The sequence below is a fragment of the Salinimonas profundi genome, assembly GCF_014750655.1.
Lineage (GTDB): Bacteria > Pseudomonadota > Gammaproteobacteria > Enterobacterales > Alteromonadaceae > Alteromonas > Alteromonas profundi_A.
On record NZ_JABBXD010000006.1, the window covers coordinates 1 to 115,343 of the forward strand.

Sequence of the window (115,343 nt, forward strand, 5' to 3'; positions counted from 1 at the left end):
TACCGTGGTCAACGTGGCCGATTGTACCCACGTTTACGTGGGGTTTCGTACGTTCAAACTTTTCTTTTGCCATTTTCCTCGTTTCCTAAGTTAAAAGTCCGACCGTGAGACCGGACCGAACCTTCATTTAGATTTAATTTCTAGCGTCGATAATTGCTTGTGCAACATTGCTAGGCGCTTCAGAATAATTGAAGAACTCCATAGAGTATGACGCACGACCCTGCGTTTGTGAACGCAGATCGGTGGCATACCCAAACATTTCAGAAAGCGGCACTTTTGCGCGTACAATTTTTACGCCCGCAACACCTTCGTCCATTCCTTCGATCATGCCCCGGCGACGATTCAGGTCACCTACAACATCACCCATCCAGTCTTCCGGAGTTGTGACTTCAACTTTCATTGTGGGTTCAAGCAACACCGGATTTGCTTCTGCGGCGCCTTTTTTGAAACCCATAGAGCCGGCGATCTTAAACGCCATTTCAGAAGAGTCAACATCATGATAAGAACCGTCAAACAATGTGACCTTAACGTCAAGCACTGGATAACCGGCTAACACACCATTTTGCATCTGCTCCTGAATGCCCTTATCTACCGCAGGAATAAATTCTTTTGGTACCACACCGCCAACAATTTTGTTAACGAATTCATACCCAGAACCTTCTTCCTGTGGCTCGATTTTCAGCCAGACGTGGCCAAACTGACCGCGACCGCCGGACTGACGAACGAATTTTCCTTCAACTTCCACTGCCTTGCGTAACGTCTCACGATACGCAACCTGCGGTTTACCAACGTTACATTCAACCTTAAATTCGCGCTTCATGCGATCGACAATGATGTCCAGGTGAAGTTCACCCATACCGGAAATTATTGTCTGTCCAGTCTCATCATCGGTTTTAACCTGGAATGAGGGATCTTCTGCGGCCAGTTTACCCAACGCAATGCCCATCTTTTCCTGGTCAGCTTGTGATTTTGGCTCAACAGCGATAGAGATAACCGGATCAGGGAATTCCATACGCTCCAGCGTGATCACATGATTTGGATCACACAACGTATCTCCGGTAGTAACGTCTTTTAAACCAATCGCTGCGGCGATATCACCAGCACGAACTTCTTTTAATTCTGCACGGTCTTTAGAGTGCATTTGCACAATTCGACCGAAACGCTCCCGCTTACTTTTCACTGGGTTAAAGACCGTATCACCAGTCTTGACCACACCAGAATAACAGCGGAAGAACGTCAATGTACCAACAAACGGGTCAGTGGCAATTTTAAAGGCCAACGCAGAGAACGGTTCGTCATCGTCTGCACGACGCTTCTCTTCTGTTTCATGCTTATCATCCAGGATACCGGTAATAGGTTTTACTTCAGTCGGTGACGGAAGAAACTCAATTACCGCATCCAGCACAGCCTGAACGCCTTTATTTTTAAATGCACTACCACAAGTTGCCAGTACAATTTCATTATTCAGTGTACGGGTACGCAGACCCAGGCGGATATCGTCTTCTGACAGTTCACCCTCTTCCAGGTATTTGTCCATCAGCGCTTCAGATGCTTCCGCGGCTGCCTCTACCATTTCGCTACGGTATTGCTCAGCCTTATCCATCAAGTCAGCCGGAATGTCTTCATAGGTAAAGGTCATACCTTTATCTTCAGCGTTCCAGTTGATTGATTTCATTTTTATCAGATCGATGACGCCTTTAAAGTCGTCTTCCGCTCCGATGTTCAGCTGGATTGGTACGCAGATTGCCCCGAGGCGCTTACGAATCTGTCCAATCACTCGCTCAAAATCAGCGCCGGCACGGTCCATCTTGTTTACGAATACCATGCGCGGCACTTCATACTTATCAGCCTGTCGCCAGACTGTTTCTGATTGAGGCTCTACGCCTGAAGACCCACAGAACACCACCACGGCACCGTCCAGTACACGTAATGAACGCTCTACCTCGATGGTAAAGTCAACGTGTCCGGGCGTGTCGATAATGTTGATGCGGTGCTGTTCGTGTTGCTGGTTCATACCAGCCCAAAAACAGGTAGTAGCAGCAGAGGTAATGGTAATACCACGTTCCTGCTCCTGCTCCATCCAGTCCATGGTGGCTGCGCCATCATGCACTTCACCAATTTTGTGTGACAGGCCTGTATAGAACAGTACCCGCTCAGTAGTTGTGGTTTTACCCGCATCTACGTGAGCCACAATACCAATATTACGATAACGTTCAATTGGGGTCTTACGAGGCATACGTCTCTCTCAGTTAATCGCTAAAAAAGTAGCGAAATTACCAACGATAGTGAGCGAACGCTTTGTTCGCTTCGGCCATACGGTGCACGTCTTCACGCTTCTTAACCGCGGAACCTTTGTTGTCTGCTGCATCCAGCATTTCTGCTGCCAGGCGCTGTGCCATGGATTTCTCGCCACGTTTACGTGCCGCTTCTACCATCCAACGCATACCCAGTGCATTGCGACGAACAGGACGAACTTCTACCGGAACCTGATAAGTTGAACCACCCACACGGCGTGATTTAACCTCTACGGTCGGACGAATGTTATCCAGTGCATCTTCAAATACATCCAGGTGTGCCTTGCCGGTTTTCTCAGCAACAATATCAAGCGCACCGTAAACGATTCTTTCAGCGACAGATTTTTTGCCGTCGAGCATTACGACATTCATGAACTTAGCAAGCAGCTGTGAACCATATTTTGGTTCTGGTAGGATTTTACGTTGACCTACGACTCTTCTTCTTGGCATCTTCTCTTCTCCGTATGAATTCAGGGAATACCCAAAACTCGGTTACTTCAGTTTGGCCTTACTAACGGAGAACCGTTATGACTTAGGCTTCTTCGCGCCGTATTTAGAACGGGCTTGACGACGATCGTTAACACCTGCGCAGTCAAGTGTACCGCGAACGGTGTGATAACGAACACCTGGCAGATCTTTAACACGACCGCCACGAATTAGAACAACACTATGCTCTTGCAGGTTGTGACCTTCACCACCGATATATGAAGAAACTTCAAAACCGTTAGTTAAGCGAACACGACATACTTTACGCAGTGCAGAGTTTGGTTTCTTAGGCGTAGTCGTATATACACGAGTACATACACCACGTCTTTGTGGGCAAGCTTGCAAAGCCGCTACGTTGCTTTTCTCAACGGGCTTTTTGCGAGGCTTACGCACTAACTGGTTAACTGTTGCCATTAACTAGCTCCTGATTAAAAAGTACAAAAACCCGAGAGCATTCCCGGGTCATTCTTTGCGGCTATTTTTCACGCCACCACACCCTGTGCTCGTCAGAATGCGTTTTTGGCTTTGAAATAAAAAATTCCGCGCCTGATTTCTGTTATCTCGTAGAGACTGTCCAAAAATCGGGTCGCGGAATTCTAATGATCAAAGCGTATACTGTCAAGCTGTACAAAGGTTAGCCATGTAAATTAAGCCAATTTTGTCTGCTTGCGCGTAACAAAAGGGAGCATAGCGCTCCCTTTCTTAGTTACTCATCAGTAGATGATTCACCGCTGGTTTCGGCATTCAGAGCTTCTGTTAATGCCTGTTCTGCATCTGCTGCAGATACTGACATTTCTTCCAGTTGCTCCTGACGCTTTTGCATACGACGCTCGTGGTACGCAAAGCCTGTACCGGCAGGAATCAGACGACCGACAATTACGTTTTCTTTAAGACCACGTAAATCGTCTTCTTTGCCCTGTACCGCAGCTTCAGTCAGAACGCGTGTTGTCTCCTGGAACGATGCAGCTGAAATGAACGACTCTGTAGACAGAGACGCCTTGGTAATACCAAGAAGCTGTGTCTCATACAGTGCCGGCATTTTGCCCTGACGCTCAAGTTCGCGGTTTGCAATCTTAACGTTTGCAACTTCAACCTGTTCGCCTTCCAGGAACTGGCTGTCACCAGATGCAGTGATCAGACACTTACGCAGCATTTGTCGAATAACAACTTCAATATGCTTATCGTTAATCTTTACACCCTGCAGACGGTAAACTTCCTGAACTTCGTTCACGATATAGTTTGATACCGCACTGATACCACGCAGACGCAAGATATCGTGTGGCGACTCAGGACCATCGGCGATAACTTCACCGCGTTCGACCTGTTCACCTTCAAACACGTTAAGCTGACGCCATTTTGGAATCATCTCTTCGTATTGCTCGCCGGAATCTTTACGTGTAATTACCAGACGACGCTTACCTTTGGTTTCTTTACCAAAGCCAACCATACCTGAGTGCTCTGCCAGAATAGCAGGCTCTTTAGGCTTACGCGCTTCAAACAAGTCAGCAACACGTGGCAGACCACCGGTAATATCCCGTGTCTTCGAGCTTTCCTGAGGAATACGCGCCAGTACGTCACCCGTCTGAGCAACTTTACCTTCAGATGCTTCAATGGTCGTAAAGCTTGGCAGACGAATTTCCTGCAGACCAATCTCGTCACTTTCAAGAATCAGCTTAGGTTCTTTCGCGTTTACCTTAGACAGATCTTTAACCACGATACGTGTCAGACCAGTCAGCTCATCCTGCTGCATTTCCGTGTTCGAGTCATCAATATCAGAGAAGCTGACCTTCGACGGACGCTCAACAATGATTGGGTGACTATGCGGATCCCAGCTAGCAACGATATCGCCAGCATTCACTTCCGCACTTTCATCCACAGACAATACCGCACCATAAGGCACTTTATAGCGCTCTTTCTCACGACCGTGAGAGTCAGTAACGGTCAATTCAGTTGAACGCGATACTACGACAAGCTTGTCTTCTGTGTTGCGAACGGTCTTAGCATTTTGCAGCTTAAGGGTACCGGCCGTTTTCACCTGTACGCTGTTTTCAGCTGAAGCCCGTGATGCCGCACCACCAATGTGGAACGTACGCATCGTAAGCTGTGTACCTGGCTCACCGATTGACTGCGCAGCGATTACACCGACAGACTCACCTTTAGCGACCATGTGACCGCGTGCCAGGTCACGACCATAACACTTGGCACAAACACCAAAGTCATTGTCACACGTGATAACCGAGCGTACCTGAATCTGGTCGACAGAATTTTGTTCAAGCATATCTACGAGTGCTTCATCAAGAAGCACGTTACGCTCTACCAGCACCTCATCGGTACCTGGCTTATAAACATCTTCTGCAACAACACGACCCAGTACACGTTCGCGAAGCGGTTCTACAACATCACCACCTTCGATAAGCGGAGACATCTTCACACCTTCGAACGTGCCACAGTCATCGTTGGTAATAACCAAATCCTGCGCCACATCTACCAGACGACGTGTCAGATAACCTGAGTTAGCTGTTTTCAGTGCGGTATCGGCAAGACCTTTACGTGCACCGTGCGTCGAGATGAAGTACTGCAGAACGTTCAGACCTTCACGGAAGTTTGCCGTGATTGGCGTTTCGATGATTGAACCGTCTGGTTTCGCCATCAGACCACGCATACCCGCCAACTGACGAATCTGTGCGGCACTACCACGAGCGCCCGAGTCAGCCATCATATAAACAGAGTTAAATGATTGTTGCTCTTCTTCTTCGCCTTCTGCGTTGACAACGATGTCGGACTTAAGGTTATCCATCATGGCCTTGGCAACTTTTTCGTTGGCATTTGACCAGATATCAATAACTTTATTGTAACGCTCACCCGCCGTAACAAGACCGTTTTGGAACTGTTCCTGAATCTCGATAACTTCCGCTTCAGCGTCGTCGATGATTTCTTTCTTCGCTTCAGGGATGACCATGTCATCAATACCAACAGAGGCACCGGCGATCATCGCGTAATGGAAACCGCTGTACATGATTTGGTCAGCTGCGATAACAGTATCTTTCAGACCCAATGTACGGTAGCAGGCGTTAAGCAAGCGCGAGATTTGCTTTTTACCCATGGCCTGATTGATCAGGTCAAAGGGTAAGCCTTTAGGCAAAATCAGAGAGAAAATTGCACGGCCAACCGTGGTGTCGGTCAGTGTTACACGCTCTGTTTTCGTTCCGTCTTCGGCAACATCATACTCAGTAATACGTACTTTTACGCGAGCGTGCAGCTCAGCGGCGTCAGTACGGTATGCTTTTTCTGCTTCGTTCGGGCTGGTAAATACCATGCCTTCACCTTTACCATTCACTTTTTCGCGTGTCAGGTAATAAAGACCCAATACAACGTCCTGTGAAGGAACGATAATTGGCTCACCATTGGCAGGAGATAAGATGTTGTTGGTAGACATCATCAGCGCACGCGCTTCTAACTGGGCTTCCAGTGTCAGCGGTACGTGAACAGCCATTTGGTCACCATCGAAGTCAGCGTTATAAGCCGCACACACCAGCGGGTGCAACTGAATTGCTTTACCTTCGATCAGAGTTGGTTCAAATGCCTGGATACCCAGTCTGTGCAGAGTAGGTGCACGGTTAAGCAGTACCGGGTGCTCGCGGATAACTTCATCCAGAACGTCCCATACTTCCGGTGCTTCACGCTCTACCAGTTTCTTAGCGGCTTTGATTGTTGTTGCAAGGCCACGACCTTCCAACTTGCCATAAATGAACGGCTTGAACAGTTCCAGTGCCATTTTCTTAGGCAGACCACACTGGTGCAGACGCAGAGTAGGACCAACCGTGATTACAGAACGGCCAGAATAATCAACACGTTTACCCAGCAGGTTCTGACGGAAACGACCCTGCTTACCTTTAATCATATCGGCAAGCGATTTCAGAGGACGTTTGTTAGAACCGGTAATTGCACGACCACGACGACCGTTATCAAGCAACGCATCTACCGCTTCCTGAAGCATACGCTTTTCGTTACGTACGATGATATCCGGCGCAGCCAGATCCAACAAACGCTTCAAACGGTTGTTACGGTTAATAACACGACGATACAGATCATTCAGGTCTGAAGTGGCAAAACGACCACCGTCCAGAGGTACTAGAGGACGAAGATCCGGTGGCAGCACTGGCAGCACCGTCATGATCATCCATTCTGGCTTATTACCAGATTGCTGGAATGATTCAAGCAGCTTCAGACGCTTAGTAATTTTCTTACGCTTAGTTTCAGAGTTAATGCTTGGCAGCTCTTCACGCATTGCCGCTACGTCCGCATCAACATCAAGCACTTTCAGCAGATCGAAGACTGCTTCGGCACCCATTTTGGCGTCGAACTCGTCACCGTTTTCTTCCAGCGCATCCAGGTATTCTTCTTCGTTCAGAAGCTGACTACGTTCAAGAGTCGTCAGGCCTGGCTCTGTGACAACGTAAGATTCAAAATACAATACGCGTTCAATATCACGCAATGTCATATCCAGCATCAAACCGATACGAGATGGCAGTGATTTAAGGAACCAGATGTGTGCAACCGGGCTGGCCAGTTCGATGTGACCCATACGCTCACGACGTACTTTGGTTAATGTAACTTCAACGCCACATTTTTCACAAATTACACCACGGTGCTTAAGACGCTTGTACTTACCGCACAAACATTCATAGTCTTTTACCGGACCGAAGATACGTGCACAGAACAGGCCGTCACGCTCTGGTTTAAAGGTACGGTAATTGATTGTTTCAGGCTTTTTAACCTCACCGAATGACCATGAACGGATCATTTCAGGTGAAGACAGGCCAATTCGAATATTATCGAATTCTTCTGTCTTGTTTTGTTGCTTTAGAAACTTTAATAAGTCTTTCACAATACTCTCCCAGCGGAGTCAGTCTCTATAACCCGGCCATCACAGCCGGGCCATCAAATCAAACTATGGCGTACGCCGTCTTACTTTTCTTCCAACTCGATGTTGATACCCAGCGAGCGGATTTCTTTAAGTAATACGTTGAAGGATTCAGGCATGCCTGGCTCCATTCTGTGATCGCCATCAACGATGTTTTTGTACATTTTCGTACGGCCGTTCACATCGTCCGACTTAACTGTCAGCATTTCCTGCAGCGTATACGCCGCTCCGTATGCTTCCAGTGCCCACACTTCCATCTCACCGAAGCGCTGACCACCGAACTGTGCTTTACCACCCAGAGGCTGCTGCGTTACCAGGCTGTAGGAGCCCGTAGAACGCGCATGCATCTTGTCATCAACAAGGTGGTTAAGTTTCAGCATGTACATGTAACCCACCGTAACCGGACGCTCGAAAGAGCGGCCTGTACGACCATCGAACAGCGTGATTTGTCCGCTTTCCGGAATATCCGCAAGCTTCAATAACGCTTTAATTTCTTCTTCGCGTGCACCGTCAAATACCGGTGTCGCGATAGGTAAGCCTTTACGCAGGTTTTCAGCCAGACGATTCACTTCATGATCAGTGAAGTTATCAATGTCTACTTCCTGGTGGTTTTCACCCAGCGTGTACACTTCTTTCAGGAAGTCGCGTAATTTCGCCTGCGCTTCCTGCTCTTTGAGCATACGATCGATTTTCACACCGATGCCGTGGGCAGCCATCCCCATGTGAGTTTCAAGAATCTGACCGATGTTCATCCGCGACGGTACACCCAAAGGGTTTAGTACGATATCAACAGGATTACCGAACTCATCGTAAGGCATGTCTTCAACCGGAACGATTGTTGAGATAACACCTTTGTTACCGTGACGACCGGCCATCTTATCACCAGGCTGAATGTGACGCTTAACAGCCAGATAAACCTTAACGATTTTCAGTACGCCAGGAGCCAGATCGTCGCCCTGAGTAATCTTACGACGCTTCGCTTCAAACTTCTTATCAAAGTCTTGCTTGATCTCAGCATACTGGTCAGCAATTTGATCAAGTTCGTTCTGCGCGTCTTCATCTTTCAACGTCAGCTCGAACCATTTCTCACGTGGTGTGCTATCCAGTTTGCCTTCTTCAACGCCGGCTTTGATAAGCATGTTGCGAGCACGGGCAAAGGTACCATCGGCTAAGATATTGAATTCATCAGACAGGTCTTTCTTAACCTGACGAAGCTGCATGTCTTCAATTTCAAGCGCACGCTTGTCTTTTTCAACGCCGTCACGAGTAAATACCTGAACGTCGATAACGGTACCGTGCACAGAGTTTGGAACACGCAGTGAGGTGTCTTTAACATCTGATGCTTTTTCACCAAAGATCGCACGTAGCAGTTTCTCTTCTGGCGTAAGCTGGGTTTCACCTTTAGGCGTAACCTTACCTACCAGAATATCGCCACCTTTGACTTCCGCGCCGATGTATACAACACCTGACTCATCCAGTTTGCCCAGCGCCGCTTCACCGACATTAGGAATATCAGAAGAAATTTCTTCCGGACCTAATTTCGTGTCACGCGCAATACAGCTAAGTTCCTGAATGTGGATTGTGGTAAAACGGTCTTCCTGCGCTACGCGCTCAGAAATAAGGATTGAATCCTCGAAGTTATAACCATTCCAGGGCATGAATGCGATACGCATGTTCTGACCAAGCGCCAGTTCACCCAGGTCGGTCGAAGGACCGTCTGCCAGAACATCGCCGCCCACGATAGGGTCACCAACGTTACAGGTAGGCTTCTGGTTAATACAGGTGTTCTGGTTAGAACGCGTATATTTAGTCAGGTTATAGATATCGATCCCTGCTTCACCCGCAAGCATCTCATCTTCATCAACCTTAATAACGATTCGGCTGGCATCAACGTAATCAACAACACCGCCGCGCTTCGCAACAACCGTTACACCCGAGTCAACCGCAATGGTACGTTCCATACCAGTACCAACAAGCGGCTTATCAGCGCGTAATGTAGGTACTGCCTGACGTTGCATGTTGGCACCCATCAGTGCACGGTTAGCATCATCGTGCTCCAGGAACGGAATGATACTTGCCGCTACCGAAACGATTTGCTGTGGCGAAACGTCCATGTAGCTGATTTCAGCACGAGGCATCAGCACTGTCTCACCACGGTGACGTGAAGGAATCAGGTCATCGATGATAGCGCCATTATCATCAAGGGCAATATTCGCCTGAGCGATAACATACTGACCTTCTTCAATAGCTGACAGGTAATCGATTTCGTCGGTCACTACGCCGTCTTTGATTCGACGGAATGGCGTTTCAAGGAAACCGAAATCATTAGTGCGTGCAAAACTCGCCAAAGAGTTAATCAGACCGATGTTTGGTCCTTCCGGCGTTTCAATCGGACACAGGCGACCATAGTGCGTAGGGTGTACGTCACGTACTTCAAAGCCTGCGCGCTCACGCGTCAAACCACCCGGACCAAGTGCAGAAATACGACGTTTATGCGTAACTTCTGACAGCGGGTTATTCTGGTCCATAAACTGAGACAGCTGTGATGAACCAAAGAATTCTTTGACTGCAGCAGAAATAGGTTTCGCGTTAATCAGATCCTGAGGCATGATATTATCGAGATCGCCTAAGCTAAGACGCTCTTTTACTGCACGCTCAACACGTACCAGACCAACACGGAACTGATTTTCAGCCATCTCGCCAACAGAGCGGATACGACGGTTACCCAGGTGATCGATATCATCCACTTCATCTTTACCATCACGGATAAGAATCAGACGCTTCATAACTGAAACGATATCGTCTTTATCAAGGGTACCTGAACCAGTAAGTTCATCGCGACCTAAGCGACGATTGAACTTCATACGACCGACTGAAGACAGATCATAACGTTCGTCAGAGAAGAACAGGTTATCAAATAATGTCTCAGCAGCATCTTTCGTTGGCGGTTCACCAGGACGCATCATGCGATAGATTTCTACCAACGCTTCAAGACGATTTGTCGTGCTATCAATGCGCAGGGTGTCCGAGATATATGAACCATGATCAAGTTCATTAATATACAGAATCTCGAAATCTTTGATGTTCGCCTGACTCAGTGCGGCCAGATTTTCAAGCGTTACTTCATCGTTCGCAGAAACGATAACTTCACCGCTATCTTCATCAACATAAGTGTTTGCGTAAACACGACCCATCAGATATTCAGCAGGCACTGCCAATTCAGTCACACCCGCTTTTTCAAGCGAACGCGTGTGACGCGCTGAAATACGACGGCCGGTTTCAACCAGGACGTTGTCTTCCGCATCAAGGATGTCAAACTGTGCTGTTTCACCGCGCAAGCGGTCCGGCACAACTTCCATCATCAGTGAATCTTTTTCGATGCGTACCTGAACCTTTTCAAAGAATGTTTCCAGAATTTCTTCTGTGGACATTTCCAGGGCACGCAAGATGATCGTCGCGGGTAGCTTACGGCGACGGTCAATACGTACAAACAGGTTATCTTTTGGATCAAACTCAAAATCAAGCCATGAGCCACGATATGGAATAACGCGCGCGTTATACAATACCTTACCAGAAGAGTGGGTTTTGCCCTTATCGTGATCGTAGAATACGCCCGGTGAACGGTGCAGCTGCGATACGATTACTCGCTCAGTACCATTGATAACGAAGGTACCGTTTTCCGTCATTAACGGAATTTCACCCATGTACACTTCTTGTTCTTTAATATCTTTTACAGTACCTGGGGCGGCTTCTTTATCAAATAATACGAGACGTAGTTTTACTCTTAATGGAGCAGAATAGGTGACGCCACGAATCTGACATTCCTGAACGTCGAAAACGGGTTCACCCAGGCGATAGCTTACGAACTGAAGTTCGGAATTGCCTGAATAACTTTTAATTGGAAATACTGAACGAAATGCGGCCTCTAGACCATGTTGCGCATCAGGATCAGTCTCAATAAATTTTTTGAAAGAATCTAGCTGAATTGAAAGAAGATACGGAATTTCCAGTACCTGTGGGCGTTTGCCAAAATCCTTACGGATACGTTTCTTTTCGCTATAAGAGTAAACCATGGGTTCCTCAGCCTGCTGATTTATGACCCAACCTGCTGTCTGAGATGTCCAGACAACAAACTTCCACAACCCTTTTTCCGGGCGATTTCACCAGCATACAACAAAATTTAACCAATTATTAGTTAACTTATTGGTTTTATGCTTTTTATATGGTGAGCCGGAGTACGCTTTTCATGTCACAGTTAAGGGTTAAAAACTGTACACCCTACAGCGCAAAAAGGCTGGTGGTCTAAAAAACCACCAGCCTAGCCGTTTAAGGCAGGTAATCTGACTAAATCAGATTACTTAAGTTCAACTTCAGCGCCAGCTTCTTCAAGCTGCTTCTTCAGTTCTTCTGCTTCTTCTTTGCTTACGCCTTCTTTGATAGCTTTAGGAGCAGACTCAACTACTTCTTTCGCTTCTTTCAGGCCAAGACCAGTTGCGCCGCGAACTGCTTTGATTACTGCAACTTTGTTGCCACCGAATGAAGTCATTACAACGTCAAATTCAGTTTTCTCTTCAGCAGCAGCAGCTTCGCCGCCAGCTACTGGAGCAGCTGCAACAGCAGCAGTCGCTTCAACGCCGAACTTTTCTTCAGCTGCTTCGATTAGCTCAACCAGTTCCATAACTGGCATTTCAGCAATCGCGTTCAAGATATCTTCTTTGGATAGAGCCATTTCTCTAAACTCCTGGGTTTAAAATGTTAAAAAAATCAATATTCCAAAAACGAAAATTATTTTTCGTCTTTGATCGCCGCCAATACACGCACAAATTTGGTAGGTACTTCGTTGATTGTCTGAACGAATTTGCCAACCGGTGCTTTGAAGGTTGCAAGTAGTTTTGCAAGCGCTTCGTCGCGGGTAGGTAGTGACGCCACAGCATCCAGTTTTTCTGGACCCATCAGGCCATTACCAATAGAAAGCGCAGTTACCTGTAGCTTACCGTTAGTTTTTCCAAAGTCTTTGAAAAGACGCGCTGCACCACCTGGTGCCTCAATGGAAAAACCATAGATAAGCGGACCCGTCAGGGCGCTATCCATATCTTCGAACTTGCTGCCTTCCAGAGCGCGCTTAGCCAGTGTGTTACGAATAACTTTAAGGTATACACCTTGTTCACGAGCTTTAACGCGCAGGTCTGTCAGTTCAGCAACTTCCATCCCACGGTATTCAGCGACGGCAACGGATAGAGCTTGAGACGCAACTTCGGAAACCTCTGCTACGATCTCTTTCTTTGCTGCTAAACCTAGTGCCACTGAGTTCACCTCTTTGTATCTGATGCGTTCACAAAATTGCTTACCACATCAGGGTTCACAGATTGATATCTTCGGTTTCCCGTTGATACCGCTCTACGGTGTTTTTATCCCCAGAGAGTCTGAGTCAAACCACCGTCTGCGCAGGCTTGTCGTTTAAGCTTTGCATTGAATGTGAAAGTTCTCTTACTTCTTTCACTGCATCGCGCCTGCGGTCTAGGACGGGAGCTGTTTACGAACAGCTCCAACCCAAAACCTTAAGAGAGACAGACCTCAGCCTGTCGAAACCGCTTACTGACCTACAGAAGCCTTGTCTACTGAGACACCGGCACCCATTGTGGTGCTCAGGCTTACTTTCTTGATGTAAGTACCTTTAGCAGAAGAAGGCTTGGCTTTCTTCAATGCTTCCAGTAGCGATTCTAAGTTTTCTCTAATCTGGTCCGCTTCAAACGCGATCTTACCGATGCTTGCGTGAATGATACCGTTTTTATCATTGCGGTAGCGTACCTGACCAGCTTTTGCATTCTTAACCGCTGTAGCTACGTCTGGAGTAACCGTACCCGTTTTAGGGTTAGGCATCAGGCCACGTGGACCAAGAATCTGACCTAGCTGACCAACAACACGCATTGCGTCCGGGCTTGCTACTACAACGTCAAAGTTCATTTCGCCTTTCTTGACCTGCTCAGCAAGGTCTTCCATACCTACGATATCAGCACCCGCTTCTTTCGCAGCATCAGCGTTTGCACCCTGGGTGAAAACTGCTACACGAACATCTTTGCCTGTACCGTTTGGCAGTACTGTCGCACCACGCACGTTTTGGTCAGATTTCTTCGCATCGATACCCAGGTTAACAGCAACGTCAACGCTTTCAGGGAACTTAGCTGTTGCCAGTTCTTTCAGCAGCGATACTGCTTCAGCGATATCGTACTCTTTTGTCGCGTCAACTTTGTCGCGGATAAGACGTGCGCGCTTTGTTAATTTAGCCATTCGATTAACCCTCTACCTTCAAGCCCATTGAGCGAGCAGAACCCGCGATAGTACGTACTGCTGCATCCAGATCAGCGGCAGTCAGGTCCGGCTCTTTAGTGTTGGCAATTTCTTCCAACTGAGCACGGGTAACTGTACCCACTTTTTCAGTGTTAGGACGGCCAGAACCACTTTTGATACCCGCTGCTTTTTTCAGCAGGAATGAAGCTGGTGGAGTCTTTGTTTCGAAGGTAAAAGAACGATCTTCGTATACCGTAATTTCTACTGGTACCGGAGCGCCTTTTTCAAGACTTTCAGTTTTCGCATTGAAAGCCTTACAGAATTCCATGATGTTTACACCATGCTGACCTAACGCAGGGCCAACTGGTGGGCTTGGGTTAGCAGCGCCAGCTGCAACCTGTAGCTTAATTAAGCCGGTTACTTTCTTAGCCATTTTACTTTGCTCTCGTTGGTGGGTCTAACGCCTGGCAAATATCGAGAATACTTGCGTTTTCGGCTCCCCATTACGTTTAAAAGGGCGCGCATTATATAAGGTGATTAAAACCTACGCAACCCTTATGAGCAATTTTCGCCTTACGTGACCGAAAAAAGATCACTGTTAATCGTTACGGCGCTATTTAGTATACTTTTTCTCACCGCCCGCTTTCCTGGTTACCTGTGCTTCTCGGCAATTGAGCATTAACGTTTTTCGCTTTATTTCTCCCTGTCAATTGTATTATCAATCTCCGTGTAGATAAGCTGTGGTGGTAGTCACATCGACATCGGGGTCATTCGGGTCATGGGCCGCTCAATTTTGTCAAAGAATTCTTACGTCGCGCGGTAAACAACAGAATGTGAACCATGAACTCACCTTTACTATAGAAATGATAATAAGTATCATTTTCAAAACATAAATTACGGAATACATTATGAGTTCTTACACAGCTAGCAAATCTCTGTATAAATCTGTTTTCGGTGCAATTGCGCTTGGCTTATCAGTAACATCGCTTTCGTTCAACGTACAAGCGAATGGTCAGATTACCGATCAGGTCAATCATCTGAAGGACCATCTGAGTGAATACAGTGAAGAAGTTTCATGGCTCGAAGAGAAGTATGATGGCCTGGTAACACGCTATGAAGCAAAAGGCACTGAGGCAGTCGATACGCAGGAACTCATTAATTATTGGGAAGAAGTTAACTTTCATTCTGCGATTGAAACGCAATATATCCCACTCTACGCCACGATTTGGCAGCATATTTATGGTATAAAAACCGGTATTGAAAATGGTGACGATGCGAAAAAAGTCCGTCAGCATCAGCGCGAGCTTACCCAAACTTTCTGGCAGGCCTTAGGGGCTGTCAAACTTGCTGCTCACTACCAGGACAAGGGTGTTATCGACAAGATTAAAACGACCGATAAAGCACCTACTTCAGCACCGGAAATCATTACTGATATTGAAAAACGACTGGACAAGGTAGTGGCCAAATATGCAGAACAACTGACAGAAGTTGCCACGACGATGGTACATGATACGTACATGGAGCGTTTTGAGGGCATTGAAGGAGCGCTGATCGAACAGGACGCTTCACTGGTCGAAGCATTAGAAAAAGATTTTAACGTCACTCTCCCTCAGGCTATCGAAAATGGTAAAAGTGTGGATGAGGTGCGCAGCATCGTAGACACGATGAAGAAAAAGCTTGATAACGCGCAGTCTTTGCTTGAAAAAGCTGAGCAAAACCGTAAAGACGTGTTTTAAGGATTAGGATATGCAACGCAGAACATTTCTACAGTCTTTTGCCGTCGCAGGCGCACTGGCAGCGTTACCGATGAGCATTCGCTCGGGATTTGCCGCCACCGCCGGCGCAATTTCAGTAAAGGATCTGCCTGCTTTGGAAGGCGACTTAACGCTTTACCTGGGGCGCGGCGAAGGTGGGTTGTACGAAAAAGTTCTAGATGCTATTCGTCAGCGAAACCCTAAACTGAATCTACAGATAAGACGTGGCGCAACAGCAGCCCTGGCCAACACTATTGTGGCTGAATCACAGGCCGGTGTGCGCCGCGCTGATTTATTCTGGGCTGTAGATACCGGCTCTATCGGCATGATCACGGATGCTGGTCTGGCGCGTCCACTGCCTAAAGACTTCAACGAACAGCTCAAGCCGGGATTTCGCTATCCGCGCTGGTCTCCTGTAACCGGCCGTATTCGCACGCTACCATACAATACAGAGCGGCTAACTGCAGATAAAGTACCTGACGATATCATGGCGCTGGCTGACAGCGACCTGTCTATTGGCTGGGCCCCCGCTTATGCATCTTTTCAGTCTTTTCTAACAGCAATGCGCATCTTAGAAGGTGAAAAAGCGACGCTTTCCTGGATCAAGGGCGTCAGTAAACATGCAAAGAGTTATGCCGGTGAATTGGGTGTTGTAATGGCTGTTGAACGCGGGGAAGTGGATCTGGGCTTCGCTAACCACTACTACACCCTGCGTCTTAAAGCTGGCAAGCCTGATGCGAAGGTTGATTTGGCATATACAAAGTCGGACGCCGGTTGTCTGGTGAATGCATCAGGCATTCTGGCGTTAAGCGATGGCGACCTGCCGTTTAATTTTATGCGTTATTTGCTCTCCGCAGAAGTGCAGGCTTATTTGTCTTCTGAAGCGTATGAAATTCCGCTGGTAAAAGGGGTTAAATCTCCCACAGGTTTGCCAGAGTTATCAACACTAACGCCGCCTGATCTGGACCTGAGAAAACTGGCCGACCTTCGCCCTACACTTAATCTGATGCGAGAAGCAGGCGTTTTGTGAGCTCAATCCCAAAATCTTATCCGTTTGCTTTTCTGATAGCCTTTCTGGCGGTTCTGCCGCTGTCGGTGCTCTTCACACTTGCTCAGGATACTTCAGCGCTATTTGATACCCACAACCTCAGAGTGCTGGGAAATACGATGGCACTGGTTGGTCTGACCATTATCGGTGCCGTAATACTGGGTGTGCCGCTGGCGTTGCTGACAACCTATGTCAAAATGCCCTTTCAGCGTTTCTGGCTGGTGTTATTAGCAGCACCGCTGGCGATGCCCTCCTACATCGGCGCTTTTACGCTATATTTTGCCATGGGCCCGGGTGGAGAAATTGAAAGTCTGCTGGGGATCCCTACTCCGGCATTAGGTGGATTATGGGGTACGGCCCTGGTCATGTCGTTGTACACCTATCCGTTTGTGATGCTTACCACCCGCGCATCGTTACTGAGCCTTGATGGTAGCCTGGTCAACGCGGCCAGAACCCTGGGTATGTCCTTGCCTGCAGCACTGCTCAAGGTGGTAATGCCACGGATTCTGCGCGCGGTTGCTGCCGGTGCATTATTAGCAGCGCTATACGCCTTGTCTGATTTCGGCACGCCGGCCATTTTGCGTCTTGATACATTCACCCGGGTCATTTTCGTCGAATACAACGCCTTTGGACTGAGCCAGGCAGCAATGCTCTCTATTCAGTTGCTTGTTATTGTCGGGCTCGTTCTTTTCATTGAATCAACCATCAAAGGAAGCACCGAGCGGCCCGGACGCCAGCTGTGGCTATGGCCAAAGCGTTGGCAGCGCAATCTCATGCTTATTGCCAGTTTGCCAGTTGTTTTGATGTCGATAGTATTCCCCCTCGCTATTTTCCTGGTTTGGCTGGTGCGAGAAGGTGCCGGCGATTTTGATATGAGCTATGCAGTAAACTCAGCTTACGCGTCATTGCTGGCGGCACTGGCTGCAGTGATCCTTGCGGTGCCTGTTGCCCATGCTGCCATTAGCGGGCGAGCTGGCAGGCTAATGGAGAGAATCACCTATTTCGGCTTCGGCGTACCGGGTATCGTTATGGGCACGGCACTGGTCTATGTCGGATTGAAGTTACCTTTCTTATATCAAACGCTCGGGCTGTTGGTTATCGCCTATGTACTGCGCTTTTTGCCCCTGGCGGTTGGCTCGGTGCGTACTACCGCTGAACGGCTGGACCCGTCACTGGTAAAAGCTGCCCGCCTCTTGGGCGCCTCTCCGCGCGAGGCGTTTCGCCGCATCACCTTGCCGCTCACGTACCGCGGTATGGTAGCGGGCGCGGCACTGGTCTTTCTGGAAGTCATGCGCGAACTTCCAGCTACGCTTATGCTCGGCCCGACCGGTTTTGAAACGCTGGCTACCTACATGTGGCGCGTCTATGAAGCCGGCTACTTTGGAATGGCTGCTATTCCGGGACTTTTACTGGTCTTTTTATCCGGTATCGGATTAACTATCATGCTTACCGGTGAGGGTGGCAATAAATTTAAACTTAACGAGGAGTAGCCAGGTCGTATGCTCACAGTCTCTGATTTATCCGTAAAGTACGGCGAAACACTGGTCGTCAATCATCTTGACCTTACGCTGGATAGCGATGAAATTCTGATGCTGGTGGGGCCTACAGGCTGTGGAAAAACAACCATCCTTCACGCGCTTGCAGGTTTAATTCCGATCTCAAGCGGTGAGATCTCGTTAGGTAAATGGCAGGCTACAGCAAAAAAATCTATTCCCCCGGAAAAGCGCAATGTAGGCATGGTTTTTCAGGATTTTGCGTTGTTTCCACATCTTACTGTGGAACAAAATGTATGCTTTAAACTTAAAGATACAAGACTTGCCGACCACTGGCTGGATTTATTAGGCCTTGAAAACTTCAGGCATGCGAAGCCAGACCGACTTTCCGGCGGGCAAAAACAACGGGTCGCCCTGGCCCGTTCACTGGCGCATGAACCTGACTTTATTCTTTTAGATGAACCTTTATCTAATCTGGATGCCGCACTTAAAGACAGTCTGCGCTGGGAAATTCGTGAGGCACTGAAAGAGGCGCATGTGCCCGCAATTTGGGTTACTCATGACCAAGATGAAGCATTATCAATTGGCGATCGTGTTGGTGTGCTTAATAAAGGGGTACTAGCTCAGTTGGATACCCCGGAAAATTGCTTCTCAAAGCCATCCAGTCGTTTTGTTGCCAATTTTCTTGGTGATGCCAGCTTTGTCCCCGGAACATTCGAGGATAAGCTGGTGAGGACTTGCATCGGTGCCGCGCCGGGTATCCCTATCGATACTACGTCTGGGAACGTGGACTTATTGTTGCGACCGGATGATATCAATATCCGGCACCAGGATGAGGCAGCAAACGGCACGGTGGTGTGGGTTCGGTTTGAAGGCGGATCACGATTATGTGCGGTGGCGCTGGATGAGTATGAAAATACGCAGGTGAAAGTCAGAGTATCTCACGAAAACATGTTCCGCCCCGGTGATCGCGTCCAGCTTGCTGTTGATTCTACCCATGCGCTGGCGGCCTTTGCACGCTGATCATTAAGCATAAAAAAACGCTGCCCTGGGGCAGCGTTTTTCTATATTCTTTCGGACGTTCGGACTTAGCCTTTTTCGACCTGACCAAACTCCAAATCAACCGGTGTAGAACGACCGAAGATAAGTACCGATACTTTAACACGGCTCTTCTCGTAATCGACTTCCTCAACCACACCATTAAAGTCAGCAAATGGTCCATCAGTAACACGTACCACTTCGCCTGGCTCAAACAAGGTTTTCGGCTTGGGCTTGTCAGTAGACTCTTCAAGACGATTCAAAATCGCATCGGCTTCACGCTTGGTGATTGGCATTGGACGATCTGACGTACCGCCGATGAAACCAAGTACTCGCGGTACACTTTTCACTAAGTGCCAGGAGTCTTCGTTCATTTCCATCTCAACCAAAACGTATCCGGGATAGAACTTGCGCTCTGATTTACGCTTCTGGCCAGCACGCATCTCAACAACTTCTTCAGTAGGCACTAACACCTGACCGAAGTATTGCTCCATCTCGTGCATTTTAATGTATTCAAGCAGCGTCTTTTTAACGCGTGATTCATACTGGGAGTAAGCCTGAACCACGTACCATCTTTTCTTGTTTTCTTCAGACATACGTTATGCTCCTATTCCAGTAATAAACCCAACCAAACGGACAATGATACCATCAAGGCCCCACAAAATTAGCCCCATGATTACAGTTGCAACCATAACAATTAATGTTGTCTGATTGGTTTCCTGACGGCTTGGCCAAACGACTTTGCGTACTTCCATTCTTGACTCTTTTGCAAAAGTAATGAAAGCACTGCCTTTTTCCGTCGTCGCAGCAATAAAACCGGCAATCGCGACAATCACCACGGCAGCGATAGCACGGTACAATACGGAAATTTCACCGTACATGTAGTTTGCGGTGATCACGCCCGCCAGTAATGCAAACACGATTACCCATTTGAACATGTCCAACGGGTTGGACGAATTTTCCGTTTTTTCGCTCATGTTACGATCCTAGCAATACTGCATCGTTCATCTGTGATGATATTCACAGACCATTAAATCTTGGCAGGGGTGGAGGGACTCGAACCCCCAACCATCGGTTTTGGAGACCGCTGTTCTACCAATTCGAACTACACCCCTTCATGTCGTTATTACGACAGAAACTTTTTACACTTACCTTGAGAATGAGCGTCTTAATTTAGAAAAAAGTGCGGATTCGCAAGGAAGGGATGCGCATTATACTTAACCTTGTTTTAGATACAAGGTTTTTGTCGTCGTAAACGCCATCAGAAACGCTCAGCGTAATGACTCAAGCGCGGTTTGTTTCGCCATGTATAGCGCACGTGAGCGGTCATCCCAGGCAAGCTGATGCGCTTTGGTAAGCGCCTGATGTGCCTCATCCAGTTTTTCCTGCAGGAAAAAACAGCGGGCCTGCTCGCGGTACACGTCATCCAGATAGGGCGCCAGTTGCTTTGCCTTGTCTAAAAAGTACTGTGCCTTTTTCAGTTCCCTGCGGTCGATGTGCTCGCTGGCAAGGGTAATCCAGCTGTACGGGTTTTCATCATTTTGGTGTAACAGAAGTTCACCAACCTCTGCAGCTTCCTGCTCCCTTCCCTGCCGCGAAAGCAATGAAAGATAGTTGCTCAGCAAAGTGATGTCCGTAATGTCGTGCGCTATCGCCTGTTGATAAAGCTGCTCGGCTTCATCCTGCTTATCCAGCCGCCTGAGAACCACCGCCATCGCACTGACATTTTCCGGATCATTGGGTGCCAGCTTCAGCGCTTTGTCAGCAAGCCAGAAGGCTTTGCTAACATGGTTGTCCACCAGCGCCACAGCAACTTTGTTTCTGTAAAACATAGCGCTTACCGCATCCTGCGACACATATTCGCCTTTTACGTTGCCGTAACTGGGGAAGTAATCAATGATGACTGAGGCAGGTACAAGAACTTTTGGGAAGGAGCCGTCGTCTCTGCCTTCTTTGTTTACTGTATTGTAAGCTTTGGTGCGCACATGCGATGAAAGCATCATGATATCGCCCTGCTTTTTGTAGACAGGTGGCGAATTCATCTTTTGAAATTTCAGATCTATGTCGGCCACCGACGCCAGCGCCGCCGTAATGACTGCAAGACTCAGGCAGTTACCGTTATCCAGAATCGCAGCCTCAGTGGCATTATGCGTACTTCCGTTATACGTAAAACCATGTAGCGTTTTTTCCAGATACTTCGCTAACCGCTGGTGAGGCGCCAGGGATTGATTATGTGGTGCGTGAAACCAATTGAGAAACGCCACTTTCTCGGTGTCAGGCAGTGCATAAATCTCATCCGGCTCAAAGACTGCCGCCTCATTCACGCTAACATCACTGTAATGCGCCTGCCAACTAACAGGATTGACGGTTGCTGCTTTTGATTTTTCGCCATTCATAGACGTGCAGCCCGTACCCACTACCACTACGGCCAATAACGCCAACCACTTCAGGCGCGTGCCTCTGTTTGTAAACTGTATACCGCTATTAATTCCTTTACGAGCGACACATTTGCGCTGATTAAAACTTTACTCTACACCGATAAATCCACCGGTCTGATGCGCCCACAACTTAGCATAAATGCCATTATGAGCGACAAGCTCTGAATGCGTACCTGATTCAACTACCCTGCCCTGGTCTAACACAAGCAGCCTATCCATCTGCGCAATAGTAGAAAGACGGTGCGCAATAGCCAGCACGGTTTTGTTTTCCATAACTGAATTCAGGCAATCCTGAATGGCGGCCTCTACTTCAGAGTCCAGCGCGGAGGTGGCTTCATCCAAAATCAGTATGGGTGCATCTTTTAACAATACCCGGGCAATCGCGATACGCTGACGCTGACCGCCGGATAATTTGACGCCGCGTTCGCCCACATGCGCGTCGTACCCCGTTCGTCCGGCATTGTCAGTTAACGTCAGAATAAAGTCATGCGCTTCTGCTCGCTTCGCTGCAGCCACCATTTCTTCTTCTGAGGCATCCGTTCTGCCATACAAAATATTATCTCTGACAGAGCGGTGCATTAACGACGTATCCTGAGTCACCATACTTATCATGGCACGCAAGCTTTCCTGTGGTACCGCATCGATGGATTTTCCGTCAATCGTTATCGCGCCACTACGCACATCGTAAAACCGCATCAGCAGATTAACCAATGTCGATTTTCCTGCCCCGGAGCGTCCGACCAATCCCACTTTTTCGCCCGCTCGAATATTGATATTGAGATCTTCAAAAACATTAATGGGACGGCCTTCGGCGCCAAGGTAACCGAAATTGACGTTATCAAATGTGATGGCGCCTCCACGCACAGCAAGCGGTGTCGCTTCCGGGCTATCCTGAACACTTACCGGCTGTGAAAGCGTATTAATGCCATCCTGCACGGTACCAAGATTCTCAAACAGCGAGGACACTTCCCACATAATCCAGTGTGACATCCCGTTTAGCCGCAAACACAGACTAATCGCAATGGCGATATCACCGGGCGATACGATTTGCTGCAGCCACAAATAAATGCTTAACGCACCGATGGCAAAGATCAGAATAGCATTGGCCATCTCCACACAGCTTTCCAGCACCGTGACCAGCCGCATCTGCGGGTAAACTGTTTTCAGGAAACCGTCCATGCTTTCTTTCGCGTAATTGGCTTCGCGGCGACTATGAGAGAAAAGCTTTACCGTTGTGATGTTGGTATAGCTGTCTACAATGCGTCCGGTCATTACTGAACGCGCATCGGCCTGGCGCTGAGATATCTGTTTAATTTTGGGCACCAGTACCCGCAAGATACACACGTAAACCGCAAACCAGATAATGAGTGGCACGGCCAGCCGCCAGTCTGTACTGAATATCAATACCACCATAGAAATGAAGTAGACACTGATATAAACCAGCAGGTCGAGGATCTTCATAACGGTTTCACGTACCGACAGCGCAGTTTGCATCACTTTGGTGGCTACGCGCCCGGCAAATTCGTCATGGAAAAAACTCAGGCTTTGCCCCAGCAAATAGCGGTGGGCCTGCCAGCGGATTCGCATGGGATAATTGCCCATTAATCCTTGCCGGCTGAATAAAGAGCGCAGCAAAATGAAGCCGGGTATCAATACCAGTACGGTCAGACCCATCCCCACCAACGTCCACTTCTCATTCTGTAAAAATGTTTCGCGATCGTGTTCAGAGAACCAATCGACCATTTGTCCTAAAAAGCCAAACAGCGCGACTTCCAGAATCGCGACAATGGCACTGAGCACTGACACAATGGCAATTATTTTCCACATGCCCTGACTGTAATGCCGACAAAACGCGACTATTCCTTTGGGCGGCTGGTCAGGAGAGGTCTCGGGAAACGGCTGAGTAAGCCGCTCAAAAAATGAAAACATAGATACTCTTGTTACTTCTCGGTGAACCCTAAGCTTGCGAGGGTGGACTGGACTTTTTCATAGTGCTGCTCCTGCCAGGCGTCCAGTGACATACTCTGATCCTTCTGGGCACGGGCATGAGCTACTTCGTATGCGTGGTTTGCCTCACTTTCAGGAATGACAGCAATCCCTTCTTCATCGGCAACAATGATATCACCAGGGCAAACACGCACACCACCGCAATTCACAGGCTCATTTAGCGGTGATAATTTATTTTTTGCACCGGGCTTGGGAATAACGCCACGGGCAAATACAGGGAATTGCATGGCGCGCACCTCAGCTAAGTCGCGGATAGTACCATCCAGCACAAAGCCTGTAATACCGCGTCGTTGGGCAATTGCACATACATTGCCGCCGGCCAGCGCAAAGGCATCGTCAGCCTGAACAACAATGATATCACCGGGCTGTGCACGATAAATTGCAGCATGTAGCATCAGATGGTCACCCGCCTCACATTTAACGGTAAAGGCCGGCCCGCTAATGGCGGGCACCGGCTGCCAGAGCGACCGGATCTGATAATCCATAAACTGCTCTCTGGGCAGGGCATCTGCATACTCGCAGGTTGAAACTGCGTTAAAGTTGACTGCCATTTTCCGCTCCCTCTCGTTGTCAGATATGCACTATATCAGGTGCCACCGGTTAAGTTGTTACAACTTGTGTATTTCCACTATAAATGATGTTTTTCCGCGTGGGGACATGCTATTAAAAATAAGCACACGTTTATCAACGTCAAAGGGAAGATAATGAAAAAGACACTTTTAAGTTTGTCAGTACTCATGGCACTGACAGCCTGTAGTCCTGAACAGAGCGCCACTGAACAACAAAATCAGAGCAGTGAAAAGCAAACTGCCCAAACGGACAGCCAGAAAGAACAACAACTCACATCCGGGGTGATTAAAGAAAACATGGATACCTCGGTGGACCCGGGAAATGATTTCTATGCCTACGTGAACGGCGGCTGGATGAAAAAAGCGGAAATTCCGGCTGACAAGTCATCTTACGGTACGTTCCAGATGCTTCATGATGAGTCTCAGGAACATGTTATGGAAATCATCAAATCATCTGCAGAAGGCGACTTTGAAAAAGGCAGCAACGAGCAAAAAGTTGGTGATTTTTACAAATCGTATATGGATTTAGAAACCCGCAACAAGCGCGGCTTAGAGCCATTAAGCGGTGAGATCAAGAAAATTGACGAGATTTCATCTTACAAGCAATTAGCGCAGTATTTCGCTTATGCCAACCGTTACGGCTTTGGTGCACCTTTCGCACTTGGTCAGTATGTTGACTTTAAATCCCCCGAAACGTACATGATCTATGCGTGGCAGGGCGGCCTGGGACTGCCTGAGCGTGAGTACTATTTCAAAGATGATGAAGAATCCAAAACGCTGAGGGATAAATACGTCAAACATATTCAGACGATGTTTGAGCTGGCAAAGTTCGACACCCCACAGCAAAGCGCTAAAACAATCATGGATCTTGAAACGGCAATCGCCGAGATGCACATGAAAAAAGAAGCGACACGTGACTGGGCCTCAAACTACAAGAAAGTCGCACTGGACGATTTAGATTCGGTAATGTCTGAGTTTGACTGGGAGACGTATCTTGAGGAAGCGCAACTGACTGATCTTGACGGTCTGGTTGTCATGCAGTCAGATTTTATGGCGTCACTGGATACGCTGATTACTGATACAGACCTGGCGACGTGGAAAACATTTTTAAAGTGGCACCTGCTTCACGCCAATGCCACCCGTCTGAACGAAGCGCTGGACGAAGAAAACTTTGCGTTTTACAGCAAGGCATTACATGGCGTTGATGAACAGAAGCCGCAATGGCGCCGCGCAGTGTCGCTGCTCAATGGTACGGTTGGTGAAATCATCGGCAAGGTTTATGTTGAAAAGCACTTCCCGCCAGAAGCTAAAGCGCGTATGAAAGAGATGGTCGATAATCTGATTGCGGCCTATCGCACCAGCATTGAAAAGCTTGACTGGATGACCGATGAGACCCGTGAGCAGGCACTGGACAAACTGTCTAAATTTACGGTGAAAATTGGTTATCCGGATAAGTGGAAAGACTATTCAGCGCTGGAAGTTGAGGCTGATGATCTGTATGGCAATATCAAACGTCATGCCGATGTGAATTACCAGATTATGCTGGAAAAACAAGGCGGTCCGGTATGGGATCATGAATGGGGCATGACACCTCAAACGGTGAACGCGTATTACAGCCCACCGAATAATGAAATCGTCTTCCCGGCTGCGATTTTACAACCGCCGTTTTTTGATATGCAAGCTGAGGACGCCGTTAACTATGGCGGTATCGGCGCGGTTATCGGACATGAAATCGGTCATGGGTTCGATGACTCAGGCTCAACCTTTGACGGTGATGGCGTACTGAGAAACTGGTGGACGGATGCCGATCGCAAGGAATTCGAAAACCGCACAGGTATGCTGGTTAATCAATACAGTGAGTTTGAGGCCTTGCCTGACCTTTTCGTTAATGGTGAGTTCACCCTGGGTGAAAACATCGGTGATTTGGGCGGCGTCAGTATTGCGCTGAAAGCCTACCACATGTCACTGGATGACGAGAAGGCACCAGAGATGGATGGCTTTACAGGTGACCAGCGCGTGTTTATCGGTTACGGCCAGGTGTGGGCGACTAAGTATCGTGATGAGGCATTACGAAACCTTGTACAAACCGACCCGCATTCGCCGGCAAAATTCAGAACCAACGGTGCGGTAAGAAACGTTTCTGAGTTTTATGAGGCATTTGATGTCACCAAAGAAGATGCGCTGTATCTTCCGCCAGAAGAACGCGTAAAAATCTGGTAGCAGTGGTGATTAATAAACGGGGCGATGGCCCCGTTTTTTTTACTATTTGCAGGTTAATTCCAGTAATACCTGATGTGCGCGCTGCGCTTTATCCCAGGGCACAAAAATATGATCATGATAAAAACCGGCGATAATATTGGCACTGATGTCTGAGCGCGTCAGAGCATCGGTCATGGCGGCAGTCATGCCCACTGCATTCAGACTGGAATGCACTTTACAGGTGATGCATGCAAATGGCCCTTCAGCCTGTAACCCATAAATTTTGACATCCTGCATCTCGACAATAACGGTAATGCCTTCTGTCTCGCGATAAAAGCCTTTAACCGCCTGCAATGGCAACTGACTGAAACGTTGCTCTGTCACACTGCAAAAGCCATAAGGCTGTGCATCAATTTCAGGCGTGAGTTGTGTCAGTAATGTGGATAAATCTGTTTCGCCAGCCATCTGGATTCCTTCACTAACTGTTATTGCAGCTTTCTGGCTCTGACCCGCTTCCCTTTAATTTTGCCTTCGCGAAACAGTCGCATCGCCTTCTTCACACTGCGTTGTTTAACCGCAATATAACTTACCTGGCTTTGTACACTGATTTTACCAATATCGTTTGCTTCAATTTGTGCATCCTGAGTAAGTGACCCCAGAAAATCTCCTGGGCGCAGCTTTTGTTTTTTCCCCGCACTGACTGCGATGCAGCTGAATTCCGGCGTTCTGATACGATTAGCGTGAAAGCGCAGGCTCTGAAAGCCTTTGCGCTCCATATTCTCGCCTTTCAGCTGTTCAATGCGACCTAAAGCAGGCTCTTCGGCTTCACTGCATAGCGTAAAGGCCTGGCCTTTCTCGCCGGCTCTGCCGGTGCGACCAATCCGGTGTATGTGCACCTCCGGATCCTCACTTACCGTATAGTTGATGACACAGTCAACGCCTTTGATATCCAGGCCGCGGGCTGCCACGTCTGTGGCAATCAATACCTGCAGACTGTCACTGGCAAACTGCATCAGCACCTCATTGCGCTGTTGCTGTGTAAGGTCGCCTTGCAACTGCTTAACGGCAAACCCTTCCTGTGCAAGGGCTTCATAAACAGATGACACCTGCACACGGGTATTACAAAAAACGATAGCTTTTTGAGGTTGTGCTTCTGACAACACACCTTTTAAGGCATTAAGCCGGTGCTTATCTTCCACTCTGTAAACCAGCTCGTTGATGTCTGGTCGCTGGACATCTTCCTCAGCCTGGCGGTGCGTGACCGGATCATCCAGATATTGCTGCGCCTGTTTTTCGATAGCGGCGGTGTAGGTAGCGGAGAAAAACAAAGTCTGTGCATGTTGCGGGGTCAGTGAAAACAGCAAATCAATGTCTTCTGCGAACCCCATATCCAGCATCCGGTCTGCTTCATCCAACACTCTCACTTTCACCGCGCCCAGCGCCAGCCGACGTTTAGAAACATGCTCCACCAGTCGCCCTGGCGTGGCTACCACTACCGAGGCACCATGTTTAAGAGACTGAATTTGTGGCCCCATCGCCACACCGCCGCACAGGGTAAGCACCTTCAGATTTGGCATTTGCCGGCCCACAAGGCGAATTTGCTGACTGACCTGTTCGGCCAACTCTCGGGTAGGGCAAATCACCAGAAGCTGGGTAGCATAGTCAGTAGGATCAACCTTGTTCAGTCCGGCCACCGCAAACGCGATGGTTTTACCCGAGCCTGTGCTTGCCTGAACTAAAACATCTTTTCCGGACAGTGAGTCAGGCAGGGTATCTGCCTGAACTTGTGTCATCGTTGTAAAGCCTGCACTGGTCAGTGCTTCACTGATTTGTGCATTTAAAGAAAGATCAGAGAATTGCGGCATATTTAGTCCTGTGCCCATAAGTTAACAACGCCGCTATCAATATGAACCGGCACATGATTCAACGAATTCATTTGATCGCTCCATTGTTTCGCCCATTGATGATATGCAGAAGAGTCTTTTACCTGCATCGCAGCTTGTCGCAACTGCTCCGCCAGATAAGGTGTAGTGTGTTTTTTTGACATTGCCAGATAGAGCGTAACAGGCTTCATCGGACTGGCTGGTTTGAGATTTTCACATAACTGTCTGGCAGCCTGACAGCTGATATGTAATGCAGGTGACGAGGCGTAAACCAGATCTGCCTTGCCTGATTGCACGGCTTCAAGCGCCTGCTCCCAGGCAGCGAATTGCAACACTTTGAGGCCCTTACGCTGCGCTGCGCTGACTCTGTAGTCACTTTGTAACCCGGCAACAATTTTTGTATCAGGCACATCACCTAACGACGCATAGTAATCACCCTGTTTGCTGAATAAGCCATGCCGCGTTCTGGTTACCGGCGTTATCCAGTGGAACGATTTTTCGCGCTCAGGGGTTCTGCCCAGAGCAAACGTCAGCACATTTGGTTTAACCTGCATTTCCCGCATGATGCGTGGCCAGGGCGTAATTAATATCGGCGATGACATCCCTGCAGTATCCAGAATACTGGTGACAAGGTGCGCAGCATATCCGGTAACATTTCCGGCACCATCAGATTGGGTAAAAAAGGGAGTTTCCTCGGCCAGGACCCATAGCTGCTGCTCTGTGTCAGTCTCAGTATCTCGTGATTCCGAGGCGGCAAGCGTGAGTATCTTGTTTTGAATAATCGCTTCAAAACCACGCTGTGCATAAATGCCCACCGTCTCTTTCATGAGCTTGTCGTAGTCTTCGCTTTGTTTGTAACGCTCCGCGGCAATGCGCAACTTACCGGCCAGTACGTCATTACCCGGTAGCTTTCCTAACGCCAGATAATTATAAAAAAAACGGTCAGTATTTAGTACTTCTACCTGTGAACAGGCTTCGGCAAACCGGTGACATAGCATCTTAAAGCCCGACGGGCTTAACAACATCCCGTCTACCCGCTTTCTGATTACGGCTTCCAGCGCCTGTTCCCAGGAAGATAAACCAACAACATTGTTGATCCCTAAATCGGTGGCAATACTGTGACGAAAATCATCCCGCTGAATTGCTACCGATTCCACGGCATCGATATTCAGCGGATGGTCTTTTCTTACGTACAGCGTTACCTGATTGGCAAGAATGGGCGTAATCCAGTGAAAATCAGCCTCACGGGCCGGTGTTCTGGCCAGGCCCGGCGCCATCGACCAGTGACGGGTCTGGGTATTGCGCAAAACCCGTGCGAAGGGGCGAACCTGAACATCCGCCTCCAGTCCGGCAAGGTGAATGACCTGTCTGGCTACTTCAATAGCAAACCCAGACACATTCCCCTTTTCATCGACCTCACTCAGGACCGGTGTATCATTGGTGTATACAGCCACCTTATTATCTTCATGGCCGAGCGCCCATCCGGTTACACAGATCCAGAGCAGAAAGCACCAGCTCCCTTTTTTCATCAGCTCAGGCTTTTCTCAAGTTTCCAGTTAAGTGTCTGGCCAGCATAAAACGGGACCATCGGCGTTCCATCAGGCAGCGTCACAGTATCAGGTACAGTCCAGGCCTCTCTGGTCAATGTGATTGTTCCATCATTTTGAGGCAGCCCGTAAAAATTCGCACCATGCTCGCTGGCAAATCCCTCCAGCTTATCCAATGCACCCAACTGCTCAAATACTTCAGCATAAAGCTCAATGGCACTCCACGCGCTATAGCAACCTGCACATCCACAGGCATTTTCTTTTTTGTGCTGAGCATGTGGCGCCGAATCGGTGCCCAGAAAAAACTTCGGTGAGCCGGTAGCAACTACCTCGCGCAATGCCTGCTGATGGGTATTTCGTTTTAACACGGGCAAACAGTAGTTGTGTGGCCTGACTCCCCCCACCAGCAAATCATTGCGGTTTAGCAGCAAATGCTGCGGTGTAATAGTGGCTGCAACATTGCTGTCTGCCTGAAGAACAAAATCTGCGGCGTCTTTTGTGGTGATATGCTCGAATACCACTTTCAGTTGCTTAAATGCTTTTACGATGGGTATCAGGTGGGTGTCGATAAAGACTTTTTCCCGGTCAAAAATATCAATATGACTTTCGGTGACCTCACCATGTATAAGCAGCGGCATGTCCTGCTCCGCCATTTCAGCAAACACCGGATAAAGCGACTCTATCCCTTTTACAGCGGCATCGGAATTGGTCGTTGCACCTGCCGGATACAATTTACACGCAGTAACGCCAGCCTTTTTCGCCTGGCGAATGTCGTCTACCGTTGTCTGGTTAGTAAGATACAGGGTCATTAATGGTTGAAACTGGCTTCCCGACGGACGCGCCGCCTCAATGCGTGCCTTGTAGGCTTGTGCCTGCTCTGCATTGGTCACCGGGGGAACAAGATTTGGCATGACGATAGCGCGGGCGAAGCATCGGGCTGTTGCCGGAACCGTTTCACTGAGCATGTCGCCGTCGCGAAAGTGAAGATGCCAGTCATCCGGTGTACGAAGGGTAATTGATTGCATAAGAAGCCTTTCTACATCTTAAAACCAGGTCTTATTATGCCTTAAAAGCTTACCTGTCGCATTATATTCGACAGGTAAGTGACGGTTAACGATCTGTAGCTACCTGAACAGATTCTGTGCTTACGCTTTTTTGGTATAAGCCGCAATGATAACAATACGGGTACCGTTCACACGACCTTCAATATGCAAAGGATTATCACTTAAGCCAATGTTGCGCACTGCTGTTCCACGCTTGGCGGTAAAACTGACTCCTTTCACATTCAAATCTTTGATCAGATGCACGGTGTCGCCAGCGGCCAGCGGTACGCCGTTACTATCCAGGGTAGGCGCTTTTGACTCATCAGCCTGGTTTGCAGCAGCCCAGTGCTGCATAGGCTCATCCAGATACATCATATCGAGGAGATCCTGGGCCCAGGGTTCACCAGTTAACTTATTCAGCATGCGCCATGCGACGACCTGAACCGCCGGGACGGGCGACCAAATTGCATCGTTGAGACAACGCCAGTGATTTGTATCCGGTGTGGAATCACCCATTAGCTGAGACTGGCAGGTTGAACACGCCAGAATGGTACTGTCTACGCCACTGGTCGGTGACGAAGGCACCTCGTACAAAGATAAGTTCTCATCGCTACCACACAATTCACACTGGCCATTTGCCCGCGCTTTTATTTTTTCTTCAATCACTACGGCTCGTCCGTTTTTTGTTCACATCGAATCTCAGAACGCAGAGTATATCATCCGGACGGCATTTAGTTTTGATTACGATCATGCTTAACAAAAATCAGCGCATCGGTATCATAACCCATAGAAGCCGCGTTTTTTATCAGAGCCTCAAGGCGAGATTCATCCATAGACGGCTGGCGGGCCAATATCCACAGATAGTCTTTATCGGGGCCGGTCACCAATGACCACTGATAATTTTTGTCTAGATCGGCAACAATGTAACTGGCGTAAAACGGCCCGAAAAAAGAGACTTTCAGCCAGCCGGTAGTCTCATCTTTAACAAAATACGCTTTACCTTCAGCCTCATCCCACTGCCCTTCTTCATCATTAAAGCCACGGTTCACCACCTTTATTCCGCCATCTTTCCGCTGGGAATAGGTGGCAGTCACATTACTCAGCCCTTCTTCAAAACTATGGTCAAGACGGGCGATCTCGTACCATTTCCCCAGATATTGCTGCGCATCGAAATCAGAGACAGGCTCAACATTTTCAGGTTTAGAAGTGCAGGCTGAAAGCGATAATCCGAGCAGTAGAACTAAAAGCAAAATTTTCATAGCCTATCCTTGTTTGGGCAAATGTCCCGTCTTTAATAAAATGCGTACCGGTCCGTTTTCTACGGTAAAGCGCGGGTCTTTTCCAGCCGGACGTCGCAGCCAGCTCAACGCCGGAATTTTTTTACCCTGTTCACGCAATTCACCGGACAGAATCAGCGCTTCAAATCCATTGTCGGGTATGACTGGGTGCCATGATGCATCGTTATCCAGTTCAATCAGTTGGGTGATTTCCTCGTTAAACTGGTGCACCGGCAAGATTTTTTGGGCATTCGTCATGCCCTGCTGCCAACCTGCGACATTTGAATCAATGCGTACCGAACGGACATCACCGGGCGCAAAATAACAAAGCTTCACAAACAGCTCACAGCCTGCGTCTGAGAAGGGAGCGTGTTTGGATTTTGCCGGATTTCGCAAGTAGCTGCCCGCAGGGTAGTCACCGGATTCATCACTGAATGTGCCGGTAATCACAAATATTTCTTCCCCGGCAGGATGGGTATGGGTAGAAAACGACGCGCCTTCACCATATTTCACCAGCGACGTGGCTTTTCCCGACTCTTCGGCTTCTCGCTCCAGTTTTTTTCGCCACACATTACGGGCGGGTGATGTTTCCCACTCCAACTGCTGTGTATTTATCATCACCGACTGACTATAGTTCTGATTAAGCATGGTTATCTTATTACTGCTGTCTTTACGATAAGTACACATTACAGCAGGGTTCAGTTTAATAGGGATACCGATTGGGGCATGATAAACTTTTCATTTTGTATTCTGTAGGTGAACACGATGCTTAAACATCATTTTCCGAATGCCAGCGACCTGATTTATGGCTGCATGGGCTTAGGGGGAAGCTGGGACGACGCAGCGCTTACGCGCGACGACAAAGTGCATGCCCAAGGTGCAGTAGAAGCGGCCCTTGATGCGGGTATTACCGTCTTTGACCATGCAGATATCTATACACTGGGCAAAGCAGAATCCGTATTCGGGCAACTTTTGACAGACCAGCCGCACCTGCGGGATAAAATGATCCTTCAGTCAAAGTGCGCTATCCGGTTTGCTGATGCAAAAGGACCTAAACGCTATGATTTCTCGGCTGAGTGGATCACGCAAAGTGTTGAAGGCTCTCTGCGTCGGCTTAACACTGAGCAACTGGATATATTGCTTTTACACCGCCCTGATCCGCTCATCGCATTGGATGAAGTCGCACAGACGCTGGCTACCCTGATAACGACTGGCAAAATAAAGCATATTGGCGTATCCAATATGAATCGGTTTCAGATGGAATATTTACAAAGCGCACTGAATACGCCCATCGTTGCGAATCAGCTGGAGCTAAGTCTGGCAGCGCGAGGATTCGTGGAAGAGGCGATTTCTGTAAATACGCCAGATTATGGGCAAGCCGGATTTACCGCTGGCACCGTTGAATACTGTCAGATGCATAATGTGCAGTTGCAGGCGTGGGGCGCTTTAGCGCAAGGCCGTTTCAGTGGTGGCCGGACACAGGGCGCAACCGATGAGGCCACAGCGAGACTGGTCAGCGAGCTGGCTGAAAAATACCATGTAGCGCCGGAAGCTATTGTACTGGGCTGGCTTACCCGTCACCCGGCCAGAATCCAGCCGGTTATTGGCACAACCAATCCTGAACGTATTCACGCCTGCGCCCAGGCCGCAACATTATCTTTGAGCAGAGAAGACTGGTATTTGTTGTTTGAAACAGTCCGTGGTCAGGACGTCCCTTAGGAGACACCATGTTAAAAGGTATTCATCACGTCGCCATCATATGCGGCGATTATCCCCGGTCTAAAGCGTTTTACACAAAGGTTCTGGGATTGGAAGTAATTGATGAGAATTACCGGGAGGACAGACAGTCCTACAAATGCGATCTTGCGTTGCCAGACGGCGGTCAGATTGAGTTATTCTCGTTTAAAGATGCCCCGTTAAGACCGAGTCGACCGGAAGCGCAGGGACTTCGGCATCTGGCTTTCAAGGTAGACAACCTGGATGAGGTTGTTTCATATCTCAAAGACAATGCTATCGAGGTAGAACCGGTACGGGTTGATCCCTATACCCATAAACGGTTCACATTTTTTGCTGATCCGGACAAATTACCGCTGGAGCTGTATGAGCTGTAAATGCACAAAGAGGCCGGTGTAAGCAGCTGTCGGACCTGACTGAAGGCCCGACAGTGCGCTCAGCTTTGTTGCCCCGCCACGCCGTAGTCACGCGCCTCAATCTCAGCCAGTCGCTGACGTGTCGGATTGGCAATGTAGTTATACAACAATCCCAGAAACAGCAAGGTCGCAAAACCGGTTGCCACCATAAAGCCATACTTGGCATCTCCGCCCATGGCATCACTGACCAGCCCCATGATAAGCGGGCCTGCAGCTGCACCCGCGGCGGTGAAAAACAAAATAACTCCTGCCACACTGCCATGCTGATGTTTTTCAAAGCAGCTGATACCCTTAGAGTTAAACGTGGGATAAATAACCGACATGAAAATGCCCGTCAGCGGGAAAAGATATAACGCAATGTGTTTGCCCCCCACCAGACCGACAGTGAAACAAAGAACAATAGCGCCACTGAACAGCATTAAAACCAGCGCCCAGTTAAATCGGGCCATCATCCAGATACCGACAAACCGGCCCAGTGCGCGCAGCACGAAAAACGCGGTAACGGAATAAATCGCCAGCTGTCTGGCGGCACCTTCACTGTAACAGGCGTAGGTATCCTGAATGGTCAGGGCATCGCACACCAGATAACTGGGCATCCAGACATAGATTGCACTTTCGGCCGCAACGTACAAAAACGCGCCCACCGAGAAGCCAAGCGCATACGGATTTTTCACCAATGCCAGTGACTTTTTAAGCGAGACTTTTTCTACCGTTTGCTGATGTGAAGCAACATATTTGGGATAGCGAACAAAAGCAGCCACAACAATAAGCAGCGTACAAATGCCACCGGCGATGACATACAGATACTGCCAGGGTACGCCACGGTGGATCAGCCATGCCACAATCAGCGGGCCAATAATGGCACCCACCCCAAAAAAGGCTTCAGCGCCATTCATGGTGGCTGTGTGCTGGCGTGTCGAGCTGGAAATGTCACCAATTAACGCCAGCGCCCCGGTTTTGAAAATGCCGACGGCCACGCCCGACAGACTCATCAGTGAAACAATAAATATGAAGTCGTTAGCAATCAGAAAGCTGTAACAGGCTATCCCAAACAACGCTAAACCGATGACAATGGTTGTTTTGCGCCCCAGCTTGTCGGCCAAAAAACCAAGAAAAAGACCAGAAAGCGCAATGCCCAGCATAGGTAGAGAATGCATCAGGCTGGCCTGTGCATTCGTAACATCAAAGGCAACTTTCACTTCTTTGATAATTTCGCCTACCGAGTCTGAGGTCATAGCAAACATCATGAACATCAGATACGTCAGCCAGCGAATAAGGTAATTTCCGGACTGCTGCATAGTGTTGTCTTTCCTGTGTTAACACAATATAACCGGCGTCGACTATTGTGCGATGTGATTTAAAACAACTTTTAATTTGAAGTTTAAACTTAATCGTTTAAGATAAATTAGCAAGAGTTTGCAAAAGTGTAAACACCATTGTGAAGAATTTGTTATTACAGCGAGTACATGCTGTTGCGGAGGTCTCCCATGAACTATGCGGCCGATAGTCAAACCTGTCTGACACGACTGCTTTCCCAATCCGATTTAAGCGGCCTGACTGCACAGGATAAAGCGGCATTTACTGCTCGCCTTGAGCAGCATTTTGAACGTCTGTTGTCGCTTTACACCCAGGTTTATGGGCACCAGTATGACTGCTATTACTACCTGCAACAGCTAGTAAACGTGTTGGCAGAGGGATTCAAAAACCGCAATAAGCAACTTAAACAACAGGATAAAAAATCTGTTGATTCACCGCTGTGGTATCGCGGCGAGCAAGAAGTTGGCATGGCCTGCTATGTTGATCTGATGGGTCCGACGATTGAAGATCTGCACGATAAAATCCCCTATCTTAAGTCGCTTGGCGTTACATACCTGCACCTCATGCCGCTGTACGCGTCGCCAGAGGGAGATAGCGATGGTGGCTATGCAGTGTCAGATTACCGCAAAGTGAACCCCGCCCTGGGCACTATGGCACAATTAAAAAAGTTGGCAAAAGCGCTGGATAAAGCTGGTATTCGCATGATCCTGGATTTTGTGTTTAATCACACGTCTGACGAACATCCCTGGGCGAAGGCTGCGTTGGAGGGCGATAAGCGCCATCAGAATTTCTATTACCTTTTTGACGATCGTACGCTGCCGGATCAATTTGAACAGACCGTAAGGGAAATTTTTCCGCAGGTCCGTCGGGGCAGTTTCACCTTCAATGACACCATGCAAAAATGGGTATGGACGACATTTAACAGCTTTCAGTGGGACTTAAATTATCGCAACCCGGATGTTTTCAACGCGATCACTGCCGAGATGCTATTTCTGGCGAACATTGGTTGTGCAGGTTTGCGTCTGGATGCGCTGGCTTTTATCTGGAAGGAAATGGGTACCGACTGTGAAAACCAGCCTATGGCACATACGCTCATTCAAACCTTCAACTGCTGCTTACAAATTGTAGCCCCGTCAGTGGTGTTTAAATCTGAAGCCATTGTTCATCCTGATGAAGTAGTCAAATACGTGCGCAAGGACGAGTGCCAGCTTTCGTATAACCCACTGCTGATGGCATTGCTCTGGAACTCGATGGCCACGCGCAAAACTAACTTGCTGACGCGTTCGATGCAGAAGAGCTTTGCCATTCCGCAGGATACCACCTGGGTAAACTATATTCGCTGCCACGATGACATCGGGTGGACATTTGACGATGCTGTAGCCTGGGACATGGGCGTCAATCCCCATGACCATCGCTACTTTCTGAACCAGTTTTTCACCGGTCGCTTCGAAGGCTCATTTGCTCAGGGTGTACCGTTTGCAGAAAATCCGACCACCGGCGACTGTCGCGTATGCGGCACGCTGGCTTCACTGTGCGGTTTAGAACAGGCGCTGGACGAGCAGGATCAGGCGCAGGTGGATGTTGCGGTAGCAAGAATGGTATTGCTGTACGGGGTGTCATTTAGTATCGGCGGCATCCCTCTGCTTTATTCCAGCGATGAATTAGGTTTGCTTAATGACCATAGCTATCTTGATGATGAAGCGAAAAAGCACGATGATCGCTGGGTCAACCGGGTAGCTGTCACGCACGATGACATTGCACACGTAACCCAGGGTTGCGATGAGGATAGTCTGGAAATTACAGCCAAAAAGCAGGTTTTCACCACGCTGCAAAAGCTGATATTCATCCGTAAATCACACCGTATCTTCGGCGACAGCCGGACACAGATCCTTGATACCGGTAACCAACATTGTTTTGCGTATCTTCGCAGCAATAGCTATAACGAAAAGCTGTTAGTCGTATGTAATTTCTCTGAGCATCCTCAACAGATTTCAGGTCAGTTACTTCAGGTGCTGGAAGGACAAACCGCGAACGATTTGATTACCTCACAATCTCTGGATTCAACCACTGCGCCACTCACGCTGGCGGGCTATCAGCAACAGTGGTGGTTAGCAGAATAGGCGCCAGGGAGCAGTGACAGCCCTCACTACTATCCCTGACGGTTAGTACTGCTCTCACTGAGTTTGCTCAAACATTAAATTTTGTGCTGTAGCATATTAATGGTGTGCTTCTTGAAGGTATCTCTGCTCAATGATTACGACCAGCAGTATTGGTTGAGTCGCTCAGCGCAGGAGTTATCATGGCTACAGCAACAGAACATGAGTATATGTGTCCCCATTGCGGTCACATTAATGCCATTGCTCACCACGAATTACGTAATAAATACACAGAACAGTATGCAAAGTGCGACAAATGTCACACGGGCCTTGAAATTGTGCCAGCGGATGGCATCAATGAGCAGGTCAATTTAGTGGTGTCGGAATTACCGCAGGACGCTCTCCTGCGGTAAAAAAGAGAGATTAACCGGCAAAAAATTCACGTCGCAAATTTGCATCAGTTGCAAACTGCCCGCCTAGAGCAGATGTGCGCGTGAAAGAATTATTGTCGCGAATACCCCGCGCCTTTACACAGTAATGCGTAGCATTGATTGTCACTGCTACATCGTCCGTACCTGTTAACGCCTGAATCGCTACCATCACCTGCTGGGTTAAACGTTCCTGCACCTGTGGACGTTGCGAGAAAAAGCCGACTAATCGATTAATTTTAGACAAGCCCAACACGGTATCTCTGGGGATATACGCCACCGATGCAGTTCCATCAATAGTAACAAAGTGATGTTCACAGGTACTGGTCAGACTTATTTCGCTTACCTGAACAGGCTGATTAAGCTGCATCTTGTTTTCGATGGTAGTAATTTTAGGAAAGTTACTGTAATCCAACCCGCCAAAAATCTCATCGACATACATTTTTGCGATACGCTTAGGCGTTTCAGTCAGGCTGTCATCACTACGATCAAGGCCCAGCGCATCCATGATGTCAGTCATTGCGGCTTCAATACGATCACGCTTTTCCTGACCTGATAACGGATTATCGATCATGGGTGTTTCCAACCCTTTTTCGATAAGGGCCTGTCTGACTATTTGCGCTTCTTTAGCGATAACCGGCTCAAGCGCATCGCGCACTACCACGGCTTCATTTGCTAGCATGACATATCCTAACTAAACAACTAATACTGTTATAACAACGTTTTATCTTAAACACGATAAGACAAGGCTAACATGAAAATTTGTTAATACCCCTGTCTCATCTTATACCGTACCCGGCCAGCATTGATTTAATATCTGAGATGCGTAGCAGTTGTTAATTAAAACAAAACAACCAAAACGTCATCAGAGCCATCCGATATCCGGTAATTGTAACATATCAATGTCTAAAATCTGCACGTATTACTCAGACGCTATCGCAAAATAGTGCGTCTGGGCCCGTCAGGCAGGCAGAGCAATAAGGTGTGCTGAACAGCCGGATAAATTACAACTTTTCTTAGGTGGTGTGCGTAATGCCCATTTAAGCCTGCTTACTTGCACAGTATAATTCGCGTAATTTTACAATGAGTACATCTATGACAACTTCTACATCACTTCTTCCTGAATGGTCAGAAGTCGACGCTGTTTTGCTGGCGTGGCCGCATGAGAACACCGACTGGGCCCCGTGGCTTGACGATGTCCGCAACACGTATCTAAGCCTGATAGCCGCCATCAATACGGCCGGCGCTGGCGTTATTTTACTGTGCCGCCCTCAGGATAAAGCGACAATAGTCTCTCTTGTTAGCAGCGAAGCCAGGGTTATGCTTGTTTGTGGTGAATACAATGACACCTGGATGCGTGACTACGCGTTTTTAACGCTGGCAGGTGATAGCGCCAATCAGCCGGTGGAGTTTTCCTTTAATGGTTGGGGCGAAAAGTTTAATGCGATTAAAGACAATCAGGTGAATCAGCGCTACTTGTCAGCATTGTGCCAGCGCCCGGTACAGACAAGCTCGGTGGTTGCTGAAGGCGGTGCACTGGAAATTAATGACCAGGGGCATTTATTGTCTACCGCACAATGCCTGTTAAACCCGCGACGTAATGTAGATATGACACTGGACGATTACGAGACAGTATTCAAGCGTGTGCTGGGTGCATCAAAAGTCACCATTTTTAAAAATGGTCACCTTGAGGGTGATGATACCGATGGGCATATTGACACGCTGGTGCGTTTTACGCCTCACCAGGGGCTGGTGATTCAGGCTGCCGATAATCGCCCGGATGATTCACATTTTGCCGGATTACGCGCATTATGTCAGGAATGCCATGAGCAACTGCCAGACCATACACAGTACCGATTACCGCTGCCGGCAATGTTTAATGAAAATAATGAACGGTTACCGGCCTCTTATGCGAACTTTTTGATTTGTAACGAGTCTGTACTGGTACCCATATATGGTCAGCCAGAAGATGAAACCGCGCTGGCCGTAATGACAGATGCATTTCCACAGCATCAAATAACGCCAATTGACTGTGCGCCACTTATTCAGCAATTCGGCAGTCTTCATTGTATTTCAATGCAAATTCCCAGGCATACGCTTAACGCGCAAGTGCTTAGTCAACTTCAACAAGGGGTGAGTGTTTATGACGTCTAAGACGTTAAAAATAGGATTGGTCCAGCAGGCCGTTGAAGATAACGATAAGTCAGTCAACTGGCAGAAAAGTGCAGATAAGATAGCGCAACTTGCAGCCGATGGATGCGAGTGTATTCTGTTGCAGGAGTTGCACAGCACACTTTATTTCTGTCAGCAGGAAGATACTGACGCGTTTGATTTAGCTGAACCCATCCCCGGCCCGGCCACTGAGTTTTTTGGTGAACTTGCGGAAAAATATAACGTGGTACTGGTTACGTCGTTATTTGAAAAGCGCGGTTCTGGTCTGTATCACAATACCGCGGTCGTGTTTGACCGCTCGCGGGAGATTGCCGGCAAGTATCGTAAAATGCATATTCCTGATGATCCAGGCTTCTATGAGAAGTTTTACTTTACGCCTGGTGATATGGGCTTTGAGCCTATTCAGACCAGCGTTGGTAAACTTGGGGTGTTAGTATGCTGGGATCAGTGGTACCCCGAAGCAGCCCGACTGATGGCCATGCGTGGCGCAGATATTCTGTTCTATCCAACTGCCATTGGCTGGGATAAAAACGATACTGAAGAAGAACGTCAGAGACAATTTGGCGCGTGGCAGACCATTCAGCGCGCCCACGCCGTTGCAAACTCAGTACCTGTAGTAGTGGCTAACCGCACCGGCTTTGAAGCCTCACCGGTAGATAACGATCCGGGTATTCAGTTCTGGGGACAAAGTTTCATTGCCGGCCCTCAGGGCGAATTACTGGCACAGGCCGACGCCGACGAAGAACAGGTGCTGATGGTCGAGCTTGATTTAACCCGTACCGAACAAGTGAAGCGGATCTGGCCATACTTCAGGGATCGTCGCATTGATGCCTATAGCGACCTCACTAAGCGCTGGAGAGACTAACCATTTAAGTAAAAAAGGCAGATTATCTGCCTTTTTTATTGCCTGCAGATTTTACTGAAAATATACGTTCATCGCTGAGCAGAAACTGTTGGGCCGGTTTTCCATTTAATACAGCGTGCATTACCGGATCGTCCACCCACAAGCCGCCAGTGTATTGTCCGAAAGCCGGCATAACGAGCAACGCGTCACTTAAGACAAAACAACGGCCCCGAACGCGCTGCCGCCCTGCTGATACCCGCATTTTGGGATGAAAATGACCGATAACCTGGTGTGAGCATTCCGGCCAGTCAGCCTCAGGCTCATGGCAAAAGCCGATTGTATCGACGCGTAACCGATGCTGCCTGGCCCCCGCTATTTCCTCAGGAATAGCCGGATCATGATTACCCAGCACCCATACCCATTCATCAACCCGCTTGATGAGGCTGGCCAGAAAAGACTTATCAAAATCGTCCATGCGCGAAACGGCGTGAACATCATGGAAGCTATCACCAAGACACAGTAAACAGCGTGGCTGATAGTCATCAATGATAGCACTGAGCCGGTCAAGTGTAGCGCGGCTATCCATATGTGGTAAGGGATGACCAAAGCTTCCCAGGTAACTGCCCTTTTCAAGATGAAGGTCAGACACAATTAACATATCCTGCGCAGGAAGCCACGCCACACCCCGGGCATCAAACAGCCAGGTGACGCCACCAAATTTTGCAGGCACAGCCTGATTGCAGGCGACCCGTTGTTCCAGCCAATCGTTACTGCTTACCACGACACTCCTGCTTCATTCGTTTATCACGTACTACGCCCATCGAGCAGTGCTTTAACCTCATCCAGCATAGATTCGGCTTCGGCATATAAATCTGCCTGCTCCATCAGTGCGTGAGCGCCCGCCCCTTTAACCTGTTCAGCGCGCACGTCCAGCACGATAGGAATGGACATGGGTGATGCTTTTTCAAGATTTACCAGACGGATTTTGCCTACAAACCGGATGAGCATATCAGCAAGCCGCTTTAAATCCAGTAACTCTCGCTCTGCATCTGCCCGGGTAACGGCAAGAAGAATATGGTCAGGATCATATTCGCGCAAGGTGTCATAGATTAAGTCTGTAGAAAATGTGACTTGCTTCATCGTTTTCTGGCTGCTGTGAAAGCGCTGTTCAGTCAGGCCGCTGACAATGGCTACCCGGCGAAAAGAACGCTTTAGCATGGGTGCCTGCAGCATCCAGTCTTCAAGCTCATCACCTAAAATATCCGGCGAAAACAGTTGTTCAACCTGTTGCTGAGTGACTGACTTCAGGGACCATACCGATAACCCATAATCTGTGACACTGAATGATAGCGGTTTAAGCCGCATCCTTTCCATCCGCTTGGTCAGCAACATGCCCAGCGTCTGATTCGCTTTACGTCCTTCAAAGGTGTAGTAAAGTGCAACATTGGCTTTACGGTACTCGAATTGCTCCACCAGAACCGTCTTGTTGTCAGGAATCTGTGAAAACTGTTGTTGCAAATCCAGCCATTGACGTACCTGCGCCGGTAACGCTTTCCACCGGGACGGGGTTTGTAATAGCTCTCTGACGCCCTCAGCCAGAAATGTCGATAATGGCATCTGCCCACCGGCATAACTGGGGATTTTGGGTTCGCCGCCCCGGGCCGGCCGCGCATGTAATTGCATATCTCGTATTGCTTCATACTTCAGTACTTCGCCGGCAAATAAAAATGTATCGCCAGTAACAAGTTGCTGTGCAAAGTACTCTTCCACCTCACCGATGATCTTACCCTGATTACCGCGTCGGATGCGTTTAACCTTAAGGCGTCCAGCCTCAACAATAGTGCCGATATTCTGCCGGTGGCGCTGGACGACCCGTTTAGATGCTGGTGTCCAGCGCCCTTCGTCGTTTTGTGTCAGCCGCTGATATCGATCGTACACCCGCAGCGCGTATCCGCCATCCACGGTGTACTGCCAGAGTTTGTCAAACTCGTCACGCGCTACACCCTGATAAGGCGCAGCATCGAGCACCTGCGCATAAATAGTGTCAGGTGTAATCGGTTCGCTACAGGCGCAATTCAAAATAAACTGCGGCAGAATATCCATGGCGCCCGGCATGGGCGCTTCACCATCCAGTTGCCCTTGTTTGATGGCATCCATGGCAGCCTGGCATTCAAGTGCCTCAAAGCGATTTGCCGGTACCAGCAACGCTTTACTGGGCTCATCGAGTCGGTGATTGGCTCTGCCGATACGCTGTAACAGACGGCTCACGCCTTTAGGCGCGCCCACCTGAATCACCAAATCCACATTCCCCCAGTCTATGCCAAGCTCCAGTGCGGAGGTACACACGATTGTTCTGAGCATCCCTTGCGACATCATATTTTCCGTTTTGCGCCGCTGCTCTTTGCTCAGTGAGCCATGGTAAAGCGCAATAGGTAATGCCTGGGTATTTTTCTCCCACAACATCTGAAAGATAAGCTCAGACTGAGCGCGGGTATTCACAAAAACAAGCGTAGTACCGGCCTGACAGATTTGCTCATAGATGTCATCCATGGCATAGCGAGCCATAAAGCCGCCGAACGGCATTCTGGAACGGGATTTGAGCATTCTGACTTTTGGTTTGACCGGCGCTTTTACCTGCATCACGTGCGCAGGTTCACCGGTTTTTCCCAGCCAGCCGGCCATGGCAAAAGGGTCGGCTACCGTGGCAGAAAGCCCGATTCGTCGCAGCGCCGGAGACAGTGATTGTAATCGCGCCAGGGCCAGGGTGGTGAAATCGCCGCGTTTGTTGGCAACCAGACTGTGCGCCTCATCGATGATTACGGTACTCAGCCTGCCAAAAATCTTATCTGCGTCAGCGTACGATAGCAGTAGCATCAACGATTCCGGCGTGGTGAGCAAAATATTAGGGGGCTTTTTGCGTTGCCGCTGTCGTTTATGAGAAGGGGTATCACCCGTGCGGGTTTCGATACTGATATCAAGCCCCATCTCCTCAACGGGCTCAAGCAGGTTACGATGAATATCCTGGGTTAAGGCTTTAAGCGGCGAGATGTAAAGCGTATGCAGCCCTTCCCGGGGCGCATTATGCAATTCTACCAGTGATGGCAAAAAACCGGATAAGGTTTTCCCTGCCCCCGTTGGCGCAATGAGCAGCGTAGCGTCATGTTGCGGCACCTGCCTCAGCATTTTTTTCTGATAAGCACGTAGCGACCATCCACGTTGTTCGAACCATTGTTTAAAGGAATCCGGAAGAATAAAAGCCACCCGCTTTGTGTAAGTCACATCCCGGCTGTATTTACGCCCTGATGCGCCCTTAAGTTTATTTCATTCAACCTTATATCAGCGCACACCGTATATGCTTGAAACCAAGAGGGAGGTGAAATTTGCATCCACAAGACTGGGTAAGTGTCGAAGAAGCAGGCTTATATTGTCAGCCGGCAGATATTTATGTCGACCCGATGTTGCCGGTAAAAAACGCCATCGTGACTCACGGTCATGCAGACCATGCCAGAAGCGGGCACGATGTCGTGTATGCCACCCCCCAGACATTACAGATTATGACAACGCGCTATGGCGAGGATATGGCAAAAACAACTCATGCCATGGCCTACCGCGACACTGTGGAGCTGGGCAACGCTGACGATCCGGTCAGAATGACGCTCTTCCCTGCCGGGCATATCTTAGGGTCCAGTCAGGTACTGTTTGAATATCGCGGCAGTCGCCTGGTGGTGTCCGGTGACTATAAACGCCGTCATGACCCGACATGTCCGCCCTTCGAAGTCGTCCCCTGCGATGTCTTCATTACAGAAGCAACATTCGGTTTGCCTGTTTTCACTCACCCTCCTATCGAGACAGAAATCGATAAACTGATAACATCGCTGCAGGTATTTCCCCATCGCTGTCATCTGGTGGGCGCCTACGCATTGGGCAAATGCCAGCGGGTCATTCTGGCTTTAAGACAAGCAGGTTATATCAAACCTATCTATCTGCACGGCGCCCTCATACGCCTTTGCACCCTGTATCAGAAACAAGGCGTTGATTTGGGTAAGTTGATTCCCGTAAACGATGTGGAGGACAGGGCGACCCTGGCCGGTGAAGTCGTTATTGCTCCCCCGTCTGCACTTGCAGACCGCTGGTCACGATCACTACCCGATGTTCGCCCGATAGTGGCGTCAGGCTGGATGCAAATCCGTGCCAGGGCCAGACAAAAGCAGGTAGAGCTACCGCTGATTATCTCCGACCACTGTGACTGGCCCGAACTGATTCAGACCATTGAAGACGTTCAGCCGGATGAAGTGTGGGTGACGCACGGCAGGGAAGATGCACTGGTTCATCAGGCAACGCAAATGGGCTTTAAGGCTAAAGCATTGTCGCTTATTGGCTATGAAGACGATGAGGAAACCGGATAATGGACGCATTTGCCGATCTACTTGAGCAGCTTTACTTTACGCCGGGGACGAATGCCAAAGCCGCGTTAATCATTGAATATCTGAGAAATACACCCGATCCCGACAGAGGATGGGCAATTGCAGCCATGGCCGGCACCCTGCGTTTCGATTTTTTTAAGCGAAATGCGGTAAAACAGCTGATGCTGGAACGAATCGATCCGGTGCTGTTTGAACTTAGTTACGACTATGTGGGCGAGATGAGTGAAACGGTTGCACACTTGTGGCCGACTCCTTCTGAGGTAAATGATACGGCGCTTCCCGGCTTAGGTGAGATTGTCGAAGAGTTTATGAACGCCAAACGCACCGAGGTGAAGCCATTGCTGGCAGATTATCTGAACAGAATGACGGCATCACAGCGCTGGGCGCTGATAAAACTCGGCACCCGGGGATTGCGCATCGGCGTATCGGCCCGTTCCATGAAGCAGATCCTGGCACGATTCGGTGATACCCGCGTAGAAGAAATTGAAGCACTCTGGCACGGCGTGAATCCGCCATACATTGAGCTTCTGTCGTGGCTGGAGGGTCGATCTGACAAACCCGATATCTCTGACCAGGTGACTTTTCACCCTGTTATGTTATCCCATCCTATTGATGAAAATGATTTGGCAACAATTGACCCGTCGCAATGGCAAACTGAATACAAATATGACGGAATACGGGTACAACTGGTCTGCACTAAAAATGGCAAGGCCTTATTTAGCCGGACCGGCGACGATATCAGCCATGCCTTTCCCGATTTGCTAGACACCATAACGTCACACTGCGTGTTGGACGGTGAGTTATTGGTGATGCATGGTAGCCAGGTGGACACATTCAATCAGTTACAGCAGCGCCTCAATAAAAAGAAACCGGCTAAAAAACTGATGGACAGCCTGCCAGCGGGGCTCATGGCGTACGATGTGCTGAGTATTGGCGATGATGATTACCACAATAAGCCATTGTCAGAGCGCAGAAAGATACTGGATGCTTTTGTCCGGCAGACTGAAAGTCCGCGCCTGCACCTCTCCCCTGTGCTGGACGTCTCGACAAAACCTGCACTTGAAACGTTATACAGGCAAGCCAGCGATGATACCGCAGTGGAAGGTCTGATGCTCAAACGCCTGGATAGCAACTATATTCCCGGAAGGCCGAAGGGGCAGTGGTACAAGTGGAAGCGCGAGCCAAAGCTGGTGGATGCGGTGGTGATGTATGCTCAGCGTGGTCACGGCAAGCGGTCCAGTTTCTATTCAGACTTTACCTTCGGCGCGTGGGAGGAAGATATCTTGCTGCCAATTGGCAAAGCGTATTCGGGCTTTACCGATGAAGAGCTGAAGAAACTGGATAACTGGGTGCGACGCAATACGGTTGGCCGTTTCGGCCCAGTCAGAGAAGTAAAAAAATCGCTGGTTGTTGAAGTGGCCTTTGATGCAGCACATCCTTCATCACGCCATAAATCAGGCATTGCGCTGCGCTTTCCGCGTTTTCACCGTATTCGTTGGGATAAGCCTGCTAACGAAGCTGATACGCTGTCAGCGGTTAAGCAGCTTATTGAGAAATAGCCTGCACTGAATACCAGTACGTTAAATTAACGTTTTGCCCGCTTTTTCTATCGCCTCAGGAACAATTTTGTGCGGTACTTCCACACCTTTTCTGGCAAGCGGGCGTGCCTCTATGCTGTTTTTCCATCGCCGCAAATGCGTTAGCCCTTCTATGGACACGCCTGACCATTTATACGTGCGTACCCAGCACCAATTTGCCATGTCTGCGATACTGTAATCATCTACCAGGTATTCATGGTCGCCAAGATGCTGGTCTAAGACTTCGAACAATCGCCGGCATTCCTTCTGATAACGGGTAATCGCTTTGGGAATACGCTCATCCATATAGCGGTAAAAAACATTGGCCTGTCCCATCATAGGCCCTACTCCGCCTATCTGAAACATCAGCCATTGTATGACCTGATAACGTTTGGCGGGTTCAGCAGGCAGAAACAGCCCGGTTTTCTCTGCCAGATAGAGCATGATGGCACCGGACTCAAACAGCGTTAAATCAGCATTATCATGGTCGGTGATGACCGGGATCCGCGCATTTGGGTTGAGCGCGGTAAACCAGCTTTGCTTTTGTTCGCCCTTGCGTAGATCTACAGTCTGCGCTTTATAGTCCAGTTGCATCTCTTCGAGCGCAACTGACGCTTTCCATCCATTAGGCGTAGGCGCCGTGTACAACGAAATCATCAGGCTTTAGCGCTGGGACGCTGGTTGACCAACTCATACCAGCGACGGATATTGTTATGTTCTTCTGACAGTCGTATATCCACCACACGGGCAAAATCGATAGCACAGAGGGCGGTGATGTCAGCAATAGAGAAGTCTTCCCCGGCAATATACGTATTGAGCTCCAGACGTCGCTCCAGAATATTCAAATATTTTGCCGCATTGATACCTGCCTGTTTGCCATATTCAGCAACCGGTACCATTCTGTCCTTGAAGTAACCTGTAGAGTGCTGGAAACACATTCCTACCTGAAGTAACAACGCCATTTCCACCTGTCGCTGCCACATTGAGATTACGGCTTTGCTTTTTGCATCCGTGCCCATGAGCGCTGGCTCGGGAACAGTATTTTCAAAGTACGTACAAATAGCATCAGATTCAGCAATGCAGGTTCCATCATCAAGCTCAAGAATCGGTACTTTGCCCAGCGGGTTTTTTGCGCGCATCTCTGCCGTCAGATTTTCGCCTTTTTGCAAATCAAGTTGCACATACTCCATGTCTACGCCTTTTTCGGCCAGAAACATTCTGACACGCCGAGGATTCGGGGCTGTTCGTGTTTCATAAATTTTCATCACCGCTCTCCATATCGCCGTTTAAATCCAGATTAACGATGCACAAAAGATAGTCAAATTATCTTGGCAAAGCGACGTATATCATTTTTCTGAATAGTGATAGCACTGCATATAATTGACCCGCATGCCGCGGCTGCGTCGCCATTTCTGATTGAACGGGTTCATCGCCATGCCGCACTTGAAGGTTTTATAAAAGTCTCTGCCAACCCATTTATCCAGTTGTCGGGGTTTGACAAATTTACGCCATGAGTGCGTACCTTTTGGCAGGTAACCCATGATGTACTCAGCGCCCAGAATTGCAATGAGATAACTAGCAAATGTTCGATTCAGAGTCGCTACAATAAGCATTCCGCCGGGACGTACCAGTCGCGTTGAATCTTTTATCAATGCTTTTTGGTCAGGTACATGCTCTACCACCTCGGCATTTATCACCACATCGTAGTGTGTGTCGTCGCTCATTTCTTCAACCAGACAGTGTCTGTAATCGATAGTCAGGTTTGACTGCTGCGCATGACGTTTGGCCACCTCTATACTGACAGCACTGGCATCAATACCGGTGACTTCTGCCCCCTCTTTTGCCATGGCTTCGCTGATCAGGCCACCGCCACATCCTACATCCAGAATTTTCAAATCATGAAACGGATTGGGCATGCCCGGAGAGCGGCCAAAGTGATGGCAAATTTCATGAATCATGATTGTGGTTCTGGCGCGATTAAACTCAAGCGCGGTTTTATATTCACCCTCGGGGTCCCACCAGGATTCTGCCAGCTCGTCAAAACGGGCAATTTCCTCATCAGAATAATTCTGCTTTTCCCGAGGTGTGCCCTTTTTACTTTTATCCAGCATAAAAGTCCCTCTAATGAATAGGTCGTAACTGTTGCTATAACTGATGCAATTTTATACTCTCAAAGCCAGGGAATTGATTAGACAGGAATAAATTATGGCTAATGAAAAGAATGTTTTTGGCAAACCACTGATGCTTTGCTGTGGCAATTCAGGGTTTACCCGCGAAGGTTTTTGCTCAGTTCCTGCTGCGGATCTGGGCAACCATAGTATTTGCGCTATTGTTGATGAGCCGTTCCTGACATTTTCATTACGCCGGGGCAATGACTTGTCATCGCCGAAACCTGAACTGGCATTTCCGGGGCTGAACGCGGGCGACCGGTGGTGCTTGTGTGCATCGCGCTGGCTTGAGGCACACCAGGCTGGCGTTGCACCGAAAGTGGTGTTGTCGGCGACCAATAAAAAAGCGCTGGATGTAGTGCCACTTTCTTTACTAGAAGCGTACGCTACAGAGCCAGCGGCTTAATTAGCAGGTCTGTATCAGGGCCGACGAATAACCAGTAAACGGGTTTCTGTCATGTCTTCAATAGCATAACGAATACCTTCGCGCCCCAGCCCGGAATCTTTCACGCCGCCGTAAGGCATGTTATCTACCCGCCAGCTGGGCACGTCGCCAATAATGACACCACCAACATCAAGCTCATCCCAGGCTTGCTGTATCTTGTAGATATCCCGGGTAAAAATGCCAGCCTGCAACCCGTACCGGCTGTTATTCACCTCTTTAAGCGCCTCGTCGTAATCGCTGAATTTATATAGCACGGATACCGGGCCAAATGCCTCTTCCTGACTAACATCACAGTCCTTTGGTACATTTTCCATGACGGTAGCTTCCAGCATTGCGCCATCTCTGCCGCCGCCGGCTAGAATTGTCGCTCCCTGCTCTTTGGCGTGGTTAATCCAGTTATGCAGACGCTCTGCCTCAGACTCCGCTATCATCGGCCCGATAAAGGTATCTTCATCCATCGGATCGCCAGAGACTAAACCGGCCACACGCTCTACATATTTTTCCTTGAAGGTATCATAGAGGCTATCGTGGATAAGTAAGCGCTGAACACTGATACAACTTTGTCCCGACTGATAATAGGCACCAACGATAATGCGATCGATAGCATCATCAATATCAGCGTCCTCATCTACCACGCATGCGGCGTTACCACCCAGCTCCAGTACTACCGGTTTCTTGCCGGCCTTCGCTTTAAGCTCCCAACCCACATCCGGTGAGCCTGTAAAGCTTAATAACTTAAGGCGTTCATCGGTGGTAAACAGATCAGCACCATCACGACTGCAAGGCAAAATAGAAAACGCGCCTTTGGGTAAATCGGTCTCTGCCAGAATTTCACCAATGATTAACGCACCAATCGGTGTTTTTGAGGCAGGTTTTAATACAAATGTGCACCCAGCGGCGATTGCTGGTGCGACTTTGTGAGCAGTAAGATTAAGAGGAAAGTTAAACGGCGATATAAACGAGCAGGGTCCAATTGGCACTTTTTTTGTCATGCCCTGATAGCCGCGTGCCCGTTCTGATATTTCCAGGTTGATAACTTCGCCATTTATCCGAACACTTTCTTCTGAAGCAATCCGGAACGTATCGATAAGACGTGTAACCTCACCCCGGGCATCTTTGATGGGTTTGCCTGCTTCTATACACAATGCTTTGGCCAGCTCATCTTCACGCTCTTCAAAGCGTTTTACACAATGATCCAGTACGGCTTTACGCTCAAAGGGCGTAAGCTTTGTCATCGCCGGCTGCGCTTTCTCAGCTGCTGCAATAGCCTGATCAATGACATCGGCACCTGCTTTCGCTACCTTCGTTGCCACTTTCTGAGTGAATTTGTTGGTAACTTCTAAATCTTCGTTTGCGTATACCGGCTCATTCGCCAGATAGTAGGGATAGCTGTCTTTCAACATACCGGAGCTCCTTAAAGCTTTGCGCTTAATTCTTTGATTGTACGATTGAGCGTTTCATCATTGAGACTGTAATCCACAGGACAGTCAATCAGGTGGACGCCTGGTGTTTCCAGACAATGCTTGAGCGTGGAAGCCACCTCACTGGTTTGCTCAATCCGCCAGCCTTTTGCACCATAAGATTCTGCGTATCTGACTAGATCCGGATTGCCGTAGTCCAGGCCGAAATTGTCCAGTTGCATGTGGGACTGTTTCCATTTGATCATCCCGTAGGCATCATCTCTAAGTACAATGACTACAAGATCAAGATTCAGGCGAACTGCGGTTTCCAGCTCCTGGCTGTTCATCATGAAGCCGCCATCACCGCATACACTAACCACGGGTACATCCGGGTGAACCAGTTTTGCACCGATGGCTGAAGGCAGGCCAGCTCCCATGCTGGCAAGCGCGTTATCCAGCAACAGCGTATTGGGCGAGTAAGCCGGATAATTTCTGGCAAACCAGATTTTGTAGACACCATTGTCTAACGTCACAATACCGTTTTCGGGCATCACTTTTCTGACATCACGGACAAACCGCTCTGGCAGAACCGGGAAACGATCATCATCCTCGGCGACGGTTCTGTGTTTCACGTAAGCGTCATGGACGTCTTTATAGAAATCAAGCTTCCAGCTATCCTGAGGTATCAGGTCTTCTTTTATCTGCCAGATACTGTTAGCAATGTCGCCTACCACCTCTAACTGTGGGAAATAAACAGGATCGACCGCAGCCGAGTCAAAGTTAATGTGAATAACCTTTTGCTTTTCATCGGGATGCATGAAAAACGGTGGTTTCTCTACAACATCATGGCCTACGTTAATGATCAGATCAGCGCGGTCGATAGCCCTGTGCACAAAGTCACCATCTGACAAAGCGGTATTGCCGGCAAACAGCGGATCACTTTCATTTAACACTCCCTTGCCCATTTGCGTTGTGACAAACGGGATACCCGTTTTATCAACAAACTGGCGTAGCATTTTAGCGGTGAGTTTGCGATTCGCCCCTGCCCCAATTAGCAGAAGTGGCGATGTCGCCTGCTCAATCATCTCTACGGCCCGGTTGATTGCCTTGTATTCCGCAATCGGGCGACGTGAAAGGCTTGGCGCAATTAAGGGCGTAGATGTGTTTTCTGCGGCAATATCTTCGGGTAATTCAATATGGACAGCGCCGGGACGTTCTTCATGAGCAATACGAAAAGCTTCGCGTACCACCGAAGGAATGCGTTCCCCACTGACGACCTGTGTTGTGTATTTGGTGATTGGGCGCAGCATATCCACCACATCAATGACCTGAAAGCGGCCCTGTTTTGAGGTTTTTATCGGCTTTTGCCCCGTGATCATCAGCATTGGCATCGCACCTAGCTGTGCGTAGGCCGCCGGGGTCACAAGGTTAGTGGCGCCCGGGCCCAGCGTAGACAGACATACACCGACTTTACCGGTCAGGCGTCCATAGGTCGCTGCCATAAATCCTGCACCCTGCTCATGGCGGGTCAGAACAAGTTTGATTGAAGATGTTCGAAGTGATTCAAGAAGATCGAGATTTTCTTCTCCCGGAATGCCAAAGATGTATTCCACACCTTCAGCTTCCAGCGCTTTTACGAACAGGTCTGAGGCTTTCATCCGTTATCTTGCTCCTTTTCTTTATGCGAGAGTTGCGCAAAGAGCTGCGTGATAATGGCTACGGCTACTTACATAAAAGCGATTAGTTGAAAGGCGAGATTAACAGGCTTACAGCACGTCGCGAAGCGCTAGGAGCGCTGTGTTTCCTCCCATTGATTAAGCTGTTCACTGGTATTAGTGCGAATGTCCTGCTTATTTTGTGATAGCCACCACTTTTCCATCGCCTTTACATTACGCTGGTTAGCTTTGAAAAAGAAGTCCGCCACGTCGCCCACAAGCGGCACGGCGCCAAGCAGAAAGTCCAGCACAATATTGCGAAGCATCTTGCTTATCATTGATTTGGGCATGCCCATCTTGTGCCCCAGGCGCACAATTCTGGCGGCAATCGCAACGGTTATCACATCACCGATACCCGGAATCAGGCCAATGATGCCATCTAGACCGATACGGTAGCCAATCACCGGTATCCTGAAGGCCGAATCCATAGTATTAGCCAGACGCTGCGCCTTTTGCAGTTCCTGAGGTATTTGCGGGGTTGATGTCATTGTTTTGCTCCAAGCTGCCTTGCCCGTTCTGCGCGTTCGGTATTTTCCTGCGTCGCTGACCAACCGTACAAATTTTGTTTAATCAGCGAGAAGAGCATATCGATGTGATTCTTATCGCTGTTCAGCGCTTCAATATATTCGTAACGCTTGCCACCGGCGTGCATGAAATACTCCCGGTTTTCCTCGCCGATTTCCTCAATAGTTTCAAGGCAATCCGCTGAAAACCCCGGGCAGATAACCTGAACGGCGGTCACGCCATTTGCAGGTAACGCTTTCATTGTTTCATCTGTGTACGGCTGTAACCACTCTTCCCGACCAAAACGAGACTGAAATGTTGTCATGTAGTCGTCATCGTTAAGTGACAGTGCTTCTGCTAAAAGCCTGGAGGTTTTATAGCACTGGCAATGATAAGGGTCGCCGTTGAGCAGGTATCGCTTAGGTATGCCATGATAGGACATCAGTAATTTATCTGCGCGGCCATGTTTATCCCAGTGAGCCCGGACTTTTTCGGCCAGCGCTTCAATATACGCCGGGTTATCATGATATTGCGTAATAAAACGCAGTTCAGGTATCCAGCGACGTGAGGTAAAGTCGCGGGCAATAGCATCAAATGTCGAAGCGGTAGTGGATGCACAGTACTGGGGATAAAGTGGCAGAACGACAACCTTCCTGGCGCCCTTTGCCATTAGCCTGTCAATGGCCTCATCAATAGAAGGGTTACCATAGCGCATCGCAAAATCGACAATCACATCGTCCCCGTACTCAGCCTCACATCGCTTAGCCAGAGCACTGTGCTGCGCTTTTGTGATAGTAAGCAACGGTGAGCCCTCTTCTGTCCAGACACTGGCGTACGCTTTTGCAGAGCGGCTTGGACGGATATTTAAAATGACGCCATTGAGAATGAACCACCAGATAAAGCGAGGGACTTCGACGACCCTCGGATCAGATAAGAACTGTTTAAGATAAGGACGTAGCGCAGAGGAAGTGGGACTATCGGGCGTACCCAGATTTGTGATCAATACACCCAGTTTGTCCGGCTGGTTATGAGAAAAATTTTCAGTTCCCTTGTACTTCATGACATTTAACCTGCTGACGAATATGAATTTTGTCGTAGAACGATTATACCGTCAGACGACCTGTTTTGATCGGTAAGCATACATAAAAAAAGGCAGCCCGTGCTGCCTTTTTTATTATCCGTAGTATGTTGCGGCGCCTGGACCGACTGGCATTCCCAGCAGGAATACCCAGATGAAGAAAAGTAGCCCCCAACCCACAATAAACACCATTGTATAGGGCAGCATCATGGCGATAAGGGTGCCCATTCCCAGATCTTTGCGATAGCGGGCCGCCATTGCCAGTATCAGTCCGAAGTAGCTCATCATTGGCGAGATAACGTTGGTTACCGAGTCACCGATCCGATAAGCAGCCTGTATCACTTCCGGCGCATATCCTAATAGCATGAGCATGGGCACAAAGATGGGCGCAGTAACGGCCCACTGTGCAGACGCACTGCCCAACGACAGGTTTACCATTCCACACATTAGAATGAAAAGAATAAAGACAGACGGTCCGTCCAGCCCGACCGACTGAAGCAAGGCAGCGCCCTTCACCGCCAGTACCGTTCCCAGGTTTGTCCATTTGAAAAATGCTACAAACTGAGCGGCAAAAAATACCAGTGTGATGTATAGACCCATCGAGCCCATACTTTTAGACATCGCATCGATAATATCTTTGTCATTTTTCATGGTGCCGGCAATTCGACCATAGACAAAGCCGGGAATAGCAAACGTGATAAAGATGAAGGCGACGATACCTTTAAGAAACGGGCTGTTCTGAACTTCACCGGTTTCAGGGTTTCGCAGAATCCCCCACTCCGGCACGACCGTCAGCGCCAGGATCCCACAGGTCACCAGAAACGAAACACCCGCCCAGGCCAGTGCTTTTTTCTCTTGTCTGGTCGGCGGATCCATCTGTTGCTTTTCGAGACCGGCAGGCGCATGTGATTCATCGAATTGACCAAGTCTTGGCTCGACGATTTTATCCGTAACCACCGCACCCATGATGGCCACTACAAATGTACTGATAAACATGAAGTACCAGTTCACTTCCGGGCCAACCACATAATCAGGATCGATCATCTGGGCGGCCGCTTCAGTGATACCGGATAACAGCGGGTCGACGGTTCCAAGTAGCAGGTTGGCACTATAACCGGCTGAAACCCCGGCAAAGGCTGCGGCAAGTCCGGCCAGTGGATGGCGTCCCAATGAATGAAAAATCATGGCGGCCAGTGGGATCAAAACAACGTAGCCCAGCTCCGAGGCGGTATTTGACACGATACCTGCAAAGACGATAGCAAAAGTGACCACTTTTTTCGGCGCATTCATCACCAGTCCGCGCATCGCAGCGGATAACATACCAGAATGTTCTGCCACCGAAACGCCCAATAAAGCGACCAGCACGGTGCCCAACGGCGCAAAGCCAGTGAAGTTCGTCACCAGGTTTGTCACTATTCGCTGAAGACCTTCAGCACTCATCAGCGATACAACACTGATAACACCATCAGTGCTACGACCACTTGCCCCTTCCGGACGCGGATCGGCAACGGCTATATCAAAATAGCCCAGTATGCCGCTGATAAAAACAATACCCACCGCCAAAATGGCAAATAGGGTGACCGGATGCGGAAGAAGATTTCCAAGCCACTCTACGGTGCTCAAAAAACGGGCGAATAGTCCGCCCTGCGCCTGCTCTTCGTAAGCAGAACGCGCTTGTGATTGATTAGAAGACAAACTGATACCTCTGGCTTTAATTCGCTGTGACTCCACACTACAGGCTCAGCACACAACGGTTTGACATCTTTTTTTGAGACGCGATTGTAGCGTAAAGCGCGCCCTGACGCACATTTTGTGAAAAAAACGTTACCTGTCATTTGAATTCATACAGTTAGTGCTGCGCAGAAAAACAAAATAGGTGTTGTTCACTCAACGAAAGAAAACCAATCTAAAAGAGCATGTAATACTCATGCCCTCACATACGCAGGGAGTCTTATTGATGTGGTAGTGCAAAAACGATAAGTAAGAGTATCTATAATCAGAACACAAAAAAACCAGCCCGAAGGCTGGTTTGATAAGATATCTATTTGTTTTTACCGCCACCACTATCATTCATGTAACGGAAGAATTCACTGTCAGGCTGCACCACAAGAATATCCTGCTTAGAGTCGAAGCTTTTTCTGTAAGCATCCATGCTACGCAGGAAGCTATAGAAATCAGCATTTTTGGAATATGCCGAAGCGTAAATCTGTGCTGCCAGTGCGTCACCTTCACCACGAACCTGACGCGCGTTACGTTCAGCATCAGCAAGCATAACGGTTACTTTTGCATCAATATCTGCACGAATCACCTCTGCCTGCTCCTGACCTTCAGAACGGTGCTCTCTGGCCACAGCCGCACGTTCTGCGCGCATACGCTGGAAGATTGAGTTACTGACTTCCGTTGGCAGGTTAATTTGCTTAACGCGCACATCGACAATCTCAATACCCAGCTCGTCTGAAGACGTAGACGCCTGTTTCATCGCCTGATCCATCAATGCAGAACGCTCGCCTGAAACAATTTGTTTGATGGTACGAGTACCAAATTCAGACCGCAGGCCGTTGTTAACCTTCTGTTTTAAAAGCGCTTCTGCTTGCAATTTATTCCCGCCTGTAGACAGATAATAACGAGCAAAATCTTCAATACGCCATTTCACATAGGAGTCTACAATCAAATCCTTTTTCTCTTCTGTAACAAAACGATCTGCACCATCGTCCAGTGTCTGAATACGTGCATCCAGTTTTTTCACAGAATCAATAAAAGGAATTTTAGGGTGTAAGCCAGGCTCAAATACCCGCGTATCGCCAGTCTGGTCGTCACGCTGAACCTTGCCGAACTGAATAACAATAGCCCGTTCACCCTCGCGAATTACAAACAGCGAACCGGAGGCTAATGCGACTAACAGAATAAGTACAACTATCACGATATTTTTCATGACTTATTCACCTCCATTATTGAAACGGCTATTGCGTAGCCCGGAACTTGGGCTACTGTTATTTGAGCCACCGTTATTATTTTGCAGATCGGGAACCTGTAGATTCGGTAAACTATTTCTCAGGTTCTGAGAGCTGCTGCCATTACTATTCATCATTTTGTCCAATGGCAGGTACATTATATTGCCCCCGTCCTGGCTATCGACCAGTATCTTGCTGGTGTTACCAAATACGGTTTCCATTGTTTCCAGATAAATCCGATTCCGGGTAACTTCCGGCGCTTGCTCATATTGCGGTAATAATTCTTCAAACCGAGCAATCTCACCTTGCGCTTGCAGAATAATTTGTTCTTTGTAAGCCTGCGCCTCTTCATTCATACGGTTTGCACGCCCACGAGCACGCGGCTCGATTTCTCTGGCATACGCTTCAGCCTCACGAATGAAACGCTGTTCATCTTCCTGCGCCGAAATAGCATCATCAAAAGCATCTTTAACTTCTTCAGGCGGACGGGCATCACGGAAGTTCATGTCAATAATAGACACCCCCATATTATAGGGGTCAATAATCGACTGAAGTTCTTCCCAGACACGTTGACGCGCCACTTCACGACCATCGGTTAGTACGTCATCCATTTCAGAATGACCAACAACGTAGCGAATCGCGCTGTCCAGCGCCTGACTAAGGCTGGTTTCAGGGTTTTCAACAGCAAATGTCCAGCGGAACGGATCCACCACGCGATACTGCATTTCCATCTGCACGCGAACAACGTTTTCATCTTCGGTCAGCATTGAACCTGAAGATGCCTGATCTCGAATAGATTGCACGTCAACCGGAATAACAGAATCCACGAACGTCGGCTTCCAGCGAAGGCCTGGCTCAACTTCGGTGTAGAACTCGCCGAACCGCAGCACTACGCCGCGCTCAGCTTCACGAATGGTATAAAAACCACTGACAAACCAGATTACAACAAGCAAGCCAACCAACAGACCTATGCCAAGTTTGCCCATGCTTTTGCCAGAGCCGCCATTTCCGCCGCCCTTACTGAATTTACCAAACAGGTTTTTGAACACATCGTCCAAATCCGGTGGTCCCTGATCTTTACCCCCACGGTTTTTCCAGGGGTCATTTTTATTGCCACCCGGCTCATTCCAAGCCATGCTAGTACTCCATAAAGTGGTTTAAATTAAGTCTTTTAATTGTCGTTATCATGCTGAGCAACGGCCCCTTCAAATTCCACAAACTCGGATAGCCCTTTATCAAGCCGCTTTTCTAACTTGTTCCAGTCAGTTGCGGGCATTCTTACGTCTACTATCCAGTCACCGTTCGTGTCGTAAGACTCTTCAGCGATACAATTTAGATCGAATAATACACCGCGTAGATGACTGTGTTCAGGCGGTATTCGCAATGTGTAATCTACCATATTGCGAGCCAGACATTCAGTCAGTGCTTCACTTAACAGTTCAAGGCCAACTGCCTCACGTGCTGAAAGCCATACCCGAATAGGCATCCCTTCATCATCTCTGTCTATACGAGGTTTTACTTCCTCAAGATTATCAATCTTATTACAGATAAGTAACTGTTGTTTATCCCCTGCTTCGATCTCGTCCAGGACTTCGTTTACCTCATCCATCGTTTCCCGATAGCGGGCATCAGACACATCCACCACATGCAGCAATAAGTCCGCTTCCTGCGTCTCCTGCAGCGTCGCTTTGAACGCGGCGACCAAATCATGGGGAAGATGTCTGATAAATCCAACGGTATCCGCCAGAATAGCAGGGCCCACATCCTGAAGCTCAATTTTTCTCAGTGTGGGGTCAAGTGTAGCAAATAACTGATCGGCCGCATAAACATGCGCATCAGTAATTTGATTAAAGAGTGTCGATTTGCCTGCGTTGGTGTAGCCCACCAGCGAGACAGTAGGGATTTCAGCGCGTTTACGCGAGCGACGCCCCTGTTCACGTTGTCTTTGTACTTTTTCGAGCCGGCGGATAATTGATTTTATCCGGCCGCGAAGTAAACGGCGATCCGTCTCCAACTGCGTTTCACCAGGGCCTCGTAACCCTATTCCGCCTTTTTGGCGTTCAAGGTGGGTCCAGCCGCGGATGAGACGCGTTGAAATGTGTCGAAGCTGAGCCAGTTCCACCTGCAGTTTACCCTCATGTGTGCGGGCACGCTGGGCAAAGATATCCAGGATAAGACCGGTGCGATCAAGCACCCTGCATCTGCAGATAGACTCTAGATTTCGCTCCTGAGAAGGCGATAGCGCATGATTGAAGATAACCACGTTGGCTTCATGCGCCTTGACGGCAGCGGCGATTTCTTCTGCCTTTCCGGAACCGACAAAATATTTGGCGTGCGGCGCACTGCGGGATGTGGTTAATACATCCGCAGCATTGACACCCGCAGAAGAGACCAGCAGCTCTAATTCCGCCAGTTCCTCTTTAGAATTTTCATCGGCAAAGTTAACATGAACAAGGACAGCCTGCTCACCGGCTTCATAACGGTCAAACAAGCGATGTACCTTTTTGTTTAGTCAGTTTTAATATTGTCTGCGTCCCCTTGGGTTGAACTGGGCATGGTGATGGCACGAGCAGGCACAACCGTAGAAATAGCGTGCTTATAAACCATCTGGCTTACCGTGTTTTTCAGAAGAATTACAAACTGGTCGAAAGACTCGACCTGACCTTGCAATTTAATTCCGTTAACCAGGTAAATTGACACAGGGATACGTTCCTTGCGTAATGCGTTCAAGAATGGGTCTTGTAAAGATTGCCCTTTAGCCATCTGAAATCCTTAGTTTTTATTATTTAGGTGACGAGCAATTACGGCGTCATCATGCCTAATGTATACCACACTCATGCACCTAAGGTGCGACTTTTGCTAAAATCTTAGCCATATTATCGTTAGCAAATGTGTCTAACCAGTTCAGCTGGTCCCAGCCTCTAAGCCAGGTCAGCTGACGCTTTGCCAACTGTCGGGTGGCAATAATGCCTCGTTCCCGCATTTGTGGATATGTAAGCGCGCCTTCAAGATAATGCCAAACCTGACGGTATCCTACTGAACGTATAGAGGGTAAATCTTCATGAAGATCACCTCTGTCGCGCAATTTCTCCACTTCTGCAATCAGGCCTGCATCCAGCATCAAATCAAATCGTTGTGCTATTCGCTCATGCAGTACAGTTCTATCTGATGGCGCGATGGCAAACTGCGTAATGTTGTAGGGACAAGGCTCCACTTTCTGATTTTGCCAGTGCGTGAGCGTTTGTCCCGAACTTCGAAAAACTTCCAAAGCCCTGGTCAGTCTTTGAGGGTCATTAGGGTGAATTCTCTGAGCGCTAGTAGGGTCCACTTGCCTGAGCTGGTCATGCATTGACGCCCAACCGTGAACCTCTGCCTCCTGAGATATTGCCTCCCTGATCACCTCGTCGGACTTAGGTAAGGGCGAAATTCCGTTTATCAAGGCGTTAAAGTACATCATTGTACCGCCTGTCAAAACCGGGACCTTGCCCCGACGATGAATTTCACCAATTAACCGTACTGCATCTTTATAAAATGCTGCAACAGAATAACTTTGCGCAGGATCCAGTATATCGATTAACCAGTGTGGCGCAATAGCCTGCTCATCAGCAGTAGGCTTTGCGGTACCAATATCCATGCTGCGATACACTAACGCAGAATCAACACTGACAATTTCACAGTCAATTTTGTCTGCTAACGCCAGCGCCAGCCCTGTCTTTCCCGATGCTGTCGGGCCCATGATTGCAATGACAGGCAATGCATCAGCTGTGCCACTACTCATTAAACATGCCCCACTTATCAATCAGTTGTGTAGAATCGACCCCGGTTCCCAGTGACCTTGATATATCATTTTGCTGCGACAATGGCAGATTATCAAACCACTGCCAGATGTGCGCGATGACGTCGTCGGGCCAATCAATATCAAGCTCAGAAAGCTGGCGCGCCAGGGCTTCGATACTGTCTGCCCGAAGGCTGACCAACTGCGGAAATAACGACACCCATGGCAAGTGGCGACAGCCAGCTGGTACCTGCTGCAAGCGCAGTTTGCCAGCCACATTGTTAATAACAAATCCGATCTCATTGAGACGTGAAATTGTTGGCGCACAGATATTATCAGCGTCTACCGCCACAGGCATCAACAATGGTTGTGAGGTACGACCATGGTCTAATACATGCCGCCACCACTCAGGCAGCAAATCAGTGGCGCCAAGCAGGATTACTGTCGATTCATCGTGAACTAGCCGATAACTCAGATTCAGCTGCAACCCCTTAGGAGACAGAGCTTCAGCACTCTGAGTGTCGCTTTTTGGCGTCATCAGCTGATTAAAGCTGGCTTGATAATCCGGGCTATAAGAGGATGAGCGCCGTTCCCGCTGACTTGCTGGTGAACCGCCTGCCGAATGCGTACCAGAAGCCACCGGCGCATACTGCGCCCCGGCCGGCTGACGCTCTGCCACATCGGTATGTTGTCTTGCTAACGGGCGGATATAATCGTGTGTCACTGAAGCATCGATATTCGTACTGACCGCCGCGCCAGAGCCGACATCTTCACACAGTGCATCGTACACCGCTTTGCAAATGAAATCGTGCACCAGACGGCTTTGCTGAAATCGCACCTCGTGCTTGGCCGGATGAACATTCACATCAACCTCTTTCGGATCAACGTTAAGGTAGAAGACAAACGCCGGTTGCTCTACCGCCCCATAGCTCATTTCATAAGCCTGACGAATAGCATGCAGAATCAGTTTATCGCGCATTCCCCGGTAGTTTACAAAACTGAACTGACAGTCATTGCTGCTTCGAAGCATCGTATGATTGCCCAACCAGGCCTGAATCTTCATGCCCTGATGTTCAAGCATCAGCGTCGTAGCATTATCAACGAATTTTTGCCCGACAACCTGAGCCAGACGCTGCGCCTGATTCTCCGGCTTTACTGCGGCGAAACGTCGCATGACCTTATTATTATGTTTAAGTGTAAAACTGACCTGAGGGTGGCTTAGCGCAATACGCTTGACCACATCTTCGATGTGCTGGTATTCCGTTTTTTCAGTGCGCAGAAATTTGCGTCTGGCTGGCGTGTTATAAAACAGATCCGCCACATCAATGGTTGTACCATCAGGGTGCGCTGCCGGCACAATCGACACATCCATTTCGCGGCCTTCACAGCTCGCTTGCCAGGCTTCAGATTGTTCCGGGGTTTTTGAGGTTAGAGATAATCGGCTGACAGAACTGATACTGGCCAGTGCTTCACCCCGAAATCCGAGTGATAGGATTTGTTCGAGATCGTCCAGGGTAGCGATTTTACTGGTTGCATGACGACTCAGTGCAAGCTGCAACTCATTTTTTGCAATGCCGCCGCCATTGTCTCGGAGTCTGATGCGTTTGTGGCCGCCGCGCTCTATATCCAGCTCGATGCGGGTCGCACCTGCATCCAGGCTGTTTTCTATCAGCTCTTTAACAACAGAGGCGGGACGCTCAACCACTTCACCAGCGGCAATTTGGTTGGCCAGACGTGGCGGTAACAGTTGAATCGGCAAAATCGATAATCCGGGCTAGGTAAAATTCAGGTGCTGGGAATGGTAAGTACCTGGCCAATTCTGACCACATCGTTGTTCATATCATTGGCTTCTTTGATACTGCTGACCTTGACATTATAACGCTGGGCCAGAAGCGATAACGACTCACCACTTCGTACTTTATGCGTACGGTTGCGCTCCTTGTAGGAGGCCCATAGGGTACCATCTGGTGGAACCTGTTTGAAATAACGTTTTGTTGCGTTGAACATTGAGCGGGCTAGTCTTTCCCGATACTCTTCCCACAACAGGTTTTTTTCTTCCTGCGGATTAGAAATGAAACCCACCTCTACCAGTATGGATGGAATATCCGGTGCGGTCAGAACCGCGAAGCTGGCTGCCTGAGGTGCTCGCTTGTGCAGACGTGTGACATTTTTCATCTCTGCGATAACTTTTTCACTCAGGTCGTAGCTTGCCGACATAGAGTGGTCCATCGACAATCCAATGATGGTTTCTGCCAGATAACGCTCACTGGCGTTGTCTGAGATTACTTCGGCCGCACCGCCCAACAGCTCTGAGTGCTGTTCGGTTTTCTCCAGCCATCGACCCAGTTCAGAGTCAGCCCGGCGCATTGATAATACCCAGACCGAGCCGCCGCGAGGCTCTGGCTGGCTGAATGCGTCAGCGTGAATAGAAATAAGCAGGTCGGCCTTTTTCTGGCGCGCTATTTCAGGTCGCTTGGTGGGGTAAATGTAGTAATCCCCATTACGCACCAGAACAGAACGCATTCCAGGCTCAGCATCAACCAGCGCTGCCAGCTTTTTCGCAATGCTAAGCGTAATGTGCTTTTCATAAGTGCCCGACGGGCCGATAGAGCCTGGATCATTGCCACCGTGTCCGGCATCAATTGCGACAATAATATCCCGGTCCCGGGTGTTATTTGCGCTGTCGATTAATACGCCGGTAGCTTGAGAAGAAGAGGACACAGACTGGCCGGGCAAATCTACCACCAGCCGATGTCCGTATTCGCCGGATGGAGCAATAGCAAAAATTTCAGGATCGGTTTTACGATTTAAATCGATAACGATTCGCGCAGACTGCGCATTTTTAGGTGTGGAGTAGCGTAAGCGCCGCACCAATGTTCCTGTCTCTCCGGCTGTCGCCAAATCTGCAGCGTCGCTGGTGTTCGCCAAATCGATGACCAGCCGGTTAGGATTAGATAACGAGAAATAGGTAAATTGCGGCGATTGTGATAAATCAAAAACCACACGGGTTTTATCCGGGCCCGGCGCAACACGCAGCGCATTGACCTTATTTTGCGCAGCCTGAAGTGGCGCGACCAACAGCCCCGTGAATATGAAAAGAATTAATAAGCGCAACATACCTTGCCTTTATGATACTGATTTAATTATTGTAGGCGCAGTGTCAACATTCCCGGCTCATTCCGCATCGGCAAAAGCAGCCGCAAGTATTCCGGTACCGGTTTTACTATCAGCAGTGAGCGTAAAGCAGCGAACGTTTTCTTCAAGTTTTATAGTAATCGTTATATCCGCAGATGCCAACAGCGCTCCGCCACGCTCAGGCCACTCCACCAGACACACCGTATTATCTCCAAAATAGTCTCTGATCCCCATAAACTCCAGTTCTTCGGGATCGGCCAGGCGATAAAGGTCAAAGTGATACACATTGACCTCACCCAGCTCATAAGGTTCCACCAGCGTATAGGTTGGACTCTTAACCGTACCTGAATGCCCTAATGTTTGAATAAAATAGCGGCTGAACGTGGTTTTCCCCGCACCCAAATCACCTTCAAGATGCACAACGACGCCTTGATTGGCTACTTTTTTCAGCGCGTTCGCAAGCTGCTGCGCGATGTGCTGGGTATGCTGCTCATCAGCAACTTCAAAATTATAGGTCACAGTTGTCATGTTTCATTTACTGCCTGTTACAAGACTATTGGTTCATCAGCGTTCTGACTGCGCTGAACAGATCGCTGGCAAGCATGCCGCGCTGTCCGTCTCTCGCCGCCAGGTCATCGCCGGCTTTGGCATGAAGCGTTACCCCATAGCGACTGGCCAGTTCAGTATCCAGCCCCTGCGCCAGTAACGCCCCTAATATGCCACTTAACACATCGCCGCTACCGGCGGTTGCCATGGCTGGATTGCCGTGCCGACAGACCGCTACTGAATTCTCATTATCAATGATGGTACCGGCACCCTTGAGCACACAGGTCGCATGATAGCGTTCTGCACATTGCTTGGCATAATTAAACCGCTCCGTTTCTACATCATCTACCGACACGCCCAGTAAGCGAGCGGCTTCGCCGGCGTGCGGCGTGAGTATACACGATGCGATCGTAAATGCGGTGGCCTGCCTGCTCAGCAGATTAAGCGCATCGGCATCAATGACCATAGGCTTTTCTTCACTCTGACAGTGTTTCATGGCCACTTCAAAAGCCTGTTGCGCCCAGTCGTCTTGCCCCAGACCCGGTCCGATAACCACACATGTGGCCCATTGCAAAGCATCTTCAAGCGCTTCACTGGTCACCATCAGCTCGGGACGCCCAGCGCTTACCTGAATAATCGACTTTTCATGTACGAAGGCGCGGACCATACCTGCTCCGGCGCGCAGCGCTGCCTCACTGGCTAAGCGAATCGCGCCTGCTGTGCCTTTGTTGCCACCGATACACAATAGCCGGCCATATGTGCCCTTGTGACTATGAATATCACGAGGGCCCATGCCCTTAAACTGCTCGATATCCAGCCAGCTGGCAAACGGTTTGGCGATAGCAGAAAACGCTTTTGATATACCTAAATCTTCAAATACCAGCTGTCCGCAGGATTGTTTACCCGCCCCGGTTGTTAAGCCAGGTTTGATGCCCACCAACGTCACAGTCACATCGGCCTGAACACACCGCCCCATAGACTGACCGCTGTTTGCATCCAGACCGGACGGCACATCAATACTGACCACCGGCACATCCGCCTCATTGACTTTATCGATAATATGCGCAAATTCATTGCGGATATAGGTATTGATGCCCGTTCCCAGAAGCGCGTCGATAACCAGACCGGCACTGCTGAGTTTCTCTTCATCAAATGCTTCGATGGTGCCGCCGGTATCCAGCCAGTTTTGTTGCGCTCTGCCGGCATCACCGTCCAGCTTCCGCTCTGGCTCTACGGCGCAAACAATCACCCGCTTACCGGCCTGGCGCGCATTGCATGCCGCTACATAGCCATCGCCGGCATTGTTTCCCTGACCCACCAGCACCAGGTACACCTCAGTGTTAGGCAGCAGATGCTGACATTGCCTGAATACTGCTTCACCAGCGCGTTCCATCAAAGTGAACATCTCGCAGCCGCTTTTGCTGGCCGCCTCCTGTTCATTCCCGCGGACTTCATCGGCACGATAAAGTTTGTATGATAAACTTGAGGTCAGTTGAGTATCTAGCATATGGGCATGTCCGGAATTCATTCAGTAGATTTAGGTCGGTTAGCAGACGATATCAAGGCTTGGGGCCGTGCGCTAGGCTTTCAGCAAGTTGGTATCAGTGATATCGATCTGTCCAAACACGAAGCTTACCTGCAGCAATGGTTAGATAACGGCTATCATGGCGAGATGGATTACATGGCCGCGCATGGTATGAAGCGTGCCCGGCCGGATGAACTGCTTCCCGGCACACTGCGCGTTATCAGTGTCCGGATGGACTATCTGCCGCCTGATGCTTCCTTTGCCAGACACCTTAAGAATGACCAGATAGGCTACATCAGCCGCTATGCACTGGGTCGCGATTATCACAAGGTACTGCGTAAAAAACTCAAACAGCTGGGTCAGAAAATCACTGATGTATTTTCCGATACCCATTTTCGCCCCTTTGTGGATTCGGCACCGGTCCTTGAGCATGCTTTAGCAGAAAAGGCGGGGCTTGGCTGGACCGGCAAGCATAGCCTGACATTAAATCGAGACGCCGGTTCCTGGTTCTTTTTAGGCGAGCTTTTTATTAATCTCCCACTGCCGACGGATTCACCCGTCGAAGAAGGCTGTGGCAGTTGTAACGCATGCATCACGATGTGCCCGACGGGCGCTATCGTTGCACCCTATCAGGTTGATGCCCGTAAATGTATTTCTTATCTGACCATTGAGCACGATGGCCCAATCCCCGAATCATTGAGACCACTGATGGGTAACCGTATTTATGGCTGTGACGATTGCCAGTTGGTATGCCCTTACAACCGGTTTGCCGATGTGACTGAACAAGAAGATTTTCACCCTCGAAAAGTGTTACACGGCCAGTCCCTGGTGACCTTATTCAATTGGGATGAAGAGACCTTTTTACGCAATACCGAGGGCTCGCCTATCCGCCGCATTGGTCATGCAAAATGGCAGCGAAATATCGCCGTGGCGATGGGTAATGCCAATTTTGATGTGGAGATTATCAATGCCCTGCAAGGCGCACTTGCGCAGGCAGATGAACTGGTAAAGCCGCATATTGAATGGGCGCTGCAGCGCCAGCAGGAAAACGGCTCTTATCATCAGAATAAGAATCGTCAGCTGGCGCGGTTAACCCGTGTGGTTGAAAAAGGATTACCCCGGGACGCCTAGCAATTTTGGCGTTGCTTAGAAATTGGTTTAAAGCATTTTGCCAGCACACCACCGACAGCGCTATAGAGTATGACATCCCTATTTACCAACGACTCCGTTTTCAATAAGAGCCTATACATTGTGGCTAATTGTCATGCCCAAATGCGCGTTTGTCGCCGCTGTACAGCGGTCTGTGCAACGAAAAGGTGATTTAGTACAGCTATTAGCCACGCTGGTATGGGTCAAACTGAGCCACGAAAAAGGTGGGATCGCTGTCGCTGTCACTTTCATCAGGCAACGACTGATGGGTCCACCAGGGTGCACGCTGCATTTGGCCCAGCATGACACGCAACGTCTCGGGCTTGCCCTGATATTGTCCGGTCAGCCTGCAGCCCTCCTGCTCGCACGTTACTGCATGCAGCAATAAATATTCTTTGCTGGGATGCAGTGTTAACGTATCCTTCTGCTTTCGCTGCGTAGATGCCGAACTGTTGTCATCAAGCGCAGGGGAAATCTGATTGCCATGCGCAGATGGCGCGGCATCCAGTCTGGAACGCTGTTCCATCTCCCCCAGCAAAAGCTGTTTGCTTTTTTCACTGACCGAGAGCTTATTCTGGTAATAGCCGAACTGGTATGCCGCCACACCTATAAACGCCAGCAATAGTAGATAACCCCATTTCTGCATCACTGCTTTATTGTCCGTTATGATAAGGCTTGCTCAACCGGTGCACAGCATCGATAAACACACCTGCATTTTCAGGTGGCACATCCAGATGAATACCATGGCCCAGATTAAATACATGGCCACTACCGGTGCCATATTTTTTAAGGATGGTCGTCACTTCTTCCTCAATTCTATCTGGACTGGCATATAGCATTGACGGGTCCATATTGCCTTGTAAGGCGACCTTGTCACCAATACGGGCGCGTGCCTCATCAATATTGATGGTCCAGTCCAGCCCGACTGCATCACAGCCGGTATCAGCAATTGACTCAAGCCACATGCCACCATTTTTAGTGAACAATGTCACCGGCACCTTGCGGCCATCGTTATGTCTGGTCAGCCCATCAACAATTTTAGCCATATACTGCAAAGAAAATAAGTTGTAATCTCGCGGTGACAGCACACCACCCCATGTATCAAACACCATCACCGACTGCGCACCAGCTGCTATTTGAGCATTGAGGTAAGCGATGACAGCATCCGCAAGCTTATCCAGCAGAAGATGCAGCGCCTGTGGGTCGGCAAAGGCCATTTTTTTGATCTTTGTGAATGCTTTACTCGAACCACCTTCGATCATGTAAGTCGCCAAGGTCCAGGGGCTGCCTGAAAAACCAATCAGAGGGACCTCGCCCTTCAATTCTTTGCGGATGGTTCGCACAGCATTCATCACATACTGAAGCTCTCCCTCGGGATCGGGAATACCCAGCTTTTCAATCTCCCGCTGATTGGTCAGGGGATGTTTGAATTTGGGCCCCTCTCCGGCTTCAAAATACAGCCCCAAACCCATGGCATCGGGAATGGTTAGAATGTCTGAAAACAGAATGGCTGCGTCCAGCTCAAACCGGCGCAGAGGCTGAAGTGTGACTTCACAGGCCAGCTCCGCATTGCGGCAAAGCGACATGAAATCGCCAGCTTGCGCACGCGTTGCTTTATATTCCGGTAAATAGCGCCCGGCCTGACGCATCATCCACACGGGAGTCATATCCACCGGCTGCTTCGATAACGCTCTTAAATAGCGATCATTGACAAGATGGCTGGGTGATGTGTCAGTAGAATCGGACATAGCTTCCTCAAAAAAGCAAAAGAGTTTTAAAAACGCGCAAGTATACCAAGTTTCTGGCGCAATAGTCGCGCTTTCGTATTGTAACGGTTTTGGGGCAACGACAGTTTTACGATCGGTGTCGTGCCACCACGGCATTGATCAGTCGCCCGGCGACAGACATTGTCGGCGGAATTTTGGGTAGATCGTGAATGCTGAACCAGTGCGCGTCAACAATTTCGCGCTCATCGATTGTAATCTGTCCGCCGGCGTACTCTGCAATATATCCGACCATCAGTGAGTGAGGAAATGGCCAGGCCTGACTTTCAAAATACACTTCGTTTTTAATCGTTATCCCCACTTCCTCGAAGACTTCCCGATGAAGCGCTTGCTCAAGCGTTTCCCCGCTTTCTACAAAGCCAGCCAGTGTAGAATACATCTGCGCATCTTTATGCCGCACGCCTCTGGCGAGCAGAATTTCATCACCGCGATAAATTGCCACAATAATACAGGGCGAGACCCGTGGATAGACGCGATGCTGACACTGCCTGCACTGCACAGCCATTTCCCAACTGATGGTTTCAGTATGCCCACCGCACTGTCCGCAAAAGCGGTGTGTGCGCAGAAAATGGATATACTGCCAGACCCGTGAATACTCTTTATAATGAAACGCTGAGGCATCAGTCAGAATTTGCCTGAGCGATACCCATTGCCACCCCTGGATATCCACATGCTCAGCGCCAATGTCTAAAACCGGCAAAGCCGGTGGCGGTGAATCAGTTTGCTCAAGGGGCGGCAGAGACTGCACTTGCCCGGCATAATGGTGTAACGAGGTAAGGTCGGACCAGGCTCCCTGCGGTAACGCGCCGCTTTCATCAACCAATACTTTATCGCGCCAGAACACCATCCACTCACCGCGGTAGCTAAGCAAATCCTGCTTGCTAAAGTAATTCATCATACTTATTGCCCCTTACGTCACACGTTTTTTCCGATGATAAAGCGATCTGTCATGTCGAACAAGGAAGCGCGAAAATGATTGAAATCACCGGCAAATTTGTACTGATTAGTGGCAGTGTTATACTCATGGAACATTCAGGCGGTTTCCTAATCATACAACGGGTGCGAGGCACTATGCTTAGTCAACAGGAAGAACTGCAACAAAAATGGGGCGGACGCTCATCGGCCATTGACCAATGGCTTGAGGCGCGCAAAACGTTACTTATTCACTATTGTGCGCTGGCAAAGCCGGATAACAATGCCACCATCGCGCAACGCGAGTCTGATATTGTAGAATTCTGCAATCTGTTGATGGATTATCTGTCGGCAGGACACTTTGAAATTTACGACATGCTGATAAGTGATGACGCGTCCGGACAGCGATTAAGAGAACAATCTTACCCGAAGCTGTCTCGCACCACAGATTTCGCATTGCGTTTTCAGGATAGATACGCTGTACAGGTGTCACCATCGCATACAATTGACTTTACTGCCGATCTGGCCGAGCTGGGCGAAACGCTTGAAACCCGATTTGCACTGGAAGATAAGTTGATTGATCACATGTTAGCGCATTATGGTGATAACCAAATTCAGCACATTCATCAGCAAAGAGCTGACGCTCGGTAGTGCACAACGTTTAAGAGCAGCAATTTTAATTTATGAATAACTCAACATTGCTAAACAAAGCCCGGGCGTTTTGCGAACAGCGCGGCGCCCGGTTTACCCCTTTACGAGAAAAAGTATACGAAATACTGTTAGGGAAGCATGGGCCTATGGGAGCCTACGAACTTTTGGATGCGCTAAAGGAAACAGAATCCAGCGCTAAGCCGGCAACGGTTTATCGCGCACTGGACTTTCTGCTTGAGTTTGGATTTATTCATCGCCTTGAGTCAACCAACGCCTTTGTGGCCTGCCACCATTTTGGCTGTAGCCATCCTGTTCAGTTTCTTATCTGCGACAGCTGCGGCGACGTAGCAGAAATTCAGTCGCAGGGACTGCAGTCAACATTAGATAAGCAAGCTCAGGAACATGGCTTTTCAGTCACGACGCAGACAATCGAAGCCCATGGATTGTGTGCTGATTGTCAGAAAGCCGAACAATCTGCTGTACAAGAGGCCAGATAACATGAATGCAGAGTTCGTAAATCCGTTTATCACCGGCTTGCTGAATGTGCTTGAAACAATGGCTCAAACCACATTAAAGCCAGGCAAACCCAAGCGAAAGCAGTCTGAGATAGCAAAAGGTGACGTTTCCGGTCTTATTGGAATGGTGGGTCCTCAGGTAAAAGGCTCGCTGTCCATTACATTTGATGAAGGGCTGGCTTTAACCATCATGGAGCGGATGGTTGGCGAGCGGCCTGAATCGATAGACGGAGAAGTAGGCGACATGGTAGGCGAAGTCACGAACATGATTTGTGGCAACGCAAAGCGCGACCTGTCTGAGCGTGGCTTTGAATTTGGTATGGCGACCCCCATCGTCGTCTCCGGAAAGCAACATTCTATCAGCCACCAGGTGGACGGGCCTAAACTCATCATGCCTTTTCATAGCGATGAAGGTATGGCACATCTGGAAATCTGTTTTGACAAATAGTTACTGGCACAGTGAAATCATTACACTTCAACCTCTTACACGTGGGTTTCATCTCGTCACTGATGAGATAAAAGACGCTATTCCTCAAATCAAGGACTTAGAAGCAGGCTTGCTGCATCTTTGGCTTCAGCATACCAGCGCGGGTCTGACCATTAATGAAAACGCCGATCCATCGGTAAGAACTGATCTGGAAGCCTGGTTTAATCATACTGTTAAAGAAGACACGCCTTATTTTACGCACACGTTTGAAGGCAGTGACGATATGCCTGCGCATATCAAATCGAGCTTGCTGGGATGTGAAGTAACTATCCCAATTGCTAATGGCAAGCTTCAGCTTGGTACCTGGCAGGGTATTATCCTTGCTGAGCATCGCAACAACGGGGGCAGTCGCCGTATTGTTGCAACTCTGCAAGGCAAGGTGCGGTAATATCCGGCTTTTCGGGCTACCCAGCCCACCCTGCTTCTACTGGCACATAACGTGCATAGCTGTTGGAATCAGTAAAACTCAACTTGTACAGGACGTGACTATGAAAAAAACATTTAGTTTAGCCGCTGTAGCGCTAGCAGTAATGTCAGCTCCCTCAATTGCCCAGGAATCAGCAAAGCCTTTTGACAGCTGGATTGGACTGCACGGGATGTATTACAACGCTGAATCAGAAAAACCAGCAGACGACTTTATGGATGATGGTTTTGGTTTTGGCGGTGAATACGGCTGGCGCTTCAACGATGATTGGGCTATCCGTGCTGAACTAACAGCACTGGATGTTGATTACATGCAAATCCTTGGAACTGATACCAGTGTTTCGGGCATTTCTTACGGTGTTGATGCAGTATACTTCGCACCTAACGATTGGTGGTATCTGTTTGGTGGTTATAAGCGCCAGGATTTTGATCAGGAACATGATTTAGTAGATATCGGTATTGGTAAGCACTGGGACATCACTGACAGTGTTAAACTGACTACTGAAATTGCTGCCTATTATGACTGGGATGACGAATACACTGACTACAGTGCAAAAGTGGGTGTTATGTTCCCTATCGGTGGTTCGCCAGCGAGCTCTGAACCGACTCCGGCACCAGCGACCCCGGTCAATAACGACACCGATAATGATGGCGTCATGAACAACATGGACGACTGCCCTAATACACCTGCTGGTGTTCAGGTTGATGAGCGCGGTTGTGAAATTGTTGGCGACAGCGACAATGATGGTGTAAACGATACTGATGACATGTGTCCTGATACACCAATGAGTGACAAAGTCGACGCAGACGGTTGTACCGTGTTTGAGGAAGAAGAAGTTACGCACACATTACGTGTACTGTTTGCTTCAGAAAGCGCGGAAATCACTGACCCGCGTTCAGAAGACATTCAGGACTTCGTTGATTTCTTCAAACGCTATGGCAAAACTGATGCACTGATCGAAGGTCATGCTTCTGCACCAGGTCCAGAAGATTACAACATGGATTTATCTGAACGTCGTGCCGAAGCATTTAAAGAAATGCTGGTAAATGAATACGGTATTGATGAATCTCGCTTAGAAACAGAAGCGTTTGGTGAAACGCAACTGCTTGATGATTCAAATACTGCCGAAGCACACCGCATGAACCGCCGCATTCACATCCGTGTGACCGCGACGGTTGAAAAAGCGGAAGAACGCGAGTAAATCCTACTCAACGCTATGAAAATAGGCGCCTTTTCGGCGCCTATTTTTTTATCTGTTACTAATAATCGTCGCCTATTGGCGGCCCGGCATAATTGTCAAATCGTGAGAACTGCCCCTGGAAGGTCAGCCGACATGTGCCAATCGGACCGTTACGCTGTTTACCAATTATAATTTCGGCGATGCCCTTTTCTTCACTGTTCTCGTGATAAACCTCATCCCGATAGATAAACATAATAAGGTCAGCGTCCTGCTCGATAGAGCCGGATTCCCTGAGATCCGAGTTAACCGGTCGTTTATCAGCACGTTGTTCCAGGCTCCGGTTAAGCTGGGAAAGTGCAACAACCGGCACTTCCAATTCTTTAGCCAAAGCTTTCAGTGAGCGGGAGATTTCTGCAATTTCTAATGTACGATTATCACTAAGTGACGGGACTCGCATCAACTGCAGGTAATCCACCATAATGAGCGATATCCCACCGCGCTCCCGAGCCAGCTTACGTGCTCTGCTTCGCACATCCATAGGGGTCAGCCCTGAAGAGTCGTCGACGAAAAGACTGTCTTTGTCTTTTAGCATGGCCATGGTGTTTGAGATGCGGGCCCAGTCTTCATCATCAAGTTGCGCGGTTCTAATCTTTGTCTGATCAACCCGACTCAACGATGCCAGCATACGCATCATGATTTGTTCCGATGGCATCTCAAGACTGAACACAAGCACCGGCTTATCTTCGGCCATCATTGCGTTTTCACACAGATTCATCGCAAAGGTCGTTTTACCCATCGAAGGACGGGCAGCAACAATCACAAGGTCCGATGGCTGCAGACCACTGGTCTTTTTATCCAAATCGGTAAAACCTGTGGTAACACCAGTTACTTCCTTATTGGTTTTTATCAGCGCTTCGAGACGATCTATGGTTTTACCAAGAACGGAATCAACCCCTTGCGGCCCTTCTGATTCGCCCGTGCGCTTTTCAGCAATTTCAAAAACCTTACTCTCAGCGTAATCCAGAATATCCGCACTGTCTCGCCCTTCCGGATTGTAGCCAATTTCAGCGATGTCGTGCGCGACACCGATGAGTTCACGTGTGACCGCCCGCTCGCTGATGATTTTTGCATAGCTGACGACGTTGGCTGAACTGGGAGTGTTCTTGGCCAGTTCGCCCAGATACGCAAACCCACCAGCGTCTTCGAGCTCGTCGTGCTGCTCAAGCTCCTCTGAGACGGTAATTAAATCAACCGGCTCATTACGGCCCAATAACCGGACGATGGCGCGAAATATAATCTGATGAGAACGGTTATAAAAGTCAGTCTCAGTGACCACTTCTGCCACCTTGTCCCAGCTATCCGGATCGATCAGCATACTACCCAGCACAGACTGCTCAGCCTCTATGCTGTGTGGCGGTACTTTTAGCTTTTCTACATTTTGATCTTTACCAGAAGATACGACTTTCACTGACTCTAAACCAATTGATACTCAGGGCAGAATATTATGCGCTATTTCGACAAGAAGATAAATTTAAGTCACCCGATCTGATACAGCAGGGCTACAAGGAGTTGAAATTAACCCAAATTTTAATGTAGGAAACCTTTAACCTGCATTACTAACCGCGTATATTCGCCGCTGCTTTTTTATCCGCCCCACTTAACGCACAAAATATCTCAAATTTTTATGTATCTTCGCTTAACTACAATTTTTCTTCTTCTTTGCTTCTCGAAAGCTGTTATTGCAGACACGCCTGAAGATTATCTAGCAGAAAGACGGCAGATTTTGGGGCAGGCACCTGAAAATCGTCAGGAACCACTAAAAGATCATCCATTCGATATGAAGACTGTTCTGGGAAAGTATTTTTATCTCTCCTCATTCCTTTACGTTGAAAATGACCCGGCGTTTTACGCATTAGCGGATTCTGAGCTTGAGACTCTGCGTAAAAGGTATCCTGAATACTATTACGAACGTGAAGTACTGATGATTTGGCTGTCGGACTTACCAGACGAAGAAAAATTTGAAGCGTTTAGAGATGTTCAGACCATTGCCCGACAGAATCGCTGGGTTCGTATTGAGGGCTGGGCAACATCAATGCTGGTTTTATCTTTGCAGTCTTCAGAACTGCACTTCAATGCAATAATTGAAATGAATAATTTCATACCTCGTGCACGTCATTCTGATAAGTCGGGTATGACATATGATTACACTTTGCACGGAATTTTTTATCAGATGTTCTCGTCGCTATATTCGCTGAATGACTTCGAAGGTGCATTGAAGTTTTGTCGCAAGTATAAAGCTTACTCACCCGATGATATTAGTGTTCAAATTGATGGCATTTCCTGCGAAATATCGGTTTTGTTGAGACTAAATCGGCTTGAAGAAGTGCAAGCCAAATTAAAAACAATGAGTAAATTGGTTGAAAGCGCAGACCTTATTGATTCAAGAATACGTCTTTTAATGCTTTCCGCTGCGTTTTATCGCGAAAAAGATCGTCCTGATTTGCTGTTTGTGTATGCTAAAGATGCGCTGGACCTCCATTTAAAGCACAACAGTTCACTGAGTCCAACTGTGTACGGTTTGTACTCGCTTCTTACTGCCAGCCAACTTGAGCTAAATAATGCTGAAAAAGCCGAGTTTTACTTAAACAAAATGCGCGCGGTTACTCCAACGTCTCAAACAACTGGCCCTGAAGCGGATATAAATGATTTAACAGCACAAGCCAGAATTCTCAATCTTAAGGGTGAGCACGAAAAAGCTATTCTCTATTACGAAAAGCTTTTAAAAGCGCTGTATTTTAAAGAAGACGCAAAGTTTCGTTTTCGGGAAATGAAAGGGGTTGGCAACTCTATCAATGCCAGAGAAGTGAAGCTGACAAAGCAACAGCTAAAAAAAAGCAAAGATTACTTAAAAATAGTGACTGTTATTGCGACTGTTACTACGCTATCAACCATAACGGCAACCATAGTGTTATGGCGACAATCACGCCGTAAACGCGATCTCGAACGCTTTTCCCGGCTCGACAGTCTGACCCGGGTTTACAATCGCTGGTTTGCGCTCGACGCGATAAAAAAACGCCTTAATGATATGAAAAGGCAGGACGATAAAGTATGCGTTGCGCTAATTGATTTAGACCATTTCAAACGCATTAATAAGTTGTTCGGTCACCAGGTCGGTGATGCCATACTCTCCCACTTTGCCCGACTGTCCAAATACCAGTTTCGCGATGAAGACGTCTTCGGCCGCTATGGTGGTGAGGCATTTGTACTGATGCTAAGTGGCGCAACGCAAAGCGATGCAGTGGCCAAATTACACAAACTTCGGGAAATACTGAGTCATCAGGACCTCACCAAACTGGGTGCCGATGGCACACTAAAATTCTCTGCAGGGGTTGTGGAAGTCAGTGAAAAAGCTGATATTACACAAGTTTTATCTCAATGCGATAAATTGCTTCACGCAGCTAAGCAACATGGCCGTAGTCAGGACATCTGTGCACCGTTCAGGACGTCAATGCAGGATGATATTTTGTAGTGGTTAAATACCACTGCGTAATTGCCCAGGCTTCTTTTCACTATAACGTAAAGGATGAGTTTCGCTCGATTTATGTATTTGCGCTTAATCACTTTCACGCTGCTGGTGTTAACCTGTCTCACCGTATTCGCCGATACACTAAACGATTATGAAGCGAAACGACGTGAAATTTTACAGCAGGCTCCAGAAAACCGGCTTGAAGCGTTAGACGATCATCCTTTTGATACCAGCACTCCGCTTGGCAAGTATTTCTATCTGTCATCGTTTCTTTATATTGAAAATGATCCGGCGTTTTACGCCCTAACCGAATCTGAACTTGAGACATTACGCGCCGATTACCCGCAGTATTTTTATGAACGCGAGGTGCTCATGGTCTGGTTGTCGGATTTGCCCGACGAGGAACGTTTTGAAAAATTCCGCTCGATTCAGACTATTGCCAGAAAAAACAACTGGCCTCGCATAGAGGGCTGGGCAACATCATTACTGGTTACCTCACTTCAAGCCGCTGAACTGCATTTCAATGCCATCTTAGAAATGAACAACTACACGCCCAAGGCTCCGCATACTGACAAAGATGGCATGTTTTACGATTACCCATTGATGGGCGTCTTTCTCGACATATCGATTTCTTTGTATTATTTGGATGACTATAAGGGTTCGCTCGAGTTTTGTGGTAAATATAAACAGTACTTGCCGGAAAACACATCTACACAGTTTTATGGTTTATCGTGCGAGATAAGTTCACTTATTGCCCTTGAGCGTTATGATGAGGTTCAGTCAAAGTTAAAAAAGATGAATCAGATAGCTGAACAATCCGGATTAACCGAATATAAAGTTCAACTTTCATTAAGTTCTGCTTTTTTTTATCGAGCCATAGAGCGCCCCGATCTCACGTATCATTATGCAAAAGATGCGCTCGACATTTTTCAGCGAGATGGGAAATCGTTAAATCCTACTGTGTACAACATCTATGTGTTGTTAACCGTCAGCCAGATTGACTTAGAAAATATTGAACGCGCTGAGTTCTATTTGAAAAAATTGCAAGAGCTCCCTCTCACGACACAAATTGAAGGCCCAGGCACGCAAGTCGATTCGCTTGTCGCCCAGGCCAATATCTATGAGCTCAAAGGTCAATATGAAAAAGCCCTCCCGTATTATAAGGAAGCGTTTGAAGCTTTATACCTGAATGAAGCTTCAACATTCAGTTTTACACAGCTTAAAAGTATAAATAGTTCTTTGAATAGCCGAGAGCTTGCCCTGACTAAAAAGCAGCTTCAGGAAGAAACGCGATATTCCACGATTGTCACTTTAGTTGCCGGTGTAAGTATTGTGATAGCTTTAGTCACCAGCGCATTAGTGTGGCGACTAACCAGACGCAAACGCGACCTCGAACGCTTTTCCCGACTCGACAGTCTGACCCGGGTTTACAATCGCTGGTTTGCGCTCGACGCTATTAGAAAGCATCTTAATGGTATGAAAAGGCTGGACGATAAAGTGTGCGTCGCACTTATTGATATAGACCACTTCAAGCGTATCAATAACCTGTTCGGTCACCAGGTCGGAGATGCCGTGCTTTCCCACTTTGCCAGACTATGCAAGTACCAGTTTCGCAGTGAGGACGTGTTCGGACGATACGGCGGTGAAGCATTTATACTGATGCTAAATGGCGCAGCACAAACTGATGCAGCAGAAAAACTACAGGGATTACGCGATGTATTAAGCCATCAGGATCTCACCAAACTGGGCGCCGATGGCGCACTGGAATTCTCTTCCGGGGTTGTGGAAGTGAGCGAAAAAGCTGATATTACACAGGTTTTAACACAGTGCGACAAACTGCTTTATGCCGCTAAGCGCAATGGTCGCAATCAGGATATCTGTACGCCGTTCAGGCCAGCAGAGCAGGACGATATTTTGTAACTACTATTTGTTACTACACTGCGAAAGGTATTTTCAACATTACTTATTGGATGAGTATTTCTATCTTTATGTTTTCACGCTTAATCATCATCACGCTACTACTTTTGACCTGCCACACCGTATTTGCCGGCACACTTGAAGAATATGCGGCGAAGCGGCGTGCAATTTTAAAACAGCCTCCGGAAAACCGGTTGAAAGCGTTAGTGGATCACCCTTTTGATACCACCACAGTACTTGGTAAATACTTCTATCTTTCCTCATTTCTCTATATTGAGAATGACCCGGCATTTTATGCATTAACAGATTCTGAGCTTAAGGTCTTGCGTGAGGATTACCCTGAGTATTTTTACGAACGTAAAGCGCTGATGATCTGGCTATCGGATTTGTCTTATGAAGAGCAGTTTAAAAAATACCGGGACATTCAGGCAATCGCCAGAGAAAATAACTGGCCTCGCGTTGAAGGCTGGACCACATCACTTTTGGTGTACTCATTACTAACAGCCGAATTACACTTCAACGCTATCCTGGAAATTAATAACTATATACCTCTGTCTTCAGGTAATTTGAGTCGGGGAATGGCTTATGATTATTCGTTATCCGATATATTTCACAATATGTATAGCGCACTTTTCAGTCTGGGAGACTTTGAGGGTGCCCTCGAGTTTTGTCGCAAATATAAGAACAACGCACCACAGGATCCCGATGTTCAGGTAGATGGACTTTCATGCGAAATACTTACCCTGATTAACCTGGAAAAATTCGATGACGCCTGGGCAAGTCTGAAAAAAATGAGTGAACTAGCTGAAGATACCGGGCGCAGTGATTTAAACGTTCAGCTACTTACTTATTCAGCGGTTTACTTTCGAGAGCAAGAGCGCCCTGAACTGGCCTATTTATACGCGAAAGATGCGTTAGACCTTCATTTAAATTCAAAACATGTCCAGCGCTCTACAGAGTACTCCTTATACAAACTTCTCACTGCTAGCCAGATTGAACTTAAAAACGCTGATAAAGCCGAATTTTATCTCAACAAAATGCAAAGCCTTCCAAAAAATTTCCAGACCGAAGGTCCTCGCCAGGATGTGAATTCGTTATATGCACAAGCAAAAGTAGAGAGTCTCAAAGGTCAGCACGAGAAAGCCAACTCCTATTATGAAGAAGCCATCAAGATTTTATTTTTCAAAGAAAAAGCAAACTTCAGCTTTAAGCAGTTGAAGCGTATTGATACTGCTATCAACGACAGAGATGTCACGCTAATAAAACAAAAGCTTAATCAAAAAGAGTTAGACTTCACAATCGCAGCCTCTGTAGCAACTTTTAGTTCATTTGCCGCACTTTTAACGGGGTTAATACTTTGGCGACAATCACGCCTTAAACGGGAAGTAGAGCATTTTTCCCGAATTGATAGTCTTACCAGCGTATATAACCGCTGGTTTGCTATTGATACCATTAAATTGCGCATTAATACTATGAAAAGGCTGGACGATAAAGTATGCGTCGCGCTTATTGATTTAGACCATTTCAAACGTATCAACGACGCGAGTGGTCATAAAATGGGTGATACAGTTCTGTCTCATTTCGCGCGATTGTGCAAGTATCAGTGCAGTGAAGCAGATGTGTTCGGCCGCTATGGTGGTGAAACGTTTGTACTGATGTTAAGTGGCGCAACCCAGAACGACGCAAAAGAAAAACTGCGCTCGCTACGGGAGATTATAAGCCAACAGGACCTGACTAAACTGGGCGCAGAGGGTACCTTGGCGTTTTCAGCAGGCATTGTGGAAGTCAGCGATAAAGCGGATATTTCGCAGGTTTTGTCCCAGTGCGACAAACTGCTTTATGCCGCTAAACAGAATGGTCGCAATCAGGATATCTGTGCACCGTTCAGGCCAGCAGAGCAGGATGACATCGTTTAATTATAAGCCATCAGCCTGCGTTTTAGCCGGTGTTTTTTCCATTTTATAGAACGCACCATTCCAGACAGTGTAGGCCTTGCCGGATGCGGCAAGTAATACGGTTTGACCCGGTAGACGTTCTGCTTCATCACATGTTACTGACACGGTACGAACAGCATTATCGTGAATATCCAATTCACGTAATCCTATATTGTAATCCTGTTTAAACTCAGCGGCAGACAATTTAGCTTCGTCATACTCTGCAGACTTACAGAACGTCCGACCCAGTGTGAGATTTTCAGGGCCATAGTGAAATGATTGCCCTAGCCACATTTGTGAATCTTTATCAGATGCTTCGTTATTAGTCGGCGCTATGGCTTCAGTAATAATCCATGTACCTTCTATTTCGCCAGGTTCACGAACCGCACAACTTACTGCTCCAACAAGAAAAATTGTTATTAAAGCGACTATTTTAAATTGGGTGCTTAATAGAGACCGGTGTATCGCGTCCCACATTTCACTTCTCCTTCTTCCACCCTGCTTTTACGTCAGGCTGGTTGTAGTGCAGAAATACCTGCATGTTTAAACATACAGTAGCAATGTTCGCGCCAGCCGAAGTGCTTACCAGAGGCAACGACACAAAAGGACGACAGAGCTAACAACGTCTGTATTTATTCAGGTATCAATGCTGAAGAACCCAGCAGTTGCCAAACAATAAAAAAGCGGCGCAAGGGCCGCTTCGTTATCGCTTATTCAGTTCAATTACCCCATGGACGGTGGATACTTCCACCCTAGCACTCCCCTTACCGGTAGAAAACTCAAGCCATTCATTAGGTCCGTACTTCGCTTTTTGAGACTTATCGCTGGTGAGGCTGTTTCTGATATCGCCCCCCGCATGCGCCTGAATATCGAACCGGGCAGATACAACTGGCTGAAAAATCAGCGTAACTTTCCCGCCCACCGATGACACATCAACGTCACCGTTATCTGCCAGGGTTATGTCTCCTCTAACTTTTCCATTTACGGTAACTATATCCAGCTCATTTATCATGGCAGTTGTGAAGTCCATCCGGCCGTTAACCGATTCAATTCGCAGCTGCGGACTATCAGAGCGAATATCTATATTCCCGTTTACCGTGGTGATACGGGCCTCTTCGCCCTCACTGTGATCACCTTTAATATCGCCATTGACAGTTTCAGCCACAAGCTCTCCTTTGACAGCATTCAGTTTCACGTTTCCGTTTACCGTCTCCAGCTTGATGCGGCCGGCAAGATTATTTGCCTCAATGTCACCATTAACTAAGTCAACTTTTGTATCATTCGTAATATCAAATAGCTGCACACTGGCTGAAACCGCTGAATAATCAATTTTACTGGCTGCAGGGACATAGATAGTCAGGTCGTCGCCGTCTTTAATACGATAATTGCCCCAATCGCCCTGATGCCGGCCAATATCGACATCAAATGAAACGCCGGAGGCGGTTTTTTCAAACTCAAAATCTTCCGTTTTATCTGATAGATCACCGGTTATTTTAACTGCATTTTTATCCCAGGTTTTGATGACCGCCTTACCATTAACGTGCTCGATTTCAACATTCGGCTGTGAAGAGGTTTCAATAGTCTGGTCAATACGCTGCTTTGCCATTACCGGGCTTGCTGACGCCAAAAGTACTGAGACTAAGACGGTTTTTGACAATGCGCTGCATCCTGAATTGATTACTTTATGATTTTGCATACTTTGCTCCTGTATCGCTAAATCTGCTGCCATTTTGGAGCGTGCACACGCTCAATCAGCAAAAACTGTTGTTGATAAACACTTTGCAACATCCTCAGTAGCGCCGTGTTATTGGGATCTTCCTGCAACGCGGCTTTGATCGCTTCTGCTGCGTCTTCCAGTTCGGTAAGTTGTTCCTGCCAGTTACCTGTTACCGCCGGTGTATCTTCGAGACTCACCAGCAGCGCTGATTTCTCTTTTTCATGCTGCTGACTTAGTGCTTTAACCAGCGATTGCCCCGTGAGTGGATCAGTTTCTGGCGCGCTGGAAAATGGCTGCATCATAAACCCGATAATGACCGCGACCATCAACACCGCAGCACTCGCCAGCCAAACAGGTTGTCGCTTCGTCTGTGGCGCATCTGAGCGGGCCTGAATGGCCAAATCAATTCCTTGCCACAAGTCTTTATCAGGCTGCCTTTCACGTGGCAGTGCATTGAGCTGCTGCTCGAGATGCTTTTCAAATGTCTCCATCGTCGTACCCCATCCACGTTTTTAATAACTGCTTTGCGCGGTGAAACTGCGCCTTACTCGATCCTGTTGCCATATTCAGCATTCTGCCAATCTCTTCGTGACGGTGCCCTTCTATTGCATGAAGGACGAACACCACCCGGGCGCGTTCAGGAAGCCGTAAAATCAGCGCTTCGAGATCAACTTCAGACGTGCAGGATTCGGCTGTGCTTTGCTCTGCTATGCTATCTTCGATATTCATCATTCTGGCAAACCAGCCCTTTTGCTTGCGCATATAACTCAGCGTAATGTTGGCGGTCACACTATGCAGCCAGGTGGTAAACCGGCTCTGGCCGGAAAAATTACTCAGCTTCTGCCATAGCTGAATAAATACCTCTTGTGTCGCATCTTCGGCGAGCCCCCGGTCAGCGGTTAGCCGATAACACAAGGCATACACTCTGCCTGCGTAGCTTTTATACAGCTGTTGATAGGCCTGCCTGTCACCATCACGGGCGGCCGCTATCAGCTTCATTTCTGTTTCAGGTGTTGGCGCTATCTGTGTCACATCGATGTCCGCCTTGCACGTTTCCATGTTTCGTCACTGTCGCCTGTTAACGGTTTTATGTCATTTGATAGGTTAGTTGCAGACGCACCATCAAAGGTTTAAATCGTCTTTGATTTTTTTTATGCGAGTACTGACGCATAATATACCACCAGGCAACAAAAGGACGGTAACTATGCATATTTACGCGCTTTATGCCGCAAAGCCTCAACCATTCGGCCCGCGGAGTGCGCCCAGTGCGATTGTGAAATCACAGGTATCGCAACTGACCGTACATGATACTGGTACCCTTGAGGATGAGCAGGGCAATAAAAAGCTTCACGGCGGGCCTGAGAAGGTATTGCATCAGTACAGTGTTGAGGGCTATAAAATGCTCGCTGATGCTTACCCAGATGGTGATTTTTCTTATGGGACTATCGGCGAAAACTTTCTGGTTGAAGGTATGCACGATGACAATGTGTATGTGGGCGATATCTATCGGATGGGAAGTATCACTGTGCAGGTCTCTGCCCCACGCGCGCCGTGCAATAAAATTTCACACCGCTTTGGTATAAAAAATCTCGACCGCTTTGTGGGTCAACAGGGTATCACCGGTTGGTATTTTCGGGTACTGGAGTCAGGCCCTTTACTTCAGCACGATGCCGTGAAACTTATTGAGCGTCCGGATAACAGCGTTTGTATCGGCGCACTGATGCGCTGTATGTACGATGATAGTCTGAAAGAGGAGGCTGCACGCTACGCACAAATGGATGTGCTGGATGATGAATGGCGGCAAAAATGTCTACGGCGAGCGCGATAACACAAACAAAAAAGCCGCAGTCAATACTGCGGCTTTTCATATCAATGCTGTCAGCGCTTATGCTTCAGCGATGATCACAACTTTAACTGTTGTTGCTACATCAGAATGCAGCTGAACATCGATGTCGTATTCGCCAGTTTCACGCAGTGTGCCGGTAGGCAGACGAACTTCTGATTTGGCAACTTCAACACCCGCAGCAGTGATTGCTTCAGCGATGTCTTTTGTACCAACAGAACCGAAAAGTTTACCTTCGTCACCAGCAGGTGCGGCAACAGTAACTTCTTCCAGTGCGTCCAGTTTTTCAGCGCGTGCTTGTGCAGCAGCCAGATCTTCAGCGATTTTCGCTTCCAGCTCAGCACGACGTGCTTCAAACTTCTCTACGTTGTCTTTAGTTGCAGGAACTGCTTTACCCTGAGGGAAAAGGAAGTTACGAGCAAAACCAGACTTAACATTAACTTTGTCGCCCAGACCACCAAGGTTGGCGATTTTATCCAGTAGGATGATATCCATCTTAGCTACCCCTTATTTCGCCAGTTTACTTGTGTGAATCAGTGTACGGAAGCAGTGCAAGAAAACGTGCACGCTTGATTGCAGAAGACAGCTGACGCTGATACTTCGCACTGGTACCTGTGATACGGCTAGGGACGATCTTACCGCTTTCTGTGATGTAGTTCTTCAGCGTAGCGATATCTTTATAATCGATTTCAGTTACACCTTCTGCAGAAAAACGGCAGAACTTACGACGTCTGAAAAAACGAGCCATGATTATACTCCTTACGCGTTATCTTCGGTGGTTTCGGTTTTCTTTTCTGTACGCTCTGTACGAGGCGCAGAATCTTCGCGACGCTCACGACGAGGCTCTTCTTTCATCATTGGAGAAGGCTCAGTCACAGCGTTTTTAGTGCGCATAACCAGATTACGCAGGATAACATCGTTGAAGCGGAACGCATTTTCCAGCTCATCAACAGCTTCAGCAGTCGCTTCTGCGTTGATCAGAACATAGTGTGCTTTGTGCAACTTCTCGATTGGGTAAGCCAGTTGACGGCGACCCCAGTCTTCCATACGGTGAATCTGACCACCGTCTTGCTTAAGGATTGTGGTATAACGCTCGATCATACCAGGTACTTGTTCACTCTGATCAGGGTGAACCATAAAAACGATTTCGTAATGACGCATTATTGCTCCTTACGGTTGTAGCCTCGTCAGTACAGCCGTCTGTTAGAGGCAAGGAACTAGGTTAGTTTGGCTGTAAGGGCGCGCAGTATACAGAGATCGAACACACTGCACAAGCAGTAATCAGCCGTGAGCACCGATATGCCCGGCGGCCACCAATACAGTAACCCCTGCTAATGCAGCAAACGACCAGAAAATTGTGGCTTTATTGGCGCGTTCGCCCAGCACCCAGGCCACAGCCAGCGACATAACAGCAGATGTGGCAATCAGGGTTTGTACTACTCCGGCTTTGGCATTTGCAAAGGCAACCATTTGTAAATAAAGCGCCGCAGCGGTGCCAAGAATAGTTGCAACGGCAAACGTGCGCCACATCTGTAACGGCTTGTCGCTTTTCGGTAGCCACCGCTTGCGCAAAATAAGCATTAACACCACGATAATCGCCAGTCCGCCAACAAGGCGTACCAGGCTGGCATTAAAAGCATCAATGGTATACCGCGTCAGAATGTCACGACTGATTACAGCACCAATGGCCTGACACACTGCCGCCGCTGCGGCGAACAGGTAGCCCGACGGAGCAAACAAATGTAGCTCGGTACGCTTTTTTACCTTCACAACCATATCTACGCTGACCAGTACCAGCGCAATGCCAATCCACTGTTGCCAGGTCAGCCATTCGGCAATCCAGACCATGGCCAGAAGTGCGGTAAAGATTGGTGCCAGCGTCTCGGTGATCAGCACCGACTGGGTATCGCCGATACGGTTGAGCGCCTGAAAAAAGCAGGTGTCGCCAATACCTATGCCAACTACACCACTTAATAATAACCAGCCATAAGCACTTAGCGGCAATGTCACAGGCGGCAGGAAGAATTGTGTCACCAGAACCAGCAGGACAATAGCCACAAGGCCTTTCCACAGGTTCAAAGATAAAGGCGAGAACGATGTTCCAAGCACCCGGAACATTCTTGCAGCAATAGCCCAGCACAAGGCAACGCTGAGCGCGGCAATTTCACCCACCATAATTTATCCACTCCTGACAAAAAGCCGGTAGCCTACCAGATTGGCGTAAACGCCAGAAGCAAACTTTTAACCCCTGATAAAAAGCCGGCGCGGGAAGCATGCCCAGCGCCGGCTTTCATCGTCTCGAGCTATTCTGTTATTGCTTCAAAGGCGTAAGCTTTCTGATCCAGATATTTCGAAAGCTCACTTCATTTGAATGATCCTGAAGCTGAATGGGCGCACACCCATGTGCTTCGTAAGACGGCGCGCCAATCCACTCTGTTTTGCCCTGAATTTCCACATGGTTTTGTACTACCACACCATTATGAAGCACTGTGATATAACCGGGTGATTTTAGCGTCTCATCGTCAAAGCGAGGCGCTGTGAAAATAATGTCGTACTCTTGCCATTGTTCAGGTGGACGGGTCGCATTCACTAACGGAATCGTTTGTTTATAGATGCTGGCCGCCTGCCCGTTAGCATAAGTTTTACTTTCATAAGAATCCAGAACCTGAATTTCGTAACGCTGCTGTAAGAATACGCCGCTGTTGTTACGCTGCTGCCCTTCCATGTCAGCTTCAGGCTCAGGCGCTTTCCATTCAACATGCAGCTGCACATCACAGAACGATTCTTTCGTTTTTATATCACCAGTACCCGGTTTTACGGTCATCGCACCATCTTTGACGGTCCACTGCGCAGCGCCCCCTTTCACCGACTCCCAGGCCGATAAGTCTTTACCGTCAAATAAGACAATTGCATCAGAGGGTGGCTGGCCTGGCTGGGCCGTCACTTTGGGTGGAACGGGTTCCCAGACTTCGGTTTTTTCTGCCTTTTGCCAGTCTTCAAGCACTTCATCTGAAGCCATAAGTTCACCTGCAATCAATACACTGGCCGCGGCAACCGTGAGTGTAGTCAGCGTTTTTAATGCGTTTTTCATAGTCATATTCCTTACTGTGTTTCTCAGGTAGCCCAGGCCTTCTGGCCCTTCTTGTATTCAATATTGCCATCATATTTCCCTGGCACAGGCACATACCGTAAAACCTTTGTACCCCCTTCTTTTGAGGTGAAAAATCCAAATAAGGTGAGCTGCTTAAATAAAGAAAAATAGTGTGGCACGGGCGCTTTTGAGGCTTCACTGCGCTGGTTGGGCAACTGACTGGCAACATGCCACAAGCCGATTTTTTGATTATACTCGCGCGCCTCGTCGTCCAGTCGCGTGATCAGGCTATGACGCTGTGGTTTATCCAGTAACAGAAACACTTTGCCAAATTCACTGGTTGCCTCTGCATCCAGCTTTTTCATCCCGTCACGGAATGTTTTTTTGAGTGCCGATGGGTAACAATCAGCCACCAGCACCGCCATTATTTGTCCGACGTTGGCATCTTTGGCTCCCGGCGTCTCAGTGCGTGGAATAATCACCTCACCCACTTCGTTCAAAAATGCTACATCATCTTTGTTGAACCCGGTGTCAGACAGCGGCACATCCGGGCGTAACTCGTACGCCAGCGGATTTGTGCCAACAAAGGCCGCACCGGTAGCGGCCGTAATCAGCTTTAAAAGATCTCGACGATTCATAGCTACAGATTTCCTTTTTTTAGTTCCTCTACAGCAAAGTCAGCTGCGCGGGCAGTCAGCGCCATATAGGTTAAAGAAGGGTTCACACAGGACGCAGAAGTCATGCAAGCGCCGTCGGTGACAAATACATTGGGGGCATCCCACACCTGATTATGTTTATTCAGTACCGAGGTCTTGGGATCGCGTCCCATACGCGCAGTACCCATCTCATGAATACCCATTCCAGGTTGATAATCGGCCTCAAAACCGCGCACATTTTTCATGCCCGCCGCTTCAAACATGTCAATGGCATCCTGCTGCATATCTTTACGCATGCGTAACTCGTTTTCTTTAAGCTCCACATCCATCTCCAGCACCGGCAGGCCCCAGGCATCTTTTTTCTGTCTGTTCATATAAATACGGTTACTGTGATCAGGCAGCATTTCACCAAAAGCATTCATACCGATGGTCCAGGCGCCCGGCTCGCTTACCGCATCTTTGAGCTGCGCGCCAACCCCCATTTCGGCGATGTTCTCGCGCCAGCTTTGACGACTGGCACTGCCCTGGTAACCAAAACCTCGCACATAATCGCGCTTGTCGCCGCCCCAGTTCCTGAATCGTGGTACATAAAAACCAGATGGCCGGCGTCCGAAATAGTATTTATCCTCGTAGCCTTCAGCAGTTGCTGATGCGCCGACTCTGAAATGGTGATCCATGACATTGTGGCCCAGTTCACCACTACTACTACCTAAGCCGCCTTCCCAGACATCGGTGGCAGAATTCATCAGCAGCCACGCACTGTTAAGTGCCGAAGCGTTAACAAAGACTACGTTAGCGGTATATTCATAGGTCTGCTTGTTTTCAGCATCAATCACCTCGACACCCCGTGCGCGTTTTTTGTCTTTGTCATACAAGATCTGGCTGACGATAGAAAACGGACGTAGCGTCAGATTGCCGGTTTTCATCGCCGCTGGCAGCGTAGATGACTGTGTACTGAAATATCCGCCGAATGGACAGCCCAGCCAGCACTTACTGCGCGCTTGGCATCCTGCCCGACCCTGCTCGGGCTGCGCTTGTGTCGCATTAGCTGCCCGACCGCAAATCAGGTGTCGACTGCCTTTAAACGCTTTTTTAATTCTGGCAGCAACATCTTTTTCCACCACATTCAGCTCAAATGCGGGCATGTACTGCCCATCAGGCAATACATCCAGGCCATCGCGATTACCACTGATGCCGGCATACTTTTCAACATAGTCATACCATGGCGCGACATCTTCATAGCGGATAGGCCAGTCAACCGCGATCCCTTCTTTTTTGTTGGCCAGGAAGTCTTCTTTATTCAGGCGGTAGCTCTGACGTCCCCACAATAGTGAGCGCCCGCCAACGTGGTATCCCCTGAACCAGGTAAAGGGCTTATTCTCAACATAAGGCGCTTCTTTTTGCGTGGCCCACATGCCGTAGGTAGACTCGTTAAGCGGATAGTCGCGGGATAATACAGGATGCTCATCCTTCATTTTTTGCGTGGCAAGGTCGCGGTGAGGATAATCCCAGGCTTCCTTGTGAGCATTCTTGTAATCCTTGATATGCTCTATATTGCGCCCCCGCTCAAGCATTAGCACCTTCAGGCCTTTTTCAGTGAGCTCTTTCGCCGCCCAACCCCCGCTTATTCCTGATCCGACAACGATCGCATCATAATGATTATCAGCCATAACACCCCTTCTTAAACGCGCCGCGTTGTTTAAAAACTATTACACATCACAAATTTTCACCGCCTGTTTCAAAGCGGCCAGTCGGCCTGCTTGAGTACTGGCGGTTGGAATGAACTCCTGCGCGACGTAGCCTTCAAAATTTAAGGAATGAATAGCGTTTACGATGGCGCGATAGTTCAGCTCTTGTGAATCATCGATTTCGTGTCTTCCTGGTACCCCGGCCGTGTGGAAATGGCCGAAATACTGAATATTGTCCCGGATGGTCTGAATGATATTTCCTTCATTCACCTGCATGTGGTAGATGTCGTACAGCAGCTTAAAGTTCTGTGACTGAAGCTTGCGACACAACGCCACTCCCCATGTACTGTTGTCAGCCATGTAATCCGGGTGATCGATGGCGTTAAATAGCTCCATGTGAAGAACGACCCCACGCTTTTGCGCATGGCCCAGAATTTTACGTAAGCCTGTTGCTGCGTTATCCAGACCATCTTGCGGGTCCATCCCCCGCTTATTGCCACTAAAGCACACCAGATTGCGATAACCGGCTTCAGCCACTAAATCAATGTGACGGGTATATCGCTCAATTAATGCCGAATGAAAGTCCGGTTCACACCAACCATCAGTCAGGTTCAGCTCAGCGCCGTTGCACATCGCGCTGTCAATGCCGTGTTTTTTAAGCACCGGCCAGTCGTCTGGCCCGACTAAATCAATGGCCGAAAAGCCAATTTCTTTTACCGCACGGCACAGACTTTCTATATCCATGTCGCCAAAGGTCCAGCGAGCGACGGAGTGGCGCACCCGGTTTTTCAACGGCTGTTGTAATGCCATTGCAGGGCCGGCCCATACGCCGGCGGTAATGCCTGCGCTGGTCAGCGCCAGACCTTTGAGTAATTGACGTCGGTCAGTCATCTACCGATACCTTTTCTGATTTAAACAATACGGTAAACAGTACCAGTACCACCAGGGCAAATGCCGCCGGGAACAACCAAACGTTCTCCCAGATATGGCCATCGGCTACTGCATAGGCATCGGTAATCTGTCCTGCCACCCAGAAACCGATAAGCATACCCACACCATAGGTTGCCAGCGTTATCAGTCCCTGCGCAGCGCTTTTGTTCTGCGGGGCGGCTTTGGCATCGGTATAAATCTGACCAGAAACGAAAAAGAAGTCATAGCACAGACCATGTAACGCTATACCTACTAACAGCAACCAAATACCTTCGTCCGCGTTGCCGTAGGCAAACAATACATAGCGAATCACCCAGGCCAGCATGCCCAGAATCAGGGTTTTCTTGATACCGAATTTATTCAGAAAGACGGGCAGAGCCAGCATAAATAGCACTTCAGATACCTGGCCCAGCGTCATTTTGCCGGTTGCATTCTCAACGCCGATCTCGGTTAAAAAGGGGTTGGCATTTTGATAGTAGAACGCCAGTGGTATGCATATCAGTACCGAGGCAATGAAGAAAACAGCAAAGTTACGGCTTTTAAGCAAACTCAGCGCATCGGTGCCCAGCGCTTGCCCGATACCGGTGGCCTGCCCCTTTCCTTTAGGCGGTGTGGCCGGCAGGGTAAAGCTAAATAAACCAAGCAGTAGTGACGCGATAGCACAAAGGGCGAAGGTGTTTCTGAGCATGCCACCTTCAATGGCTTGGCGTGCATCCCAGGAGAACACATAACTGATAACCAGGCCGGCCACAATCCAGCCGATGGTGCCCCACACCCTTATTTTGCCAAACTCTTTAGACGGGTCACGCATCTGCCCGAAGGAGACTGAATTCACCAATGCCAGTGTGGGCATATACGCAATCATGTAACCCAATACAAAGGGATAAAAGCTACTGAAATCCTGGGCGGTAAACATCATGTACATCAGGGCAGCGCCTAACAGATGCAAAACACCCAGTATCCGTTCAGCATTAAAGTATTTATCTGCAATCAAGCCGATGATGAGCGGTGCGATGATGGCGCCCCAGCTTTGTGTGGAAAATGCCATGGCGATTTGTCCGCCACTGGCTTCCAGTGTGCTCGCCAGATAAGTTCCCAGCGTAACAAACCAGCCTCCCCAGATAAAAAACTGCAGAAACATCATGATGCTTAAGCGTACTTTTATGTTGTTCATTATTATCCTCGCCGAAGCGTATTACACCGAAATAATCGAAACGCTTATTCTGATTCCAACCCTAGAATTCTGCGATTTCTGGACTCACTGACCTCACCACCGGCAAAGTCATCAAATGCACCTGTTGCAGGCTGAATGATGTGCTGTGCAATAAATGGCGCGCCTTCAGCCGCCCCCTGGGCAGAATCTTTAAGACAACATTCCCATTCAAGTACCGCCCAGCCATCAAAACCATATTGGGTGAGTTTGCTGAAAATTTGTTTGAAGTCGACCTGACCATCGCCCAGTGAACGAAAGCGCCCCGGACGATCGACCCAGTCCTGATAGCCGCCGTAAATTCCGCTTCTGCCATTAGGTAAGAACTCAGCATCCTTCACATGAAACATTTTGATGCGATCATGGTAGCGGTCGATGAAGTCCAGATAATCAAGCTGTTGCAGTACAAAATGGCTGGGATCGTACAGAATGTTTGCGCGAGGATGGTTATCCACGGCCTGCAAGAAGCGCTCGAAGGTGGCACCATCATGCAGATCTTCGCCAGGATGTATTTCATAACAAACATCCACGCCGGCTTCTTCAAACACATCCAGAATGGGTTTCCAGCGTCTGGCCAGCTCCGCAAAGCCCTGCTCAACCAGCCCTGCCGGCCGTTGTGGCCAGGGATAAACCAGATGCCACATCAGCGCACCTGAAAATGTGGCGTGAGCCTTTAATCCTAGACGCTGACTGGCTTTCGCAGCCAGTTTCAACTGGTTTATCGCCCATTCGGTGCGCGCTTCGGGATTGCCATGAAGGTGTGATGGTGCAAAATTGTCAAACTGCTCATCGTATGCCGGATGCACCGCCACCAACTGCCCTTGCAGATGAGTAGATAATTCAGTGATTTCAACACCGTATCTGGCGCAGGTAGCCTTGGCATTGTCGCAATATTCCTGGCTTTCGGCCGCTTTTTCCAAATCAAACAGCGCCGGATCAGTCGGCACCTGTATTCCTTTATATCCCAGAGAGCCAGCCCACTGCGCCATGTTCTCTAAGGTGTCGAAAGGCGCAGTATCTGAAGCAAACTGTGCCAGAAAAATTGCCGGACCTTTTATCGCTGCCATGATTGCGTCTCCTGATTAATCGTTATTGTCGGCAATTGAGTGCCATTTCTGTTCGCTGCCACTGCTGTCGAGCATTGCTTTGATGAAAGCCATACCCCGAATGCCAGAGTGAAGACCGGGTACCTTATCCGCGGTACCGGTTTGCCCGCTTCGTACTGCTGAGGCAAATGCGCTGTAGAGATTGGCCATCGCCTCAAGGTAGCCTTCCGGATGGCCCGCAGGCACTCGCAGCTGTGAAAGCGCGTCGTCACAGACACCGGGCTGCCCGGCGCGAAATACCTGATAAGGAGCATCTACGGGTCGGTAAATAACCGAATTAGGTTCCATTTGTCGCCACTCAAGGCCACCTTTGTCACCATAAACTTTGATTTTAAGTGGGTTTTCCTCACCGGCGCACACCTGACTGGCGATAAGAACGCCGGACACACCATGCTCAGTTTTAATCAGTGCAGCGCCATCATCGTCCAAACGCCGGCCTTCAACATGTGTATTAAGCTCACCACATAACTGTGTGATTTTGTCACCCAAGATAAATTCAGCGAGGCTGAACGCGTGAGTCCCGATATCACCCATGCAGCCGCTGGCACCGGATAGTGCCGGATCAGTGCGCCACGACGCTTGTTTGTTATGACTTTCTTCTTCCTGGGAAAGCCAGCCTTGAGGATATTCCACATACACTTTGCGCAATGTGCCAAGCATCCCGCTTTTCACCATGTGGCGAGCCTGCCAAACCATCGGATAGCCCTGATAGGTATGTGCCAGCCCATACAACACAGGCGCGTTTGTTATCGCATCAGCGAGTACTTTGGTTTCTTCAAAGGACGTCGCTGCAGGTTTTTCACAAAACACGTGGAAGCCTGCCTTTGCCGCGGCGACAGAAACTGGAACGTGCAGATGATTCGGCGTGACAATACTCACCACCTGCATTCTTTCCTCTTCGGGCAACGCCGCTTCTTGTTCGAGCATGGTTTCCCATGAGTCGTAAACGCGGTCAGCCGGAAGATCAAGGCTGTCACCAGTACGAGCGTTATTGTCCGAATCGCGGGAAAACGCACCACATACCAGCTCATAATGTCCATCAAGACCAGCCGCATGGCGATGCACCGCACCAATAAATGCTCCCTCTCCGCCACCGATCATGCCCAGTCGAATCTTTTTCTGTCGAGTCATCATTTTTCTCCTGTGACGTATTATGTTAGCAGCTTGTTACTATACTGAAAATGTAACGGATTACATTTTACAATGTCAAATAGAATTCATCGCATTTGGTTAAATTTTAACTAGCAGTTAAACATTAGTCTGAGTTTATATAGCAAGCAACTTGCAAAATCAGAGGTTAATCGATTAAGTTTTAATACAAAATTTAAACATCTTGCAAGGTGTTATGTTAACGGTTACATTTTGCTACATATGGGCAAAGGAAAGTCAGTTTCATGGCGACAATCAGACAAGTGGCAGATATCGCCGGCGTATCAGTAGCGACCGTCTCAAGGACGTTACAGCAACCTGAGCGGGTCTCCCCTAAGACCCGTGCTCGCGTGACCAGCGCTATTGAGCAAACCGGCTATAAGCCAAACTTAATGGCGGTAAAATTCCGGTCGGGTAAAACACACAGTCTGGTGGTATTAGTACCTACCATCGCTAATTTATTTTTCGCGCGAGTTATCAATGGTATGCAGGAAGCCGCTGCTGAACGTGGTTATTCGCTGCTGTTGGGAAATACCCAGGGCAACCCGGAACTTGAGGCTGAGTATGTGAAACTGGTACAAACGTCACAGGCCGATGGCGTGATTCAACTTAGGGCCCACAACCCTTTTGCCTCGATGAACGCTGATGCCGGCGCTCTTTTGCCGATGGTAAACGCCTGTGAGGTACTTGAGTCGACAGCATTTCCTACAGTAACGCTGGATAATCAGCGCGCAGCAAAAAGCATGACGGAGTATTTGCTTAGCTTAGGTCATACCCGAATCGGTTTAATCAAAGGCCCCAACTCCAGCCCGCTTACCCAAGAGCGACTGCGCGGTTATCAGCAGGCTCTCGCCAGCGCCAATATTCCGTTTGATGACGCATTACTGTTTGATGGTGACTTTACGCTTCAGTCAGGCTTTGATGCAGCAAAAAAAATGTTAACGCAGCCGGATCGCCCCACTGCCTTGTTTTGTGAAAATGATGAAACGGCTATTGGTGCCATGCAGGCCCTTAAACAGGCAGGGCTTCGAATTCCCGATGATGTTTCAGTCGCAGGATTTGATGATATCGCTTTTTCCGGCTACGCCGATCCACCATTAACCACGATTGCTCAACCTGCCGAAGAATTCGGTCATACTGCGGTATCGCTGCTGGTTGACGTATTAAATGGCAAAATCAAAAAAGCCCCTCGGGTCATCATGCCTCACGAGCTTGTTGTCAGAGACAGTACCGGCCCGGCACCCACCACTTGCATCTAATAGATCAGGAGACTTGTTATGCATGACTTACCTCAACCCTTTACCCGTCGACAGTTTCTCAAGGCAGGATCGGCTGCCGCTGCACTTTGCGCGCTGCCGTTATCTTTTTCACTGGCTGCTGAAACTGCAAGTCGTCGCGCCGGGTTGCAGCTTTATACTCTTCGTGACTGGATGCAGGTAAGTGTCCCCGGGACCCTGAAATTGGTGGCGGGTGTAGGCTACAAAGAGCTTGAATTTGCAGGTTACTTTGATCAGTCGCCAAAGCAAATTCGTAAATTGCTGGACGACGAGGGGCTTAGCGCGCCCTCTGCTCACGTTCCCCTGACGACCTTTCAGGAAAGTGTCAATAAGGTTATCGATACCGCACAGGCTATTGGTCATAAGTATGTTGTTGTCCCGTATCTTACGCCCGAGCAACGCGGCAGTTCTATTGATGTCTACAAAAAGCTGGCTGATGATATGCAGCGCTGGGGCGAAGCCTGCAAACGCGCGGACATCACGCTGGCTTATCATAATCATGATTTTGAATTCCAGCGCGTTGATGGCGAGCTGCCATACGATATTTTACTCAATAATACTGACCCGAAAGCCGTCTCGTTTGAGTTGGATCTCTACTGGACGGTGAAAGCAGGTGTCGATCCTGTTCAACTATTCAATCAGCATCCGGGCAGGTTTAAGCTTTTCCACGTTAAAGACATGGATAAAAAAGGCGAATTTGCCGATGTCGGCACCGGTACCATCGACTTTGGCGCAATTTTCAAACATGCCGATAAAGCCGGACTGGCGCATCAGTTTGTAGAAAGAGATCAAACACAGGATAAGCTGGCAACAATTCAACAAGGCTACAAAGCCCTCACTCAGATTTTGCGACAAAGATAACCGCCAGGCCGGTTTTTTTGCTGACTATATGAGCGTATGCCATTACACTGAGCCAGATTGATCACACCTGCACGAATTCGGAGTACGCGCTATGGTGGAATTACTGGCTTCGCTAACCCGGGCGTTGGCGCCGTATTTCTCAGAAATGAGTCTGATGCTCGTAGCCACATTACTGGTGGTTTTCGGGGATTTAATAAACGGCTATGTTAAACACATTCTTAGTCCCTGCCACTTTATTCTCAGAGTCAGTTTGTTTGTATTGCTTTGTGCGTTTGGCTACGGCGCGCTGACACTTTATGGCGCCCCACTGGTATTGCATATCGTCAGATTTTTTCCCGGCTATTTGCAGGGCCTGATTTTTGTCAGTGCTTTTCTTGCAATTGGGGTATTTGCCGAACGCCGCCGGTATATTTGAATAATTCTTCACGTATAAAAAAAGCTCCCGTAGGAGCTTTTTTTGACAGATGCTAAGCGTTATTTACCTTTTTTCAGGTAGTCACGAATCACATAATGCAAAATACCGCCGTTCTCGAAGTAAGTAAATTCATTAGCAGTGTCGATACGCACATCAGCCATGAATTCAGTCGCTTCACCAGAGTCGCTCATCATTGTCACCTGAACCTCTTTGCTATCTCGGGATACTTCTGAGATTGAGAAGGTTTCATCACCGCGAATTCCGATGGAGCTGGCACTATCCCCTTCTTTAAACTGCAATGGCAGGATCCCCATACCAATCAGATTTGAACGGTGAATACGTTCGTAGCTTTCGGCAATAACAGCTTTTACGCCCAGCAGAGCCGGTCCTTTGGCTGCCCAGTCACGACTGGAACCTGTACCATATTCCTTACCACCAATAACAATCGCGGGAACGTTTTGCTCACGGTATTTCATTGCAGCGTCGAAAATAGACGTTTCTTCACCACTGGGATAATGGGTAGTTGCACTACCGGTTGTACCTGGTGCCAGCTGGTTTTTCAGCCTGACATTGGCAAAGGTACCACGCATCATCACCTCGTGATTCCCCCGACGCGAACCATAAGAGTTAAAGTCTTTAGGCTCAACACCGTTTTCCTGCAGATACTTACCTGCCGGGCTGTCAGGCGCAATGGAACCGGCTGGTGAGATGTGGTCGGTGGTAATTGAATCACCGACCTTCACCAGACATCTGGCGTCACGAATAGCGCTGAGTGCCTCTGGTTCATGTCCCATTTTCTCAAAGAACGGAGGCTGCTTAATGTAGGTTGAATCTGGCCAGTCATATACAGAGGTGGACGAGACGTCCAGATTGTTCCAGATGTCATTGCCTTTAAATACATCTGCATACTTCTGCTTGAACAACTCACCAGAAACGAATTCTTTAACCATCGACTGGATTTCTTTGTTATCCGGCCAGATGTCTTTAAGATAAACAGGCTTACCGTCTTTACTTTTTCCAATCGGCTCTTTGGTAATATCAATTTTCATATTACCAGCCAATGCATACGCTACTACCAGCGGCGGAGATGCCAGGTAGTTAGCCGCGACATCCGGGTGGATACGGCCTTCAAAGTTACGGTTGCCTGATAGTACTGAGGTAACGGTCAGCTTCGCTTCACGTACCGCTTTGCCGATTTCTTCAGGCAACGGGCCTGAGTTACCAATACATGTAGTACAACCATAACCCACAAGGTTAAAGCCCAGTTTTTTCAATGGCTCCATCAGACCGGCATCTTCCAGATACTGTGTCACTACCTGTGAACCAGGTGCCAGTGATGTTTTAACCCAGGGTTTGCTGACTAGGCCAAGCTCGACCGCTTTTTTAGCCACCAGACCGGCACCAATTAGCACCGACGGGTTCGAAGTATTGGTACAGCTGGTAATTGCAGCAATTACAATTGCGCCATCTTTCAAATTAAACTTGCTGCCCTTGAAGTCAACGTAAGAATCATGCTCTTCGTCAACCTCAGACATATCACCGCCTTCGGATACGAACTTCGCATCTTCCTCATCAACCACTTCCACATCAATTTGCTGGTTATGCCATTCGGTGAAGGCTTTGGCAGCATTATCCAGCGGGATGCGATCCTGAGGACGCTTAGGTCCTGCCAGCGATGGCACAACTTCACTTAAATCCAGCTCTAGCGTCTCATGGTACTGCGCGTCCTTGGTGTGATCATCGTGCCACAATGACGCGCTTTTCGCGTACTGCTCGACGAGTTCGATTTGCTGCTTATCACGGCCAGTCAGTTCCAGATATTCAAGTGCTACCTTATCAATCGGGAAAATACCGCATGTTGCACCATACTCAGGAGCCATATTGGAGATAGTGGCGCGGTCTGCTGTAGTCAGATGCTTAAGGCCTGGTCCGAAAAACTCTACAAACTTACCAACCACACCGTGGTTACGCAGCTGCTCGGTAATGGTCAATACCATATCGGTCGCAGTCACGCCGGCAGGTAGCTCGCCTGTTAAGCGGAATCCTACTACCCGGGGCGCCAGCATAGTTACCGGCTGACCCAGCATCGCTGCCTCTGCCTCGATGCCGCCTACACCCCAGCCCAGAATACCCAGACCATTGATCATGGTGGTGTGAGAGTCAGTGCCTACCAGGGTATCCGGATAGACCATCGTCTCACCATCCTGTTCTTTGGTAAACGCGCAGCGTGCCAGATACTCAAGGTTGACCTGATGCACAATACCGCGACCCGGCGGTACGACTTTAAAGTTATCAAAGGAGCTTTGACCCCACTTTAAGAACTGATAGCGCTCTTTGTTGCGCTCAATTTCTACATCGGTATTCTTCTCGTAGGAATCTTCTTCACCGAAATAATCCACCATGACCGAGTGGTCAATAACCAGCTCTACGGGATTTAACGGATTAATGGCCTGCGCATCGCCACCAAGCGTATTCACGGCATCACGCATGGCAGCCAAATCTACGATGGCCGGCACACCGGTGAAGTCCTGTAGAATGACCCGGGCAGGCACAAATGAAATTTCGTGCTGACTCTCATCCTGGGTGTCCCACTTAGCGATTCTTTCGATATCCTCACTGTCAACAAAGTCTTCGCCCTCGTGGCGAATTAAGTTTTCCAGCAAAATTTTGATACAAAAAGGCAGGCGGGATAAATCATACTGCTCGCTGATTTTGTCAAAGCTAATCGACTTGTACGACTTATCGTTGACGTTAACCTGTGCAAATGATTGATATTTCACGCGTTCACCATCCTATAGTTGCTGTCCGTCATGCGGGGTGCGATATACCCGGAACAGACAATTTGCGGTTGATTGTAGTGCCTTGATACGCGAAAAAGCCGACAAAAAGTTCATCACTCAAGAGAATCTTGAAGCAGAAAAAGGCAGGTAACGATGTGAAAGCGCAGAAAGACTCACCGCGGTATTAACGTGATGAGCCTGTCTCTTGGTATAAAGGTAACGTCTTTAGCGAAGCCACGCGTAGCTGAATTTCATAAATACAGACCGCTCCTGTTCGCGTAAGGATGGAAGCTGGCCCTGCTCCACCGCACCGGAGGCGATTCCTACAAAGAACTTGGTCAGTGGATTGAGCTTATACGAATACAATAATTGTCCGCTAAGACTGCGGCTTCGGCTATCCACATCAAATGTGTAATTACCCTGATTTCTATGTACATTTGAATAGGCCATTATGAGCCTGACGTATTGTCGTGCATTGAACTGATAGGTCATCCGAACATCTGTCAGACGCGCAGTAAAAAGCGGCTCGCCCTCTACATCCAGATCACTATAGGTGTGACGAAGTCGAACCTGCGTGTGACGACCAATATTCGTGTCCAGTTGCGACTCGGTATACACCTGCTCACCCAGACGATTGTTGGCAAAGTCGACCTGATCGCCTGCCCGGGCAAATGTACTGATAAACAAATACGGGCTCGGACGACTCTCGACATACATGCTGTACGACTTTTCGGCAAACATGTCAGTATTGCCTTCCACATTCAAAACGGCAGGATCAAAACGAAGCCCGACCCGGTCACGTTGCAAGTGACCAATTTCAAAAAAGGACTGCATAGTGCCACGAATACTGGCGTAGACTTCAACTTCCCGCTCCAGCAATTCTCCTGCATCATTGTGCGTTATATCCCAGTCACCGTTGACGCGGATGCGGTTCCACCAGCCGGTATCGTTCCACCACATGTAGCCACCGCCCAGCAGTGAGCGGTGAAAGTCGACTTTGGTTTCAAAACCCAGATCTGCGCGAAAATCGTCATCATTTGCATAATGGTCGGCTCGAAAATACCAGTCTTCCTGCTCATGCAGATAATTAACGCGCCAGGATTGTCCGCCAAAGTTATCCGGATGCCGGGTACGCAGAACCGTTTCGTTGCTGTCTTCACTGTTTATACACGCATTGCCGCAAAAGTCCTGATACAACGTAAACGGATACTGGGTATCGGAGTACACCCACTGCGCCTGTAAAGTGTCCTGACCGGTCAGCCGGTATTTCATATCCACGCCGCTGACATAGTTATGATAGTCGTCAGCATCCCGCAGCGTTGAGACAAAGCCGACTGAAAAATCCGGACTGTAATCATAGCGATAACGTAGCGCCGCATTGATCGAGTCGCTATCCAGAGTCGCCACGCTGGAGCTTAAATTCCCCGGCACAATAAAACGGGTAGAGGTATCATCAGCCAGAAACAGCCCGAAGGTATGAGCATCCACCTGCCCGGTGACTTTTGCGCCATAATCCGGCGCATTGATATTGCGGGTGTAGACCAGCGTCTGGTTGGTAGAAAAGTAGCCGGCGTTTTCTACAAAGAAAGGTCGCCGCTCATCGTAATACAAAGAAAATGTATTGTTGATGCTGACCTGTGCCACATCCGATTCAACCTGGGAAAAGTCCGGATTCAGCGTCGCCTGCAATGATACCTGCGGGGTAATCCCCCACTTTACATCCAGTCCGGCTTCGGTGGTGGTGTCATCCTGCCAGGGCGTATTCGCATTCACATCCCGCTGTTCGCTTTGGCCCAGTACCAGAGTAGGTACCAACGCCAGATTATTGCCCTGTGAAGCCTTATCAAATCCTGCTACATCGCCCATCTGGCAAAGCGTACAAGCGTTGTCACGATCAAAGGGTAAGTTAGACAGACGCAGGCGGTCTTCGCGCGGATAAAATCGCACAAACTCAGCGCCCCAGACCTTCTTGTCTTTCGCTTCATTAAAGTTCATCACCCGCAGAGGAATAGCGACTTCAACCACATAGCCTGACTCGGTAATCCGACCGGAGGACTGCCAGATTGCATTCCAGCTGTCAGTTTCAGAGCCGGTCATCTCGTTTTCGATGGCATCGGCCTGCACACCAAAAGGATTGATGAAAAACTGATAGGCCAGACGCTCATTGTTAAAGGTGTCGAGCTTGATACCCACCAGGTCGTTGCTCCAGATCTGGTCGCGGTCGCGATAAAACGCGCTGATTGCCGAAGGGTCAGGGTCCTCAGCAATGAAAGCGGCATATAAGGTTTCGCCGTCCTCAAAGATATACACGGTGGTTTTAACCGGTGAAGCGGTGTTATTAAACGGCTGGGTAACAAAATCTAATGTCACTTTGGTGGCATCTTGCCATTGCGGCTCGTCCAGCGTCGCATCAACATTTACAGACCCTGTTAAATTGGGGATAAACAGCTCGCTGTCAGTGGAAGTAGCAAAAGGCACAGTTTGTGGCTTTTGCGGCTGGTCGGTATTCATATTGTCCTGCGCGGCCTGAGTATCAGGCTCTGCATCGTCGGCAGGTGTGGTCGAGGCACTTACCCAAAACGACCAGGAAAGCAGCAACGTAAAAAGCCCGGACCGGGCTGTATTAGCAAAAGTGTGCATCGTTATTTTCTTGTTATTTTTTTATTAATTATGCCAGAAACTGCGGTTAACTCTGAGTCTACACGATGAGTGCCCCTGATAGTGCGATAAGGCCTGTTTTGCGCCATTTGACAGCACAAAAAAAGGGAGCCATTGCTCCCTTTTTTTATCAGCCAGCTTTACTTAGTAAAGGTCAAAGCTTTTGGTGTAACGAAGGCCAAACTCACTGCGATCGTTACTTCTGACGATACCCACATAACCATTTTGTGCCAGACGGCCCTGGTCATACACTTCGTTGAAGACGTTTTTGCCGTACAGGCTCAGTGACCAGTCACCGGCAGCAGGCTCGTAGCTTACGTTGAAGCCAACCAGTTCGCGTGCATCGATGGTTTCATACGGGTTATAAACCGATTGTCCCTGCATTTCATCACGGAACGAGAAGTCAACGCTGGCGGTAACCAAAGCACCATCGTTCATCTCGTGATAGTAGGTCGGTGCAATCATTACTGTCCACTTTGGAGACAGAGCCGGTGCATCGCCTTCACCAATACCAATAACGCCTTCATCAAGGCTGGTAATTTCGGCATCCAGGAAGCCCACGGTAGAGCGGACAACGAAATTGTCTGTAACATCAGCCGTTAGTTCAAGCTCGACACCCTTAGAACGAGACTCACCCGCATTCTCTACGATAGTTACAAAACCACCACCCGCCTGAGGGTCAGAGAATGGCAGAGCCAGATCCGTATAATCGGTCAGGAAGAACGCTGACATAAAGGTGACACGGTCACCGATTGCACCTTTAAAACCGACTTCATAGTTAATGGCCGTGGTTTCGTCAAACGATACGAATTGCGCTGCACCACCGAATGGCCGGGGCGGGAAGCCACCAGTTTGATAGCCTTTTTGTACAGCAAGATACATGTTCAGGTCATCAGTTAGTGTGTAGCCAGCGTTAAGATCCCAGGTCACTTCACTAAAATCCGCTTCACGATAGGCACGCTCTCCAAAAGACGGGAACAGTGCATCGGCTTCTTTTTCATCGCTGGAGTAGCGCAGACCACCACCAACATTGAGCTTATCCGTCAGGCTGTAAGACACGTTGGTATAAGCAGCATATGCGGTAGTTTTCTGGTTAATATCGAAGTAACCGTATCCACCACAAAAGCCACACACCTCAGTCACCGGTGTACCGTCGTTCAGACGACCGTTAGGCACGTTAAACGGGCTGAATGTCCACGGACCTGACGCAGTGGTGCCTTCTTCAGTGAAGTAATACAGGCCAGATACAAAATCGAATTGCTCAAACGCACCGTTAAGCTGCAGTTCCAGTGAGGTCTGGTCAGCATCACCCGTCTCAGGGAACTCAGAAAGATTCAGCGGTGATGCGTCATCATCCAGACCACCTTCATAATCTGAAGCGCGCTTACTGGCGATAAATTTCACATCCAGGTTATCCGTTGCACGCCATTCTGCAGTCAGTGCTGCGCCCCAACCTGAGTACGCTGTAGACTCAATACCGGCAACCGTTGTGCCTAAATCATCAGGGTCATTAGGGATGAGCGACGGGTCAAGCAGATAGAACTCGCCATCATCGATAGAAAATTCAGTTGGGCCGCCAGGAATGAATTCGATGGTATACGGTGACTGGCCCGCTTCGTTTTCAACAAAGTCGGCAGAGACTGTCACGGAAAAATCGTTGCTGAAAATATACTTTGCTGCCAGACGACCGCTGTATTCGTTCTCTTCACCAATTTCACGCTCTGGATCTTCCAGGTTTACTGCTGTACCTACACCGTCACGTTGTTTGAAAGACGCAGTGCCAGACATGCTGAACGCATCAGTGATATCTTTGTTTACATACAGGTCGGTAGCCAGACGTCCACGCGTCCCCACTTTCGCAGCAACCGTAGCAAGATCCTGAGAACCAGGCGCTTTGGTGATGATATTTACCGCACCACCCAGCGTGTTACGGCCATACAGTGTGCCCTGAGGCCCACGCAACACTTCAACACGCTGAATGTTAGGCAGCGACATGTTGGCTCCCATCTGACGGCCAAGATATACGCCGTCCAGATAAACGCCAACGCCCGGATCAGTGGTGATAATGTGATCCTGCAGTCCGATACCGCGAATAAATACCGCAGCATGACCGCTGTTACCTGCGCCGTAACGGCTGATATTCAGGTTAGGAACGTATTTACCAACATCATCCAGATTAGTGACATTGGTATCGTCAATTAATCCTTCGCCAATAGATGATACGGCTGTAGGCGTTTCATAAATGCTTTCAGTACGCTTACGCGCAGTGACCATGATTTTCTCAACGTCATCATCGTTGGCCTGCTCGGCATCCTGAGCATAAGAGACAGAAGGTATCATGGCAGCCGTGACAGCAAGGGTCACAGCAGATAAACGCGCAGGGTGAAAAGTTCGCATCATAAGCGAATAAATTGACATGCTATTCTCCGTCTGGGTGAGTGCTTTTTATTTACTTTGTATAGGGCATATACAGATGTGCGCTCGGCACGCAGATCGGGCGGCGAGTATACATGAATATTTATATTTATGAAGAATTATTGGCAGCTTTATGAAATTTATCTTATTAATCGGCCAGCTCGTCGTTCTACTATCAATAAACAGGAGTACGTATGGCATCGCTTTCACACCGCCCCACCACATTATTTTTTGATGTAAATGAAACGCTTCTGGACCTGGAGCCACTGAAATCCGCTATCGCTGACGCACTGGATGGGAACCGCGATCTTGTACCGGTATGGTTTTCACAACTCCTGCATCATTCTCTGGTAGACAGCGCCACCGGGCAATACCACGACTTTGGCGAGATTGGCGCTGCGGCACTGGTGATGGTCGCGCATAGTAACGGAAAAACACTGACCATGGCGCAGGCGCGCGATGTGCTCAGCGGGCCCATGTCCCGGATGCCCGCCCATGATGATGTCACAGAGGGGCTTGAACGATTAAAAAAGGCGGGATACACATTGGTCGCATTTTCCAACTCAGCCGAAGCCGGGCTACACAAGCAATTACGTCAGGCTGGGATAATCAGTCTGTTCGACACCGTGTTAAGTGTCTCTACCCTCAAGCGGTACAAGCCTCATCCTGAAATCTATCAATGGGCTGTAGAGACCATGGGCACAGATACGCATGTAAGTATGATGGTGGCTGCCCATGGCTGGGATGTCAGTGGTGCCAAGGCGGCCGGCATGCAAACCGCCTTTATCGACAGACCGGGCAAGATGCCCTATCCGTTAGGCCTGCCCCACGATTTACAGGTGGCCGACATAAACGCTCTTGCCGATGTGCTGGAATAAACCGGTTATTGCAGGTCAAGTTAGCCAATACTGACTGACTTGCCTGTATCTGCCGCTTTAAAAATAGCGTTAACCACTTTAATGTCGGCTAAACCTTCTGCTCCTGTGACCAGCGCAGGCCCGGTACCTAAAATTGCCTGTGCGTCGTTATCCATCTGCAGCGTTTGCTGCATTTTGTCGATTGAAGCCAAACGCTTGCCATCGCTGGTTTTACCGGTTACCCCGGAATAGCGCTGCATAGGCTTAAGCTCATACCAGCCGTTCTCACACTGGGTTTTAAGATGATTGAATCCTTTCACCACACTGGTGCCGCAGTCTGCGGTGACACCCTCACCAAAGTCCATGGTGAAAAAGGTGGTTTCATCCACTTCCTTAAAGATATCGGGATGTGACTTTTCATGCCGACCGGTCACTGACAGCGGCTCTTTGCCCGTCATGTAGCGCGCACCATTTATGGCATACACACCCATATCATAAAGCGCGCCGCCGCCCATCTCTTTTTGCATGCGCCAGTCATCGGCTGGTCGTCCATTGCCTGCATAACCGGCAAAGCTGCTCAATCCGGTGATAGCACCATACGGTCGGCTATCGCGATAATCACCAAATGTACGTGTGTTCGGTTCATGCTGCATCCGGTAACCAATAGCCAGCTTAACGCCGTTTTTATTACAGGCATCGATGATTTCCTGACATTCTTTTTCATCCATGGCCATAGGTTTTTCACACCAGACATGTTTGCCGGTGTTAGCCGCCTGCACGGAAAAGCGCTTGTGAGTACCGGTGGGCGTTACGACGTAAATGATATCAATGTCATCGTTATCGGCAATCTTATCCATTGAGTCATAGGAATAAATATTCGCGTCTTTGATGCCATATTTTTTCTGCCAGCGAGGAATTTTCTGCGGACTGCCCGTGATTATCCCGCGCAACTCACAGTATCGGGTATCCTGAAGAGCGGGCGCTAACAAGTTAGTGCTGTAATTACCAAGTCCAAGCAGCGCCACCCCCAGCTTTTTTTTCGGGGCAGGCAGTGACCAGGCCGGGGCGGCGGCGACAAGAAGACCGCTGGCGGTTAGCTTAATAAACTGACGTCGATCAAGTGTAGTCATGGGCATCTCTTCGTTTTTCAAACGCGCAGATCGTTGTTTACGCCTACTGTTGTTTGATTGATCATGCCTCTGATCACAAACATTTATTATCAAATTAACCTAAAGTTCCATTCCGTTTCATACGATAAAGTGAATAAGATAATAAAAAGCAGTTTCGCTTTGCACTTTGCTCATGCCTTGACTAAGACTATTAGTCCCTATGTACGCAGGTTTGCAGTATCCCGGATGTAAAGGATGTAAGAATGAAGTTCCTTCTGAATTTATCAGTAGCCAAAAAGATATTCCTGATCCCGATTATTGGCGCTGCCAGTTTTCTGATCTTTGTCGTGATCAACAGTTACATCTCTAATCAGAACGCACAGCAATTGGCTGTTGCAAAGAATGTCGACTTTCCGGCGCTGCAGCTTAGCTCATCGGCGTTGGTGTCGATGGAAAAAGTCAGAGACACGCTGGCCGGAGCAGTGACCACCGGCGATACCGAAGCGCTTTCTCAGGCACAGGATTCGGCGCAAAATACCAAGCAAAGCCTGGCTCAAATTGAGAATATCGACCCGGATTTATCGGCTGAGGTAAACGACATCCTCGCCGAGTTTGATGCGTATTATGCACAGGCCAGCAGCATCACCCGTTCCATGCTTGAGGGGACAGCTGACTTTTCTACGCTGAGCGATCAGCTGGAGCAAATGAACCAGCGCTATGACGCCGTCACCACACACCTAAACAGTTTTAAACAGCGTCGGGATGAAGCTTTTGATACGGCATTTAAAGATTACGCCGAGGCACAACAATTCCTGCTGATACTGGGTATTATTATGGGACTGGTCACCACCATTATCCTGTTTGCTACAGCATGGCCGATTGTGTCTGAGATCCGTGGCAATCTTAACCGCGTTGTCCACTCACTGCGTAATATCGCCGAAGAAAATGGCGATTTGACCGTACGCATTGAGTCTAACTCCAAAGATGAAGTGGGAGAGCTGGTAACGTATTTCAATCGCTTTATGGAGCGGTTGCAGAACCTGGTCAAGGATATTGTGGACACCACACTCCCCCTGTCTTCACTGGCGCAAAATCTGAACGCGTTGACCAGTGATACCAACCGCACGATTGAAAATCAGCAAGAGTCAGCCACAGAAGCGAAATCTGCGGTTGAACAAATGAATCAGTCTGTGTATTTGGTTGCGACCAATGCCGCGGAGGCTTCAACAGCCGCCAACGAAGCCGCCGATGCCGCCAAAGAAGGCAAGCGTGTCGTTGGCAATACGGTGAACAGTATTCAGAGCCTGGCCGATAACGTGGCCGAAACCGCTGAAGTGATTCAAAAGCTGGAAAGTGATTCAAATCAGGTGGGGGTCGTGCTTGATGTGATCAAAGGTATCGCTGAGCAGACCAACCTGCTGGCATTGAACGCGGCTATCGAGGCGGCGCGAGCGGGTGAGCAGGGCCGCGGCTTTGCCGTAGTGGCGGATGAGGTCCGCACACTGGCCTCACGCACGCAGCAATCTACTGAGGAAATTCAAAACACCATTGAACGTCTTCAGGGTGCCGCCCAATCCGCCGTTAATGTCATGAATAAAGGCAATGAGAAAGCCCGTGAAAGTGTCGATACGGCCAACCTTGCCGGTCAGAGTCTGGATTCAATTACCCAGACAATCGATCAGATAAGCCAGATGAATGCGCAAATTGCTGACTCCACCGAGTCTCAACAGGCAACCTCGCGTAATATTGTGGGCAGTGTGGATGCTATCTTCCAGCGTACTGAAGAAACCAGCCAGAACTCACATCAGCTTGCCTCAGCCAGCACACAGCTTGCTGACCTGGCCACCAAGCTGGAGTCTATCGCTAGGCAATTCAGAGTGTGATGATGTAATTTTGCTATGAAAAAGCCCTGCTAAGTCAGGGCTTTTTTGTAACTGAAATATAAGCAAACCTTTTTTTGTATCCTGTAAACCCTCATTTTGAGGTATTTTTTTTCATACCTTATTATGCTTCCGGCTATCAATATTGAACCTTTGGTGAATATATTATCTGCGTGATTCACCTACCCTATAACCTGACTCTAATCACTGTGGATGTATAATGAAATTTAAGTCTCTTTCATGCCTTCCTTTAGGCCTTGCGCTTTCTTTCAGCGCGAGCGCAGATATTCAATTCAGCGGCTTTGGAACGCTTACTGCCGGAATGTTAACGGACAGCGACACGCAGGTGCGTGATTTTACTGATACCGATCCTGATTTCAGCACCGGCTCATTTTTCGCTCTGCAGGCCTATTCAGATTTAGGTGATGGTCTCAGTGCCACAGCGCAAATCCGCGCGCAGGGTGAAGATGACTGGGACCCTGAATTTACCTGGGCATATCTGTCATATCAGGTGCAGGATAACTGGCGGGTTCAGGTTGGTCGTCAGCGTATCCCACTTTATCTGTATTCAGATTATCTTGATGTTTCTTACGCGTATCACTGGATAGCGCCACCGACTGAAGTGTATCAGTCAGTATTTGACAGCCTTGATGGTGTCGGTTCGATCCACGACTTCGCTGTTGGTGATGCGCAGGTAAACGTGCGTTTTTATTACGGTCAGGAAAATACCACCCGTGCCGATGGCGTTGAATTTGACGTTGATAACATTTTCAGTGCCGTGGCCAGCGTCAATTACGGCTGGTGGACATTCCGTTCAACCTACGTTGAATTTGAATTCTCAGCAGATCTCGGTCTGGGCCAGTTAGCTGGTGCCTGGAGACAAACGCCCTTTGCCTACATCGGCGACGATTTGCAAATCAATGAAGACGACGTAACCGGCCTGGAGTTTGGTGTTATCTATGATGATCAGGACTGGTTATTTGTTGCTGAGTACATTGCCAGCGATCTTGAGGGCACTATTGTTGGTGATCTGGACCCGTGGATGGTGTCACTGGGTAAACGCTTTGGCTCAGTTATGCCGCACATTACCTATGGACGTAACAAATCTACATCCGTTGATTTATCCGGCGTTCCCCGTGGACTGGATCCGCAGCTGGACGGCCTGATTGCAATTACTGAAGATGTGACCGAGTTTCGTCGCCGTAACTCACCCTTCGTAACTGTAGGCGCGCGCTGGGATTTTCATGATTCTGCTGCATTTAAAGCAGAATACACCCAGTCAGAACAAGCTGATGGCAGCGATGCCGGCTTATTTCAGGTAGCTCTGGTAACTGTTTTTTAAGGTAAAAAATGATGAGAATGAATACAATTAAAAAACACGCTTTGGCTATTGCAGCGCTAGTACTGGCGCTCCCGGCACAGGCAGAGATTGCGGTTATCGTCAACAATAGCGGCGCGTCTCTGAGTCAGGACGAAGTCAGCCAGGTCTTTTTAGGTAAAAATAAATCTGTGACACCGATGATGGCTGAAGGCAGTGCATCAGATGAGTTTATCGAAAAAGTGCTTTCTCGCTCCCCTAGCCAGTTTAAGGCATATTGGGCAAAACTGGCGTTTACCGGTGGTGGTCGCCCGCCCCAAACCAGCAGCGCATCTGACGTTGTCAGCAAAGTGGCTTCAGATGCAAACACCATTGGCGTGGTTGATGCCGGCGCGGTTACTGGTGACGTAAAAGTTTTATTTAAGCTGTAACACTGTCATTAAGTGGAAAGGAGCCTTCAGGCTCCTTTTTTTGTTCAGATTTCACCGCGAACGTGTGGCTTAACCTCGTCACGATAAAATGTTTCCAGCTGCTCATGCAGCGAATCAGATAGCGGATCTAATGCAGCAGCATGCACATTTTGCGACACCTGATCGGGTTTACTTGCACCGGCGATGACGCTTGTGACAGCCGGATGGTCAAGACACCAGCGCAGCGCTAACTGCACCATCGACAACGCATCAGGCTTGTAGTTGGCATTAATTTTTGAAACCAGCTCAACGCCTTTTTCCAGCGTCAGGCCACTGAAGGTTTCTCCGACATTAAACGCATCACCATCCTTGTTGAAATTCCGGTGATCGCTGTCTTCAAACGTCGAATCAGCAGAAAATTTACCAGTGAGCAAACCACTGGCCAGTGGAAGCCGGGCGATAATGCCCACCTCATTTTTCTGTGCGCTATCAAACAGCGACCTGGTGGCATCCTGTCGCAGCAGGTTAAAAATAATTTGTAACGAGGCAACATTACCGTGCTTGATGCAGAATTCTGCTTCTTCAATAGTTTCGACACTCGCTCCAAAAGACTTAATCTGCCCTTCGGCCTGGAGCTCATCTAACCGGTCAAAAATGTCACGCTTTTTGAGTACCTCAAACGGAATACAGTGCAGCTGGAGCAGATCGATGGTATCGCGCTCTAACCGGTCCTGCGATCGCAAAACAGAATCACGTAAATTGTTAAAACTGTAATTGTCAGGGTAGGTGCCCTGCCCACGCCCATACTTGGTAGCAATGACGACATCGTCGCGCTGACTAATATAGCGCCCCAGCAATCGTTCACTTTGTCCGGCGCCATATACATCCGCCGTATCGAAGAAGCGGATGCCCTCTTCCAACGCGCGCATCAATATTTTGTGCGCCGTCTCATCACTTATCTCACCAAAGTCGCCTCCCAGTTGCCAACAGCCCAGTCCTATTCTGCTAAGTTGCAAACCCGCCTTTTTCAGCTGCTGAAACTCAAGCGCATCATCCGACATTTTTTTACCTTTTGAACGATTTATCTGAAGAACTTATACGCCCGACGTAACGAATAAGATTTTGAAAGACAAGACGTCCGCCTCAGGCGTAAAGTCACCACTATAAAGAAATAGTGACTGGAATCATAAAACAGGAGACAACCATGAGTTGGGTATATCTTATTGTGGCAGGCTTGCTGGAGATAGGCTGGCCAGTCGGGCTGAAAATGGCCCAAACCCCGGGTACACGCATTACCGGCGTTATCATGGCGGTTACGTTTATCGTTGCAAGTGGTGTGTTTTTATATCTGGCGCAGCGACACATACCCATTGGAACCGCCTACGCGGTTTGGACGGGTATAGGCGCGGCAGGCACCTTTTTGGTGGGCGTACTTTTCTATCAGGATCCGGCGACACTGTTACGGGTGTCCGGCGTTTTGCTCATCGTAGGCGGCGTGATCCTGCTCAAAATGGCCTGAGTGACTATGCGTCAGAAGCAATTGCCGGCTCAAGTGATAGCGGTGCTCACTTTCTCGCGCCAAAATCGTATCATTGTTAAATCGCGTAATTTTTTTAATCAGCACCTCCCCGGTCTGGGGGAAAAAGTAGACTTTTCGCGCTATATTTCCACCGGTATCTGCGCTCACGATAGGCACTCGCTGGTGCCTGAAATACTGTGTAACGAAATCTACGGTTAGATTACCTGACGCGGGCGCGGAGCTCAGATTGAGAATGTCAGCACCACCAAAAATTTTTACGCAGAGTTGCTTCTGTACAGCACCGAGCTGTAATACCCGAGACACCAGTGTCTCCAGCGCTTGTTCTCCGTATTCCTGCCGGCTGGTTGCACATAGGGGCGTGTACATTGAAGAGGGTAACAACAAGCGATTGAGCCCCCCTACCCTGTTTACAGGATCAAATACGCAGGCGGTGACGCATCCGCCCAGGGTAGCGACAAGCACTTTGTGTTGGGAAGTAGCGGCATACTGGCCGGGTAAAAGCTTGACGGCTTCGCAGCCAAAGCGACGGTCAAAGTACGATTCCTGAAGGGGTTGATACGGCATAGGCTTCTACCCTTAACTCATGATTTATAAGTAGCCATACAGTCCCGAGTGACTGCATGGCTTTTCACTATCAGTAAATTAAGTATAGCTGCGAATGTCCGATTGCTAATTAGACTTTTGGTCAGCCTGTACAGACCAGATAGTATTACCGTCGTCATCAGCGACCAGTAACTTACCATTGCCGGTCACTCTGACCGCTGTGGGACGACCATATGCCTCATCGGTTTCCATATCTTTGATGAAGCCGCCAAGAAATTCTTCAATTTCACCGGTAGGTTTGCCGTTTTCAAATGGCATAAAAACAATGCGATATCCATTGTATTTCGCGCGATTCCAGGAGCCATGTTGCGCGGCAAACAGTCCATTATGGTAGCGTGACGGGAAACTCTCGCCATCATAAAATTCCAGATCGAGCGTGGCAGTATGATTGCCCAGTGCGATATCCGGCACGATGGTCTTCTCAGGTAAATCTTCAGGCATTTTATCTTTCCAGCGCGGATCGATATGCTCTCCGAAATATTTATAAGGCCAGCCATAGAAGCCGCCTTCCTGAACACTGGTTACATAGTCAGGTACCAGGTTGTCACCTAACTTGTCCCGCTCATTCACAGCCGCCCACAACATGCCGGTCTGTGGGTTGTAATCCAGACCATTTGCGTTTCTAAGCCCCCACGCATAAACCTGTTCGTTACCGCCATCCAGATCAACAGTAAAGATTTTTGCGCGGCGTTGCTCTTTCTCCATGCCGTGCTCACCAACATTACTGGACGAACCAATGGTCAGCAGCAATTTATCCTGCGTATCATTGACCTCGATATTCCTTGTCCAGTGGTGATTGTAGCCGCCAGAGGGCAGCGAATGAATGACTTCGCCTTTGCCTTTAATCGCATCGGCACCTTCTTTGTACTCATACCGCGTGATGTTATCGGTATTGGCAACATAAAAATGATTCTCGTGTAGCGCCATTCCAAACGGCTGATTCAGCCCTTTTTCTAAAAATACATGGCGCTCTTCTGCCACACCGTCATCATTTGTGTCTCTTAACAGCGTTATGCGATCTGCGCTGCCTTTTTTGGCATCATTAGACTCTGCCACGAGCACGTCGCCATTTGGCAAAATATGCAGCCACCGTGGATGGTCAAGGTCTTTGGCAAAGGCTTTTACTGTAAAACCCTGAGGGGCTGTTGGTGTGACATCATCGGGCCAGCCAATAACTTTGGTACGCCGATCAGCAGACTTCGTAGCATAAGGCTCCGGCAGAGGGACCTTCTCGCCCATGGCGTATCCGTTTTGGGGCTCAACAGCGACCTGCGCGTTGACAACAAATGCCGGTAAACTTAGTAAACTTGCTACACCTAGTGCCAGTGGTGTTTTTCTCATCAGGGACTCCTTTATTGTGAAATACGAAGTCGCATCCACGGCTTATGAGCCACCTGCCGGCTCAAGAATACGAGATAGTGTAGTGGCTACGAAAGAATCTCACGCACGGTTTTATAATCACAGATTGTCGTAAATAATTGAGGCTCATCTCTGCATCCCCAGGCGGGCTTGTTGGCATGAAAGCGCATTGGCATGCTGGACAGTTTTCCTTCGTTTCGCCCGCCGGATGCATTACATACGTATTCATTGCACTTATGCTGGAAGCTCAAAAAACCATCATTTAGGATACACATTAGTTACATCTGATTAACAATGCGCCATCGGCAGGGCACGTTCTGCTGTCCCTTCCCAAGCGACCTTTGTACCCATAAAAAAAGGATGCCTAATGAAACATTTACTGACGGTTTTGACCGCCACGTCGTTTATGTTGTATCACTCAGGTTCTCACGCAAATACAGTAAACATCAATAACGATGCCTGGTCTGATTCTCAGACTCAGGCGCCCGCTTCTAACGCTGATCAAGGCATCGAAGCCGTACTGGATTTAGCCCCCAATGAGATCGCACTGTTTTATTCGCGTACTGACGGAAATTATGATGGCTGGGGGCTGCATTTATGGAACGGTGAGGGCTGCGGCGACTATGCCTCGTCGACCTCTGACAGTACTTATTTTAATAATTGGGGAAATCCTTACCCCGCTGATGGCATTCATCCTGAGTACGGCGCGTACTATATACTGACTACTGAGCCGGGCGCTTCCTGTTATAACTTTATTGTCCATAAAGGGGATAATAAGGCCCTGGGCAATGCTAACAGCAAGTTTGAGCCATCCCAGGGACAAGAAGGCTTTACCTTTCATGGCTACCCTGAAATATGGTACACACCGCTGACCAGCCGCCCTGCCTCTATTGACGGCGCACGCGCTCACTGGATTGATACCAATACATTCCTGTGGCAGGTTGATACGCGGAGCGCACAGACCTACTCGCTGTACTATGCAGATGATTCGTCAATGGCACTGGAAGATGAGGTCTTCACCGGCACTCAGAGTTTACCGCTGCAACCCTCCGCTGTAAGTCCAGATATCAGAGCTTCTCTGCCCCATCTTGATAGCTTTACCGGGTTTACGCTGGATATTGATCCGGCGCAGGCTAAAACACTGGCTAAGCAACAACTGATGGCGGTTGCCCGCGACAGCGAGGGAGACATTGTTGATATCACCCGGGTGCAGATTCCTCAACTGCTGGATCATCTATATACCCGCGGCAGCAATGATGCTGATGAGGCACAGCTGGGCGTTATCTACAGCAAAAATCATATTACAGCGGCCTTGTGGGCGCCTACTGCCAGATCAGTCACGCTGAATGTTTTCAGTGAAGATAAAAAACCACGTGGAAAGCGTGAGATGCATTTTGACGAGCAGACCGGGATCTGGCGCTACAAGGGTGGCAAACCTTCACTGGATCGCTTGT

At 48.7% G+C, this 115,343-nt stretch carries 101 protein-coding genes, 1 tRNA gene and 1 pseudogene (1 of these 103 running past the window's edge); 33 read left to right on the forward strand and 70 right to left on the reverse strand.

The features are described from left to right. From HHX48_RS11195 to rplK, 10 genes and pseudogenes are all read right to left on the reverse strand, one after another. Positions 1–73, reverse strand: a pseudogene (locus HHX48_RS11195) (GTP-binding protein); the annotation flags it as partial. A 60-nt stretch (positions 74–133) separates the two neighbouring features. Beyond that, positions 134–2,236 carry an elongation factor G gene (gene fusA, locus HHX48_RS11200; RefSeq protein WP_191025143.1) on the reverse strand — a complete coding sequence of 701 codons (2,103 nt, stop codon included), beginning with the start codon at positions 2,234–2,236 and terminating at the stop codon, positions 134–136. 37 nt (positions 2,237–2,273) lie between these two features. Continuing rightward, the gene (gene rpsG, locus HHX48_RS11205) at positions 2,274–2,744 is read right to left on the reverse strand and encodes a 30S ribosomal protein S7 (protein WP_139755067.1); all 471 of its coding nucleotides are present in this window, start codon (positions 2,742–2,744) and stop codon (positions 2,274–2,276) included. 75 nt (positions 2,745–2,819) lie between these two features. After that, a complete protein-coding gene (rpsL, locus tag HHX48_RS11210) occupies positions 2,820–3,194 on the reverse strand; it encodes a 30S ribosomal protein S12 (protein WP_018984244.1) in 375 nt (124 codons plus the stop codon). Positions 3,195–3,486: 292 nt separating this feature from the next. Beyond that, a complete protein-coding gene (rpoC, locus tag HHX48_RS11215; protein ID WP_191025145.1) occupies positions 3,487–7,668 on the reverse strand; it encodes a DNA-directed RNA polymerase subunit beta' in 4,182 nt (1,393 codons plus the stop codon). 80 nt (positions 7,669–7,748) lie between these two features. Continuing rightward, on the reverse strand, positions 7,749–11,777 hold the full coding sequence (gene rpoB / locus HHX48_RS11220) for a DNA-directed RNA polymerase subunit beta (protein WP_191025527.1): 4,029 nt from the start codon (positions 11,775–11,777) through the stop codon (positions 7,749–7,751). A gap of 281 nt (positions 11,778–12,058) precedes the next feature. Beyond that, complete coding sequence (rplL, locus tag HHX48_RS11225) at positions 12,059–12,433, reverse strand: 50S ribosomal protein L7/L12 (RefSeq protein ID WP_191025147.1); 375 nt, start codon at positions 12,431–12,433, stop codon at positions 12,059–12,061. Between the two features lie 56 nt (positions 12,434–12,489). Further along, positions 12,490–13,008, reverse strand: coding sequence for a 50S ribosomal protein L10 (rplJ, locus tag HHX48_RS11230; RefSeq protein WP_191025149.1), 519 nt, complete (start codon positions 13,006–13,008; stop codon positions 12,490–12,492). Positions 13,009–13,296: 288 nt separating this feature from the next. After that, a complete protein-coding gene (gene rplA / locus HHX48_RS11235) occupies positions 13,297–13,992 on the reverse strand; it encodes a 50S ribosomal protein L1 (protein ID WP_191025151.1) in 696 nt (231 codons plus the stop codon). 4 nt (positions 13,993–13,996) lie between these two features. Continuing rightward, complete coding sequence (gene rplK / locus HHX48_RS11240; protein ID WP_139755061.1) at positions 13,997–14,425, reverse strand: 50S ribosomal protein L11; 429 nt, start codon at positions 14,423–14,425, stop codon at positions 13,997–13,999. A gap of 475 nt (positions 14,426–14,900) precedes the next feature. Between rplK and HHX48_RS11245 the strand changes: the two genes are divergently transcribed. The 4 genes from HHX48_RS11245 to HHX48_RS11260 are packed head-to-tail and all read left to right on the forward strand — an operon-like array spanning position 14,901 to position 19,310. Then, positions 14,901–15,728, forward strand: coding sequence for a hypothetical protein (locus HHX48_RS11245; RefSeq protein ID WP_191025153.1), 828 nt, complete (start codon positions 14,901–14,903; stop codon positions 15,726–15,728). Positions 15,729–15,738: 10 nt separating this feature from the next. After that, entirely contained in the window at positions 15,739–16,776 is a 1,038-nt protein-coding gene (locus tag HHX48_RS11250) for a substrate-binding domain-containing protein (protein ID WP_191025155.1), read from the forward strand. Then, positions 16,773–18,284: an ABC transporter permease gene (locus HHX48_RS11255; RefSeq protein WP_191025157.1), complete on the forward strand. Its 1,512-nt coding sequence runs from the start codon at positions 16,773–16,775 to the stop codon at positions 18,282–18,284. The genes HHX48_RS11250 and HHX48_RS11255 overlap by 4 nt, the downstream gene beginning before the upstream one ends. Before the next feature lie 9 nt (positions 18,285–18,293). Continuing rightward, positions 18,294–19,310, forward strand: a complete 1,017-nt coding sequence (locus HHX48_RS11260) for an ABC transporter ATP-binding protein (RefSeq protein ID WP_191025159.1) — start codon at positions 18,294–18,296, stop codon at positions 19,308–19,310. 65 nt (positions 19,311–19,375) lie between these two features. Here the strand turns inward: HHX48_RS11260 and nusG are convergent, their stop codons facing one another. The 6 genes from nusG to HHX48_RS11290 form a co-directional block, all read right to left on the reverse strand. Further along, a complete protein-coding gene (nusG, locus tag HHX48_RS11265; protein WP_139755056.1) occupies positions 19,376–19,921 on the reverse strand; it encodes a transcription termination/antitermination protein NusG in 546 nt (181 codons plus the stop codon). Positions 19,922–19,924: 3 nt separating this feature from the next. Continuing rightward, positions 19,925–20,302, reverse strand: a complete 378-nt coding sequence (gene secE, locus HHX48_RS11270; protein WP_191025161.1) for a preprotein translocase subunit SecE — start codon at positions 20,300–20,302, stop codon at positions 19,925–19,927. A 61-nt stretch (positions 20,303–20,363) separates the two neighbouring features. Beyond that, a tRNA-Trp gene (locus HHX48_RS11275) sits at positions 20,364–20,440 on the reverse strand. Positions 20,441–20,596: 156 nt separating this feature from the next. After that, positions 20,597–21,721 carry a tetratricopeptide repeat protein gene (locus HHX48_RS11280; RefSeq protein ID WP_191025163.1) on the reverse strand — a complete coding sequence of 375 codons (1,125 nt, stop codon included), beginning with the start codon at positions 21,719–21,721 and terminating at the stop codon, positions 20,597–20,599. Between the two features lie 129 nt (positions 21,722–21,850). Continuing rightward, entirely contained in the window at positions 21,851–23,692 is a 1,842-nt protein-coding gene (locus HHX48_RS11285) for an ABC transporter ATP-binding protein (RefSeq protein WP_191025165.1), read from the reverse strand. Positions 23,693–23,703: 11 nt separating this feature from the next. Further along, on the reverse strand, positions 23,704–24,321 hold the full coding sequence (locus HHX48_RS11290) for an RraA family protein (RefSeq protein WP_191025167.1): 618 nt from the start codon (positions 24,319–24,321) through the stop codon (positions 23,704–23,706). Between the two features lie 153 nt (positions 24,322–24,474). Here HHX48_RS11290 and HHX48_RS11295 point away from each other — a divergent pair, with 153 nt between their 5' ends. Next, positions 24,475–26,559: a M13 family metallopeptidase gene (locus HHX48_RS11295; RefSeq protein WP_191025169.1), complete on the forward strand. Its 2,085-nt coding sequence runs from the start codon at positions 24,475–24,477 to the stop codon at positions 26,557–26,559. A 42-nt stretch (positions 26,560–26,601) separates the two neighbouring features. Here the strand turns inward: HHX48_RS11295 and HHX48_RS11300 are convergent, their stop codons facing one another. From HHX48_RS11300 to HHX48_RS11330, 7 genes are all read right to left on the reverse strand, one after another. Beyond that, positions 26,602–27,003: an ACT domain-containing protein gene (locus HHX48_RS11300; protein ID WP_191025171.1), complete on the reverse strand. Its 402-nt coding sequence runs from the start codon at positions 27,001–27,003 to the stop codon at positions 26,602–26,604. 20 nt (positions 27,004–27,023) lie between these two features. Beyond that, positions 27,024–28,403, reverse strand: a complete 1,380-nt coding sequence (gene dbpA / locus HHX48_RS11305) for an ATP-dependent RNA helicase DbpA (RefSeq protein ID WP_191025173.1) — start codon at positions 28,401–28,403, stop codon at positions 27,024–27,026. A 2-nt stretch (positions 28,404–28,405) separates the two neighbouring features. Beyond that, the gene (locus HHX48_RS11310) at positions 28,406–29,950 is read right to left on the reverse strand and encodes a substrate-binding periplasmic protein (protein WP_191025175.1); all 1,545 of its coding nucleotides are present in this window, start codon (positions 29,948–29,950) and stop codon (positions 28,406–28,408) included. After that, positions 29,950–30,993 carry a dihydroorotase gene (pyrC, locus tag HHX48_RS11315; RefSeq protein WP_191025176.1) on the reverse strand — a complete coding sequence of 348 codons (1,044 nt, stop codon included), beginning with the start codon at positions 30,991–30,993 and terminating at the stop codon, positions 29,950–29,952. The genes HHX48_RS11310 and pyrC overlap by 1 nt, the downstream gene beginning before the upstream one ends. Before the next feature lie 120 nt (positions 30,994–31,113). Beyond that, entirely contained in the window at positions 31,114–31,677 is a 564-nt protein-coding gene (locus HHX48_RS11320; RefSeq protein ID WP_191025178.1) for a PhnA domain-containing protein, read from the reverse strand. A 65-nt stretch (positions 31,678–31,742) separates the two neighbouring features. Next, positions 31,743–32,270, reverse strand: coding sequence for a lipocalin family protein (locus HHX48_RS11325; protein WP_191025180.1), 528 nt, complete (start codon positions 32,268–32,270; stop codon positions 31,743–31,745). Between the two features lie 3 nt (positions 32,271–32,273). Further along, complete coding sequence (locus tag HHX48_RS11330) at positions 32,274–32,936, reverse strand: cupin domain-containing protein (RefSeq protein WP_191025182.1); 663 nt, start codon at positions 32,934–32,936, stop codon at positions 32,274–32,276. A 117-nt stretch (positions 32,937–33,053) separates the two neighbouring features. Here HHX48_RS11330 and HHX48_RS11335 point away from each other — a divergent pair, with 117 nt between their 5' ends. Together HHX48_RS11335 and gloA2 are read left to right on the forward strand one after the other, a co-directional pair. Further along, positions 33,054–34,007, forward strand: coding sequence for an aldo/keto reductase (locus tag HHX48_RS11335; RefSeq protein ID WP_191025183.1), 954 nt, complete (start codon positions 33,054–33,056; stop codon positions 34,005–34,007). A gap of 8 nt (positions 34,008–34,015) precedes the next feature. Next, on the forward strand, positions 34,016–34,399 hold the full coding sequence (gloA2, locus tag HHX48_RS11340) for an SMU1112c/YaeR family gloxylase I-like metalloprotein (RefSeq protein WP_191025185.1): 384 nt from the start codon (positions 34,016–34,018) through the stop codon (positions 34,397–34,399). A gap of 59 nt (positions 34,400–34,458) precedes the next feature. Here the strand turns inward: gloA2 and HHX48_RS11345 are convergent, their stop codons facing one another. Then, positions 34,459–35,691 carry an MFS transporter gene (locus HHX48_RS11345; protein WP_191025529.1) on the reverse strand — a complete coding sequence of 411 codons (1,233 nt, stop codon included), beginning with the start codon at positions 35,689–35,691 and terminating at the stop codon, positions 34,459–34,461. Between the two features lie 234 nt (positions 35,692–35,925). Here HHX48_RS11345 and HHX48_RS11350 point away from each other — a divergent pair, with 234 nt between their 5' ends. After that, on the forward strand, positions 35,926–37,875 hold the full coding sequence (locus HHX48_RS11350; RefSeq protein ID WP_191025187.1) for an alpha-amylase family glycosyl hydrolase: 1,950 nt from the start codon (positions 35,926–35,928) through the stop codon (positions 37,873–37,875). A 179-nt stretch (positions 37,876–38,054) separates the two neighbouring features. Beyond that, positions 38,055–38,264 (forward strand): hypothetical protein, encoded by a 210-nt coding sequence (locus tag HHX48_RS11355; RefSeq protein WP_191025189.1) that lies wholly within the window; start codon positions 38,055–38,057, stop codon positions 38,262–38,264. Positions 38,265–38,274: 10 nt separating this feature from the next. Here HHX48_RS11355 and folE read toward each other — a convergent pair whose 3' ends face one another. After that, on the reverse strand, positions 38,275–38,961 hold the full coding sequence (gene folE, locus HHX48_RS11360) for a GTP cyclohydrolase I FolE (protein ID WP_191025191.1): 687 nt from the start codon (positions 38,959–38,961) through the stop codon (positions 38,275–38,277). A 413-nt stretch (positions 38,962–39,374) separates the two neighbouring features. On the opposite strand from folE, the gene HHX48_RS11365 reads away from it, so the two are divergent. Both HHX48_RS11365 and HHX48_RS11370 read left to right on the forward strand, forming a co-directional pair. After that, positions 39,375–40,433 carry an agmatine deiminase family protein gene (locus HHX48_RS11365; protein ID WP_191025193.1) on the forward strand — a complete coding sequence of 353 codons (1,059 nt, stop codon included), beginning with the start codon at positions 39,375–39,377 and terminating at the stop codon, positions 40,431–40,433. Continuing rightward, entirely contained in the window at positions 40,423–41,316 is an 894-nt protein-coding gene (locus HHX48_RS11370; RefSeq protein WP_191025195.1) for a carbon-nitrogen hydrolase, read from the forward strand. The genes HHX48_RS11365 and HHX48_RS11370 overlap by 11 nt, the downstream gene beginning before the upstream one ends. Before the next feature lie 22 nt (positions 41,317–41,338). On the opposite strand, the gene pdeM is transcribed toward HHX48_RS11370, so the two are convergent. After that, the gene (gene pdeM, locus HHX48_RS11375) at positions 41,339–42,076 is read right to left on the reverse strand and encodes a ligase-associated DNA damage response endonuclease PdeM (RefSeq protein WP_191025197.1); all 738 of its coding nucleotides are present in this window, start codon (positions 42,074–42,076) and stop codon (positions 41,339–41,341) included. Between the two features lie 23 nt (positions 42,077–42,099). Continuing rightward, positions 42,100–44,574: a ligase-associated DNA damage response DEXH box helicase gene (locus HHX48_RS11380; protein WP_317983503.1), complete on the reverse strand. Its 2,475-nt coding sequence runs from the start codon at positions 44,572–44,574 to the stop codon at positions 42,100–42,102. Between the two features lie 101 nt (positions 44,575–44,675). On the opposite strand from HHX48_RS11380, the gene HHX48_RS11385 reads away from it, so the two are divergent. After that, positions 44,676–45,701: a ligase-associated DNA damage response exonuclease gene (locus HHX48_RS11385; protein WP_191025199.1), complete on the forward strand. Its 1,026-nt coding sequence runs from the start codon at positions 44,676–44,678 to the stop codon at positions 45,699–45,701. Then, on the forward strand, positions 45,701–47,278 hold the full coding sequence (locus HHX48_RS11390; protein ID WP_191025201.1) for a cisplatin damage response ATP-dependent DNA ligase: 1,578 nt from the start codon (positions 45,701–45,703) through the stop codon (positions 47,276–47,278). Before HHX48_RS11385 ends, HHX48_RS11390 begins: the two co-directional genes overlap by 1 nt. A gap of 21 nt (positions 47,279–47,299) precedes the next feature. On the opposite strand, the gene HHX48_RS11395 is transcribed toward HHX48_RS11390, so the two are convergent. The 3 genes from HHX48_RS11395 to ubiG all read right to left on the reverse strand — a co-directional run bounded on the left by HHX48_RS11395 (position 47,300) and on the right by ubiG (position 49,407). Then, positions 47,300–47,953 (reverse strand): glutathione S-transferase family protein, encoded by a 654-nt coding sequence (locus HHX48_RS11395; RefSeq protein WP_191025203.1) that lies wholly within the window; start codon positions 47,951–47,953, stop codon positions 47,300–47,302. Further along, entirely contained in the window at positions 47,953–48,561 is a 609-nt protein-coding gene (locus HHX48_RS11400; protein WP_191025205.1) for a glutathione S-transferase family protein, read from the reverse strand. Before HHX48_RS11400 ends, HHX48_RS11395 begins: the two co-directional genes overlap by 1 nt. 81 nt (positions 48,562–48,642) lie before the next feature. Beyond that, entirely contained in the window at positions 48,643–49,407 is a 765-nt protein-coding gene (gene ubiG, locus HHX48_RS11405; RefSeq protein WP_191025207.1) for a bifunctional 2-polyprenyl-6-hydroxyphenol methylase/3-demethylubiquinol 3-O-methyltransferase UbiG, read from the reverse strand. Positions 49,408–49,501: 94 nt separating this feature from the next. Between ubiG and HHX48_RS11410 the strand changes: the two genes are divergently transcribed. Then, on the forward strand, positions 49,502–49,870 hold the full coding sequence (locus HHX48_RS11410) for a DUF2237 family protein (protein ID WP_191025210.1): 369 nt from the start codon (positions 49,502–49,504) through the stop codon (positions 49,868–49,870). A gap of 14 nt (positions 49,871–49,884) precedes the next feature. On the opposite strand, the gene HHX48_RS11415 is transcribed toward HHX48_RS11410, so the two are convergent. The 14 genes from HHX48_RS11415 to HHX48_RS11480 form a co-directional block, all read right to left on the reverse strand. Further along, positions 49,885–51,312 carry an aldehyde dehydrogenase family protein gene (locus HHX48_RS11415; protein ID WP_191025212.1) on the reverse strand — a complete coding sequence of 476 codons (1,428 nt, stop codon included), beginning with the start codon at positions 51,310–51,312 and terminating at the stop codon, positions 49,885–49,887. A gap of 11 nt (positions 51,313–51,323) precedes the next feature. Then, the gene (locus tag HHX48_RS11420; protein WP_191025214.1) at positions 51,324–52,967 is read right to left on the reverse strand and encodes an acetolactate synthase large subunit; all 1,644 of its coding nucleotides are present in this window, start codon (positions 52,965–52,967) and stop codon (positions 51,324–51,326) included. A gap of 128 nt (positions 52,968–53,095) precedes the next feature. Beyond that, the gene (locus HHX48_RS11425) at positions 53,096–53,512 is read right to left on the reverse strand and encodes a DUF4112 domain-containing protein (RefSeq protein ID WP_191025215.1); all 417 of its coding nucleotides are present in this window, start codon (positions 53,510–53,512) and stop codon (positions 53,096–53,098) included. Beyond that, on the reverse strand, positions 53,509–54,588 hold the full coding sequence (gene hemH / locus HHX48_RS11430) for a ferrochelatase (RefSeq protein WP_191025217.1): 1,080 nt from the start codon (positions 54,586–54,588) through the stop codon (positions 53,509–53,511). Before hemH ends, HHX48_RS11425 begins: the two co-directional genes overlap by 4 nt. Positions 54,589–54,702: 114 nt before the next feature. After that, positions 54,703–56,301 (reverse strand): AbgT family transporter, encoded by a 1,599-nt coding sequence (locus tag HHX48_RS11435; RefSeq protein ID WP_317983504.1) that lies wholly within the window; start codon positions 56,299–56,301, stop codon positions 54,703–54,705. Between the two features lie 346 nt (positions 56,302–56,647). Further along, positions 56,648–57,538 carry a protease modulator HflC gene (hflC, locus tag HHX48_RS11440; RefSeq protein ID WP_191025218.1) on the reverse strand — a complete coding sequence of 297 codons (891 nt, stop codon included), beginning with the start codon at positions 57,536–57,538 and terminating at the stop codon, positions 56,648–56,650. Positions 57,539–57,541: 3 nt separating this feature from the next. Further along, positions 57,542–58,693, reverse strand: a complete 1,152-nt coding sequence (gene hflK, locus HHX48_RS11445; RefSeq protein ID WP_191025219.1) for an FtsH protease activity modulator HflK — start codon at positions 58,691–58,693, stop codon at positions 57,542–57,544. A 35-nt stretch (positions 58,694–58,728) separates the two neighbouring features. Next, positions 58,729–60,048 carry a ribosome rescue GTPase HflX gene (gene hflX, locus HHX48_RS11450; protein WP_191025222.1) on the reverse strand — a complete coding sequence of 440 codons (1,320 nt, stop codon included), beginning with the start codon at positions 60,046–60,048 and terminating at the stop codon, positions 58,729–58,731. A 17-nt stretch (positions 60,049–60,065) separates the two neighbouring features. Further along, positions 60,066–60,320, reverse strand: coding sequence for an RNA chaperone Hfq (gene hfq, locus HHX48_RS11455; RefSeq protein ID WP_191025223.1), 255 nt, complete (start codon positions 60,318–60,320; stop codon positions 60,066–60,068). 79 nt (positions 60,321–60,399) lie between these two features. Then, positions 60,400–61,335, reverse strand: coding sequence for a tRNA (adenosine(37)-N6)-dimethylallyltransferase MiaA (gene miaA, locus HHX48_RS11460; RefSeq protein ID WP_191025225.1), 936 nt, complete (start codon positions 61,333–61,335; stop codon positions 60,400–60,402). Then, complete coding sequence (gene mutL, locus HHX48_RS11465; RefSeq protein ID WP_191025226.1) at positions 61,328–63,091, reverse strand: DNA mismatch repair endonuclease MutL; 1,764 nt, start codon at positions 63,089–63,091, stop codon at positions 61,328–61,330. The genes miaA and mutL overlap by 8 nt, the downstream gene beginning before the upstream one ends. A gap of 26 nt (positions 63,092–63,117) precedes the next feature. Next, complete coding sequence (locus HHX48_RS11470) at positions 63,118–64,449, reverse strand: N-acetylmuramoyl-L-alanine amidase (protein ID WP_191025227.1); 1,332 nt, start codon at positions 64,447–64,449, stop codon at positions 63,118–63,120. 57 nt (positions 64,450–64,506) lie between these two features. Next, positions 64,507–64,995, reverse strand: a complete 489-nt coding sequence (gene tsaE, locus HHX48_RS11475; protein WP_191025229.1) for a tRNA (adenosine(37)-N6)-threonylcarbamoyltransferase complex ATPase subunit type 1 TsaE — start codon at positions 64,993–64,995, stop codon at positions 64,507–64,509. Positions 64,996–65,020: 25 nt separating this feature from the next. After that, positions 65,021–66,520 (reverse strand): NAD(P)H-hydrate dehydratase, encoded by a 1,500-nt coding sequence (locus HHX48_RS11480; RefSeq protein ID WP_191025233.1) that lies wholly within the window; start codon positions 66,518–66,520, stop codon positions 65,021–65,023. Between the two features lie 6 nt (positions 66,521–66,526). On the opposite strand from HHX48_RS11480, the gene queG reads away from it, so the two are divergent. Continuing rightward, positions 66,527–67,669 carry a tRNA epoxyqueuosine(34) reductase QueG gene (queG, locus tag HHX48_RS11485; protein ID WP_191025239.1) on the forward strand — a complete coding sequence of 381 codons (1,143 nt, stop codon included), beginning with the start codon at positions 66,527–66,529 and terminating at the stop codon, positions 67,667–67,669. Between the two features lie 202 nt (positions 67,670–67,871). On the opposite strand, the gene HHX48_RS11490 is transcribed toward queG, so the two are convergent. The 3 genes from HHX48_RS11490 to nudC form a co-directional block, all read right to left on the reverse strand. Further along, complete coding sequence (locus HHX48_RS11490) at positions 67,872–68,336, reverse strand: hypothetical protein (RefSeq protein WP_191025241.1); 465 nt, start codon at positions 68,334–68,336, stop codon at positions 67,872–67,874. Between the two features lie 4 nt (positions 68,337–68,340). Continuing rightward, complete coding sequence (gene hemE, locus HHX48_RS11495) at positions 68,341–69,435, reverse strand: uroporphyrinogen decarboxylase (RefSeq protein ID WP_191025245.1); 1,095 nt, start codon at positions 69,433–69,435, stop codon at positions 68,341–68,343. Positions 69,436–69,541: 106 nt separating this feature from the next. Next, on the reverse strand, positions 69,542–70,369 hold the full coding sequence (gene nudC / locus HHX48_RS11500; protein ID WP_191025247.1) for an NAD(+) diphosphatase: 828 nt from the start codon (positions 70,367–70,369) through the stop codon (positions 69,542–69,544). A gap of 74 nt (positions 70,370–70,443) precedes the next feature. On the opposite strand from nudC, the gene rsd reads away from it, so the two are divergent. The 5 genes from rsd (at position 70,444) to HHX48_RS11525 (ending at position 73,661) form a co-directional block, all read left to right on the forward strand. Further along, positions 70,444–71,034 (forward strand): sigma D regulator, encoded by a 591-nt coding sequence (gene rsd, locus HHX48_RS11505; protein WP_223858313.1) that lies wholly within the window; start codon positions 70,444–70,446, stop codon positions 71,032–71,034. A gap of 32 nt (positions 71,035–71,066) precedes the next feature. Beyond that, positions 71,067–71,531 carry a transcriptional repressor gene (locus HHX48_RS11510; protein WP_191025248.1) on the forward strand — a complete coding sequence of 155 codons (465 nt, stop codon included), beginning with the start codon at positions 71,067–71,069 and terminating at the stop codon, positions 71,529–71,531. A gap of 1 nt (position 71,532) precedes the next feature. Next, on the forward strand, positions 71,533–71,997 hold the full coding sequence (locus HHX48_RS11515; RefSeq protein ID WP_191025250.1) for a chemotaxis protein CheX: 465 nt from the start codon (positions 71,533–71,535) through the stop codon (positions 71,995–71,997). After that, positions 71,987–72,424, forward strand: a complete 438-nt coding sequence (locus HHX48_RS11520) for a secondary thiamine-phosphate synthase enzyme YjbQ (protein ID WP_223858314.1) — start codon at positions 71,987–71,989, stop codon at positions 72,422–72,424. Before HHX48_RS11515 ends, HHX48_RS11520 begins: the two co-directional genes overlap by 11 nt. Before the next feature lie 100 nt (positions 72,425–72,524). After that, entirely contained in the window at positions 72,525–73,661 is a 1,137-nt protein-coding gene (locus HHX48_RS11525; RefSeq protein WP_191025252.1) for an OmpA family protein, read from the forward strand. 58 nt (positions 73,662–73,719) lie between these two features. Here HHX48_RS11525 and dnaB read toward each other — a convergent pair whose 3' ends face one another. Continuing rightward, positions 73,720–75,108: a replicative DNA helicase gene (dnaB, locus tag HHX48_RS11530; RefSeq protein WP_191025253.1), complete on the reverse strand. Its 1,389-nt coding sequence runs from the start codon at positions 75,106–75,108 to the stop codon at positions 73,720–73,722. A 369-nt stretch (positions 75,109–75,477) separates the two neighbouring features. Between dnaB and HHX48_RS11535 the strand changes: the two genes are divergently transcribed. The 3 genes from HHX48_RS11535 to HHX48_RS11545 all read left to right on the forward strand — a co-directional run bounded on the left by HHX48_RS11535 (position 75,478) and on the right by HHX48_RS11545 (position 80,999). Continuing rightward, the gene (locus HHX48_RS11535; RefSeq protein ID WP_191025255.1) at positions 75,478–77,169 is read left to right on the forward strand and encodes a GGDEF domain-containing protein; all 1,692 of its coding nucleotides are present in this window, start codon (positions 75,478–75,480) and stop codon (positions 77,167–77,169) included. A 72-nt stretch (positions 77,170–77,241) separates the two neighbouring features. Continuing rightward, on the forward strand, positions 77,242–79,086 hold the full coding sequence (locus HHX48_RS11540) for a GGDEF domain-containing protein (protein WP_191025257.1): 1,845 nt from the start codon (positions 77,242–77,244) through the stop codon (positions 79,084–79,086). 68 nt (positions 79,087–79,154) lie between these two features. Further along, entirely contained in the window at positions 79,155–80,999 is a 1,845-nt protein-coding gene (locus tag HHX48_RS11545; RefSeq protein ID WP_191025259.1) for a tetratricopeptide repeat-containing diguanylate cyclase, read from the forward strand. Here the strand turns inward: HHX48_RS11545 and HHX48_RS11550 are convergent, their stop codons facing one another. The 4 genes from HHX48_RS11550 to HHX48_RS11565 all read right to left on the reverse strand — a co-directional run bounded on the left by HHX48_RS11550 (position 81,000) and on the right by HHX48_RS11565 (position 83,793). Then, a complete protein-coding gene (locus tag HHX48_RS11550; RefSeq protein WP_191025261.1) occupies positions 81,000–81,494 on the reverse strand; it encodes a hypothetical protein in 495 nt (164 codons plus the stop codon). It lies immediately after the preceding gene. Between the two features lie 226 nt (positions 81,495–81,720). Continuing rightward, on the reverse strand, positions 81,721–82,713 hold the full coding sequence (locus HHX48_RS11555; RefSeq protein WP_191025263.1) for a DUF4097 family beta strand repeat-containing protein: 993 nt from the start codon (positions 82,711–82,713) through the stop codon (positions 81,721–81,723). Between the two features lie 17 nt (positions 82,714–82,730). Next, entirely contained in the window at positions 82,731–83,225 is a 495-nt protein-coding gene (locus tag HHX48_RS11560) for a hypothetical protein (RefSeq protein ID WP_191025265.1), read from the reverse strand. Then, positions 83,212–83,793, reverse strand: coding sequence for an RNA polymerase sigma factor (locus HHX48_RS11565; RefSeq protein ID WP_191025266.1), 582 nt, complete (start codon positions 83,791–83,793; stop codon positions 83,212–83,214). The genes HHX48_RS11560 and HHX48_RS11565 overlap by 14 nt, the downstream gene beginning before the upstream one ends. A 145-nt stretch (positions 83,794–83,938) precedes the next feature. Between HHX48_RS11565 and HHX48_RS11570 the strand changes: the two genes are divergently transcribed. Next, positions 83,939–84,562: an MOSC domain-containing protein gene (locus tag HHX48_RS11570; protein ID WP_191025268.1), complete on the forward strand. Its 624-nt coding sequence runs from the start codon at positions 83,939–83,941 to the stop codon at positions 84,560–84,562. 57 nt (positions 84,563–84,619) lie between these two features. Here HHX48_RS11570 and rplI read toward each other — a convergent pair whose 3' ends face one another. The 11 genes from rplI to HHX48_RS11625 form a co-directional block, all read right to left on the reverse strand. After that, positions 84,620–85,072 carry a 50S ribosomal protein L9 gene (gene rplI, locus HHX48_RS11575; RefSeq protein WP_191025269.1) on the reverse strand — a complete coding sequence of 151 codons (453 nt, stop codon included), beginning with the start codon at positions 85,070–85,072 and terminating at the stop codon, positions 84,620–84,622. 25 nt (positions 85,073–85,097) lie between these two features. Further along, positions 85,098–85,325 (reverse strand): 30S ribosomal protein S18, encoded by a 228-nt coding sequence (rpsR, locus tag HHX48_RS11580; protein WP_073316739.1) that lies wholly within the window; start codon positions 85,323–85,325, stop codon positions 85,098–85,100. A gap of 11 nt (positions 85,326–85,336) precedes the next feature. Further along, a complete protein-coding gene (rpsF, locus tag HHX48_RS11585; RefSeq protein ID WP_139754996.1) occupies positions 85,337–85,738 on the reverse strand; it encodes a 30S ribosomal protein S6 in 402 nt (133 codons plus the stop codon). Between the two features lie 120 nt (positions 85,739–85,858). Next, complete coding sequence (locus tag HHX48_RS11590) at positions 85,859–86,752, reverse strand: DMT family transporter (protein ID WP_223858315.1); 894 nt, start codon at positions 86,750–86,752, stop codon at positions 85,859–85,861. A 136-nt stretch (positions 86,753–86,888) separates the two neighbouring features. Then, complete coding sequence (locus HHX48_RS11595; RefSeq protein ID WP_397541083.1) at positions 86,889–87,596, reverse strand: DUF1080 domain-containing protein; 708 nt, start codon at positions 87,594–87,596, stop codon at positions 86,889–86,891. A 95-nt stretch (positions 87,597–87,691) separates the two neighbouring features. After that, entirely contained in the window at positions 87,692–88,306 is a 615-nt protein-coding gene (locus HHX48_RS11600) for a gluconate 2-dehydrogenase subunit 3 family protein (protein WP_191025271.1), read from the reverse strand. A gap of 2 nt (positions 88,307–88,308) precedes the next feature. Then, the gene (locus tag HHX48_RS11605) at positions 88,309–89,994 is read right to left on the reverse strand and encodes a GMC oxidoreductase (RefSeq protein WP_191025273.1); all 1,686 of its coding nucleotides are present in this window, start codon (positions 89,992–89,994) and stop codon (positions 88,309–88,311) included. Between the two features lie 39 nt (positions 89,995–90,033). After that, positions 90,034–90,903, reverse strand: a complete 870-nt coding sequence (locus HHX48_RS11610) for a hydroxypyruvate isomerase family protein (protein WP_191025275.1) — start codon at positions 90,901–90,903, stop codon at positions 90,034–90,036. Continuing rightward, the gene (locus HHX48_RS11615; protein WP_191025277.1) at positions 90,896–92,116 is read right to left on the reverse strand and encodes a nucleoside permease; all 1,221 of its coding nucleotides are present in this window, start codon (positions 92,114–92,116) and stop codon (positions 90,896–90,898) included. Before HHX48_RS11615 ends, HHX48_RS11610 begins: the two co-directional genes overlap by 8 nt. 44 nt (positions 92,117–92,160) lie before the next feature. Then, positions 92,161–93,219 carry a sugar phosphate isomerase/epimerase family protein gene (locus tag HHX48_RS11620; protein WP_191025279.1) on the reverse strand — a complete coding sequence of 353 codons (1,059 nt, stop codon included), beginning with the start codon at positions 93,217–93,219 and terminating at the stop codon, positions 92,161–92,163. Between the two features lie 15 nt (positions 93,220–93,234). Next, on the reverse strand, positions 93,235–94,389 hold the full coding sequence (locus tag HHX48_RS11625) for a Gfo/Idh/MocA family protein (protein ID WP_191025539.1): 1,155 nt from the start codon (positions 94,387–94,389) through the stop codon (positions 93,235–93,237). Positions 94,390–94,652: 263 nt separating this feature from the next. On the opposite strand from HHX48_RS11625, the gene HHX48_RS11630 reads away from it, so the two are divergent. The 3 genes from HHX48_RS11630 (at position 94,653) to HHX48_RS11640 (ending at position 96,960) form a co-directional block, all read left to right on the forward strand. Next, complete coding sequence (locus tag HHX48_RS11630) at positions 94,653–95,666, forward strand: LacI family DNA-binding transcriptional regulator (protein ID WP_191025281.1); 1,014 nt, start codon at positions 94,653–94,655, stop codon at positions 95,664–95,666. Between the two features lie 18 nt (positions 95,667–95,684). Continuing rightward, a complete protein-coding gene (locus tag HHX48_RS11635) occupies positions 95,685–96,545 on the forward strand; it encodes a sugar phosphate isomerase/epimerase family protein (protein WP_191025283.1) in 861 nt (286 codons plus the stop codon). Positions 96,546–96,636: 91 nt separating this feature from the next. Continuing rightward, positions 96,637–96,960, forward strand: coding sequence for a DUF3392 family protein (locus tag HHX48_RS11640; RefSeq protein WP_191025285.1), 324 nt, complete (start codon positions 96,637–96,639; stop codon positions 96,958–96,960). Between the two features lie 59 nt (positions 96,961–97,019). Here the strand turns inward: HHX48_RS11640 and acnA are convergent, their stop codons facing one another. From acnA to HHX48_RS11655, 3 genes are all read right to left on the reverse strand, one after another. Next, complete coding sequence (gene acnA / locus HHX48_RS11645; protein WP_191025286.1) at positions 97,020–99,740, reverse strand: aconitate hydratase AcnA; 2,721 nt, start codon at positions 99,738–99,740, stop codon at positions 97,020–97,022. Between the two features lie 225 nt (positions 99,741–99,965). Further along, the gene (locus HHX48_RS11650) at positions 99,966–102,380 is read right to left on the reverse strand and encodes a carbohydrate binding family 9 domain-containing protein (RefSeq protein ID WP_191025288.1); all 2,415 of its coding nucleotides are present in this window, start codon (positions 102,378–102,380) and stop codon (positions 99,966–99,968) included. Between the two features lie 162 nt (positions 102,381–102,542). Then, on the reverse strand, positions 102,543–104,816 hold the full coding sequence (locus HHX48_RS11655; RefSeq protein ID WP_191025290.1) for a TonB-dependent receptor: 2,274 nt from the start codon (positions 104,814–104,816) through the stop codon (positions 102,543–102,545). 191 nt (positions 104,817–105,007) lie between these two features. Between HHX48_RS11655 and HHX48_RS11660 the strand changes: the two genes are divergently transcribed. Then, entirely contained in the window at positions 105,008–105,691 is a 684-nt protein-coding gene (locus tag HHX48_RS11660) for a haloacid dehalogenase type II (RefSeq protein ID WP_191025292.1), read from the forward strand. Positions 105,692–105,711: 20 nt separating this feature from the next. On the opposite strand, the gene HHX48_RS11665 is transcribed toward HHX48_RS11660, so the two are convergent. Beyond that, the gene (locus HHX48_RS11665) at positions 105,712–106,800 is read right to left on the reverse strand and encodes a Gfo/Idh/MocA family protein (RefSeq protein WP_191025294.1); all 1,089 of its coding nucleotides are present in this window, start codon (positions 106,798–106,800) and stop codon (positions 105,712–105,714) included. Positions 106,801–107,042: 242 nt separating this feature from the next. Between HHX48_RS11665 and HHX48_RS11670 the strand changes: the two genes are divergently transcribed. The 3 genes from HHX48_RS11670 (at position 107,043) to HHX48_RS11680 (ending at position 110,408) form a co-directional block, all read left to right on the forward strand. Continuing rightward, positions 107,043–108,662, forward strand: a complete 1,620-nt coding sequence (locus HHX48_RS11670; protein WP_191025295.1) for a methyl-accepting chemotaxis protein — start codon at positions 107,043–107,045, stop codon at positions 108,660–108,662. A gap of 217 nt (positions 108,663–108,879) precedes the next feature. Continuing rightward, positions 108,880–110,001 carry a porin family protein gene (locus HHX48_RS11675; protein WP_191025297.1) on the forward strand — a complete coding sequence of 374 codons (1,122 nt, stop codon included), beginning with the start codon at positions 108,880–108,882 and terminating at the stop codon, positions 109,999–110,001. Between the two features lie 17 nt (positions 110,002–110,018). Continuing rightward, positions 110,019–110,408, forward strand: a complete 390-nt coding sequence (locus HHX48_RS11680; RefSeq protein ID WP_191025299.1) for a type 2 periplasmic-binding domain-containing protein — start codon at positions 110,019–110,021, stop codon at positions 110,406–110,408. 44 nt (positions 110,409–110,452) lie between these two features. Here the strand turns inward: HHX48_RS11680 and HHX48_RS11685 are convergent, their stop codons facing one another. Further along, positions 110,453–111,448 (reverse strand): aldo/keto reductase, encoded by a 996-nt coding sequence (locus HHX48_RS11685; RefSeq protein WP_191025301.1) that lies wholly within the window; start codon positions 111,446–111,448, stop codon positions 110,453–110,455. Positions 111,449–111,591: 143 nt separating this feature from the next. Between HHX48_RS11685 and HHX48_RS11690 the strand changes: the two genes are divergently transcribed. Then, positions 111,592–111,906 carry a DMT family transporter gene (locus HHX48_RS11690; RefSeq protein ID WP_191025303.1) on the forward strand — a complete coding sequence of 105 codons (315 nt, stop codon included), beginning with the start codon at positions 111,592–111,594 and terminating at the stop codon, positions 111,904–111,906. On the opposite strand, the gene HHX48_RS11695 is transcribed toward HHX48_RS11690, so the two are convergent. Then, positions 111,847–112,491: a chemoreceptor glutamine deamidase CheD gene (locus tag HHX48_RS11695; RefSeq protein ID WP_191025305.1), complete on the reverse strand. Its 645-nt coding sequence runs from the start codon at positions 112,489–112,491 to the stop codon at positions 111,847–111,849. The genes HHX48_RS11690 and HHX48_RS11695 overlap by 60 nt on opposite strands. 105 nt (positions 112,492–112,596) lie before the next feature. Then, positions 112,597–113,871: a PQQ-dependent sugar dehydrogenase gene (locus HHX48_RS11700; protein ID WP_191025307.1), complete on the reverse strand. Its 1,275-nt coding sequence runs from the start codon at positions 113,869–113,871 to the stop codon at positions 112,597–112,599. Positions 113,872–114,256: 385 nt separating this feature from the next. Here HHX48_RS11700 and pulA point away from each other — a divergent pair, with 385 nt between their 5' ends. After that, a protein-coding gene (gene pulA, locus HHX48_RS11705; protein WP_191025309.1) for a pullulanase-type alpha-1,6-glucosidase crosses the window boundary here: on the forward strand, positions 114,257–115,343 show its start. 3,065 nt of this gene lie beyond the right edge of the window; the window shows 1,087 of its 4,152 coding nt (coding positions 1–1,087); its start codon is at positions 114,257–114,259; its stop codon lies beyond the right edge, outside the window.

Bases quoted from the DNA above. Each gene is read 5' to 3' on its own strand.
- fusA (WP_191025143.1), bottom strand. From the start codon at position 2,236: ATGCCTCGTAAGACCCCAATTGAACGTTATCGTAATATTGGTATTGTG.
- rpsG (WP_139755067.1), bottom strand. From the start codon at position 2,744: ATGCCAAGAAGAAGAGTCGTAGGTCAACGTAAAATCCTACCAGAACCA.
- rpsL (WP_018984244.1), bottom strand. From the start codon at position 3,194: ATGGCAACAGTTAACCAGTTAGTGCGTAAGCCTCGCAAAAAGCCCGTT.
- rpoB (WP_191025527.1), bottom strand. From the start codon at position 11,777: ATGGTTTACTCTTATAGCGAAAAGAAACGTATCCGTAAGGATTTTGGC.
- rplL (WP_191025147.1), bottom strand. From the start codon at position 12,433: ATGGCTCTATCCAAAGAAGATATCTTGAACGCGATTGCTGAAATGCCA.
- rplA (WP_191025151.1), bottom strand. From the start codon at position 13,992: ATGGCTAAATTAACAAAGCGCGCACGTCTTATCCGCGACAAAGTTGAC.
- rplK (WP_139755061.1), bottom strand. From the start codon at position 14,425: ATGGCTAAGAAAGTAACCGGCTTAATTAAGCTACAGGTTGCAGCTGGC.
- HHX48_RS11245 (WP_191025153.1), top strand. From the start codon at position 14,901: ATGAGTTCTTACACAGCTAGCAAATCTCTGTATAAATCTGTTTTCGGT.
- HHX48_RS11250 (WP_191025155.1), top strand. From the start codon at position 15,739: ATGCAACGCAGAACATTTCTACAGTCTTTTGCCGTCGCAGGCGCACTG.
- HHX48_RS11260 (WP_191025159.1), top strand. From the start codon at position 18,294: ATGCTCACAGTCTCTGATTTATCCGTAAAGTACGGCGAAACACTGGTC.
- nusG (WP_139755056.1), bottom strand. From the start codon at position 19,921: ATGTCTGAAGAAAACAAGAAAAGATGGTACGTGGTTCAGGCTTACTCC.
- secE (WP_191025161.1), bottom strand. From the start codon at position 20,302: ATGAGCGAAAAAACGGAAAATTCGTCCAACCCGTTGGACATGTTCAAA.
- HHX48_RS11280 (WP_191025163.1), bottom strand. From the start codon at position 21,721: ATGAATGGCGAAAAATCAAAAGCAGCAACCGTCAATCCTGTTAGTTGG.
- HHX48_RS11285 (WP_191025165.1), bottom strand. From the start codon at position 23,692: ATGTTTTCATTTTTTGAGCGGCTTACTCAGCCGTTTCCCGAGACCTCT.
- HHX48_RS11290 (WP_191025167.1), bottom strand. From the start codon at position 24,321: ATGGCAGTCAACTTTAACGCAGTTTCAACCTGCGAGTATGCAGATGCC.
- HHX48_RS11295 (WP_191025169.1), top strand. From the start codon at position 24,475: ATGAAAAAGACACTTTTAAGTTTGTCAGTACTCATGGCACTGACAGCC.
- HHX48_RS11300 (WP_191025171.1), bottom strand. From the start codon at position 27,003: ATGGCTGGCGAAACAGATTTATCCACATTACTGACACAACTCACGCCT.
- dbpA (WP_191025173.1), bottom strand. From the start codon at position 28,403: ATGCCGCAATTCTCTGATCTTTCTTTAAATGCACAAATCAGTGAAGCA.
- HHX48_RS11310 (WP_191025175.1), bottom strand. From the start codon at position 29,950: ATGAAAAAAGGGAGCTGGTGCTTTCTGCTCTGGATCTGTGTAACCGGA.
- pyrC (WP_191025176.1), bottom strand. From the start codon at position 30,993: ATGCAATCAATTACCCTTCGTACACCGGATGACTGGCATCTTCACTTT.
- HHX48_RS11325 (WP_191025180.1), bottom strand. From the start codon at position 32,270: ATGAAAATTTTGCTTTTAGTTCTACTGCTCGGATTATCGCTTTCAGCC.
- HHX48_RS11330 (WP_191025182.1), bottom strand. From the start codon at position 32,936: ATGCTTAATCAGAACTATAGTCAGTCGGTGATGATAAATACACAGCAG.
- HHX48_RS11335 (WP_191025183.1), top strand. From the start codon at position 33,054: ATGCTTAAACATCATTTTCCGAATGCCAGCGACCTGATTTATGGCTGC.
- gloA2 (WP_191025185.1), top strand. From the start codon at position 34,016: ATGTTAAAAGGTATTCATCACGTCGCCATCATATGCGGCGATTATCCC.
- HHX48_RS11345 (WP_191025529.1), bottom strand. From the start codon at position 35,691: ATGTTCATGATGTTTGCTATGACCTCAGACTCGGTAGGCGAAATTATC.
- HHX48_RS11350 (WP_191025187.1), top strand. From the start codon at position 35,926: ATGAACTATGCGGCCGATAGTCAAACCTGTCTGACACGACTGCTTTCC.
- HHX48_RS11355 (WP_191025189.1), top strand. From the start codon at position 38,055: ATGGCTACAGCAACAGAACATGAGTATATGTGTCCCCATTGCGGTCAC.
- folE (WP_191025191.1), bottom strand. From the start codon at position 38,961: ATGCTAGCAAATGAAGCCGTGGTAGTGCGCGATGCGCTTGAGCCGGTT.
- HHX48_RS11365 (WP_191025193.1), top strand. From the start codon at position 39,375: ATGACAACTTCTACATCACTTCTTCCTGAATGGTCAGAAGTCGACGCT.
- HHX48_RS11370 (WP_191025195.1), top strand. From the start codon at position 40,423: ATGACGTCTAAGACGTTAAAAATAGGATTGGTCCAGCAGGCCGTTGAA.
- HHX48_RS11390 (WP_191025201.1), top strand. From the start codon at position 45,701: ATGGACGCATTTGCCGATCTACTTGAGCAGCTTTACTTTACGCCGGGG.
- HHX48_RS11395 (WP_191025203.1), bottom strand. From the start codon at position 47,953: ATGATTTCGTTGTACACGGCGCCTACGCCTAATGGATGGAAAGCGTCA.
- HHX48_RS11400 (WP_191025205.1), bottom strand. From the start codon at position 48,561: ATGAAAATTTATGAAACACGAACAGCCCCGAATCCTCGGCGTGTCAGA.
- ubiG (WP_191025207.1), bottom strand. From the start codon at position 49,407: ATGCTGGATAAAAGTAAAAAGGGCACACCTCGGGAAAAGCAGAATTAT.
- HHX48_RS11410 (WP_191025210.1), top strand. From the start codon at position 49,502: ATGGCTAATGAAAAGAATGTTTTTGGCAAACCACTGATGCTTTGCTGT.
- HHX48_RS11415 (WP_191025212.1), bottom strand. From the start codon at position 51,312: ATGTTGAAAGACAGCTATCCCTACTATCTGGCGAATGAGCCGGTATAC.
- HHX48_RS11420 (WP_191025214.1), bottom strand. From the start codon at position 52,967: ATGAAAGCCTCAGACCTGTTCGTAAAAGCGCTGGAAGCTGAAGGTGTG.
- HHX48_RS11425 (WP_191025215.1), bottom strand. From the start codon at position 53,512: ATGACATCAACCCCGCAAATACCTCAGGAACTGCAAAAGGCGCAGCGT.
- hemH (WP_191025217.1), bottom strand. From the start codon at position 54,588: ATGAAGTACAAGGGAACTGAAAATTTTTCTCATAACCAGCCGGACAAA.
- hflC (WP_191025218.1), bottom strand. From the start codon at position 57,538: ATGAAAAATATCGTGATAGTTGTACTTATTCTGTTAGTCGCATTAGCC.
- hflK (WP_191025219.1), bottom strand. From the start codon at position 58,693: ATGGCTTGGAATGAGCCGGGTGGCAATAAAAATGACCCCTGGAAAAAC.
- hfq (WP_191025223.1), bottom strand. From the start codon at position 60,320: ATGGCTAAAGGGCAATCTTTACAAGACCCATTCTTGAACGCATTACGC.
- miaA (WP_191025225.1), bottom strand. From the start codon at position 61,335: ATGAGTAGTGGCACAGCTGATGCATTGCCTGTCATTGCAATCATGGGC.
- HHX48_RS11470 (WP_191025227.1), bottom strand. From the start codon at position 64,449: ATGTTGCGCTTATTAATTCTTTTCATATTCACGGGGCTGTTGGTCGCG.
- tsaE (WP_191025229.1), bottom strand. From the start codon at position 64,995: ATGACAACTGTGACCTATAATTTTGAAGTTGCTGATGAGCAGCATACC.
- HHX48_RS11480 (WP_191025233.1), bottom strand. From the start codon at position 66,520: ATGCTAGATACTCAACTGACCTCAAGTTTATCATACAAACTTTATCGT.
- queG (WP_191025239.1), top strand. From the start codon at position 66,527: ATGTCCGGAATTCATTCAGTAGATTTAGGTCGGTTAGCAGACGATATC.
- hemE (WP_191025245.1), bottom strand. From the start codon at position 69,435: ATGTCCGATTCTACTGACACATCACCCAGCCATCTTGTCAATGATCGC.
- nudC (WP_191025247.1), bottom strand. From the start codon at position 70,369: ATGATGAATTACTTTAGCAAGCAGGATTTGCTTAGCTACCGCGGTGAG.
- rsd (WP_223858313.1), top strand. From the start codon at position 70,444: ATGATTGAAATCACCGGCAAATTTGTACTGATTAGTGGCAGTGTTATA.
- HHX48_RS11510 (WP_191025248.1), top strand. From the start codon at position 71,067: ATGAATAACTCAACATTGCTAAACAAAGCCCGGGCGTTTTGCGAACAG.
- HHX48_RS11515 (WP_191025250.1), top strand. From the start codon at position 71,533: ATGAATGCAGAGTTCGTAAATCCGTTTATCACCGGCTTGCTGAATGTG.
- HHX48_RS11525 (WP_191025252.1), top strand. From the start codon at position 72,525: ATGAAAAAAACATTTAGTTTAGCCGCTGTAGCGCTAGCAGTAATGTCA.
- HHX48_RS11535 (WP_191025255.1), top strand. From the start codon at position 75,478: ATGAAGACTGTTCTGGGAAAGTATTTTTATCTCTCCTCATTCCTTTAC.
- HHX48_RS11540 (WP_191025257.1), top strand. From the start codon at position 77,242: ATGTATTTGCGCTTAATCACTTTCACGCTGCTGGTGTTAACCTGTCTC.
- HHX48_RS11545 (WP_191025259.1), top strand. From the start codon at position 79,155: ATGTTTTCACGCTTAATCATCATCACGCTACTACTTTTGACCTGCCAC.
- HHX48_RS11550 (WP_191025261.1), bottom strand. From the start codon at position 81,494: ATGTGGGACGCGATACACCGGTCTCTATTAAGCACCCAATTTAAAATA.
- HHX48_RS11555 (WP_191025263.1), bottom strand. From the start codon at position 82,713: ATGCAAAATCATAAAGTAATCAATTCAGGATGCAGCGCATTGTCAAAA.
- HHX48_RS11560 (WP_191025265.1), bottom strand. From the start codon at position 83,225: ATGGAGACATTTGAAAAGCATCTCGAGCAGCAGCTCAATGCACTGCCA.
- HHX48_RS11565 (WP_191025266.1), bottom strand. From the start codon at position 83,793: ATGGAAACGTGCAAGGCGGACATCGATGTGACACAGATAGCGCCAACA.
- HHX48_RS11570 (WP_191025268.1), top strand. From the start codon at position 83,939: ATGCATATTTACGCGCTTTATGCCGCAAAGCCTCAACCATTCGGCCCG.
- rplI (WP_191025269.1), bottom strand. From the start codon at position 85,072: ATGGATATCATCCTACTGGATAAAATCGCCAACCTTGGTGGTCTGGGC.
- rpsR (WP_073316739.1), bottom strand. From the start codon at position 85,325: ATGGCTCGTTTTTTCAGACGTCGTAAGTTCTGCCGTTTTTCTGCAGAA.
- rpsF (WP_139754996.1), bottom strand. From the start codon at position 85,738: ATGCGTCATTACGAAATCGTTTTTATGGTTCACCCTGATCAGAGTGAA.
- HHX48_RS11590 (WP_223858315.1), bottom strand. From the start codon at position 86,752: ATGGTGGGTGAAATTGCCGCGCTCAGCGTTGCCTTGTGCTGGGCTATT.
- HHX48_RS11595 (WP_397541083.1), bottom strand. From the start codon at position 87,596: ATGGCTTCAGATGAAGTGCTTGAAGACTGGCAAAAGGCAGAAAAAACC.
- HHX48_RS11600 (WP_191025271.1), bottom strand. From the start codon at position 88,306: ATGAATCGTCGAGATCTTTTAAAGCTGATTACGGCCGCTACCGGTGCG.
- HHX48_RS11605 (WP_191025273.1), bottom strand. From the start codon at position 89,994: ATGGCTGATAATCATTATGATGCGATCGTTGTCGGATCAGGAATAAGC.
- HHX48_RS11610 (WP_191025275.1), bottom strand. From the start codon at position 90,903: ATGACTGACCGACGTCAATTACTCAAAGGTCTGGCGCTGACCAGCGCA.
- HHX48_RS11615 (WP_191025277.1), bottom strand. From the start codon at position 92,116: ATGAACAACATAAAAGTACGCTTAAGCATCATGATGTTTCTGCAGTTT.
- HHX48_RS11620 (WP_191025279.1), bottom strand. From the start codon at position 93,219: ATGGCAGCGATAAAAGGTCCGGCAATTTTTCTGGCACAGTTTGCTTCA.
- HHX48_RS11625 (WP_191025539.1), bottom strand. From the start codon at position 94,389: ATGACTCGACAGAAAAAGATTCGACTGGGCATGATCGGTGGCGGAGAG.
- HHX48_RS11630 (WP_191025281.1), top strand. From the start codon at position 94,653: ATGGCGACAATCAGACAAGTGGCAGATATCGCCGGCGTATCAGTAGCG.
- HHX48_RS11635 (WP_191025283.1), top strand. From the start codon at position 95,685: ATGCATGACTTACCTCAACCCTTTACCCGTCGACAGTTTCTCAAGGCA.
- HHX48_RS11640 (WP_191025285.1), top strand. From the start codon at position 96,637: ATGGTGGAATTACTGGCTTCGCTAACCCGGGCGTTGGCGCCGTATTTC.
- HHX48_RS11650 (WP_191025288.1), bottom strand. From the start codon at position 102,380: ATGCACACTTTTGCTAATACAGCCCGGTCCGGGCTTTTTACGTTGCTG.
- HHX48_RS11655 (WP_191025290.1), bottom strand. From the start codon at position 104,816: ATGTCAATTTATTCGCTTATGATGCGAACTTTTCACCCTGCGCGTTTA.
- HHX48_RS11660 (WP_191025292.1), top strand. From the start codon at position 105,008: ATGGCATCGCTTTCACACCGCCCCACCACATTATTTTTTGATGTAAAT.
- HHX48_RS11665 (WP_191025294.1), bottom strand. From the start codon at position 106,800: ATGACTACACTTGATCGACGTCAGTTTATTAAGCTAACCGCCAGCGGT.
- HHX48_RS11670 (WP_191025295.1), top strand. From the start codon at position 107,043: ATGAAGTTCCTTCTGAATTTATCAGTAGCCAAAAAGATATTCCTGATC.
- HHX48_RS11675 (WP_191025297.1), top strand. From the start codon at position 108,880: ATGAAATTTAAGTCTCTTTCATGCCTTCCTTTAGGCCTTGCGCTTTCT.
- HHX48_RS11680 (WP_191025299.1), top strand. From the start codon at position 110,019: ATGAATACAATTAAAAAACACGCTTTGGCTATTGCAGCGCTAGTACTG.
- HHX48_RS11685 (WP_191025301.1), bottom strand. From the start codon at position 111,448: ATGTCGGATGATGCGCTTGAGTTTCAGCAGCTGAAAAAGGCGGGTTTG.
- HHX48_RS11690 (WP_191025303.1), top strand. From the start codon at position 111,592: ATGAGTTGGGTATATCTTATTGTGGCAGGCTTGCTGGAGATAGGCTGG.
- HHX48_RS11695 (WP_191025305.1), bottom strand. From the start codon at position 112,491: ATGCCGTATCAACCCCTTCAGGAATCGTACTTTGACCGTCGCTTTGGC.
- HHX48_RS11700 (WP_191025307.1), bottom strand. From the start codon at position 113,871: ATGAGAAAAACACCACTGGCACTAGGTGTAGCAAGTTTACTAAGTTTA.